Raw genomic sequence first — 115,343 nt, 5'->3', positions numbered from 1 at the left:
GTTGACCCTGAAGATCTTAGTCGCGGGCGGCTTCGGCGTGGGCAAGACAACCCTGGTGGGCTCGGTCAGCGAGATCCACCCGCTGCGTACGGAGGAACGGCTCAGCGAGGCGGGTGAGACGGTCGACGACACCGGGGGAGTGGACCGCAAGGGCACCACCACGGTGGCGATGGACTTCGGCCGCATCACCATCCGCCAGGGCCTGTCCCTCTACCTCTTCGGCACCCCGGGGCAGGACCGCTTCTGGTTCCTGTGGGACGACCTGTCGGAGGGCGCACTGGGCGCCGTCGTCCTGGCCGACACCCGGCGCCTGCAGGACTGCTTCCCGGCGGTCGACTACTTCGAGCGCCGCGCGATCCCGTTCCTGGTGGCCGTCAACTGCTTTGCGGAGTCCCGCTCCTACGGCGCCGACGAGGTGGCCCGCGCGCTGGACCTGGACCGCGGCACCCCCGTCGTGCTCTGTGACGCGAGGGACCGCGACTCCGGCAAGGAAGTGCTGGTGCGGCTCGTCGAGCACGCGGGGCGGCGGCACTCCGCCAGGGTGCTGGATTCGGTGGGATGACCGGCGGCGGCATGTGGCGCGGCGCCGGACGGCCCGCGCCACATGCCCCTCAGCCCGCCACGTCCGCCAGCGCGATGACCTTGTCGATCCTGACCCGTACCACCAGCTCGCCCGGAACACCGTTGCGGGCGCCGTACTCCTCCGCCTGCTCCTCGCCCATGTAGCGGGCCGCGATCCGGGTCGCCCAGTGACGGACATCCGCCAGCTCGCTGCTGATCTCCGCGGCGCCCTGTACCACCACGAAGGAAAACGGTGGCCGGTCGTCGTCGATGCACAGTGCCACTCTGCCGTCGCGGGCGAGGTTGCGGCCCTTGACCGTCTCCTCCCCGGTGTTGAACACCAGCTCGTCACCGTCCATGAGGAACCACACCGGGGCGACGTGCGGGCCGCCGTCATCCCGTACCGTCGCCAGCTTGCCGGTACGGGTGCCCTCGGAAAGGAACCTCTGCCACTCGTCCTTCGTCATCTTGTGTGCCATGCCGACATCCTCGGCCATGCGGCACGAACCGGCGCCGCGTGGCACGCCGGGCCGTGGGGCCGCTTGCCGAGACGGCGGAGGTGGGACAGGCTGGCAGGGCAGCCTTTGAACGGACCACGGGCTGCGGTCCGGCCAAGAGCGCGGGCTCAGACACGGGGAGGAAGCAGCAATGGCATTGAGCAGCGGACTCGACTGGCTGCTGGACGACCTGACCAAACGGGTGGAGAAGGTGCGGCACGCGTTGGTGCTCTCCAACGACGGCCTGGTGACCGGGGCGAGCGAGGGACTGCAGCGGGAGGACGCCGAGCATCTCGCGGCGGTCGCCTCGGGGTTGCACAGCCTCGCTAAGGGGTCGGCGCTCCACTTCGGCATCGGGCGGGTGCGCCAGACCATGGTCGAGTTCGACGACGGGGTGTTGTTCGTGACGGCGGCGGGGGACGGCAGCTGCCTGTGCGTGCTGGCCGGAGCCGACGCCGACCTGGGCCAGGTCGCCTACGAAATGACGCTGCTGGTCAACCGTGTCGGCGAGCATCTGGGCGTCGCGGTCCGCCAGCCGGAAAGTTATCCACAGGTCTGAGGCGGGGGTTGACCCACTGTCATCGCCTGCGGCTACAGTCGTCACTGTCAGTGATCGACCGAGTTGCGGGGGAACCGACATGACAGTGATGTGCGACGGGCAGCAGACGCTCACCATGGGGCGAGCGGCCCGTGAACTGGAGCTGAGGACCGGCGAGTTGGAGCTCGCCACCCAGCTCGGAAAGGTGCGGACGGTCCTGGCCGGGACCGTCGGCCGGCCGGGAGCCGGCGGATCGCTCGGCCGACGCCGGGTCCCGGCGGAGGAGATCGCCCGACTGCAGGCCGAGCCGGGCTTCCCCGACGCGCTCCGCGAACGGATCCGCACGGTCAGCACCAACGAGGCGGCCGAGTTGATGGGCATCGGCCCCGGACGGGTCGTGCGCCTGACCCGGGCCGGCTGCTTCGGCCCCGTCAGGTTCTATGTGAACCGCTACGGCGCGGTGGTCTGGCTCTATCTCGCGGCCGAGGTCACCGACTTCGCCGACCGCGAACCCGACCTGATGCGGGGCAACACCCCTGCGGCGATGCGGGTGATGCTCGACAGCGGACAGGACTGGCGGGCCCGCCAGTGGCGCAGCCGACGGGTCGCCCAGCTCATGGGGCAGACCGACGATCCCTGGGAAGCGGCAGCGGTGATCGCCGCCGTGCTGCCCCCGGAGGAACTGGCCTCGGTGGCCGAGGACCCGCGGGAGCGGTCCCTGCTGCGCCGGCTACGGCCCGTTCTGGCCTCCGTGATCACGGTGACCCCGGCCGCCCGGGAATCCTTCGAACGCGTGCTGACGGCGGACGAGTTCGACGAGGTGATGTGGTACCGCGTCAACCTCTCCCGCGAGCTCGAAACGGCCCGCAGGGAAGACCCGGGACGGCTGCGGAAACCCGCCGCCGCGACCTCCGCCACCCGCCCCGGTCAGCCGCCGAGTTTCCTGAACAGCCCCTCCTGGACGACCGAGACCAGCAGCCTGCCCTCCCGGTCGTAGATCCGCCCGCGGGCCAGCCCCCGGCCTCCGGTGGCGATCGGCGACTCCTGGTCGTAGAGGAACCACTCGTCCGCGCGGAACGGACGGTGAAACCACATCGCATGGTCGAGCGAGGCCATGTCGAACCCGCGCGGCCCCCAGAGCGGTTCGATGGGGATGCGGACGGCGTCCAGCAGCGTCATATCGCTGGCGTAGGTCAGCGCACAGGTGTGGACGAGGGGATCGTCGCCCAGCGGCCCGACCGCGCGCATCCACACCGCGCTGCGCGGTTCCGCACCCTCGATCTCGTCCGGCGTCCAGCGCAGCCGGTCGACATACCGGATCTCGAACGGCATCCTGCGCGCCATCCGCTCCAGCCCCTCGGGCAGATCGCGCAGGCGCTCGCGGACCTCGTCCGCAACCGTCGGCAGATCCTCCGGGTCGGGCACCGCCCGACGCATCGGCAACTGATGATCGAAGCCGGGCTCCGGCTTGTGGAAGGAGGCGGTCAGATTGAAGATCGTGCGTCCCTGCTGGACGGCGACGACCCGGCGCGTGGTGAAGGACCGCCCGTCGCGGACCCGCTCGACCTGGTACACGATCGGCACCCCCGGCCGGCCGGGCCGCAGAAAGTACGCATGGAGCGAGTGGACCGGGCGGTCCCCTTCCGTGGTCCGCCCGGCCGCCACCAGCGCCTGGCCCGCGACCTGCCCGCCGAAGACCCGCTGCAGCGATTCCTGGGGACTGCGGCCCCGGAAGATGTTCACCTCGATCTGCTCGAGATCCAGCAGATCGACCAGCTTCTCGGCAGGATTGGTCATGACCGGTGGCCCTCCGTCATATCCCTCGGCGGCCTCGGCCGAAGCCGCCGCCTCACAACTGACCCACGTCCGTGACCCGCACGACCGCGCGCCCCTCCTCGTCGGAGGCGGCCAGATCCACCTCCGCGGAGATGCCCCAGTCGTGATCACCGTTCGGGTCGGCGAAAGTCTGCCGCACCTTCCACAGTCCGTGCTCGGCATCCTCCTGAATCTGCAGCAGCTTCGGGCCGCGCGCATCCGGACCGGTGCCCAGCTCGTCGTATTCGTCCCAGTAGGCGTCCATCGCCTCGCCCCAGGCGTCCACGTCCCAGCCGGAATCGGCATCCATCTCGCCGAGCTCCTCGACCTTGTCCAGCGCCGCCAGCTCCACCCGCCGGAACATCGCATTGCGCACCAGCACACGGAACGCCCGCGCGTTGGCCGTGACCGGCCGGACCTGATCCGCCCGCTCCGCGGCCTGCTCCGCCGTCTCCACCTCCGGATTGGCGAGCTGTTCCCACTCGTCCAGCAGACTGGAGTCGACCTGCCGCACCATCTCGCCCAGCCAGGCGATGATGTCCTCGAAGTCCTCGGACTTCAGATCGTCCGGCACGGTGTGGTCCAGCGCCTTGAACGCACTCGCCAGGTAGCGCAGCACGATCCCCTCGGTGCGCGCCAGCTCGTAGAAGGACGTGAACTCCGTGAAGGTCATGGCGCGTTCGTACATATCGCGGATGACCGACTTCGGCGACAGCGGGTGGTCGCCGACCCACGGGTGGCTCTTGCGGTAGAGGCCGTAGGCGTGGAAGAGCAGCTCTTCCAGCGGCTTGGGGTACTCGACGTCCATGAGCCGTTCCATGCGCTCTTCGTACTCGACGCCGTCGGCCTTCATCTGGGCGACCGCCTCGCCCCGGGCCTTGTTCTGCTGCGCGGCCAGGATCTGCCGCGGATCGTCCAGCGTGGACTCCACCACCGAGACCATGTCCAGCGCGTACGACGGCGACTCGGGGTCGAGGAGGTCGAACGCGGCCAGGGCGAACGTCGACAGCGGCTGGTTGAGCGCGAAGTCCTGCTGAAGATCCACGGTCAGCCGGACGATCCGGCCCTCCGCGTCCGGCTCCGCCAGCCGCTCCACGATCCCGCCGTCCACCAGCGAGCGGTAGATCGCGATGGCCCGCCGGATGTGCCTGATCTGGTTCTTGCGCGGCTCATGGTTGTCCTCGAGGAGCTTGCGCATCGCCTCGAAGGCATTGCCCGGCCGGGCGATCACGGACAGCAGCATCGCGTGCGTCACCCGGAAACGGGAGTTCAGCGGCTCCGGATCGGACGCAATCAGCTTCTCGAAGGTGTTCTCACCCCAGTTGACGAAGCCCTCCGGCGCCTTCTTGCGCACCACCTTCCGGCGCTTCTTGGGGTCGTCGCCCGCCTTCGCCAGCGCCTTCTCGTTCTCCACGACATGCTCGGGAGCCTGCGCGACCACAAAGCCCGCGGTGTCGAAGCCGGCCCGGCCGGCGCGGCCGGCGATCTGATGGAACTCCCGCGCCCGCAGCGTCCGCACCCGCGAGCCGTCGTACTTGGTCAGCGCGGTGAACAACACCGTACGGATAGGGACATTGACACCCACGCCGAGCGTGTCCGTACCGCAGATGACCTTCAGCAAACCCGCCTGCGCCAGCTTCTCGACGAGCCTGCGGTACTTCGGCAGCATGCCGGCGTGGTGCACGCCGATGCCATGGCGGACATACCGCGACAGGTTGCGTCCGAACTTCGTGGTGAACCGGAAGTTGCCGATGAGCTGAGCGATCTCGTCCTTCTCGGCACGTGTGCACATATTGATGCTCATCAGGGCCTGCGCCCGCTCCACGGCGGCGGCCTGAGTGAAGTGCACGATGTAGACGGGAGACTGGCGGGTCTCCAGCAGCTCGGTGAGTGTCTCCGTGAGTGCCGTCGTGCGGTACTCGTACGACAGCGGCACCGGCCGCGTGGCCGAGCGCACGACCGACGTCGGCTTCCCCGTGCGCCGGGTCAGGTCCCCCTCGAAGCGCGACATGTCGCCGAGCGTCGCCGACATCAGGATGAACTGCGCCTGCGGCAGTTCGAGCAGCGGAATCTGCCAGGCCCAGCCACGGTCCGGCTCGGCATAGAAGTGGAACTCGTCCATCACGACCTGGCCGATGTCGGCGTCCTTGCCGTCCCGTAGCGCTATCGAGGCGAGCACCTCGGCGGTGCAGCAGATCACCGGTGCGTCGGCGTTGACCGATGCGTCGCCGGTGAGCATGCCGACGTTCTCGGTGCCGAACATCTTGCACAGATCGAAGAACTTCTCCGAGACCAGCGCCTTGATGGGCGCGGTGTAGAAGGTGACCTGATCATTGGCGAGAGCGGTGAAGTGCGCGCCGGCCGCCACCAGGCTCTTACCGGAGCCGGTGGGGGTGGACAGGATGACGTTCGCTCCGGAGACCACCTCGATCAGCGCCTCCTCCTGGGCAGGGTAGAGCGCGATGCCCTGCTGCTCGGCCCAGCCCGAAAAGGCTTCGAAGAGGGCATCGGGGTCGGCGTCGTTCGGCAGATGATCGATGAGGGTCACGCCCCCCATACTGCCTGTCTTCGGCCCAGATCAGGGAACCGGCGGCCCAGAGGAAGCCCGGCCGAAGATCGACACCCCCACAAACCACTCGCCCTGCGGCCCGCCCCTCCCCGCAAAGCCCCTCGCCGCAGCCCCACCCGCCACCGCGAAATCCCCCCTGACCTGCAAGAACGTAGACCTCCGGGCCCGATAGCCGGCCGCCCCGCGTCGGGGCGAGTGAACCCGCGACGCCCACGGAAGGAAGGCGGTGACGCCCCCTTCCGGCTCCCGGTAGCCCCGACAGCCCCGGCATCCAGGGAGGCTTCCGCGCAAGGTCTTTACAACCCGTACACGACTGCGGACGCACTGTCGTCATCGCTGATCCCGCTTCGTGCGGCGGTGCGCTCGGTGCGTGGCGGAGATCACCCGGGGTGCGGTGGTTGCTGAGCTGTGCGGAGGTTCCCGTTCTGTGTCGCTGGGGTGAGGGGTTGGGGCGTCGTCCCGCGATCGGGGCGTCCCACGATCGGGGCGCCGACTGATTGGGGCACCGACTGGTCGGGGCGCCGACTGATTGGGGCGCCGACTGATCGGGAGATGGAGTCGAGGCGGGGGTGGTGGCGGAGGCGGGGGGAGGGGAGGGGAGGCCTCGGGATACCGCCCACCCCACCCCACCCCACCCCACCCCACCCCACCTCGGCCCGGTCGCGAGCCCGCCCTCAACCGCTGCCATCCCAGCCCGCCTCGCCCCTACCCTCCCCCCTGCTGGTTCCCTTCACCCCGGGCCTTGCTCGCCCCTTCTCAGGCCCCGGTTCACCTCCCGCTCCACCCCATCCCCGCTTGCGCCCCTCGTCTCCTTTGTCCGCCGGTCTTTCTCCCCCTCTCGGTCCCGACTCTGCCCACCTCTTGGTCTGCCCTGCCCCTTCCCGCCCCTGACCCTTGCCTCCGAGTCCTTCGCCCCAACAATGCGCTGTGGCTGCGCCATGTCCAGAAAGTGACGCAGCGTCAGAAGTGCGGGATCGGCAGACAGCGCCTCGCAAGCAGCGCATTCCCCCGTGCAGCTGGAGTGGGCTGTCCCCATCAGGTGGGACAGGAGTTGGCTCACCCCCTCCTCGTGCGGAGATCATCTGGCGCTACGCTGAGTCGCCGACCGGGCGTCAGCGGCGCGGCTCAGCAGTGCGAGAGCCACATAACCGCGCAGGTGGACATGCGCAAGAGAACAAGGGGTGGGAAGAACCATGATGGGACCGGCGCACTCGCTGTCCGGGGCCGCGGCCTGGCTGGGGGTGGGCGCTGCGGCGGCTGCCGCCGGACACCCGATGCCCTGGCCGGTGCTCGTCTGTGGGGCTCTGATCTGTGCCGGAGCGGCGCTTGCCCCGGACCTCGACCACAAGTCCGCGACCATCTCGCGGGCCTTCGGCCCGCTGTCGCGGATGTTGTGCGAGGCGGTCGACGCCATCTCGCACGCCGTCTACAAGGCGACCAAGATGCGCGGGGACTCGAACCGCAACGGAGGTCACCGCACGCTCACTCACACCTGGGTGTGGGCCGTGCTGGTCGGTGGCGGGATGTCGCTGCTGGCGATGCAGGGCGGCCGCTGGGCGGTCCTCGGCATCCTCTTCGTCCATATGGTGCTCGCCATCGAGGGGTTGCTGTGGCGGGCGGCACGGGTGTCCAGCGATGTGCTGGTGTGGCTGCTGGGTGCGGCCTCGGCCTGGATCCTGGCCGGCATTCTCGACCAGCCGGGCAATGGTGCGAGCTGGCTGTTCACCGAGCCGGGGCAGCAGTACCTCTGGCTGGGCCTGCCGGTCGTCCTCGGCGCGCTGGTCCATGACATCGGCGATGCCCTGACCGTCTCGGGCTGCCCCGTCCTGTGGCCCATCCCGATAGGCCGTAAGCGCTGGTACCCCCTCGGCCCGCCCAAGGGCATGCGCTTCAAGGCCGGCAGCTGGGTGGAGCTGAAGGTGCTGATGCCGCTGTTCATGGTGCTGGGCGGCCTCGGCGGTCTGGGCGCACTCGGCTACATCTGACATCTCGCACGCGGCTACATCGGGCATCTGGTGTGTACCTGATGCCGAGCGTGCGGCGTCTTCCCCCTGACGCGCGCCGCGCAGCAGCAGAGCGCCGATGCGGCGGTATCGGTCACGAGGCCCTGTCGCGCTGTCGCCTTGTCGCCCTGACGCCCTGACGCAATGAGGTGGACCTGGGCCGGCAGGCGCGTCCGGGCTGTGTGCTCGGTGTCGGCCCGTCGTGGGAACGCCACCGTGCAGGGTGTCGGATGAGCTGTGGGAGCTGGTCAATCCCTTGCTCCCGCGAAAGGAGCGCCGGTTCCGTCCCCCGGGCCGAGGGCGCAAGCTGCTGGCCGACCGGCAGGTGCTGTATGGGATTCCATACGTGCTCGACAACGACATTCCGTGGGCACACAACACCCTTGCGGGGACCCGGGGTTGGGCTGGCTAGGGCCTGCCCTGCTGGAATCGGGGCAGGCTGATCAGCTCGGTGCGGGTGCGGGTGCGGGTGCGGGTGCGGGTGCGGGCGCCGGTGCCAAGCTGGGCCAGCGGGCCGTCCTCACGTGTGCACAGCTGCCCTCGACCGGATTGATGTACGGAGCGTAGGGGCGGCATGCGTCCCAAGGTGAGTCAGACGGCCCGCTCGGCAACGCGGTCGTCTGCGGATTAAGTACCTGCCCAAGTCGCCCTACACCAGGACCCTGACGTCGGCGCCTGCAAGGGGTGCGGAAGGATGTCCAGGCTCCTGCAACCCATGATGATGAGGGAACCGACCACTGTGACTCACCAGCCGCCGCAGATGCCGCAGCCCGGGTATGGCGCCCCGCAGCCGCCATACCCCGGCGCACCGGTTCCGCCGCAGAACGGCTCGACGCCGCCGACCGGACTGCCGGGCTACGAGGGGGGCGGCGCGCGCTTCGCTCCGCAGCCTCCACCTCCGCCTCCTCAGAAGCGCCGCACCGGACTGATCCTGGCCGTCGTCCTGGCGGCCGTCGTGCTGCTCGCCGGGGGCGGCTTCCTGGCGTGGTCGATGCTCGGTGGTGGCGACGACACCGAGGCGCGACAGGGGCAAGGGCAGAGTCAGGGCCAGGGACAGAGCCAGGGGCAGGGGCAGGGGCAGGGGGAGAACACCTCCGACGGAGCGAAGTTGGCAATCCCCAAGGTGGTGAAGTCGACGCCGGCTGAACTTCGCTACGACGCGAAGGCCACTGCGCAGATGTACCCGCCGGCGAAGCGGGACCCCTCGTCGTACCCGGAGTTGAAGGGTCTGACCCAGGTCGACTCGGTCTACCACCCGAAGAACAGTCCCTCGGTCGTCCTGGGTGTCCACACCGGTGGGGGGACGGTGTCCAACCCCGCGCAGCGGGTGCAGGCAGCTTTCGCCCCCAACGAGATGGCCGTCGCGCCCAAGGACTTCGATCTCCAGGACCCTGACGCGAAGGGAGCCGTCCTGCGCTGCGGGATCTCCAAGGGCGGCGGCTCCTATATCCCCCTGTGTGTCTGGGCCGACAGCACCTCGGTCGGTGACGTGATCGGGGTGGGCGACGCGTCCTCGCCCTCCCTCAAGAAGGTCGATCTGAAGACCCTTGCTCAGCAGACGAGCGACCTGCGCAAGGCCATGCGCGGCGGCTCCGTCGGCTGACCCGCCCCGCATCCCGAACCGGCGGCGCAGACTTCATGAGGTCTGCGCCGCTGTCCGGTGCCGGCATCACCGGTTGACCTGGTCCCCGCCCGGACCGGCGTGCCTGGGCGGGATTTTGTGCCTTGGCCAGGCCGGTCGCCGTCCTGCCTGGAGCAGGCCGGCTCTGTCCTGCCCTGACCAGGCCGGGCTCTGACCACCTGACGGCTCCGGTGCAACCTCTGGGCCGTCGTGGAACGCCAGGCCCCTCCCGGCCACCACGCTTAGCCCCCGCCCCGCTCCGTCACCGGACCCGGGCCGTCCCGCGGGTCACCACGCTCAGCCCCCGCCCCGCTCCGTCACCGGACCCGGGCCGTCCCGCGGGTCACCACGCTCAGCCCCCGCCCCGCTCCGTCACCGGACCCGGGCCGCTCCGGGGTCACCACGCCCAGCCCCCGGGCCGCACCGTCACCGGAGCCGACCCATTCCGTCACCGAGTCCAGCCCCCTCCCCGCCACCACACCCAACCCCCAACCCCAACCCCAGCCCATTCCGCCACCGCCCCCAGCCCACCCCTCGCCAGCCCCCCCCGCATCAGCCATGCCAGGACCGCCAAAGTGCCGCGTATGCGCCGTTGGCGGCGACCAGTTCGTTGTGGCTGCCCAGTTCGCTGATTCGGCCGTTTTCGACGACGGCGATCACATCGGCGTCATGTGCGGTGTGGAGTCGGTGCGCAATGGCCACGACCGTGCGGCCGTTCAGCACTCTGGCCAGTGAGCGCTCCAGGTGGCGGGCCGCCCGGGGGTCGAGCAGGGAGGTCGCCTCGTCCAGCACCAAAGTGTGCGGATCGGCCAGTACCAGCCGGGCCAGCGCGATCTGTTGTGCCTGGGCGGGAGTGAGGGTGTGTCCGCCCGAGCCGACCTCGGTGTCCAGCCCCTTGTGCAGGGCACGCGCCCAGTCGTCGGCGTCCACCGCGCCGAGCGCGGCCCACAGTTCGGCGTCGGCCGCTCCGGTGCGTGCCAGCAGGAGGTTGTCGCGGAGCGAGCCGACGAAGACGTGGTGTTCCTGGTTGACCAGCGCCACGTGCTCGCGGATCCGCTCGGCGGGCATCGCGGAGAGCTCGGCGCCGCCCAGGGTGACGCTCCCGACGCGGGGTCCGTAGATACCGGCCAGCAGCCGGCCCAGCGTCGATTTGCCGGCGCCGGACGGCCCGACCAGTGCCAGCCGGGACCCCGGCCGGACCCGCAGCGAGACCTCGCGCAGCACATCGACGCCCGCGCGGTAGCCGAAGCTCACCCCGTCGGCGTGGACGTCCCGGCCGTCCGGGCGCCGGTCCGCGTCGGTGGCCTCCGGTGCGATCTCCCGGACGCCGACGAGGCGCGCAATGGACACCTGGGCCACCTGCAGCTCGTCGTACCAGCGCAGGATCATGCCGAGCGGCTCGATCATCATCTGTGCCAGCAGCGCCCCCGTCGTCAGCTGGCCGGGACTCATCCAGCCCTGCAGGACGAAGGCGCCGCCGAGCAGCAACACCGCGGCGAGCAGCAGCACATGGGTCATTTCGACCACGGGGAAGAGCACCGAGCGCAGAAAGAGCGTAAAGCGTTCCCATTGGGTCCATTCCCGGATGCGGCGCTCCGACAGCGCGATCCGGCGGGCGCCCAGCCGGTGGGCCTCGACCGTACGCCCCGCGTCCACGGACTCGGTGAGCACGGCGGACACCGCGGCGTAACCGGCGGCCTCCGAACGGTAGGCGCTCGGCGCCCGCTTGAAGTACCAGCGGCAGCCGACGATCAGCAGTGGCAGCGCGATCACCACGGACAGGGCCAGCGGCGGCGCGGTCACCGTCAGCCCGCCGATCAGCAGCGCCACCCACACCACGCCGATGGTCAGTTGCGGTACGGCCTCGCGCATCGCGCTGGAGAGCCGGTCGATGTCCGTGGTGATCCGCGACAGCAGATCGCCGGTGCCGGCCCGCTCCAGTACGCCCGGCGGCAGCGCCACGGACCGTACGAGGAAGTCCTCCCGCAGATCCGCCAGCATCCGCTCGCCGAGCATCGCCCCGCGCAGCCGGACCATGCGCACGAACAGCGTCTGCGCGGCCAGCGCGACGGCGAACACCGCGATGGTGCGCTCCAGTTGGAGGTCGCGGTCGACCGCGGACAGCTGCTCGACGACGCCGCCGAGCAGATACGGGCCGGCCATGGAGGCGATCACCGCGGCGGTGTTCGCGGCGATCAGTACCGTGAACGCCCTGCGGTGGCGGCGGATCAGGCCGCCGACGTAGCCGCGGACGGTTGCCGGTGAGCCGACGGGGAGTGTCGTGAGGGTCTGCGGGGCGTCCGGATCGTGGTCCGGCGGCGCCAGGCCGATCATGCGGTCTCCTCGGTCTGGCCGGTCGACAGCGCCGGCTCGGGGTCCGTTTCGCGGGTGACGACCGCGCGGTAGGCGGGGTGGCTGTGCAGCAGTTCGCGGTGGGTGGCCGTGGCGACGGCCTTGTCCTCCTGGAGGAACACCACCTGCTCGGCCCGGTCCAGGAGGAGCGGGCTGGAGGTGAACACGACCGTCGTCCGCCCGGTCCTGACCGTCCGCAGACCGTCGGCGATCCGGGCCTCGGTGTGTGCGTCGACGGCGCTGGTGGGCTCGTCGAGCACCAGCACCTCCGGGTCGGTGACCAGCGATCTGGCCAGCGCCAGCCGCTGTCGCTGCCCGCCGGACAACGACCGCCCGCGCTCGGTGATGTAGGTGAGCATCGGGTCTCCCGAGTCGTCGGCCGAGGCCTGCGCCAGTGCGGTCAGCACATCGCCGCACTGGGCCGCGGCCAGCGCGTCCTGTGCGTCCACCTGCCCGGAGCCCGGTACGTCGAGCAGCTCGGCGAGCGTGCCGGAGAGCAGCATCGGGTCCTTGTCCTGGACGAGTACGGCCCGGCGGGCGGCGTCCCGCGGCAGGTCGTCCAGCGGGGTGCCGCCGAGGACCACGGACAGCTCGGCTCCGCCCGCTCCGTCTTGTTCCGCCTGCGCCGGGTGGCCGCCGAGGCGTTCGGCGAGCCGGCCCGCGGCGTCGGGGTCGCCGCAGACCACCGCGGTCAGCCGGCCGGCCGGGGCGGTCAGACCGCTGACCGGGTCGTGCAGAGCGCCGGTGGGCGTCGCCCCCTCGTCCCCGGTCCGTCCGCCGGCCGGCCGGTGCTGCGCCAGGACGTGGGCCGTGCGCTTCGCCGAGGGCTTGGCGAAGGAGTAGGCCTGGGCGATCTCTTCGAATCGCCGGAGCGGGGAGAGCAGGAAGGCGACCGCGCTGTAGATGGTGACGAGATCGCCGACGGCGATGGTGCCGTCGAGGGCGAGCCGGGCGCCGTACCAGACCACCGCGATGAGCAGCAGGCCCGGCAGCAGTACCTGGACGGCCGAGATCAGTGACCACATCCGGGCGCTGCGGACGGCGGCCTTGCGCACCTCCTGCGAGGCGTTGCGGTAGCGGCCGAGGAAGAGTTCCTCGCCGCCGATGCCGCGCAGGACGCGGAGCCCGGCGACGGTGTCGGAGGCCAGCTCGGTGGCCTGGCCGGCCTTCTCGCGCTGGGCGTCGGCGCGCCGGGTCGCGGGCGGCAGCAGCGGCAGGACGGCCAGCGCCAGTACGGGTACGCCGAGGGCCACCAGGACGCCCAGTTCCGGCTGGTAGACGGCCAGGGCGACGGAGACACCGACCGTGATCAGCGCCGCGGCACCGAACCGGGAGAGGGCCTCGACGAACCAGCCGATCTTTTCCAGGTCGCCGGTGCTGATGGTGACGATCTCGCCGGCCGCCACCCGACGGGTCATGGCCGAGCCCAGTTCCGTGGTCTTTCGGGCGAGCAGCTGCTGCATCCGGGCGACGGCGGTGATCCAGTTGGTGACGGCCGCGCGGTGGAGCATGGTGTCGCCGAGCGCGATCAGTACGCCCAAAGCCAGGATCAGACCGCCGGCCAGGAGGAGCCGGCCGCCGTCGCGGTCGACCACGGCCTGCACGGCGAGACCCACCGGCAGCGGGGAGGCGGCGATGGCACCGACGTTCACCAGCCCCCAGGCGAGGGCCTTGAGCTGGCCGCCGAGCTGCTGTCTGTAGAGCCACCGGAGGAAGGCGCCGCCCGTACGGACGTCCGGGACTCCCGGGTCGGGGTGCGGAAGGTCACGAAGGTGCATGCTGTTCCAGCCGAGTCGTGGTGAAGGGGCGGCAGGAGGCCGTCCCGGCAGGCGAAATGCCCCTCCCGCGCGTTTCGTCGTCGGTGGAGGTCTTGGAAGATTGGCCCGCGGACTGGGCTGATTTCAAACGGTTTTTCCGCTGTGACCACATGATTCGGACAATCATGCGGCGGCCGGTGCGGGGCGGGGCGGGCGCTGAACGGCCGTCAGGCCCAGGGTGGGACCATGGGGGTCATGCGGACAGCGGGCAGGGCGAGGCGGACGGCGGCGGTGGCCGTGGCGGGGCTGGTTCTTCTGGCGGGCTGCGGCGGCGGTGCGGGCGGCAGCCGGGACGGCGGTGGCAAGGACGACGGTGCGGCGAAGGGGGAGCGCCCCGGCGGCCCGGCCCGCGGCGGGTCGTCCACCACCCACCTCCAGCACATCCCCGAGGTCGGCCCGGCCCTGCGGTCCCGGATTCCGGCCGCTTCCCGGCAGGTCGTGGCGGTCTACGGCGCGGGCGTGAACTCCGCCGACGCCACCGTCGTCCTCTACGACAAGGGCGCCAACGGCTGGGACCGCAAGGGAAGTTGGGACGCGCACAACGGCCGGCGCGGCTGGACGGTGAATCATCACGAAGGGGACAAGCGCAGCCCCGTCGGCGTATTCACACTGACGGATGCGGGCGGTGTGCTCCCGGACCCCGGCGCCAAGCTGCCCTATACGCACTCCTCGGCGTTCACCCCGCCGTCGTACTGGGCCAAGAACACCCGTCACGACTTCGACCATGTCGTTGCGATCAACTACAACCGCGTCAAGGGGACCTCCCCGCTGGACCCGACCCGGCCGCAGGGGCAGTCCAAGGGTGGCGGGGTCTGGCTGCATCTGGACCACGGCAGCGGCACGTCCGCCTGCGTCAGCGTTTCGAAGTCCGGGATGCGGGCCTTGCTGCGCGCCCTCGATCCGGCGCGGCACCCCGTCGTCGTCATGGGGGACAAGGCGCACCTTGCGGCCTGAGGGGCTCGGCGGGCCGTAACGGGGCATGACGGGGTGCAACGGGGCTGTCCGGCGCGGGCGCGGCCGCTGGGGGCGAAAGCGGCGAGTGCGGTCATCCCTGCCCAAATCCCTCCGGGGTGCACGCTCCGCCTTGGACCAAGCTCCAAGATTTCCGGGGAAGTTACCTCGGCCTCTTTCGTGGTGAACACCAAGCGGCAATAGTGGCGGATCGCGGAAGTCCACTTCCGCATCCCAGAATCCGTCCATGGAGGAGTGCCCGTGCCGCACGCCACCGGAACTCTCGCCCGCCGCGCAGGCCGTCACCTGCGCACCAGCCTGTTCACCCAGGTCCTCATCGCCCTGGCCCTCGGCGTTCTCGTCGGACGCCTGTGGCCGGAGGCGGGTACGTCGCTCCAGCCGCTCGGTGACGGCTTCGTACGCCTGATCAAGGCGATGATCGCGCCCCTGGTCTTCTGTGTGGTCGTCGCCGGCATCACCAAGGCGGGCGACCTCAAGGCCTTCGGCCGGATCGGGGTCAAGGCCCTGATCTGGTTCGAGGTGGCGACCAGCATCGCGCTCGTTGCCGGTCTGCTGGCCGCCAATGTCTTCAACCCCGGTGCCGGGATGCATGTCGACCCGGCGTCCCTGGACAAGGGCGCGGTGGATGCCAAGACGGGCGGCGGACAGCTGCCCTCCACCGCCCAGTTCGTCCTGGAGTCGCTGCCGAACAGCGCGGTCGGCGCCTTCGCCGAGAACTCGCTGCTGCAGGTCCTGGTACTGGCCTGCCTGGTGGGCGCCGCGCTGCTGCACCTCGGGCAGACGAAGGTGCCGCAGATCCTGCCGCTGATCGAGCAGGCCCAGGACGTGGTGTTCACCGTCGTCGGCTTCATCATGAGGCTCGCCCCGCTCGCGGTCCTCGGTGCCACCGCCCACCTGGTGGGGGAGTACGGCCTGGGCGCGATGTCGACGTACGGCAAGCTGATCGCGGTCTGTTACGGCGTCGCGCTGGCCTTCCTGGTCCTGCTCGCGGGTGCCCTCAAGGCCGTCACCGGGCTGAGCCTGTGGAGGTTCGTCCGCTACACCCGCGAGGAGCTGCTGCTGGCGCTCGGCACCGGCTCCAGTGAGACCGTGATGCCGCGGATGATGCAGAAGCTGCGGGCCGCGGGCTGCCGGGACGACGCGGTGGGCCTGGTGCTGCCGACCGGCTACTCCTTCAACCTCGACGGCGCCTCGATCTACCTCTCCATCGGCACGCTCTTCATCGCGCAGGCCATCGGCGTCGATCTGTCGCTCGGTCAGCAGATCACCGTGGTGCTGGTACTGATGCTGACCAGCAAGGGCATGGCGGGTGTACCGGGTTCGGCGTTCCTCGCGCTGTCCGCGACGGCCTCCGCGCTGGGGGTCGTCCCGGCCTCCGCGGTCGCCCTGCTGCTCGGCGTCGACCGGATCATGGACTCGATGCGGGTGGCGACCAACCTGCTCGGCAACTGTGTCGCGGTCTTCGCGGTCTCCCGCTGGGAGGGCGCACTGGACCGGGTGACGGCGAAGAAGGTCATGAACGGTGAAGAGCCGGCTTCCGCCCCGGCCGACGGGCCGGCGGAGCAGGACCGGGTGTCCCAGCGGGCGGAATCCGGGCCGCACACACCGCCCGAAGCGGTGGCCGAACCGGGCGCCGCGGCCGCCCCGCCCCGAGACACCTGAGGCGGTGGGCCCGGCCGGCGCGCGGCCGCCGCCGGGCCCGGAGCGCACCCGGCTCCTACTCCTCGGGCTTCTTCGAATCCATCCCCGGCCGCGCCTTCTTCCACAGTCCGCGGGTGAAGTCGGGAATCTCCTGCGGGGCGCCCTTCGCCTTGATCGACAGATCGCTCAGCGGCACCGGTGCGGTCCAGGTCGCCGCGTCATAGACGTCGAAGTCCGGTACGAGGCCCAGCCGCATGCACTGCATCAGCCGGAAGACCAGCATGTAGTCCATGCCGCCGTGCCCGCCGGGCGGGTTGGCGTGCTCCTTCCAGAGCCAGTGGTCCCACTCCGCGTACTTGCTGAAGTCGCCCCACTCGTCGTTGCTCTGGTCCGGCTCCAGATAGATCCGCTCGGGGTAGTCCTCGAAGACGCCCTTGGTGCCGCCGAGGCTGTTGATCCGGCTGTAGGGGTGCGGAGTGGAGACATCGTGCTCCAGCCGGATCACCCGCCCCTTGGCGGTCTGTACGAGGCTGATGGTCCGGTCGCTCTCGATGTACGACTCCTTCCAGCTGGGGTCGTTCGCCGGCATGTGCTCCTTGCGGTAGGCGGCGAGTCCGAGCGCGGGCGTACCGAAGCTGGAGATCCGTACGGCGCGGTCGCCGCGGTTGATGTCCATGTAGTTGGCGACCGGGCCGAAGCCGTGGTTGGGGTAGAGGTCGCCGCGCAGCCGGGTGTGCCACAGCCGGCGCCAGGGCCCCTCGTAGTACTCGGGGTCGAACATCAGGCCGCGCAGATCGTGGTTGTATGCGCCGGCGCCGTGCAGCAGATCGCCGAACAGGCCCGCATGGGCCATCCGCAGCACCCGCATCTCGTTCTTGCCGTAACAGCAGTTCTCCAGCTGCATACAGTGTCTGCGGGTGCGCTCGGAGAGGTCCACCAGCTCCCACAGCTGGTCCAGGCGCAGCGCGAGGGGGCACTCCACGCCCACATGCTTGCCGTTGAGCATCGCGGTCTTCGCCATGTCGAAATGCCAGTCCCAGGGCGTGGCCACGTAGACGAAGTCGATGTCGCCGCGCTTGCAGAGGTTCTCGAAGTCATGCTCGCCGTTGGTGTAGACGGCGGGCGCCGGCTGTCCCGCGGTGGTGACCTTCTTGGCGGCCTTGGCGGTCTTCTCCTTCACCGGGTCGCACAGGGCGACGACGCGGACGCCCGGCACCGCGAGAAAGAGGTCGATCATGCTGTCGCCCCGGTTGCCGAGGCCGATGATGCCGACGCGTACGGTGCTGCGCCGCTCGAACGGCACCCCGATCATCGTCCGGCCCGTGGCGCGGGGGGAGGCGGCGGCCGTCGCGGTTCCGGCGGCGGCGGCCGATCCGGCCGAGAGGCCGCCGAGCCCCAGGCCGGCGCCCGCCGCACCGGCGGTCCACAGGACCGAACGGCGGCTCGGCCCCGCCTCGTTGTGGTCGTCGTTCTGCGATGGTGCCTCGTTCATCGGTCCTCCAGGAGCGGTGGTCTGCCGGGGCCTACGTGAACCTCGGTCAGGACCCTGTCGGCCGGAGGCCTGAGGCACAAGAGGGCCGATTGGACTCTTGTTACGGCACGCTTGGACTCTTTGCCGTATTACCGGACCCATGGCGGCAAGACCGGACGCGCCACCGCCAGCACCTTTCGCAAGTCACTGAAAAGCCTTGCAGAAAGCCTTGACGTGTCCACAAGGCAAACGGCAGGCTCCGGTACGGAAATCCCCCCACGACGGCCCGGCGCGTGGCTGCTCTCGTGGGCGCGGTGCGCGCTGCCGCGCCCCATGACCAAGGAGCCGCAAGATGCAGCAACGTTCCCGTGTGCTGGGCGGGGCGCTGGCCGGAGTGCTGGCCGCGGCCGGCCTCGCCACCTTCGCGCCGTGGTCCTCCCAGGCCACCCCTCCCGGCGAAAAGACCGTCACCGCCACGCTGTTCGAGTGGAAGTACGCGGACGTCGCCAAGGCGTGCACCGATGAGCTCGGTCCGGCCGGCTATGGCTACGTCGAGGTCTCACCGGCCTCCGAGCACATCCAGGGCGACCAGTGGTGGACCTCCTACCAGCCCGTCAGCTACAAGATTGCCGGACGGCTCGGCGACCGGACCGCGTTCGCCTCGATGGTCAGCGCCTGCCACACCGCGGGCGTCAAGGTCATCGCCGACGCCGTCATCAACCACATGGCGGCCGGCTCCGGTACGGGCACCGGCGGCACCCGGTACACCAAGTACGACTACCCCGGCACCTACCAGGACCAGGACTTCCACGGCTGCCGCAAGAGCATCTCCGATTACGGCGACCGCAATGACGTCCAGACCTGCGAACTGGTGGGCCTCGCCGACCTCGACACCGGCCGTGACTACGTCCGCACCACCATCGCCAAGTACCTCGACGACCTGCGGTCACTGGGCGTGGACGGCTTCCGGGTGGACGCCGCCAAGCACATCTCCGCCGCCGACCTCGCCGCCATCAAGGGCACGATGCGCGACCCCGGTTACTGGGTGCAGGAGGTCATCCACGGCGCCGGTGAGGCGGTGCAGCCCGAGGAGTACACCGGCAACGGCGACGTCGACGAGTTCCGTTACGGCCACCACCTCAAGAGCGCCTTCCAGGGCGGCAACCTCGACCGGCTCAAGTCCATCGCGGACGGCAAGCTCGGCAGCGACAAGGCCCGTACCTTCGTCGACAACTGGGACACCGAGCGCAACGGCTCGACGCTCACCTACAAGGACGGCGCGGCCTACACCCTCGCCAATGTCTTCATGCTCGCCTCGCCCTACGGGTCGCCGAACGTCCACTCCGGCTACGAGTGGTCCGACAAGGACGCCGGACCGCCCAGCGGAAGCGGCGGCTGGACCCGTCAGCACGCCAAGCGGGCGATCACCGGGATGGTCGGCTTCCGCAACGCGGTGGGCTCGGCGGAGCTGACCGACTGGTGGGACAACGGCGGCAGCGCCCTTGCCTTCGGCCGCGGCGGCAAGGGCTTCGTCGCCCTCAACAACGGTGACGCGGAGCTGAAGCAGACCTTCGCGACCTCGCTGCCCGCCGGCACCTACTGCAATGTCGTGGCGGCCGCGCCGTCCGCGTGCGACGGCCACACGGTCACCGTGGGAGACGACGGGAAGGCACAGCTCTCGGTCCCGGCCAAGGGAGCGGTGGCGCTGCACCGCACGCGCTGACCGGCGCGCTGCCACACCCGCCGGGCGGACGTTCGGCCCCCGGCGGGTGCGGGACGCCGGCCGTTCCGCACCCGCCGCCGGGCCCCGTACCGCACCGCACGCCCCTCAAGCGGGCCGGGTGGCCAACTCCAGCGCCTGGAGGGCCGAGTAGTAGCCCCGGCCCGCCGTCGCATGGTCCATTCCGACCTCGCACATCCGGTTGGCCGACAGATGCGCGTCGAAGTGCCGGGCGGTCACCTCGGCCGCCTCCTTCGCGGTGGCCGACTCGGTCAGCTCCTTGTGCAGCATCCCGCGGTCACCGGCGAACGCACAGCAGCCCACGTCGTCCGGCACCACGACCTCCCGCGCACAGGCCTCGGCGACCCGGCGCAGCTGTGTCCCGTCGCCCAAGTGCTGCATGGCGCAGGTGGGATGGAGCACCGCCGAGCCGACCGTGCGCACGATCTCCAGGCGGGGCAGCAGCTCCTCGGCGGCCCAGACGACCGAGTCGACGACCGTCAGCCCGGCATGCAGTGTGCGATTGCCGGGCGTCAGATACGGCACGACCTCATGGGCGATGCCCAGCGTGCACGAGGAGGCGTCCACCACCAGCGGCAGCCGCCCGCCGGCCGTCCAGCCCCAGGCCGCCTCGACGATCCGGTTGGCCATCAGCGCCGCGCCGCGCTCGTACCCCTTGGAGTGCCAGATCGTGGCGCAGCAGGTACCGGCCACCTCCGGGATCCACACCGGCCGGCCCGCCCGCCGCGACACCGCCACCATCGCCTCGGGCAGGGGAAGACCGTGAAATCCGGCGGGCGGACCGAAGATCCGGTTCACACATGCCGGGTAGTAGACCGCGGCCGCTCCCGCCCTCCGGGTCGCGGGCCGGGCCCGGGGCGCCGCGCCGGGAATCCGCGGCAGCCACTCGGGCACCAGGTCGGGGCGTACGGCCCTGCGGGCGGCGCCGGTCACCGACATCAGCAGCCGGTCACCGATCCGGTCGGCGGCGGCCACCGCCAGCCGCGCCGCCTTCTCGACGGCCTTGAACTGCCGGGCGGACTGCGCGGCGACCCACTCCTCGCGCGGAGTGTGGCGCCGGTGCCGGAAGTCCTTCATCAGCGCGCCGGTGTCGATCCCCACCGGGCAGGCCAGTGCGCAGACCGAGTCGCCGGCGCAGGTGTCCACCGCGTCATAGCCGTAGGAGTCCAGCAGCTCGGTGGTGACGGGGGAGCCGGCCGACTGACGCAGCATCTCGCGGCGCAGCACGATCCGCTGGCGGGGGGTGGTGGTCAGGTCCCCGCTCGGGCAGGCCGGTTCGCAGAAGCCGCATTCGATGCACGGGTCGGCGCGCGCCTCGACCCGGGGAATGGTCTTCAGCCCGCGCAGATGCGCCCGCGGGTCGCGGTCGAGCAGGACGCGCGGTGCCAGGATGCCGTGCGGGTCCACGGTCTCCTTGATCCGCCACATCAACTCCGTTGCCCGGCGGCCCCATTCGAGCTCCAGGAACGGCGCGATGTTCCGGCCGGTGGCGTGTTCCGCCTTCAGCGACCCGTCGAAGCGCTCGACGGTCAGCCGGCAGAACTCGTCCATGAACGCGGCGTAGCGGTCCACCTCGGCCGGCTTCGCCGCGTCGAAGGCGAGCAGGAAGTGCAGATTGCCGTGTGCGGCGTGGCCCGCCACCGCCGCATCGAAACCGTGCCGGGACTGCAGCTCCAGCAGGGCCGTACAGGCCTCGGCGAGCCGGGCCGGCGGCACCGCGAAGTCCTCGGTGATCAGCGTCGTCCCGGGCGGCCGGGAGCCGCCCACCGCCGTCACGAACGCCTTACGGGCCTTCCAGTAGCCGCCGATCGCCCCCGCGTCCCGGGTGAAGACATTGGTGACGGACGGGACCGGCGCGACCAGCTCCAGTTCCGTCAGCACCCGCGCCGCGGCCCGTTCGTACGCTTCCTGGCCGGCCTCGTCGGGCGCCCGGAACTCCACCAGCAGGGCGGTGGTCTGCTGGGGCAGCGCCGCCCAGTCGGCCGGTACCCCGGCCACGCGCACCGAGGCGCGCAGCGTGTTGCCGTCCATCAGCTCCACGGCCCGCGCGCCCGCCGCGTTGAACCGCGGTACGGCCGCGGCCGCGGCGCCGAGCGTCGGGAAGAACAGCAGCGCACTGGAGGTGTACCGGTCCAGCGGCAGGGTGTCGAAGACGGTCTCGGCCACGAAGCCGAGGGTGCCCTCGGAGCCGACCATCAGCCCGCGCAGGATCTCCACCGGGGTCGCGCCGTCGAGGAAGGCGTCCAGGCGGTAGCCGTTGGTGTTCTTGATCTCGTACTTGGCGCGGATCCTGGCCACCAGTTCCGGATCCGCCTCGATCTCCGCCTTCAGCGCCAGCAGGCCCGCGCACAGCGCCGGTTCGGCGTCCGCCAGCTCGGCGTCGGCGTCCGGTTCCGCGGTGTCCACGATCGTGCCCGACGGCAGCACGAGGGTGACCGAGGCCAGCGTCCGGTAGGAGTTACGGGTGGTGCCGGCCGTCATCCCGGAGGCGTTGTTGGCGACCACTCCGCCCACTGTGCAGGCGACGGCGCTGGCCGGATCGGGCCCGAGCAGCCGCCCGTAGCGGGCCAGGGTGGTGTTGGCGCGCAGCACGGTGGTGCCCGGCCGGATGCGGGCGCGGGCCCCGTTGTCGAGCACCTGGAGGCCCGTCCAGTGCCGGCGGACGTCGACGAGGATGTCCTCGCCCTGCGCCTGGCCGTTGAGCGAGGTCCCGGCGGCCCGGAAGACGACCTCGCGGCCCTTGCCGTGCGCGTAGGAGAAGACCGCGGAGATGTCGTCGAGGTCCTCGGCCACCACCACGACCTGCGGGACGAAGCGGTACGGGCTGGCGTCGGAGGCGTAGCGGACCAGGTCGGAGATCTTGTGGAGCACCTTGTCCGCGCCGAGCAGCGCGATCAGATCACCGCGCAGCGGCTCGGGGGTGCCGGACGCCCACGGGCCGGCCACCCGGTCGTGGGCCGGGCCGCCGGTGGCGGTGGGCCGCAGGGTCTCGGGGTCCGGCTCCAGCAGGGGCATGGCGGCACTCCTCCGGTTGACTCGGCGTCAGGGCCTGTCCGGTGGGCCGGCGCGGGCCCGCGCCGGCCCACCGGACAGGCCGTGGCTCAGTGCGGGGCCCCCGGCCCGTCGACCAGGGTGGACAGCAGTCCGCCGAGCACCTCGCGCTGATCGGCGGTGAGCGGTGCCAGGATCTCCTCCGCCGCGGCCCGCCGTGCGCTGCGCAACGCCCGCAGTGTGGAACGGCCGGTGTCGGTGAGCTCGATCCGGATCACCCGCCGGTTGGCCGGATCGGGCACCCGGCGCACCGCGCCATGGGTCTCCAGCGCATCCACCAGCGTGGTCACCGCCCGTGGGACGACCTCCAGCCGCTCGGCGAGGTCGGCCATCCGCGGCGGGGTGTCGCGGTAGTGGTCGACGATCCGCAGGAGCCGGGACTGCGCGGGGGTGAAGGCGATGTCCAGGTGTGCCAGATGGTGCTTCTGGGCGCGGTGCATCCGGCGGGTCAGCCGTACCAGCTGCTCGGCGAGGTTCGTGGTGCTGACCGTCGGCTCGGGGGAGGGCATACGGCGAGGATAGCGGACAGCAGGACTTAATTCATTGTGAGCATAGGTAACAATGAGCTAGGCTCCACGATGCTTGCTTCCCCGTACGCCCCTGCCTGACGTCCGCACGCCCTCGAAGGAGCCCATGCGCAGCGACGAACCCCAGTGGACCCCACCGCCCAAGGACCCGGAAAAACCGGTCCAGTTGCGGCGGATCCTTGCCCTCTTCCGCCCCTACCGCGCCCGGCTCGCCCTCGTCGGCCTGCTCGTCGGCGCCTCCTCCCTGGTCTCGGTCGCCTCCCCGTTCCTCCTCCGCGAGATCCTGGACGTGGCGATCCCCGGCCGGCGCACCGGACTGCTGACCCTGCTCGCCCTCGGCATGATCGTCACCGCTGTCGTCACCAGTGTGTTCGGGGTGCTGCAGACCCTGCTGTCCACCACCGTCGGCCAGCGTGTGATGCACGATCTGCGCACCGCGGTCTACGCCAAGCTCCAGCGGATGCCGCTGGCCTTCTTCACCCGCACCCGTACTGGCGAGGTCCAGTCCCGGATCGCCAATGACATCGGCGGTATGCAGGCCACGGTCACCTCCACCGCCACCTCCCTGGTCTCCAACCTGACCTCCGTCGTTGCCACCGTCTGCGCCATGCTCGCCCTCGACTGGCGGCTGACCGTCGTCTCCCTGCTGCTGCTTCCGCTCTTCGTCTGGATCAGCCGCCGGGTCGGCAACGAACGCAAGAAGATCACCACCCAGCGGCAGAAGCAGATGGCCGCCATGTCCGCGATGGTCACCGAGTCCCTCTCCGTCAGCGGCATCCTGCTCGGCCGCACGATGGGCCGCGCCGACTCCCTCACCCGGACCTTCGCCGGCGAATCCGAGCGCCTGGTCGACCTGGAGGTCCGCGCCAGCATGGCCGGCCGCTGGCGGATGGCCACCATCGGGATCGTCATGGCCGCCATGCCCGCGCTGATCTACTGGGCGGCCGGTCTGGTCCTCCAGCTCGGCGGCCCGGTCTTCTCCCTCGGCACCCTGGTCGCCTTCGTCTCGCTCCAGCAGGGCCTGCTGCGCCCCACCGTCTCCCTGCTGTCCACCGGCGTCCAGATGCAGACCTCGCTCGCGCTCTTCCAGCGCATCTTCGAATACCTCGATCTGCCGGTCGCCATCACCGAGCCCGCCGAGCCGGTCCGTATCGCGGCCCCGCGTGGTGAAGTCCGCTTCGAGAACGTGACGTTCCGCTACGACCCCGAGGCCGCCCCCACCCTCGACGGCATCGATCTGACCGTCCCCGCCGGCGGCAGCCTCGCCGTCGTCGGGGAGACCGGCAGCGGCAAGAGCACCCTGAGCTATCTCGTGCCGCGGCTCTACGACGTGACCGGGGGCCGGGTCACCCTCGACGGCACGGACGTCCGCGACCTCGACTTCGACACCCTCGCGCGCTCGGTCGGCGTGGTCTCCCAGGAGACCTACCTCTTCCACGCCTCGGTCGCCGACAACCTCCGCTTCGCCAAGCCGGACGCCACCGACGCGGAGATCGAACGCGCCGCCAGGGCCGCCCAGATCCACGACCACATCGCCGCCCTCCCTGACGGCTACGACACCCTCGTCGGCGAGCGCGGCTACCGCTTCTCCGGCGGCGAGAAACAGCGCCTCGCCCTCGCCCGGACCATCCTGCGCGACCCGCCCGTCCTCGTCCTGGACGAGGCGACCAGCGCCCTGGACACCCGCACCGAACACGCCGTGCAGCAGGCCATCGACGAGCTGTCCGAGGGCCGCACCACCCTCACCATCGCGCACCGCCTCTCCACGGTCCGCGACGCCGACCAGATCGTCGTGCTGGACGCCGGGCGGATCGCCGAGTGCGGCACCCATGACGAGCTGCTCGCCGCCGAGGGCCGCTATGCGGCGCTGGTACGGCGTGACGCATACCTCACCCCGGTCGGTGATCAGGTCATGGCCCCGTAAGTGACCCGCGGGTAAGGTCGGATGCGCGGCGGCCAGTTCAATGGTCGGGGTGGCCGCCGCACCTATCCCTCGGCATGGGGTGGCATTTCTTAGGACGGGGTGGCATTTCCACGCCCGCTCCTGGAGTTTCCCAGTAGCAGCGCATCCATGTGGTCACCGGTCCATGATGACGGTGCCGGCGACTGTCCCGGCTGTCTCGCCGAAGGGGCCCGACTCCTTTCGTCTGCTCGAAGTGTCCGACATCACGGTGCGCACAACCGATCCAATGCCGACTGGCTCTCATCGTCCGCGGCGCGGTAGATCACCAACCGCTGGTCCGGATCTTGAAGCGGCATCAGCACTTCGAAATGCACTGCGATCACACCGGCGTCAGGATGACGCAGCACCTTGCGCCCGCGGCCGTTGACCTTGATGTCTCGCTCGGCCCACCATCGCGCGAATTCCTCGTCATGAGTGGTGAATTCGGCGATGAGGTCGGTCAACGCCTGATCCTCAGGATGCGCGGCCCACGCAGCGCGCAGGTGGGCGATCCCCTCCCGCACGACGCGTTCGCGGTCGACATAGAACTCACGGATCTCCGGATGCATCAGGCACAGCCACATCGCATTGCGCCGCGACGGCGGCAGGGTGTCGAAATCCAGTAGCAGCCTCGCCATTTCGCCGTTCCAGGCCAGGATGTCGTAGCGGTGGTTCATCAGCATGGCCGGCAGCGGCGACAGGTCGGCGACCAGCCGGGCCAGCGGCGGCGCGGCAGTGGTGGCGGGCTTGCCGGCGTTGCGAGGGCGCTGCCGGGCCAGGTTGAAGAGGTAGGCGCGTTCGTCGGGGGCCAGGCGCAGTGCCCGGGCCAGCGCCTCCACCACGTTCGCTGAGGGTCGCAGCCCGCGGCCCTGTTCCAGCCGCACGATGTAGTCGATGCTGACCCCGGCCAGTTCGGCGACCTCTTCGCGGCGCAATCCCGGGGTCCGCCGGGCCTGCCGACGCGACGGCAGGCCGAAATCGTGCGGGTCCAGGCGTTCGCGCCGGGTCCGCAGGAACGCGGCCAACTCCTGTGTCGTGTCCACGGTGCGGGTCATCATGTTCGATCCAACAGCCAGGGTAGGACTGGTCTTCCCAGGAACTTCTTTCCCTTACCCCCGGCTCGCGGCGGTCACAGGCTTGTTTTTCGACAACGGATCACAAGCACAGGAGGACACGATGTCGCTCACCCTCGACACCTACCGGCTGCTGGGCCGCTCCGGGCTGCGGGTCTCACCGCTGGCGCTGGGCGCGGCGACCTTCGGCACCGATTGGGGCTGGGGCGCCGAGCGGGACGAGGCGCGCAAGCTGTTCGACCTCTACGTCGAGCGCGGCGGCAACTTCATCGACACCGCCAGCACCTACACCAATGGCAGCTCCGAGCGACTGCTGGGCGAATTCACCCGCGACCACCGCGAAAGCCTGGTGCTGGCAACGAAATACTCGACGCTGCGCCGGCCCGGCGATCCGAATTCCGGGGGCCCTCACCGCAAGAGCCTGTTCGCGTCGGTGGAAGCCAGTCTGCGACAGCTGAATACGGACTACATCGATCTGCTCTACCTGCACCTGTGGGATTTCACGACGCCGGTCGAGGAGATCCTGCGCGGCCTGGATGATCTGGTCCGGCAGGGCAAGGTCTTGTACGTCGCGATCTCCAATGCCCCGGCCTGGCAGGTGTCACGCATGCAGGCGATCGCCGACCTGCGCGGCTGGTCGCCGCTGGTCGCGCTGCAGATCGAATACAACCTGATCGAGCGCACCGGGGAACGTGACCTGATCCCCATGGCACGCGAGATGGGGTTGGGGGTGATCCCGTGGTCACCGCTGGCCGGCGGGGTGCTCACCGGCAAGTACAGCCGCCACGACCTGACCGCGCCGAACGTGGCATTCGACGACGGCACCCGCAAGAGCGTCACCATCGCCAACGGTGCGCTCACCGACCGTAACCTCGCCATCGTGGATGTCGTGACGGAGGTCGCCACGGAGCTGGCCCGCACACCCGCCCAGGTCGGGCTGGCCTGGACCCTGCAGAACCCGGGCGTGACGGCACCGGTCATCGGCGCCCGCACCCCCGCGCAGCTGGAGGGCAATCTGGGCGCCCTGGAGACCGACTTCACCGCCTCCCAACTGGCCCGCCTCGACAAGGCAGGAGCGATCGGACTCGGCTTCCCGCACGACATGCTCGCCCGCGAAACGACCTGGACGCTGACCCGCGGCGACCTGAAGGTCGAAACCCGCCGCTGATACCTGATCGAGCCCCGCGGGCAGCACCGTGAGATTCGGCCACGCGATGTGGGATCCCACATCAAAGGGCCCCGGAGTCGGCCGGGTCGTCCAGCCACACCCTTGCGCCCTGGGCGGTCACGGTCAGACCGAACCGGGTGTGGTCCGGCTTTCGCGGCGGAATCGGCCGCGGCGAGCCGGTCACCCGCGGCGCGGTAGGTCGTGGCGTAGGCCTGGGCATGGAAGGAGGCGGGTCCGGCCGGCCGTGCGAAGTACAGCGACACCGTCAGCGACTCGAACGGAGCCACGTGCACCTCAGCGGCGTCGCTGTAGATCTCCCCGCCCACCGGGGGTCCGTACCGACCGGGTCCCGCCGAAGGTGAGGGGGCGTACCGAGCCGGCCTTCACTCCCGACCGGCGGACCGGACGGCGGCTGCTCACCGAAACCTCCTCCGGCGCGGTGGGCTTCGGGCGGCCCAACGCCCATCTCACCGTCCCCGGACCGCCGTTCGGCGTGGCCGGCGAGAACGGCCTCGGTCGCTGCACGGGCGTGACTCGGTCGAGACGTTCAGCAACGCCAAGGCCGTGCTCGACAAACCCCTCTTCCCCGACACCGTGCGGGCCGCCTACCCGCCCTTCATCACAGCCAAGGCGCGGCAGATCCGCCGGTTCAGGTGAGCGCCGGGCGGGCCGCTCAGGGGCCCCGAGGTCACCCGGCCTGCACATCCCGGTCGATAAGGATGTGCGTCAGCTTCATCAGGCGCTCCCGGGCCTCGGTGTCGTAGGCCTGGGCGTGTGCCCGGGTGTCGGTGAACCGGTCGAAGTAGCGGCCTGTGGTGGTGGCGAGATCCGGGTCGAGCAGCAGCCGGACCGTCGGGCGGACCCCCTCCTCGATGCCGATGACCGGAGTCAGGCCGTACGCGCGCACCCCGTCGGTGTCCATCAGATGGGCCGGATGGAGCGTGTTGACCGTGACACCGGTGCCTGCCAGCTCGTCGGACAGATGGAAGGTCGCCATGATCAGGGCGAGCTTGCTCCGGCAGTAGGCGCGCAGCCCCTCGTAGTCCCGCTCCAGCATGACGTTGTCGAAGTCGATGGCCTCCTGCCCGATCGAGGCGACGTTCACCACGCGGGCCGGCGCCGAGGCGGTCAGCAGTGGCAGCAGCGCACGGGTGAGGGCGTACGGGGCGAGGTGATTCACCGCGAACCGCAGCTCATGGCCCTGCCGGCTCACCTCGCGCCGGAGCGGCTCGGCGCCGCCGCCCGCAACGGCGTTGTTGATCACACCGTCGATCCGGGGTTCCGCCGCCCGGATGCGGTCGGCCATCGCGTGCACCTCATCGAGATCGGCCAGATCCGCGAGGTAGGTACGGACGGTGGCCTCGGGGGCGGCGGCTCGTACCTCGGCCGCCACCTTGTCGAGACGGCCACGGTCACGGCCGTGCAGCAGAACGGTGCCACCGCGGGCGGCGAGATCGAGCGCGAGGCCGCGGCCCATTCCCTGGGTGGCGCCGGTGATCAAAGTGGTACGTCGAGTCATGACAGCCAGCCTGACGGCCCGGCGCGATGACCGGCAGTGTCTGCTGAACCTGGTGTCGCCACCACCAGGCACCACCTGATCAGCGCGAGCTGCGGAACTGGGGAGCCCCCTGTCCTGGTGACAGTGCACACCGGGACCACCGAGGCTCTCCAACGATCAACCGAGGCTCTCCAACGATCAGATGGGGCAACGAAACTGCCCGGACAACACACCTAGATCCTGTCCCAGTATTCACGCAGCCACTCGCCGTTCGGCGCGTCCCCGAGAGCGTAGCCCGCGCTCCGGGCGTCCGGTACGACAGCGAGCTCTCCCCAGCGCACCGGCCAGGCCAGACGCTCATCCACGGTCCAGGCGAGAACCTTGTCCAATGACTCCGCCCCCCGGCCGTCCGGAGCGATCACCACACCCTCCTCGAACAATGCGCACCATGCCGCGTCATCCGGCGCGAAGTGCCTCCTCGCGAAGAACCAGTAGTTGTTTCCCAACGGCTTCGGGCCCCGCGGTGTGTGGAGGAAGGTGAAGTCGCCGAGGATCTCGCCGGATCCGGCCCGCAGGAACCGCAGGGTGGTGGGGCTCATCGCGACCAGGACATCGTCGGCGCCCCACAGCAGCACACCGGTCTCGGACGGGACGTCCCAGGTGCGCAACCGCTGCGGCTCGTCCCCGTCCAGCGACCAGACCTCCACCCGCCCGTCGGCCGTGAGCCAGGCACCCGCGTCGCCGGACGGGGCCCAGGCCCAGGAGTCGGCGTAGACCATGCCCTCTTCCACCGGCGTGACATCGAGGCGGTAGCGGAACCGGTCCTCGTCATAGATGAGGACACCTGGCTGTGCCCCGGAGGCGTTGCCCTCGCCCACCAGGGCCGCCAGCCGCGGTACATCGCCCTGCATGCCCCATTGCAGCGCCGAAACGCCTTGGTGCCGGGTCCCCTTCCCGTTCGGCTTGCCGGTCACCGCGTCGAGGAAGCACAGCCCCTTGTCGTAGTGCGCCAGCAGCCGGTCATCCGGGCTCCAGGCGGCGAGCTCGCCGATTGCGGCCAGCCAGCTCACCTGCCCGGACGAGACGTCGATGACGAATGCCTCCGTGTGGCCCCTGCTCCCGCCCTGCGCCTGCAACCGGGTGCCGTCCCGTGACCAGCGGACCCAGCCGTCGGCCTGGAGCGTGACGTCGTCGTGCGCGTCCATCTCCTCGGTCCGCAGATCCTCCCGGAGCCTGCCGGCGAGCATGAACGGGTGCCCGGGTGTGGCGTCACGGGACGCCCAGTGCAACTCGCCGCTCTCCATGGGGACGATGCAGCCGCCCACCTCGCACGGGGTCCCGGAATTCACGAAGACCTGATTCCCGTCGGGCGCCAGCGCCCAGGGCACCGGCCGGGCCGAGCCGTCCGTGATCAGGCACCGGGCGAGGGTGACGGAACCGAGGAAGGGGCTGAACGGATCGAAGACACCGATGTGGTGGGTGTTGTAGGCGAGGCCGATGCGGCGGCTGTCGGCCGACCATTGGATGCTGCGCTCGTAGCCGGGCCGGCCGATGCCGCCCTCAATACCGATGGCATTGACACAGCGTCCGGTGACCATTTCCCAGATCTGCAAGGAGCCGCCGTAGTCGTCGCCGGTCAAGGTGCCGGTGGCCAGATAGCGGCCGCAGGGGCTGAGAGCGTAGTCGTTGATCTCCGCCTTGTGGCCGTACGGGTGGCGAAGGAGTGCGCCCTGACTCGCGCGGACCTCTCGCGTGGCGGCGCGGTGCTCCTCGGTGATGCCCTGCTCGCGCTCCAGCTTCAGCAGCCGGGCCCGCAGGGCCACCAGATCCGACACCGCCCTGGCCTGAGGCTCGTCGCGGTCGGGGGCGTCCTCATCGGCGAGCAGGGCCCGTAGCGCCTCGTCGTCGAATATCGGGATGCTGCGCCTTCGTGCCTCCTGGAGCTTCTTCCCGTCGTTGTAGTGGAGGCGGTCCACGAACGCCAGTTCCGTCCGGCCGGTCACCGAACCCGTCACCCGGGCACCCAGCTCCTCCAGCCGTCGCTGCGCCTCGTCCTGGCGCAAGCCCTCGAAGCGGCCGATGAGCACGATCGACTTCCCTCGTACATCCATGCTGCAGACCGTAGCCCCGGCCACTGACAACGGCCTTCCCGTGCCGATCAACCGCCATTGCGGTTCGGGAAGTTGATGTGCGGGGGAGCTGCTCCCCCGGAGGTGGCAGGTGATCTCCTCGACGTCGCGCGCCTCGGTCCGCGGGGCTTCTCGCCCCGAGGGATCCCGGTGACCCGGAGGGCGAAGACGCCGGCCCGCCGGTCCGTCGGGACCTCATGGGCCAGGTGGCCCGCCGGGTACTCCGGAACCGGTCCGCCGTTGATTCATCGCCGGTACGGTGGACGTCCGCCACGGGCCTGACGCCCGTCTCTTCGGATTGCGAGAAGTCCGATGCATCAGATTGCAGCCGACACTTATCTGGCCGCGGCGGTGGTGGTGCACCACGCCCGCGTGCTGATCGTGCGCCGTAGCTACCGCGAGCGATTTCTGCCCGGTGCCTGGGGGGTGCCCTGCGGGAAGCTCGATCGTGGGGAGTCCGCCGAGAGCGGCGCCCTGCGGGAGTTGAAGGAAGAGACCGGGCTCCTCGGCACGATCGTCGCGCACACCGGCTCGACCAGCTTCCTGAGCGACTACCAGGGCCGCCGCGTCCACAACCATCAGGAGAACTTCGTCGTCCGCCCGCTCACGCTGGATGTCGTACTGCCCAGCGCGGACCAGGCCTATCGCTGGGTCCGGCCCGCCGAGCTGACCGAGGCCGGGGTGGACGCCTACAACCTCACGGTGATCCGCCAGGCGCTCGGCGGCCGGCTGGACACCGCCGGGCTCCACGCCGTGACGGCCCGCTTCGGGCGCCCGGGACCGCCCCCTTTCAGTAGCCCAAAGACTCTGCCAGAGCGTCGAGTTCGGCAAGGTAAACGGCCGGCGGCAGCGGAGTCTTGGGCGGTGGATCCGCGCGCTCGGCGCGGGCGGCCCTGACTTCACCGACGACCCGGGCGGGGCCGATGGTCCGGCCCGGGTCATCGCCGCTGTGCAGGACGGAGCCGCTGTCCCTGACACGGCCGCGGCTCCTGACATAGACATCGGTCACCGACCGCTGCGGGGCGGTCTCCAGGAACAGCGTCACCGTCGGCTCCTCGCTCACCACCCGGTGCAGCGTGCGGGCGGCCAGGCCGTAGCTCCGCCCGGCGCCGTACCGCTCCGAGTGCAGCAGTCGCAGCCGTGCCTCGCCGACCCGCCGCAGGCGCCACGCCCCGCCGGGGCCGTCGATGGACTCCCGGTAGGCGATCGCGGGCACGCCGTCCGCGGCAGGCTGGTAGCACTCCATCCGTACGCTGCCGCGCACCACCGCCGAGGCGATCGCACAGCGGTGATTGTGGATGTCCTCGGAGACCGCGCCGGCCGTGCCGTGCCAGAAGTGGACCCGCAGCATGAACCGGGGCGCGCCGGGCAGCAGCAACAGCTTGTCGAAGCCCAGCACATGGCGGTACGAGAGCCGGATGCACTCCGCAAGCTCCAGATCACCGACGGATAATCGGCGCACCAGCGGACCGAGCGTGCCGGGGTGCGCCAGCTGGGCGATCACCTCGCGCGCCGACTCGGGCGACGGCGGTTCCGGCCCGCCGCCCAGCCATTCCACCAGCAGCCGCCGGGCCTCCTCGACCTGCATCTCCGACTCCCCTTCTCCGACCCCCTGGTCCCGCGCCCTGCCCCCCCGGCCCGCACTGTCCCTTACCCGGCACTGTCCCCCTGGCCCCACCACACCGGGCTTCTGAACCGCACCGGCCCGGGGACATCACCTCGCCGCCCCGCTCCTCGGAACCCGGCCCGCCTCACGGCCGGCAGACCATCAGGGCATACCGCCGCAGCACCGACAGGCCCTGATACGCCATCCACACCGGGTGGCCCATGGGACCGTCGTCCCACCGCCACACCCCGCCCTGCTGCATCCCGTGCACCCGCGCCACGGCAGCGGTCAGCTGCGCCTCCCACACCGGCAGCCCCACCTCCTCGGCCGCCACCTGCCGGGCACCGTCCGTCATCAGCGCACGGGCCACCCACGCTGCCGCGAAGTGCCGTACGGACAGCAGCTCCTGATGCAGGGGATCCTCCTGGACCGGGCGCCGTACCTCCTCCTGGCAGTTCTGGAGATCGGTGGCGCCGCCCCCGGGCGCCTCCGGTCCGGCCAGCAGCCAGCGCAGCCCTTCCTCGCGCACCGTGCGCTGCCGTTCGTCCTCGCCCAGCACCCGTGCGGCCCGGTCCAGCGCCACCACCGCCCGGGCGGTGTGCACCGCGGACGGCGCCGGATTGCCGTGGCCGGTGGCCAGCGCCGCGCCCCAGCAGCGATGGTGGCCGCGTGCCGGATCGGCCGTGGCGCCGTTGACCAGCACCTCGCGCAGTCCGCCCAGCGCGGTGGCCCCGGGCGCCGCCCGCAGCAGCCCGCGCAGCACATTCGTGACCACGTAGGTGTTCGCCAGCCCCGACGCGTCATGGCCCGGGTCCCACAGCACCTCGCAGGAGCGTATTTCGGCCTCCAGCAGCCGGGGATCGGCACCGGCCCGCGCCAGCGCACCCAGCACGATCGCGGATACCTCGGGGCGGGCCCCGCTGCCCTGGGAACGGGCGGCCCACCCGCCGCCGGGAAGCCGCAGCCGCCACAGCGTCTCGGCCACCTCACCGGCCCGTATACGGCCGTCGTACGGCGCGATGTCGAGCAGCAGATGCAGCCCGTACGCCGTGCCGAACGCCGTCGGATGCACCGGCGGCTCGCTCTCCGCGAGGGAGTGCGGCCAGCCGGTGAGCGGTCCACGGCCGGGCACCTCGATCACCGCGAGACCGCGCCGCAGCGCCTGGTAGGTGCCGTCCACCAGCTCGGGCAGCGACCCGGCGGGGGAGGGCACGGGGACGGGCGGGGGCACGGCGGAGGCGGCCGCGCCGCGCGCCCGCAGCAGGGCCGCCGCCAGCCACACCACGGCGCCGACGCCGACGCCGGCGGTCGCCGCCACGCAGTAGCGCGCCGCCTCACCCGCGAGATTCTGCGGAAGGATCCCCAACAGCGCCTGGAACACCGCGAATGCGGCGGCAGGAACGCCCAGCCGCCCCAGCCAGGGGAGCAGCCGGGACGGGGCAAGGGCCCGCGGGGCGTCGTCGGAGAGCGGACCGGGGTCCGGCACGGGCGCGCGGTCGGCCGCTCCGGAACGCTGTGGTCGTAAGTCCTGCCGCAGCACCATCTGCTGCTCCCTCCCCCCGGGCGCGCGCCCCCGCACGGCCTGTGCGAAGGGCATCCCGATCAGTGTAGGAATCCCCACTGACAGCGGGGTCGCACACCTGTCGCAGCCCTTCCCGGCCATCGCCCCGATCATCGCCCCAGCCGGGTAAGGCCCCGCAGTCCTCCGGGGCTGCGGGGCTCCCGGCGATCCGGTCAGGCGCTCGCCACCGCGCACTGGCCGCGGTCGGCCTTCATCGGGCCCGCAGTGGAGGGGCGGACGTCGAAGTCGAACATGGCGGTGGGTACGTACAGCGAGCAGCAGGCATTGGGAATGTCGACGATGCCGCTGATGCGTCCCTCTATGGGCGAGGAGCCGAGCAGCAGGTAGGCCTGCTCTCCGCTGTAGCCGAACTTCTTGAAGTACTCGACGGCGTTGAGGCAGGCACGGCGGTAGGCCAGCGTCGCGTCCAGGTAGTAGTTCGTGTCCGTGTCGTGGTCGACGGAGACCCCGATGAAGGTGAGGAACTCCGTGTACCGCGGCTCGACGTTGCCCGGAATGAAGACGGGGTTGGTGGTGATGCCGTACGTCTCCATGCCGCCCTTGATCAGTTCGACGTGGAAGTCGATGAAGCCGCCCATCTCGATGGCGCCGCAGAAGGTGATCTCACCGTCGCCCTGGCTGAAGTGCAGATCGCCTCCGGAGAGCTTGGCGTCCTTGACGTATACGGGGTAGAAGACCCGTGAACCGCGCGTGAAGTTCTTGATGTCGTGGTTGCCTCCGTTCTCGCGGGCCGGGACCGTACGCGCGCCTTCCGCGGCGATGCGGGTGGCGAGGTCTCCGGTGGCCGTGCCGGCGAGCGCATGGGAGCTGTCCGGCGGTACGGCGAGTGGCGGGACCCGGTTGGGGTCGGTGTCGATCAGCGCCTTCTCGCGGGTGTTCCAGCGGGCGAGCATCTCGGTGGACGGGGCTGTTCCGAACAGCCCGGGGTGGGTGATCCCGGTGAAGCGGATCCCGGGAAGGTGGCGGGAGACTGCCTGCTGGCCGTGGAAGTCCCAAATGGCCTTGTAGGCGTCCGGGAAGTAGTCCGTCAGGAAGCCTCCTCCGTTGGCCTTGGCGAAGATGCCGGTGTAGCCCCAACTCTGGCCCGCCGCGTCGCCGGTCTGCTGCGGCACGGGGCCGAGGTCGAGTATGTCGACGACGAGCAGGTCGCCGGGTTCGGCGCCCTCCACGCCTATCGGGCCGCTGAGCATGTGAGGGATGGTCAGGTCGATGTTGCGTACGTCGTTGGCGGAGTCGTTGTTGCCGATCTGGCAGTCGGTCCAGTCGCGGCACTCCATGCGGAATTCCGCTCCCGGCTTCACCATGGTGACGGCGGGGATGTCCGGGTGCCACCTGTTGTGCCCGGGGACGTCCTGGTCACGCATCGACTTGCTCTGGTCCACTGTGAAGACAATTTCGGGCATGACAGCTCCTCATTTCTGATGCGGTCACGTTGGTGCGCCCACGCTTTCGGCCTCCGGGGCCGCTGGGGGCTTCTGCCGCGACTTCCGGGTGAGCGGCCACAGCGCCACGAACACCACCACGCCGAAGGCCGCGAGTGCGAGGGCGGTCTCGGTGGGGTGCAACCAGTAGCCGGAGAGCAGCAGCGCTGCGGGAATCACACCGGTGACCCAGCCCTCGATCGCCGTGACATAGCCCGTATAGGTGGTGAGGCTGTCCAACTTGAGACCGAGCAGCAGGAAGAACAGGAACCACAGGAATGCCCAGTAGAGCCAGATGACGCCGAAGGGGGAGTCCTTCAGGAGATGGAAGTTGGCGAACGAGTATCCCAGGGCCGCGACTGCCACGAACAACGAGTAATAGCCGACGCCGGTGGTGTCGAGACCGGCGAGCAGTCCGATACCTACGTAGAGGTAGGTGAAGCCGAACAGATAAATGCCGGATACCGCCAGGATCTCGGTGGGGTCACCAGCGGCGGCGATGATGAGGTAGGTCGGTGTCAGCACCTGTAGTGCGCCTACGAAAAGGTTGAACACCGCTGCAGCCCGGCCATCGACCTTCCCGAGCAACAGCATTCCGTTGAGGAAGAGCACCGCACCGACAAAGAGCAGTCCCACGTTACCCACGGGGACGCACCTCCTCAGTCCGCGTGGGGGACGGAATCGGCGAATCCCGCCTGCGACGTTCTGCCTGGCCGACCACCGCCCTCAGGGGCGCGGCAACCGGGAGAGCGCGGGATGCGGGCGCCTTGGCACCTTCCTGCCCGGCGGCACCTCGGAGACCACTGCCGGGGCCTCACGGGCCTGCTCCTCCTGGTCGTGGAGGGCGGAGACCGCGTGCGAGGCAATCGAAAGGCCGGGCGCGGAGTACACGCGTCTCGCGGCACCTGCGCAGACAGGGCAGCCATATCTCTTGGGCGCCGTCCCGATCGCCAACTTCACGTCGAAAGACCCACAGCGGCTGCATAGATATTCATAGGTTGCCATCAGCAGCCTCCGGATGCCGGTGGACGCTGGTTCAACCCGAGTGCGGGTGCGGCGTGCCTCGATCAGCCTGCGCCGCAATCCACTTCGTCTCTTTCCAGGAGACGTCTCGTAGATCCACATGTCAAGTCCCTGACGGCTGGGGCCCGGCCTTTGCCGAACGCCCCGGTGACGCGCCGGATGATCACCGTGCTCCCGCTGCGCCGTATCTCTATCCGCCGGCACAGCTCGTCCCTTATCGACGGGCATTGCAGCGCCGAGGCCCACTCGACTAAAATTCAAGATCACCGGCGAACCGGCCGGTTCAAGATGAGCGGCCGGTTCACAGGAGCAATGGCCCCCACCGATGGAGGACGGCCATGGCAAAGATCCTTGCGGTGCTCTATCCGGACCCCGTGGGCGGCTATCCCCCCGATTACGCCCGCGACGAGATCCCCACCATCACCGGCTATCCGGGCGGTCAGACCGCGCCGACCCCGCAAGCCATCGATTTCACCCCGGGACAGCTGCTCGGCTGTGTCTCGGGAGAACTGGGCCTGCGCCGCTTCCTGGAGGAGCGGGGCCACACCTTCGTCGTCACGTCCGACAAGGAAGGGGCGGGCTCCGCACTGGACCGCGAGCTGCCCGACTCCGACGTGGTGATCTCGCAGCCCTTCTGGCCCGCCTATCTGACCCCCGAGCGCGTCGCGGCCGCCCCCCGGCTCAAACTCGCGATCACCGCCGGGATCGGGTCGGACCACGTCGACCTGCCGAGCGCCATCTCCCACGGCATGACGGTGGCGGAGGTGACCTTCAGCAACAGCATCAGCGTGTCCGAGCACGCCGTCATGCAGATCCTCACCCTGGTGCACAACTACCTGCCCGCCCATGACTGGGTGACCGCCCAGAAGGGCTGGAACATCGCCGACAGTGTGTCGCGCGCCTACGACATCGAAGGCATGGACGTCGGCGTCCTCGGCTCCGGCCGTATCGGGCAGGCGGTGCTGCGCCGCCTCAAGCCGTTCGGGGTCGCCCTGCACTACTGCGATGTGCACCGGCTGCCCAAGGGCATCGAGGAGGAGCTGGGGCTGACCTATCACCCCGACGTCCGCTCGCTGGCCTCCTCGATCGATGTGCTGTCGATCCACACTCCGCTGCATCCGCAGACGCAGAACCTCTTCGACGACGAGCTGATCGGCGCCATGAAGCGCGGTGCGTACATCGTCAACACCGCACGCGCGCTCATCGTGAACCGGGACGCCGTGGTGAGGGCCCTCAACAGCGGCCGGCTGGCCGGTTACGCCGGCGACGTCTGGTATCCGCAGCCGCCACCACCCGACCATCCCTGGCGCACCATGCCGTACGAGGCGATGACCCCCCATGTGTCCGGTTCGACGCTGTCGGCGCAGGCCCGCTACGCCGCCGGCGCCCGGGAGATCCTGGAGTGCTGGCTCGACGGGCGCCCCGTCCGCCAGGAGTACCTGATCGTCGACGGCGGCGGGCTCGCCGGGGCGGGAGCACGCTCGTACACGGTCGCCTGAGAGCAAAGGGCGGCCGCGGCACACGAGAAATCGCCGGAAGATATTCAGTGGCCTTTGAAAGATCCAGCGCTTTTGGAGGAATTCCAACAGAAAGATCCACCACCCTCCTGTGAGCGGACTCACGCCGAAATTCCTGGACGGGCGCGAGGTGAGACCCTTAGCGTCCGTAAATAGTTGGATTTTCCCTTATGTGAAGGCATCGGCGCCGCGCATACTGTTTCGCAAGAAAACCAAGGCCAACGCCGGGAAGGTGGATCAGTGAGCAGCACGGACGCCGTGTGGGTACGAGGCGTGAACGGCATTCAGATGCATCACGTGACCGACCTGCAGGATGCCGGCAGATTTCTGGGCAACGCAGCCATGGCGCTGCGGTCCGCACACGTACGGACCGGCTCCGACCGGTACTCCAGCATTGCCGCCGAGCTCAGGAGCCTGGTGGAGCGGGTGCGGGAGCTGGAGGACGAGGCCCGGTCGACCATGCACGACCTGCACTCCACCGACCCCGAGCGGTTCCTCCGCTGCCGGGACGGCCACGAGCCGTGGCCCGGTGAGATCCCCGCAGGCTTCATCCCGCGCCACACCTGCAAGGACGAGTGCCTCTACCACGACCGTGAGGTGCTTGAGGCCATCATGCAGTGCACCTGCGGCCGGCCGCCGTGCCAGGCGTGCGAGATCGGTGGAAAGCTCTGACGCGCGCGAGACCGAGCGCGTACTGAGGGAGCCCCCGCACGGGGGCTCCCTCGGCCTTTTCCTGCGTCCGCACACTGCCTACGGGACAGCTCTCAGCCCGCCGCCCCGGGTGCGGCCAGCAGAATCACCTCCAGCGTCCGCGGGCCGTGCACCCCCTCCACCCGGTCGAGTTCGATGTCGCTGGTGGCGGACGGGCCGGAGATCCAGGTCAGCGGGCGCTCCGGCGCCAGCCGCGGCAGCGCCTCCGGCACCGAGCCGACCACCTGGTCAGGGACCCGGACGACACAGAGGTGATGGTCGGGCACCAGCGTGATCCGACGCCGGCCCTGGTCGGGGCCGCCGTCCAGAACGAGGGTGCCGGTCTCCGCGATGGCCACCGCGCAGCCCGTCAGCACACTGTCCACGGCATCGAGTTCCCGGGGCGTGCTCGAAGCGCGGTCCTCGACGAGGGTGACGCCGGCACCGGCCGTCCACGAGGCATCCAGGCCCGGCGGCACCAGCACCGTCCGTGCCCCGCGCTCCGCCAGCAGGCGGCGGATCAGCGACGGCAGCTCCTCGGCGGTGCTGCGATGCACCAGCGCCCGGTAGTCCGCGAGATTCTCCGCGAGCAGGTCGACATCCTGCGCGGCGGTACGGGACCCGTGCACCCGGTGATAGTCGCGCGCCACCGGCGGACCGTCCGGCCCCTCACCGCGCGGCACATCCGCCAACGCCCGGCGCACCCGCGCCAACACCACGTCCCGGCTGCTCACTTGGCGCCTCCCTGCCGCTCGGACGAGGTACCGCGGGTGCGCTGCCACCAGTCGCGGAAGGACTCGGCCGGTACCGCGGGCAGTTCACGCGTCGCCGACCAGGCGCGCCCCGGCCCCGGCAGCCGCCGTGGATGCAGCCGCCGGGTGCGGGCCGCCAGCCGCGCCCCGGTACGCAGCGCGCCCGGGTGATCGAACGCCCAGGCCACCGCGCGCATCGCGGCCCGCTCCGCGGCATGCCCCTTGGCCGGCTGGAGGACGGTGCGCGCCCCGCGCCGGGTGACCGGCCCACCTTCGACGACCCGCTCGCGCAGATGCACCAGCACCTCGGGGATGTCGATGGCGACCGGGCACACCTCGTAGCAGGCCCCGCACAGTGACGACGCATACGGCAGCGAAGCCTCCAACGCGCCCTCGATACCGCGCAGTTGCGGGGTGAGGATGGCGCCGATCGGGCCGGGGTACGGCGAACCGTACGCATGCCCGCCGGCCCGCTCGTACACCGGGCAGACATTCAGACAGGCCGAGCAGCGGATACAGCGCAGCGCCTGTCGTCCGACGGTGTCGGCGAGGGTGTCGGTGCGCCCGTTGTCGAGCAGTACGAGATGGAAGGTCCGCGGCCCGTCGCCGTCCGTCGTGCCCGTCCAGGTGGAGGTGTACGGGTTCATCCGCTCCGCGGTGGAGGAGCGGGGCAGCAGCTGCAGAAAGACCTCCAGGTCCTGCCAGCGCGGCACCACCTTCTCGATGCCCACGACGGAGATCAGCGTCTCGGGAAGGGTCAGACACATCCGGCCGTTGCCCTCGGACTCCACGACGACCAGGGTGCCGGTCTCGGCGACCATGAAATTGGCGCCGGAGATCCCGACCTTCGCGGACAGGAACTTCTCCCGCAGATGCAGCCGCGCCGCCTCGGCCAGCTCGGCGGGGGAGTCGGACAGCCCCTCGGGTGCCGGCCGCCCCCAACTCCCCATCTCCCGGCGGAAGATGTCGCGGATCTCGGAACGGTTGCGGTGGATCGCGGGGACCAGGAGGTGCGAGGGCAGATCGTCGCCGAGCTGCACGATCAGCTCGGCAAGATCCGTCTCGTACGCGCGGATGCCGGCCTCGGCCAGCGCCTCGTTGAGTCCGATCTCCTGCGTCGCCATCGACTTGACCTTGACGACCTCGCGCTCACCGGTCTCCCGCACCAGCCGGGTGACGATCCGGTTGGCCTCGTCCGCGTCCACCGCCCAGTGGACCTGCCCGCCCGCGGCGACGACCGCGGCCTCCAGCTGCTCCAGATAGTGGTCGAGATGGCGCAGCGTACGGTCCTTCACCGCGGCGCCCGCGGCCCGTAGCTGCGCCCAGTCGTCCAGCTCGGCAACGGCCTTGGCCCGCTTGTCACGGATGGTGTGGGTGGCGTGGGTGAGGTTGGCGCGCAGCCGGGTGTCGCGGGTGGCGGCGGCCGCGGCCCGGGGGAAAGACGGCATGCCCAGGTAGGTGCCGCTCATCGCTCGCTCCCTTCCGTACTGGCCAGGATCTCGGCGATATGAACCGGGCGCACGACCGAACCCTGCCGGGCCAGCGTCCCGCCGATGTGCAGCAGACAGGAGTTGTCGATCGTGCAGACCGCCTCGGCGCCGGTGCCCAGGACATTGCGGACCTTGTCGGCGCCCATGGCCGCCGACACCGCCGCGTTCTTCACCGCGAACGTGCCGCCGAACCCGCAGCACTCCTCCGCGCCCGGCAGCTCCCGCAGCTCCAGCCCCTTGACCTGTTCCAGCAGCCGCCGCGGCCGGTCGCCCAGGCCCAGCAAACGCAGCCCGTGACAGGTGGGGTGATAGGTGACGGTATGCGGGTAATAGGCGCCGACATCCGTCACCTTCAGCACATCCACCAGGAACTCGGTCAGCTCGTACGTCTTGGGCACCGCGAGCGCCGCCGCGTCGGCGAGCTCCCGTCCGCGCCCCTCGGCCGCCGCCTTCGCCCCGATCCGCGGATAGTTGTCCCGCACCATCGCGGCGCAGGAACCGGACGGGGTGACCACATACTCGTAGTCCCGGAATACGCGGTCGAAGCGGCGCACCAACGGCTCGGTCGCATGGCGGTATCCGGTGTTGAACTGCGGCTGGCCACAACAGCTCTGCCCGTCGGGGAAGCCGACCTCCACCCCCAGCCGCTCCAGCAGCGCCACCACCGCCTGCCCCGTCCGCGGATGGAGCAGATCGTTGATGCAGGTGACGAACAGTGCTACGCGCACGTTGCCATCTCCTTTCGGCCGCTCCGGCCTCTGGCGGCCATCCGCTTCCGCGGTACATGATCACCTGTCGGCTCATCCTGCCCCAGCAGCAGGCCGAGGAGAAGGACCGGGAGCGGAGGACCATGTCGAACGCCGGACACATAGCCAAGGACCGGGCGCCCGGCGGCGCCCGCCCGCCGTCACGACTGCGGCAGCTGGCCGCCGCCTCGATCGGCAACGCCGTCGAGTGGTACGACTGGTACGCCTACTCCTTCCTCGCGGTCTACTTCGCGGGGCAGGTCTTCCCGGAGGGCGCCGGCAACTCCCTGGTACCGCTGCTCTCGACCTTCGCGGTCTTCGCGGTCGGCTTCTTCATGCGGCCGGTCGGCGGACTGCTGATGGGTGCCATCGCCGACCGCCGCGGACGACGGACCGCACTGACCCTCACCATCCTGCTGATGGGCGGCGGCAGCCTGCTGGTCGCGCTCACCCCCACCTATGCGACCACCGGAGTGCTGGCCCCGCTCGTGCTGGTCATCGCCAGGCTGGTGCAGGGCCTGTCGGTGGGCGGTGAGTTCGCGGCCTCCACGACCTTCCTCGTCGAATCGGCGGGGCCCGGCCGGCGCGGGCTGTTCTCCAGCTTCCAGTACGTGTCCACCACCGCCGGCCAGCTGCTGGCGTCCGGGACCGCGGCCCTGCTCGCGGCGCTGCTCACCGAGCAGCAGATGGGGCAGTGGGGCTGGCGGGTGGCGTTCCTCTTCGGTGCGCTGCTGAGCCTGCTGGGACTGTGGATCCGGCGCGGCGCCCAGGAGACCCTCCACTCCGCGGAGAACCCCGACACCAAGCAGCAGGCGGCCGACCGCCCCAGCCTCTTCGAGGCGCTGCGCCGCCACCCCCGCCAGTCGCTGCTCATCTGCGGCATCACCGCGGGCGGCACCATCGCCTACTACACCTGGACGACCTACCTGCCCACCTACGCGCAGGTCAACGCGGGTTTCGACAAGGGTGATTCGCTCACTGTCGGAACCCTCTCGCTCGTCTTCTTCGCCCTGCTCCAACCGCTCGGCGGCATGCTCTCGGACCGCATCGGCCGCAAACCGCTGCTGCTCGGTTTCTCCCTGGGCTTCGCCGTCCTGGCCGTTCCGCTGCTGCACCTGGTCACCGACGCGTTCATCTCGCTCCTGCTGGTGCAGTGCGCGGGCATGGTGCTGCTCACCGGATACACCTCGGTCGCCGCGGCCGTGAACGCCGAGGTGTTCCCCGCGCGGGTGCGGGCCGCCGGTATCGGCTTCCCGTACTCGCTCACCGTCGCCCTCTTCGGCGGCACCGCCCCGTACGTCGGCACCTGGTTCAAGCAGGCCGGCCACGCCGATCTCTTCCCCTGGTACGTGGCCGCGCTGTGCCTGGTGTCGTTCTTCGTCTATCTGACGCTGCCGGAGACGGCCCGGCAGAAGCTGGACAAGTAGGGCCTGTCTTGCGGATCAGCCCGGCCCGCGGCTGACCCCGAAGACAGGCCCTGGCCCGGCGGACACGAAGGCGCCGCCCGTCCCGGGACAGGGACGGGCGGCGCCTTGGGGATGTGGTCTGTCAGACGAGCCAACCCACGAAGTGCAGGATGTTGGCCAGCAGATGGGTGAGGATGTCCATGGGGATTCGTCTCCTTGAAGTCGGGGGACTCAACTCTCCGGTCCAGCAAGGGATATCGACCGGAGGCGCGGTAACGGTCTGCAGCACGTCGCTTGCGCCCCGTCATCATGGCTCGTCGCTACGAGTCAATTGAAGGCCTTCCCTCTTCGATCATGCTTACCGGCGAACACTCGCTCCCGCGTTCGTTTGTTCGCATCGTGTGGAGTCTCTGCGATGTCCCCTATGGCACCCCTGCCGCCCTTTGGGAGGGCATGGTGGAGCTTGTGCGGGCATGGTGGCCGCGCCGCGCGTGACCTTTCTCATTTTCGATCTCATTGCTGAAATGCAGCCGGGCGGTATTCGCCTGGAATTGACGTGCAATCAGAAGTGCCGGGCGCCCGGGTAATGGCGGACATATGCCCGAAAGTGAGATCACCGAACTCGCCGGTAGTGAAACGGTGCGTCAAGAACTCCACATTCCCGCCGGAATCTCTCGGTGCCGGTGTCCGAGTTTCACAAGACGATCACGTGTTAGCGTCCGTCGCCGCGAACCGAAAACGCGAAAGGAAACTCCGTGGGCCACCTGCACCACTTCAGCGCGGGCTGGATATCTCCGGTTCTCGCCTATGCCATGGCATGCGTGGGATCCGCTCTCGGCCTGCGCTGCACCGTAAGGGCGCGAGCGGCCGAGGGGCGCTCACGCCGAAATTGGCTGCTGACCGCCTCCGTCGCCATCGGCTCCGGCATCTGGACCATGCACTTCATCGCCATGCTCGGCTTCGGGGTCACCGGCAGCCCGGTCCACTACGACGTCCCGCTGACCGTGTTCAGCCTGCTGATTGCCATGGTGGTCGTCGGCGCCGGCGTCTTCACCGTGGGCTACGGCGCCCCCGGACTGCGCTCGCTGCTGCTCGGCGGTCTGGGCACCGGCGTCGGCGTGGCGGCCATGCACTACCTGGGCATGGCGGCCATGCGGCTGCACGGGCACGTCGACTTCGACCCGGCCCTGGTCGCGCTCTCGGTCGTCATCGCCGCCGGCGCCGCCACCGCCGCCCTGTGGGCCGCGCTCAGCGTGCGGGGCACCGTCGGTGCGGTCGTGGCCTCCCTCGTCATGGGGCTCGCCGTCAGCAGCATGCATTACACCGGAATGGCGGCTGTGCGCATCGAATTGACGCCCAGCCGAGAGCCGTTGACGGGTGTCACCGCAATGGAATTCATCTTTCCGCTGACCGTCGCACTCGGTTCATTTCTCTTCCTCACAGCGGCCTTTGTCGCTCTGTCCCCGACCGCCCGCGAACGTGCCGCAGCCGACTCCGTCGATTCGCTGCACGAGCACTGAACTCCCCATCTCGCCCGACCTGTTGAGGAATTCATGCACAGACGACAGACCCCGGACCATTCCGGGCCCACAGGGGAGGCCCAGCCGCCCGGGAGCGGCCGCCCCAGACATGCGCTGCCCGCAGTTGCCAAGTCCCCGAAATTCACCGCGGATTACCGTATTCGCCTGATGCCCCGATCGGTGCGCGCGAAGATCGTCGCGCTGCTCATGGTCCCCGTGGTGTCCCTGATCGCCCTCTGGGCGTCCGCCACCGTCACCACCGCGCGGAACGTCTCCGATCTCCAGCGGCTCAAGGACGTCAACGCCACCCTCGTCGCCCCGGTCGGGGACTTCGTCTCCGCCGTACAGGAAGAACGCAGCGCCGCGGCACGCGCCCTCGCCTCCCCCGATCCCGGACGACAGCAGACGCTGCGTGAACGGCAGCGGGCCACCGACTCCGCCGCGGTCGCCCTCCGGGACGGCATCGCCTCCGGCAGCGCCGACGCGGCGACCGTCGACCCCCAGCTGCCCGGCCGTATCGACCGGCTGCTGCACGACGCCGACGGGCTGGCCGCGCTGCGCGGACGCGTCGACGGGGACAAGCCCGACCGGGACCGTCTGGTCGCCGGCTACACCGGCGTCGTCGAGGACGGTCTCGCCACCGTCGGTGCGCTGACCGGCCTGGAGAAGACGGCGGTCTCCTCGGAGGTGCGCGTCGTCCTGGAACTCTCCCGGGCCCGCGAGGCGCTCGCCCGTGAGGACGCGGTCCTCGGCGCGGCCCAGCTCTCCGGCCGGATGTCACCGGGGCAGTTCGACGCGTTCACCGGCGCGGTGCACACCCAGCGCGCACTGTTCACCGCCGCGGTCGACGATCTGCGCCCCCAGGACGCCGCGGCCTACCACCGGATCCTGGACGGCGCTGCCTACCGCGAACTGCGCGCCGCCGAGAACGCCGTACGGGACGCCGGCGCGGGCACCCCGGCGGCCACCGCCGTCTCCGCCGTGCACTGGACCGATGTCAGCGACACCGTCCTGCACGACCTGCACAGCGCCCAGCGGGCCGCGAGCACCGGGGCGGCTCATGACGCCGACCCGCTGTCCGCCGGCACCCTCGGCGGACCCGGGATCGCCGTCGTCCTGGGCCTGGCCGGCGTCCTGCTCTCGCTCCTCATCTCGGTCAAGATCGGCCGTCGGCTGGTCGTCGAGCTGGAGGAGCTGCGCAACTCCGCGCTCCGGGTCGCCCGCCGGGATCTGCCCGCCGCCATGCGTCTGCTGCATGCGGGCAAGAAGGTGGACATCGATGCCGTCGCCCCGCTCGGCGCGCGCGGCACCGGCCGCGACGAGGTGGGGCAGGTCGGCGAGGCCCTGGTGGCGGTGCACCGGGCCGCGCTCCAGGCGGCGGCCGGCCGCGCCGAGGCCCTCAGCGGTATCTCCGGTGTCTATGTGAGCCTCGCGCGGCGCAGCCAGCTGCTGCTGCACCGCCAGCTCGCCCTGCTGGACACCATGGAACGCCGTACCGAGGATCCGGTGGAACTGGAGGACCTCTTCCGGCTCGACCACCTCACCACCCGGATGCGGCGGCACGCCGAGAGCCTGATCATCCTCTCCGGCGCCGCGCCCGGACGGGGCTGGCGCCATCCCGTACCGCTGCTGGACGTGGTCCGCGCGGCCGTTGCCGAGGTGGAGGACTTCCCGCGGGTCGAGGTGCAGGCCGTCGTCGACACCCGGCTGACCGGCGGAGCGGTCGCCGACCTCACCCATCTGCTGGCCGAACTCGTCGAGAACGCGGTGATGTTCTCGCCGCCGCAGACCAAGGTGCAGGTGCGTGCCGAACGGGTCGGTGCCGGTATCGCCGTGGAGATCCACGACCGCGGCCTCGGTATGAACAAGGAGGCGCTCGACGAGGCCAACCGCCGTATTCAGGACGCCGAAGAGGTCGACCTGCTGGACACCGAACAGCTCGGTCTCTTCGTCGTCAACCGGCTCGCCCACCGCAGGCACGTCAAGGTGGCCCTCCAGCCCTCACCGTACGGCGGCATCACGGCCGTGGTGCTGGTGCCCGATGCCCTGCTCGCCGCGGGAGCGGACGAGGAGGAGCCGACGGACGCGCGGAGCCCGGAGCGGTCCGAGGAGAGTGCCTCGCTCTTCCACCGGCGGCGGCCGGCCGCACACCGGGTCCCGCCGGCCGTGGTGCCACGCCGCAACGCGCTCCCGCCCGCAGCGGCCGACTCAGCGGCGGATCGTCCCGCGGACGCGCACGGCACACCCGCCGCCTCCGTCCCCGCACCGCCGTCCGACGCCGCGGCAGACACGGGCACCGCGGCAGACAAGGGCACCGCGGCAGACACGGACACCGTGCTGCCACGCCGGGTGCGCCAGGCCAGCCTGGTGCCCGAGCTGCGGACGAGTCCGAACCAGCAGCCCGAGTGGGTGCCGCGGAGCGAGGGCACGCCCGCACCGCGCCGGTCCCCGGAACAGGCCCGCGCCACCATGGCATCGCTGCGCGCCGGCTGGGCGCGCGGTCGCGGGGTCACACCTCCGCAGCACCCGCAGCCGACGCCACGGGAGCCGCAGGAGCACCCGCACCCGCAGGGCCCGCGGCACCCGGACGGGACGAACGACAACGCATCACGAGGAGAAGAAACACCATGACCGGCGACCAGCAGCTGTCCGGCGAACTCAACTGGCTCCTCGACGACCTGGTCTCCCGTGTGCTGGAGATCCGCTCCGCCGTGGTGCTCTCCGGTGACGGCCTGGCCGTCGGTACGTCCAGCGGACTGACCCGTGACGACAGCGAGCGCTTCGCGGCGATCGCCTCCGGCTTCCACAGCCTCGCCAAGGGAGCGGGCCGGCACTTCGCGGCCGGCCAGGTCATCCAGACCATGGTCGAGCTGGAGGGCGGCTTCCTCTTCGTGGTGGCGGCCGGCGACGGCTCGTGTCTGTCGGTGTTCGGCGGTGCCGAGGCCGATATCGGCCTGGTCGCCTACGAGATGGCCCGGCTCGTCAAGCGGGTCGGCGCACACCTCGGTACCCCCGCGCGCGCAGGATCGGAGTGACCGGCCTGCCATGACCGACTCCACCCCGCGCTGGTACGACGACGAAGCGGGGCCGATGGTCCGGCTCTATGCGATGACCGCCGGGCGGGCCCGGCCGAGCAGTGCGGCCTTCGATCTGATGGCCGTGGTGCAGGCCGAACCCCGCCCGGACGAGGCCCCCACGCTGTCGCCCGAGCAGCACACGATTTTCACGCTGTGCGGCGAACGCCCGCGACCGGTCGCCGAGGTCGCCTCCGACTCCGGGCTGCCCCTGGGCGTGGTCCGGGTGCTGTTGAGCGATCTCCTGGCCGAGGGACTGATCCGCGTCAACCGCCCGGTGCCGCCCGCCCAGTTGCCCGACGCGCACATACTCAGGGAAGTGATCGATGGACTCCGCGCGCTCTGACTCCTTCATGGCCCTCAAGATCCTGGTGGCCGGAGGGTTCGGCGTGGGCAAGACGACCCTCGTCGGTTCCGTCAGCGAGATCCGCCCGCTCAACACGGAGGAACGGCTGACCGAGGCCGGCCGCCCCGTCGACCGGCTCGACGGGGTCCAGCAGAAGACCACGACGACCGTGGCCATGGACTTCGGACGGATCACCATCCACGACGACCTGGCGCTGTATCTGTTCGGCACGCCGGGACAGGACCGGTTCTGGTTCCTGTGGGACGAGCTGGCGCAGGGCGCGCTCGGCGCGGTGGTGCTCGCGGACACCCGGCGGCTCGCCGACAGCTTCGCGGCCATCGACTACTTCGAGCACCGCAGCATCCCGTTCGTCGTCGCCGTCAACTGCTTCGACGGCGTCCGTGCCCACCGGGCGCAGGAGGTGGCCCGGGCCCTGGACCTCGATCCGGAGACCCCGGTGCTGCTGTGCGACGCCCGCGAACGCGCGTCCTGCAAGGAGGTGCTGATCGGTCTGGTGGAGCACGCCGCCTCGGCCTACGAGGCGAGGCTGCCCACCAACTCCCTTTCCTCGTAGGCAGGTTGAGTTCCCTCCGTCAGCATTCTGCGGATGCTGACGGCCGCGGCACGGCCGGCGCGGTTGGCGCCGATGGTGCTCGCCGACGGTCCGTAACCGACGAGGTGCACCCGCGCGTCACGGAGCGTGCGGGTGCCCTCCATCCGGATTCCGCCACCCGGCTCGCGCAGCCGGAGCGGGGCGAGATGGTCGAGGGCGGGGCGGAAGCCCGTCGCATAGAGGATCACGTCCGCCTCGACCGTGCGCCCGTCGCCCCAGACCGCCCCGGTGGGCGTCAGGCGCTCGAAGAGCGGCAGCCGCTCCAGCACGCCGCTCTCCCGGCCCCGCCGGATCGCCTCGGTCATCGGCAGTCCGGTCACGCTCACCACGCTCCGGGGCGGCAGCCCCTGCCGGACCCGCTCCTCCACCAGCGCGACCGCGGCCCGGCCCTGCTTCTCGCCGAACGGTCCCTCGCGGAACACCGGCGGCCGTCGGGTCACCCAGGTCGTGGCGGCCGCGACCGGCGCGATCTCCAGCAGCTGCTGTACGGCCGACGTCCCGCCGCCCACCACCACGACCCGCGCCGCACGGAACGCCTCCGGGCCCCGGTACTGCGCACTGTGCAGCTGACGGCCGCCGAAGACCTCCTGCCCGGGGATCCGCGGCCAGAACGGCCGGTCCCAGGTCCCGGTCGCATTGATCAGCGCCCGCGCCGCATGGTCCCCCTCCGACGTCTCGACCAGCAGCCGCCCTCCCTCAGGGGCCCCGCCAGCCTCCGTCCGGACGGGAACCCCGCCGCCCTCGCGCACCGCTGTCACGCTCGCCGGCCGGTGCACCCGCAGCCCGAAGGTCCGCTCGTAGTCGTCGAAGTACGCGCCGATCACCTCGGACGACGGGTGCCGCTGATCGGCGCCGGTCAGCTCCATGCCCGGCAGCGCATGCATCCCGTGCACCTTGTCGTACGTCAGCGTGGGCCACCGGAACTGCCAGGCGCCACCCGGGCGCGGCGAGTGATCGAGCACCACGAAGTCCCGGTCGGGCTCATAGCCGACCCGCCGCAGATGAAAGGCGGCCGCCAGGCCGGCCTGCCCGGCTCCGACCACCACGACCTCGACCTCACGCACCCCGGTGTAGTTCATGTTTCTACTAACCGGGGGAGGGGGCCAGGTCTTCCCGCTGGGCGCACCTGTCCTTCCGGGGCTCCGGCCCGTCCGCTCCGTACACGAGGGCGCTCCACACCATTCCCGAGAGCGCCGTGGCCGGGCCGACGAGGAGCGGTTGCCGCTTCCCCTCGGCCCGGCCGCGGTGACCCCTCCGACGCTCAGCGACCGCCGGCGATCAGCAGCGGTGCACCACCCGGCGCGGACGCCGGCCGGCCATTGGCCGCCGGTACGCCGTCCAGCGGAGCGGGGCCCGCATCCAGCAGCCCCCGGGCGGCCAGCTCCGGCCGGACGCCCTCGCCGAACCAGTACGCCTCCTCCAGGTGCGGATAGCCGGAGAGCACGAAGTGCTCGATGCCCAGGGAGTGGTACTCCTCGATCCGGTCCGCCACCTCGGCATGGCTGCCGACCAGCGCGGTCCCGGCGCCACCGCGCACCAGGCCGACCCCCGCCCACAGGTTGGGCGAGATCTCCAGCTTGTCGCGGGAGCCGCCGTGCAGCGCCAGCATCCGCTGCTGCCCCACCGACTCGCTCTTGCCCAGCGCCTGCTGCGCGGCCGCCACCGTCTCCGGGTCGAGGTCGTCCAGCAGCCGGCCGGCGGTCGCCCAGGCCTCCTTCGACGAGTCCCGCGAGATCGTGTGCAACCGGATGCCGAACCGGACCGTGCGCCCCTCCTTCTCCGCCAGCCCGCGAATCCAGTCGGTCTTCCGCTTGACCTCCTCGGGCGGCTCGCCCCAGGTGAGGTACACATCCACATTCCGGGCGGCGACCGGCCCCGCGGCCGCGGACGAGCCGCCGAAGAAGATCTGCGGCAGCGGGTCCGGCGGCAGCGCGGTCAGACCGCCCTCGACCTGGTAGTGCTCGCCCTGGAAGTCGAACGGCCGGCCACCCCACACGCCCCGTACGATCTGCAGGAACTCATCGGTACGGGCATACCGCCGGTCATGGCCGAGATGATCGCCGAACCGCTTCTGCTCGGTCGAGTCGCCGCCGGTCACCACATTCAGCAGCAGCCGCCCGCGTGAGATCCGCTGATAGGTCGCGGCCATCTGTGCCGCCAGCACCGGCGAGATCACCCCCGGCCGGAACGCGACCAGGAACTTCAGCCGCTCGGTGACCTGGGTGAGCGCCACCGTCGTCAGCCAGGCGTCCTCGCACCACGTACCGGTCGGGGTGAGCACCGCCTCGAACCCCAACTGCTCGGCAGCCTTGGCGATTTGGGCCAGATACTCGATATCCGGGGCCCGTACCCCGCTCACCGGGGTGATGCGGTCACGCCGGATCCCGCCGTCGGTGTAGGCATGCCGGTCGACGAGGGTCCGCCCGTCGCCGCCGGTGGGCAGAAACCAATGCAGGTGTACGGACATCTCAGTGGGCCTTTCCATAGGTACGCGGCGCCGTGCCCGAAGGCGGCAGGTCACCGTTGAAACGGGGGTCGACGAACTCCCCGAAGTCGAAGGAGCGGGGGATCAGCTTCAGCGCCGCGAACGAGTCGACGATCTGCTGCTCGGAGGCGACGGCGGCCTTGTCCACGGCCACCGCGACCGCCGTCCCCCGGGTGCGCCTGACCGCGTCCAGCGCCACCTTGTCCGGCAGTCCGGTCTCCTTCGCCCAGGCCTTCGCCCAGACGTCGGGGTGTTTGAACACCCAGTTCTGTGCCCGCCGCAGCCGGTCGGTGTAGTCCTTGAGCGCCGCCGACTTCTTCTTGTCGTCCAGCGCGGCCGGCGCGGCAACCTGGAAGCTGAGCCCGTTGACGAGGCCCTGACCGGTGGTCAGCACACGTGCGTCGGCCTGATCCAGGGCCTGCGAGGTGTACGGATCCCACACCGCCCAGGCATCCACCTTCCCCCGGGTGAACGCGGCGAGCGCATCGGCCGGCTGAAGGTAGTTGAGCGTGACGTCCTTCGTCGTCAGCCCGGCCTTCTTCAGCGAGGCGACGAGTTGGTAGTGCGCGGAGCTGCCCTGGGCCACGGCGACCGACTTGCCCTTCAGCTGCGCCGGCCGCTTGAGCGGGGAGTCCTTCTTCACGAGGATGGTCTCGCCGTCCGACCTGCTGTGCGACCCGGCGATCACCTTGATCTTCGACTTCGCCGCGGCGGCGAACACGGGCGGGGTGTTGCCGACCGCGCCGACATCCACCGCCCCGGCGTTCACCGCCTCCAGCAGCGGCGGGCCCGAGGTGAACGTCGACCACTTGATCTTGTACGGAAGGTCGTCCAGCTCTCCGGCGGCCCGCAGCAAAGCCTCCGAACCGCCTTTCTGGTCACCGACGTTGAGGGTCAGCGAGCCCTTGCCGTCGGTCCCGCTCCCGGTCCCCCCGCCCCCCTCGGCCCGCGACGAACCACCGCAGGCGGCCAGCAGCAGGGTGAACGGAAGCAGCAGGGCGGCCGGGGCGAGGTGGCGTGCTCTCATGGGGTGTCCGTTTCAATCTTGGAATGGTGGAACGGTCGGTCTTCGGAACGGTCGGTCTTCGGACGGTCGGCCTTCGTGTGGCCGGGGAGTGATAAGCCGCTTCCCGGCGTGGTCAGGCAGCGGCAGCAGCCGCCGCAGCGGAGCGGTCGTCCGTGACCTCCGCGGGATCCGCCCCTCCCGCCCCGTCCTCCGTGCTGCCCTCCACACCGAGCCGGTCGAGCAACCGGGCGCGCAGGGCACCGAACCGCGGATCGGAGATATCGCGCGGCCGCGGCAGATCCACCGTGGTCTCGTACGCGATCCGGCCGCCCTCCATCACCAGCGCCCGGTCGGCGAGCAGCAGGGCCTCCTCCACGTCATGGGTGACCAGCAGCACCGCGCAGCCCCGCTCCCGCCACAGCTCGGCCACCAGGCGTTGGGCCTTGATCCGGGTCAGCGCGTCGAGCGCCCCGAACGGTTCGTCGAGCAGCAGCAGATCGGGCTCACGCACCAGCGCCCGGGCGAGCGACGCGCGCTGCGCCTCACCGCCGGACAGCGTCTTCGGCCAGGCATCCGCCCGATGACCGAGCCCGACCTCGTCCAACGCTGTTACAGCAGCCTCACGTGCGGGGCGTCCCGGCAGCCCCAACAGCACATTGCGCCAGACCCGCTTCCAGGGCATCAGCCGCGGCGCCTGGAACGCCACGGCCTTCCGGCGCGGCACCAGCACCTCACCCTCGATCTCCCTGTCGAGCCCGGCCAGCACCCGCAGCAGGGTCGACTTACCGCAGCCGCTGCGCCCGAGCAGCGCCACGAACTCACCCGGCCGGACGGTCAGTTGCAGATCATCGATGACGGCACGGTCATCGAAGGCGCGCACCAGCCCCGCCACCTGTACGGCGGCACCGGAAGGCGCGGACCGCGGGCCCTTCCCGGTCGCGGTGTCGGTCACTGACCCGTGAACGTCGGTCGCCATTGCAGCAGCAGCCTTTCGAGGGTACGGACGAGGAAGTCGGCGATGAGCCCGAGGATCGCGTAGACCACCAGGCACACCACGATCACGTCGGTGCGGAAGAATTCCCTGGCCTGGTTCATCAGGAAACCGAGGCCGTCATCGGCATTGACCTGCTCACCGAAGACCAGCGCGAGCCAGGCGGTGGCCAGCGAGTAGCGCAGCCCGGTCATGGCACCCGGCAGCGCACCCGGCAGCACCACATGCCGGATCAGCCCCCACCGGCTCAGCCCCAGCGAGGTCCCGGCCTCCACCAACTGGGCATCCACACCACGGATACCGGCATAGACGTTCAGATACAGATGAAAGGCCACACCCAGCGAGATCAACGCGATCTTGGGCGCCTCACCGATCCCCAGCCAGATGATGAACAGCGGAATCACGCCCACCCACGGGATGGAGCGCAGCATCTGCACAGTGGCGTCCACAAGGTCCTCGCCAAGCCGCGAAAGCCCCGAGGCGAGCGCCAGCACCACGCCGGTCACCCCGCCCAACACCAGCCCCACCGCGACCCGTTGGAGAGAAACCAGCATCGCCGACGGCAGCGTCCCGTCCGACAACAGATCCCCGGCAGTGGCAGCGATGGTGCCGGGCGACGCCAGGATGTCTTCCTCCAGCGCCCCGCTCGCACTGAGGACCTGCCACAACACCAACAGCGCTACGGGCCCCACCGCCCGCCGCAACCACCGCGGCACCGACCGCCGCCGCCCCGAAACCGCAACGACACGGTCGAGCACGGGCCCGCCGCCACGGGAAGCGGACTCAGCCCGCGCCTTCACGTCCGTGGAGAGCGACGGTCGCGCTGCGTCAGCGGCGCTATCGGGTGGGGCATGGCCGGACACGGCCTGATCGAGAGTCATAAAGGCTCCACGGGGAGAGGAACTGAGGGAGGGGAGGGGAGGGGAGGCGAGCCGCGGTCGCCTGCCAGGACGCCCCACGACCCAGCCCCCGGACAGCAGCGAAGGAACCGCGAACTGGAAATCCGAGCCAACCGGCAACAACGGAAGGGCCGAACGCAGGCCGCGGCAAAACCCAGGAACGCCACAAGGTCACCGGGCGACAAGTCCACCGGGTCACAAGGGCACAGGGACACAAGGCCACAGGGACACAGAGCTAAAGAGCGACCAGAGCTGCCACACCCCAAGCCGCGAAAAGCAAAAGCCCTAAAACGGCATCAGCGGCATCAGCGGTGTCAGCGACATCAGTGGCATCAGCATCGTCCTCAGCGCCGGCAACGCCATCAAGGACAGCAGTGCATCAGCAACGGCCGCCGCGGCGACACGCGGCAGAGGCCACCCGCACCAGGTCGATGTGACCGCGCGTGGTGAGCAGGGCTGATGTAGACATGTCGCTGAACGTAGCGGTGCGCTCCAACAGGGGTCAAACGTCGTCTCGGCTGATGGACCTTTGTTGCCGGAGCATGGATATGGCATTGCGGGCGACACCCGCGGGGGTGCGGACAAGGGCGGGCCGTCCATACGAAAATGAACGCATGAGCACCGCATTCACCACCCGCACCCTTGCCGTCACCACCGGCTCGACGGAGTCCGTCACCGACCTCACCGCCGACTGCGCCGCTTTCCTCCGCGAGGCGGCAGACGGCCGCGACGGCCTGCTGAACATCTTCGTCCCGCACGCCACGGCCGGTATCGCCGTACTGGAAACCGGCGCAGGAAGCGACGACGACCTCCTGGCCGCACTGCACGACCTCCTGCCCGCCGACAACCGCTGGCGCCACCGCCACGGCAGCCCGGGCCACGGCCGAGACCACGTCCTGCCGGCCCTCGTCCCACCCCACGCCACCCTCCCCGTGGTAGCGGGCCGCATGGAGCTGGGCACCTGGCAGTCCGTGTGCCTGGTCGACACGAACGTCGACAACCCGAACCGCCAGGTGCGACTGAGTTTCCTGGGGTGACCAAGTTGGCTGGCCACGTCGTCCACGGAGCGTCAACGGGAGGACGTGCTGACAGCCGCGGCATCTGTCGGGGGGCACATCATCGGCGGGCCGACGACTGGGAGGTATCGGGGAGTCATGGACCCGGTCACCCGACCCAAGCTCGGCCCGTGGTTTCGTGACGAGCGGGGCCATATGACGACCTCGTCGCCGTATTCTTGCCGACCCGGAGCGCAACACCTCACACCTCCAGTAGCGAAGCGGCCCGCCTGAACCGCGCAGGGGAGCCAGCGCCTGTCGTTGTCCTTGATGGCGGTGGCGTGCTGGCCGGCACCGCCTACCGTCTACTGGCCTTGCAGCGCCGGCCCGCGGCTACTGAACTTGATCGGGTGATGTCGGGCCGGTTCGCCTGCGGGTGGTTGGTTGGCTGCGGTAGCCCTGTGGCGTGAGATACGCGCAGGGCGGCCGGTGACCGACGCCGGGAGGCCTATGCGGGAGCGGATCCGGCTGGAGGCCGTGGAACGCTTCGGGCGCGGGAGAAGAGCCGGGAGATCGCGGTCATTTGCGGGTGAGCGAGCGGTCGGTGGAGCGGTGGCGTCGGGCCTGGCGTGAACGCGGCGAGGCTGGTGTCCTGTCGAAGGGCTCGCCCGGCCGCCGGAGACTCGGCCCCGCGCAGATCGCCAGGCTGGAGCGGGAACTGGAGCGCGGTCCGCTTGCTCACGGGTGGGTGGACCAGCGGTGGACGCCGGCGCGGGTGAAGACGCTGATCGGGCGGCTGTTCCGCGTCTCCTGCACGGTGGAGGGCACGTGCGGCTGCTCAAGCGGCACGGCTGGTCCTGGCAGCAGCCCGTGCGCCGGGCCATCGAACGTGACGACGAGGCGGTCGAGCTGTGGAAGAAGGAGGTCTGGCCGCGGGTGAGAGCACCGCGGCGGAGTGCGGCGGCTGGATCGTGTTTGAGGACGAGGCCGGCCAGTCGATGACTCCGCCGCGCGCAAGGACCTGGGGTCGCCTCGGCCACACCCCGGTCGTCCGGGTACGCGGACGGGGTTCCGGCCGGTCTCGATAGCGAGCATGACCTGCTACAGACCGGGCGAGCGGTCCCGGATGCTCTACGCGGTCCGCGAGTACAACGGGCGCAGGACCAGCCCAAGGGCTTCGGCCGGCGCGACTTCCGTGACCTGCTCATCCGGGCCCGCATCCAGCTCGGAGGTCCGATCGTGCTGGTCTGGGACAAGGTCCGCATCCACCTGACCGCCCACTGCGGGAGTTCATCGCCGCGAACGCCGACTGGCTCACCGTCTTCCAACTGCCGCCGTATGCACCGGACCTGAACCCCCAGGAGGGCGCCTGGTCGCTGGTCACACGCGACATCGGCAACTTCGCCGCAGCCGACCTGGGCCAGATCACCAGGGCCGTCAGCACGGGCTCAAGCAGATCCAGTACCGTCCGGACCTGGTCGACAGCTGCCTCACCGGCACCGGCCTGACCATGGATGGCTGACCGGCATCACCCATGTCACGTTCAGCATCCCAGGCAGGCTGTGGGCTCACTCCTCGACGGGCCCACGGCCGGTCACGTGCTGCGGCTCCACGCGTCGACTGTGGCGGCGGCCCAGGCCCTGACGCGTTCCGTGAACTCTTCGGCGGGGAACGTCCCGTCGACAGCGACATCTTCGATCGTCACAGAGAAACGGGGCGGCGGCGCGTCCCGTTGCGGCAGTGCTGCCTCGCAGGCGACTCGTGAAGGCATGCCCGTCACCCGATGGGAGTTGCCACGACGAGCCCGACCGACAAGCCGGTTCACTTCGCTGAGGCCGCCTTCGAGATAGGTGTGCAGGAGCGCCCATGCCATCGCACCGCCGTCAGCGGGAAGCCGACTGGGGTGCTGGAACAGGAAGCAAGAGACCGAGACGCCGTGCAACGGCCCCCACGGTGCCTGCCGCTCATGGTCCAACGCGAGCAAGGCATGGAAAAGATCGCCACAGGATCGTGGGCCCACGGACACACCGCACTCCGCGCAGGATTCCATGCCTTCTCCTTGATCGTCGAAGCGCAGCGTAGGACGTTCGCGACAGTCGCGCAGCTGAAATCCTGGCCGGCACCGACATCACATATTCAAGCTCAGTAGCGCAGATGCCGCGCGAAGAACCGGGCTGCGGCGTCCCCCGCGAACTGCGGGACGCCGCTGTGCCCGCCCATGTTGGCGTGCAGCGTCTTCTCCTTGGAGCCGAAGGCGTCGAACAGGTCCAGGGCCGCCTGCCGGTCGTTCCCTTCGTCGTCCCACTGCAGCAGGACGTGCAGCGGAATGGTGACCCGGCGGGCCTCCTCGAACATGGCGGCGGGCACGAGACTCCCGGCGAACAGTACGGCGGCCGAGATGCGCGGCTCGACCACCGCAAGTCGGATGCCGATGGAGATCACTCCCCCCGAGTACCCGACCGGGCCGCCGATCTCGGGCAGCGACAGGAGGGCGTCCAGGGCGGCCTGCCATTCCGGGACCGACTGTTCGACGAGCGGGAGGACGAGGGCGTCGATGATCTCGTCGCCGGCCGGCTCGCCGGCCTCCATAGCCCGGCGCAGGTCGGCGCGGGCCTGCTCGGCGGCGGCCCAACGGGGCCGGTCACCGCTCCCGGGGAGCTCGATGGTGGCCGCGGCGAAGCCATCCGCCGCGGCGTGCCGGGCCCGCCCCGCCAGCCGGGGGTACATCGTGCGCAGTCCGAGCGGAGGGTGGCCGAGCAGGATCAGCGGCGCCGGTGCGGAGGCGGATGTGGGCGTCCACAGGATGCCGGGGATCTCGCCGAGGGTGAATTCGCGTTCGAGGACGCTGTCGTCGAGGTGCTGTTCAGAAGTGAAGTGCATGGTCGTGCCCTACTTTCTTGTCTTGGGTTCGAACTGGTCACTCGTAAGATCAGCGGGACCCGGGGGCTCTGGGTATGGCTGGCATGGCGGCGCCGTGAGATGGCCGGAAAGGCTTGGCCGCCCGGAGCCCTGCGACGACTCGACCGCCAATTGGGAGATGCGACTCGATCGCTGTGTAGGGCAACGTCGGCGAGGTCGTCTGCTGGGCTGTGAACGTGCGATGAGTTGGCGGAGGTGACTGTGCCCCGAATATGGGCCGGAATGGACATCGGCAAGGAACACCACCACTGCGTGGTGCTCAACGCGAACGGTGAACGTCTGCTGTCCCGCCGGGTCCTGAACGACGAGACGGCCTTGCTGGAACTGATCGGCGACGTCCTGGCCCTCGACACCGATGTGCTGTGGGCCGTCGACCTCAACCACGGCGGAGCGGCCCTGCTGATCGGGCTGTTGCTCAGCCACGACCAGCCGATGGCCTACCTCACCGGCCTGGCCGTGCACCGCGCCTCGGCTTCCTACCGGGGCGAGGGCAAGACCGACGCCAAGGACGCCTTCGTCATCGCCGACCAGGCCCGCATGCGCCGCGACCTGGGCCTGCTGCGCCCCGGTGACGAGATTGCCGTGGACCTGCACACACTCACCACCCGCCGCACCGACCTGATGTGCGACCGCACTCGCCAGATCAACCGGCTGCGGGCCCAACTGCTGGAAATCTTCCCGGCGTTGGAACGCAATCTGGAGCTGACCAACAAGGGGCCCGTCGTTCTGCTGACGGGCTACCAGACCCCGGCGGCAATCCGCCGGGCAGGCGCGAAGCGCATCGAGACGTGGCTGCGCAACCGCAAGGTCCGCAGTGCCGCCGCACTCGCCAGGACAGCGGTGGAGGCCGCCGAGTGCCAGCACACGTCCCTGCCCGGCGAGAAGCTGGCCGCCGCCATGGTGGTCCGCCTCGCGAAGGGGGTGATGGCCCTCGATGAGGAGATCGCGGAAGTCGATGCGCTGATCGAGGCCCGGTTTCGCGAGCACCCGCACGCCGAGGTGATCCTCAGCCTGCCCGGCATGGGCAAGCAGATGGGGGCGGTGTTCATCGCCGCCACCGGCGGCGACATGGACGCGTTCGGCAGTGCCGACCGGCTTGCCGGCTACGCCGGCCTGGCACTGGCCCCGCGTGACTCCGGCCGCGTCAGCGGGAACCTCCGCAGACCCCGCCGTTTCCACCGCGGACTGCTCAACGCGATGTATCTCTCCGCGCTGTCGAGCCTGAAGAGTTGTCCGGCCTCGAAGGCGTACTACGCGCGCAAACGGGCTGAAGGGAAAGGGCACAAGCAGGCGCTGCTGGCACTCGCGCGCCGTCGCGTCAATGTTCTGTGGGCCATGATCCGTGACGGAGCGTGCTACCAAGCCGCACCACCTGTTACAGCAGCGGCTTGACATCAGCATTGGGAAGCCTTTCGGGAGTGCGCTTGAACGGCGCTCCCGGACGACCTATCGCCCGACCGTGACCCCGGAGGGGAGCACCCATGTCGATACTGCGTTCACGGGTACCACCTCCTCGTTCTCTCGCACGGCCTTCCGGAAGGTAGCAGTGGTCGCCGTGGTCCGCCAACGGGTTTTTGCAGCGGCTCCGCGGCCGGATGCCGCCTCACCACATAGGACACGGCCGCGGAGGCGATACGCCGCACTCACGCCGGCCCAGTGGTCGAGCGTCTGTGACACCGCGACACCAGCCCGGTGCTGGCGCACAACGCCCCTCCGTGATCCGCGAAATGCTTGCCGAGGCCGGTGCGGGCACGGGACCCGCCGTGGGGTAGGGAAGCGGGGACGGGGGGAAACCGGCTGATGCAAGGGCGAGTTGAGGGGCCCCTCGGAACGGACTCGATCGAGGTCAGGACTTGGGACAGGAGGCAGCGTTATGCGTATCCCCGGACCCGAGCACCAGGAGGACGGCGGGCTGAGCGCCATTGCGGCCGCGGGCGGGCTGCACCGGTACCAGTTGCTCCTGCACGAGGCGCACGGACCCGTCGTGCGCTTCCAACTACCGGGCGCGGACACGGCCGTGTCGGTCGCCGATCCCGTGCTTCTGGAGGTCACGGCGCACCTCGACGCGCGGCCCGAGGAGTTGTTCGCGTTCCTGGACCCGCTGTGCGAGGCCGGCAACCTGCAAGTGCTACCCGCCGACGAGCACACCCCCTGGCGCCGACTACTGCTCTCGGTGCTCGCCGGACGGCCGGCTCACGAGCGGCACTTCGCGCGCTTCACCGAGCTGGCGCGTGAGCTCGCGGACCGCTGGGCGGGGCAGGCCGACGGCGAACCCGTCGAGCTGCAAAAGGAGTTGACCGCGCTGTCGCTCCGTATGATCTGCGGCTTCGCGCTCGGCGGCGCGGAAACCGACACGGACCGTGTCGTCGCCGCGTTCGAGGAGGTGCTCACCGAGCACCTCGGGCGGCTCTACCAGGTGCCGCGGGCCGACCCGCGGTCGGCGGAGCGGGCCGAGGTGGCCCTTGCATATCTGCGTGAGACGGTCGACCGCGTGGTGGCGGCGCACCGCTCGGGCGGCCGCACCGACCGCAGCGACCTGATCGGGGCGCTCGTCGAGGCCGGTCAGAGCCCGGCGCGGATCCGGGACACCGTGATGGTGACGCTGCTCGCCGCCCACCACACCACCGGCGTCGCCGTCTCGTGGACACTGCACCTGCTGGGCCGCCATCCCGAAGCGGCCGATCGCGTCGCCGCCGAACTGGACCAGGTGCTGGGCGAGCGCGCCACGCCCGATTACGGTGATCTGCGGCGGCTCACGTATCTGGACATGGTGCTCAAGGAGTCGATGCGCCTGTTCCCGCCCGGCCCGTACGGCGCACGCCTGACGACCGAGGACCTGGTTCTGGGCCCGTACGAGATCCCGGCCGGGACGACGGTGTTCTATCCGTTCTGGGCGGTGCACCTGAACCCTGAGCACTGGCCCGATCCCGAGCGGTTCGATCCCGAGCGGTTCACGCCGCAGGAGGTGGCCAAGCGGCCGCGGCTCGCGTACGTCCCCTTCGGGATCGGGCCACGCAGCTGCGAGGGCGCCGCTTTGGCCACGGTCGAGGCCCAGCTTGTCCTGACCGTCCTCCTCAAGCGCCTGCGCTTTCGGCCCGCGCCGGGGCACGAAGTGACGCCGGTGGAACGGTTCGTGCTGTGGGCGCGGGACGGGATCCGGATGATGGTGCGGCCACGGGACCTCTAGTGTGATGCGCCTGAAATGACGAGACTAAGTCTGTTTCAGGTTTCAGTGGTCGGCGGGTTGATTTTGGTGAGGTAGTCGGCGAGGGAGTTGAGGATCTCGTCGGCGGTCTTGGTCCAGGTGAAGGGCCTGGGGTTCTCGTTCCATCCGTCGATCCAGGCCCTGATGTCTTGCTCCAGGGCCTTCACGGAGGTGTGCACCCCGCGGCGGATGAGCTTGTCGGTCAGCAGGCCGAACCACCGCTCGACCTGGTTCATCCAGGAGGAGCCGGTGGGGGTGAAGTGGACGTGGAAGCGGGGATGCTTGCCCAGCCACGTCTTGATCTCGGCGGTGTTGTGGGTGGCGTAATTGTCACAGACCAGGTGGACGTCGAGGCCGGCGGGCACGGCCTTGTCGATCGTGACCAGGAACTTCTTGAACTCGATCGCCCGGTGGCGGCGGTGCAGCTCCGATATGACGCTGCCGTCGGCGATATTGAAGGCGGCGAACAGGCTGGTGATGCCGCGCCGCAGGTAGTCGTGGGTACGGCGCTCGGGCATGCCCGGCATCATCGGCAGCACCGGCTGGGACCGGTCCAGCGCCTGGATTTGGCTCTTCTCATCCACGCACAGCACCACCGCTTTCTCGGGCGGATCGTGGTACAGGCCGACGACGTCGACGACCTTCGCGATGAACTGCGGGTCGGTGGAGAGCTTGAAGGCGTCCTGGAGATGAGGCTTGAGGTCGAACTTCTTCCAGATCCGCCCGATGGTGGACTTCGACAGCCCTGAGTGCTTCGCCATCGAGGCCCGCGACCAGTGGGTGTCCTTTCCCGGGGTGGACTCCAGCGTCGCGGTGAGCACGTCCTCGACCTGGTCCAGCAGGATCGAGGGCGGCCTGCCGGGACGCGGCTCATCGGTCAGCCCGTCCAGCCGCAACCGGAGGAACCTCGACCGCCAGCGATTCACCGTTCCCTGCGATACACCGAGTTCGGCGGCGATCTCCTTGTTCGTCCCGTCTTCCGCGCACCGCAGCACGATCTTCGCCCGCAGCGCCAGGAACTGCGCGGTCTTCGCCCGCCGCGCCCAGCGCCTCAGTTCCGCACGCTCAGCCTCGGAGAGCACCAGCTCCGGCTTGCGCCGACCCGTCCGCGGCTCGTCCACCAGGCCCGCCATCCGCCGGGCCACGAACCGCGAACGCCACTTGCGCACCGTCTCCGTCGACACCCCGAAGTCCGCTGCTACACCGGTATTTGACGCTCCCTCCGCACAGGCCAGAATGACCCGGGCCCGCTCTGCCACACGGGCCGACACCGCACCACCCGCCCAATGCGCCAGCTCCGCCCGCTCCTCGGCAGACAGCACGACTTCGACAGCACGAGGACCCCGAGACACCATGAAAACAGCCTACAGACTTAGTCTCGTCATTTCTGGCGCATCACACTAGTGAGCTGGTCCGGAGATCTTGTCGTAGTAGCGGCAGATGCGGTCGATGATCTGGTCTGCGGTCTTGGTCCATCTGAAGGGCCGGGCCTGGTCGTTCCAGGTCTTGATCCAGTCCTCAAGGGTGGCCGTCAGCTCGTCCAGTGAGCAGAACACGCCGCGTTCGAGGCAGCGCCGTTGCAGTTCGGCGAACCACCGCTCGACCTGGTTGATCCAGGATGAGTACGTGGGTGTGAAGTGCAGCTCGAACCGGGGATGCGCAAGCAGCCACTTGTGCACGACAGGTGCTTTGTGGGTGCGGAGGTTGTCGCAGATGACGTGGACCGCCAGGCCGGGCTCGGTCTGGCGGTCGATCTCGTCGAGGAAGTCGCGGAAGTCCACGGCCCGGTGCTGGGCCGAGAGCTTTCCGATCACTTTTCCGGTCGCGGTGTTCAGCGCAGCGAACAAGTCGATGGTGCCGTGCCGGACGTAGTCGAAGCTGCGCCGTTCGGGCACTCCAGGCAGCATCGGCAGCACCGGAGCGGTCCGCTCAAGTGCCTGGATCTGCGGTTTCTCGTCCACCGCGAACACTGCCGCGTTCGCCGGCGGAGCCAGGTAGAGACCGACCACGTCGCGGATCTTGTCGATCAGCAGCGGGTCCGGGGAGATCTTGAAAACCTCGGTCCGCCATGGCTGGAGGCCGAACGCCCGCCAGATCCGCAGCACGCTCGTGGGCGAGATCCCCACCTGCCGGGCCATCTCCCGCTTCGGCCAGTGCGTCGCCCCCTGCGGGGTCTCTTCCAGGGTGCGCACCACCACCTCCTCCACCTGGGCGTCGGTGATGGTGCGCGGGACACCGGGCCGTGGCTCGTCGGACAGCCCGTCGAGCCGGTCGCGCAGGAACCGTGTGCGCCACCGACGCACCGTTTTGCGGTCGGTGGCCAGCCGTGCGGCTGCCGCGGTGTTGTTCAGCCCGTCAGCACACGCCAACACGATCCGTGCCCGCTTCGCCAGACCCTGCGCGGTCGTGCGGCGTCTGGCCCAGTTCTGCAAGATCAGCCGCTCGGCCCCTGTTAACACCAACGGCTCCAGCCTGGTATCGCCCATCTCCCCAGCACAGCGCGGGAAGACCGGCCCCCTCAGCCGAACGCCAAGATCTGAAACAGAACACGACTCACGTGGCGACCCGAGAACTCAAGACCAGCTCACTAGGTGTGTCGTCCCGGCACGTTGGTGACGGGTGACACGTCCTGGTTGGTGCTTGAAAGGGGTGAGGGAAGTGAGTCCGCAATGGGCTGCGGAAGTGGGCGGCCGACGGCACGTGGGGAAGGTCTTCACCGTCCTGCTCGCCCAGGCCGATGCCGAGTGCGACCTCGACTGGGCCGGCCATCGCGGTGGACTCCTCTCAGTACAGGACGACTCATTTCAGCGAGTGCGGAAGACGACGTCATGACGATGGCAGGGAGCCGTGGCACACGGGGCCCGGCGGGGGAGTGTCCTGGGCGCGGACGCGGAGCAGGAAGGCGATCCAGCTGCGGTAGGGCTTCCACCGATCGGCGATCTTGGCCAATTGGGTGACGTCGTCGTCGGTGGTCGGGGCAGGGAGCCCGTATGCGGTGGCGACGGCCTTGTGGACGCGTGGTTCGTGGCGGGGAAAGACGTCGGGGTGTCCTGCTCCCCGGATGAGGATGAGTTCGGCGGAGAAGGGGCCGATGCCGGGCAGGGCGCGCAGTTCGGCGAGGGCGTGGTCGGCGGGCAGTGCACGCAGGTGGGGTGCGTCGAGTTTCCCGTCGAGGGCCGCTTCGGCCAGCGCGTGCAGCCGCTGGATCTTGATGTCGGTGAGGCCGGGCACGTGGGTGATGGCGAGCAGGGCCGCGGGGGTGGGGAATGCGTGCAGGGTCTGGCCTGCGATGTGGACGCGGTGTCCGTGCTGGTGGGCGATGCGGGCCTTGATGGCGGCTGCCTGGGTCATGCGGATGCGGTTGCCGATAATTGCCCAGGTGGCGGCTTCGTAGGGGGAGTGGAAGCACACCGGGCGCAGTCCCGGGTGGTCCGCCGCGAGCCCGGCCACCACGGGGTCCGCGGCAAGGCCGGGGAATCCGGTGGCGTCGACGTCGAGCGAGAGGATGCGGGCGAGTTGGGCCCGCACGGCCTGATGGGCCGCTGCCTCTGCAGTCACTGCCTTCGCCGGGTGCGGGGTGCCGGGATGCACGGTGAATTCGGCCCGGACCGTTCCCGTGCCGCCGTCTGCCCTCGCCCACTGCCGGACGGCGGCCGCGACGACCGAGGCGCCGTCGTCGGCGGGGAAGGCCAGGCGGAGGATTCCGTCCGCCGCGTGGTGGTAGCTCGCGGGGCTGAAACTCTCCAGGAACCGGATGCCGGAGGCGAGGGAGAAGGGCCCGGCCGGGGTGAGGGTGACGGCGGGCAACGGTCAGCCTCCGTGCGCGGTGAGGGTGTAGCCCTCGGGGCCCTCGAAGGAGAACATCGGCCCGAAGGGGCTGTCCGCGATCGGAGTGAGGATCTTGATCCCGGCAGCGGTGAGCTGGTCGTGGAGCTGATGGGCGTCGGAGGTCTGGAACCAGAGCACCGCGCCGAGTCCGGGCCGTGCGGTGTCGGCGAGGTCGACGCCCGGCAGGAGCTCGCGGACGGCGAAGGGGGTCGGCTTGGTGTCGAAGACGACCGCGTGGGGTGGCGAGAACGCGGCCCGGCGCAGACCGAGGTGCTGCTCGCAGAAGTCCGCTGCCGCGTTCAGGTCGCGCACTTGCAGGGCGACGAAGTCGGGGCCGTCGATGGTGACAGTCATGGGTCTCCTCGAATTCGATGTCAGGACTTTGACATACATGAGGTTAAGGCGACCGCGTCGCGTATGTCAAAATGCTGACATGCTGGAGAACGTGTCGGCCGAACCGTCCCACCCCACGAAAGACGTCACTCAACACGTGGGATACCTGCTCAAACGCACCCAGGCCGCCCTCCGTGGGGCCATGGACAAGGTCCTGCGCGAGCACGGCTTGACCGTGCCGCAGTACGCCACCCTCGAACTCCTGGCCCTGCATCCCGGCATGTCCAACGCCGACCTCGCCCGCGCGACCTTCGTCACCCGGCAATCCGGAAACGTCGTCCTGCGGGGCCTGCAGGAAGCGGGACTGATCACCCGCCCCGCCACCGCCGACCACGGCCGCGCCCGGCCCGCCCACCTCACCGAGGAGGGCAACGCGCGCCTGGCCGCCGTCCAGGCCGCCGTCTACGCCATCGAACAGCGCATGGTCGAAGCGATCCCGGCGCAGCGCCTGGCAGTGCTTCTCGCCGACCTCGACCGCATGGCGGCAGCGCTGGAGGAATGACCCCATTCCCGGGGCGGTGAGCTCCGCCGATCCTGTTCGTGCGGCACACGAGCCGGTGCAGACCCCTCGCGCTCATCCTGACGCCTGGCCAGGCAGGGGACGCGCCCGCATTCGAGCTGGTCATGGCCAAGATCCGGGTCCCCCGGCAGCGCGGAGGTCAACGGGTCCGGCCCGGCACCGTCCTGGCCGACAAGGCGGTGATCCGGAAGAAACGGCCTGGTTCCGGCATCCGGCCGAGGGGCGGGCGCGCGTCCAAGGGGCGTTGCCCTTGAGGCTTGTGGATCGCCGCCTTCTGGGTGAGCCGATCGAGGATCGCGAACAGGTGGCTGAGGCCGCGCCGTCCAGGTTCCGTTCGCGCCGCTCCGCCAGGCTTCGTGGGTCGGTCGTGGCGGGACCGAGCGGAGTAGTCGGAACGGATGGGCGGGATCGAGCCGAGCGGTCGGTACGGATGGGCGGGGCCGAATGCCATCCAGCGAGGGGCAGTAAAGGACAACCGGTGGCGCACAGGGGCGGCCGCGACCACAAACGGGCGTCCGACGTTTCTCACTGCTTGCGGGTGAACCACGAGGCCACGCCGTCGTGCCGACCGAAATTGGATGATCGCGCCCGTTATTGTCCTTTCTTGTGCCTTTGAGTTGCGCGTTTGTGAATCTCAAGCCCGGCGTCGGAAAGACGACGAGTGCTGTGTGGCTGGCCCATGCGCTTTATGAGTCGGGTATGTCGCCGCTGCTGGTCGACGGGGACCCGGCCGCTTCCGCGCTGCGCTGGAGCGAGCTGGCCAACGGCTTTCCGTTTCCGGTGATCGCTCTGCCGGTGGGGGACGTGCACCGTCGCGTGAACGACTTCCTCGGCGACCGGCAGGCCGTCGTGCTCGATGCGCCCCAGCTGGAGGACCACCCCCGCATCGCCCGCAGCATCATGAGGTACGCCGGCGAGTGGATCGTGCCCGTGACCCCCGCCCCCATCGAACTGGACCGGATGGCACCCATCCGGGGCGAGATGGCGGACGTGCAGTCCCTGCGTGCCGAGCCGGCCCGCTCGGCGGTGCTGCTCAATCGCACCAACCGTCCCGATGCCACGCGCACCGGGCCTGATGCGGACGCTCGCGAGGCGCTCACCGAGCGGGGTTTCGAGGTGCTGGACACCCATATCGCGCGGCTCGACCTGTACGCCCAGTCCTTCGGGAACCCGGTCCAGGCCAAGGGGTCGGCGTACATGGACTTCGCGGAGGAACTGATCAAGCGTCAGGATGAGGCATGAGTCAGCGCAAGGAGAGCTACCGCGCGGCATTGCGGCGCGGGCCGGATGTCTCGGCACCTCGGTCCACCAAGGTCACCAGGTTGCAGAGCAGATACATCCGGGTGACCGTCGAGGTCGATCCCGACCTGCGAGGTGATCTGACGCGATGGATGGGATGGCCGGTCTCCTCGGCGGTGTTCGTCGGCGCTACCGTCCTGCGTACCCTGGCCGCCACCGTCGGCTGGGTCTCTCGGCCCGGAGATCAGGCTTCGTCCGCCCCGCGCGAGGTTCCGGGTTCGGGTCGCTGACCAGCCGGCTCGCACGGCGGGGCCCTGCCTGGAGCTGCCGGCGCGTGCGGCCTGGTTCAACCCGGCGAAATGGCCTGTCCAAGACGGCTCTGACGCCGTATCGCTCCAGCCGCGCCGAGATCATCTCACCCGCAAACGGCGGCTACGGAACAGCTCTTAAAGCGTGCTGCAGAACGATCAGCGAGCCCGCGGCGTAGTCCATTTCCAGAATTGATGACACCTGCAAGTCACAGGAAATGCGGACGCATCGACGCGCTGACGACCCCGATCACGGCTGGAATCACGCGCCGGGGGCGTTCTGCGACACGCTTTAGGGTGGGGCCTGACTTTACGGAGTTTCGTGGATACCAACGTCGACAACCCGAACCGCCAGGTGCGACTGAGCTTCCTGGGCTGACCGAGATCTTCCTGGGGCTGGCCGCGAATTCTCCGCACCCTGCGTGCCCGAAACGGAGAAGCCTTGCGCGGTACGGACCTGAACGTGGTCGATCGCCCTGTGATGGAGGTGGAAAGCGCCTGCCTGGTGTACGGCGGCTGTCCCGTGTGAAGCCGGCCACGTGGTCCGCGGGAGCGTCAACGGGAGGACGTTCACCATGACATCTGGCTGAGATCGTGACCCGTGGCCGACGCCGATCGCTACCTGTGACCTCTCAGTGCCGGATCAGGCAGAAAGGGTGCCCCGCCAGGTCCGCGTAGATGCGCCAGCCCCGCCCGTCAGGGCCGGCATCCAGCATGGTCGCGCCCAAGGTCAGAACCTGTTCGTGGGCTCGGTCCAGGTCCGGAACGCCGAAGTCCAGATGGAACTGCTGAGGCCGAGCGGAATCAGGCCACTGTGGCGGCTGGTAACCCGCTGCCTGCTGGAAGGCGAGCACCAGACCGGAGGGCGTGTGCAGTGTCGCCCAGTCCTCGCCGAGCGCCCATCGCCGGTCCTGCTGATTGACGGCCTCGCCGAGCAGCGACCGGTAGAACTCGGCGAGTTGCCCCGGATCAGGGCAGTCCAGTACCACGCACTGCAGGTCAGCGATCATGGCCAGATCCTAAGCGGCCACCAGAGAGCGCACGGACCGGCCGGACCTGGCCGCCCACACCCCGAAGATCGCGGCGACAGGACCTGAAGCGGTTCTCGGTCGCGACCGACTGTCGTCGACGTGATGATTCACGCGCGACTGCCCGATATATGAGGTGTCTGTAGCCTCCGCCGCCCAAAAGAATCTTGAGACAGGAAAGGCGCTGGCCACGGCCGCTATTGGCCTCAAATCCGCCTCTGCATACGAACTTTGGGGGCATGAGACCTCGCGATCTTGGATAGCGATGCGCTCAGACCGCGCGGCTCCCAAGGTCTGGAGCCTGTGCCGTCCTGGGCTGCCGCGCCAGGGCATGATTCCCCATAACTGAAGGGATCTCCATTATCGTGCAACCGGCCCAAGAGTTCGGCGACAACCCTGTCGAAGTACGTGAAACCGGGCACTACACGGAGGAGTATGTCCCCAGCTTTGTCGAGAAGTGGGACGCGCTCATAGATTGGGAGAAGAGGGCGGAGAGCGAAGGTAACTTCTTCATCGACCTGCTGCGTAAATGGGGGGTGAGGAGTGTGCTCGACGTCGCGGCGGGCACAGGATTTCACTCCGTACGGCTGCTGGCTGCCGGATTCGAAACCGTAAGCGCGGACGGCAGCGCGGAGATGCTGGCGAGGGCCTTCGAAAACGGCACAAAGCAGGGAGGGTACATCCTGCGGGTCGTGCAGGCGGACTGGCGGTGGCTCAACAGAGACGTCCACGGGGAGTACGACGCCATCGTCTGCCTCGGCAACTCCTTCACGCATCTCTTCTCGGAGCGTGACCGGCGCAAGGCGCTGGCTGAGTTCTACGCGATGCTCAAGCATGACGGAATTCTCGTACTGGACCAGCGCAATTACGATGCGATCCTGGACGACGGGTACACGAGCAAGCACACGTACTACTACTGCGGTGAGGATGTCATCGTGGAGCCGGAGTATGTCGACGAGGGCCTGTGCCGTATGCGGTACAGCTTCCCGGACAACTCCACGTACCACCTCAACATGTTCCCGCTGCGAAAGGACTACACCCGGCGACTGATGTCCGACGTGGGTTTCCAGCGCGTCGAGACCTATGGCGACTTCCAGCACACCTACCGGGGTGAGCAGCCGGACTTCTTCGTGCATGTGGCGGAGAAGGAGTACCGGATGGAGGGCAAGGGGCAGTACGAGGGCGCGGTCAGTACCGCCCGCAGCTACTACAACTCGCCCGACGCCGACACCTTCTATGCCACGGTGTGGGGCGGCGAGGATATTCATATCGGCCTCTACGAAAGCCCCGTGGAGCCCATCGCGGACGCCAGTCGGCGCACCGTCGAGCGGATGGCGTCGAAGCTGGAGCTGTCCCGGGATTCCGTGGTGCTCGATCTCGGTTCCGGGTTCGGTGGCTCGGCGCGGTACCTGGCAGAGGCGTACGGCTGCCGGGTCCTGGCACTCAATCTCAGCGAGGTGGAGAACCAGCGCCACAAGGAGCTGAACTCGGCCCGCGCGCTCACCGACAGGATTGAGGTCGTGGACGGGTCCTTCGAGGACATCCCGTACCCGGACGACCAGTGCGATGTCATCTGGTCCCAGGATGCCTTCTTGCACAGCGGAAACCGGGTCCAGGTCCTTGAGGAGATCGCGCGGGTGCTGCGGCCCGGCGGCCATCTCATCTTCACCGACCCGATGGCGGCAGCGGACGGCAGGTCCACCGACGTACTGCAGCCGATTCTCGACCGGATCCATCTGGACGACATGGGCTCGCCCGGCTTCTACACACGCGAGCTGAACCGGCTCGGATTCACCGCTGTCGACGGTGGCTTCGAAGAGCACCGCGAGCAGCTGGTGAACCACTACACGCGGGTCCTTGAGGAGACCAAGCACCAAGAGGCCGAAGGGCTGGCCAGAAAGATCAGTCACGACTACCTCGCCCAGATGAAGAAGGGGCTCGGCCACTGGATCGACGGTGGCCGCGAGAAGCACCTCACCTGGGGAATCTTCCACTTCAGGCTCGACGCCCACGACTGAGCAACCTTCCACCGGCCACCAGGCCGTCGCCGATGCCGGGAGCGGTGTCGGCGACGGGCCACCGGCGAGGTCGCGCGGGGTGCGGCCGGGCGGGCCACGCCACCCGGCGGGGCCCGCCCAGCGAGGCCGTCCGCAGCTTCGACGGCCGAGAAGTCACGTCTTCCCTCCCCGGCGCCCAGCGCCGTCCACCTGGGGCACGCGCGTTCGCTTACCCTGGCTGTGTCGGGTGCCCCTGGCGAGGGGCCGTGCCTGGAAGCCCCGGATGCAGCAGTGCTCTGCGTCGGGCCCGGGAACCGGCGCCGCCCCGGCACGAACGCAGGGACGGAACCGGCGGAAGCAGATGCGGGTGAGGTATGGACAACAGGCTCGTGCCCGTCGCGTGCCCGCTTCGGGGAGAACCGCGAAAGCGGGTGGCGGGGGAAACCGGCCACGGCCAGGGCCTGGCGCCGAGGGCGAGGCGTCGTGGATAAGGTCGCGCTCACGGCCGCGGGTCTCTACGTCATCGTCCTGCTGCGAGCCGGAGGGACATTCGCCGTCGGGTGGCTCGCCGGTGCCGGTGTCAGGCGCAGCAGGTTCGCTGAGCGGATCTCCCCGGCCAAGTTCGAGCGCGCCGAACGGGCGATCCAGCGGTGGGGCGCGCCGGTGGTGGCCCTCTCCTTCCTGACCGTCGGTTTCCAGACCGCCGCCAACTTCCTCGCGGGGAGTATGCGCATGCCTCTGCTGCGTTACCTCCCCGCACTGTTCGTGGGGGGAGCGGGCTGGGCGCTGGTCTACGCGACCGCCGGGATCGGCGCACTGGAAATGCTGGCAAGGCTGTTCGCCGAGCAGACGGCGCTCGGTGTGGCCGCGGTCGCCGCCCTCCTCCTCGCGGTGTGCGGCGTGGGGGTGTACCGGCGCAGACACGCTGCGTTGGTCACGCGCGACACCGCGGCCGACGAGTCCTGAAGGGCCCTGCCGTGCCGGCGCCGTCGCGCGTACGGGCGGCGGCGTGACGGATTCCCGAGCCCAGTACGGCCTCCCGAGGCCCGCCATGCGGCGGGGTGGCCGGGAAGGGGCGGCCCCGGTGGGGGCGCCGGTAGGCTCGGTTGCTTCCGTTACCGCCCTTTTGTCGTACGGACGTTGGGCATCGAGAGAGGACGTGTGTGGGCGCGCCGCTGGGAAGTGAGCTGAGTAGTGAACGGCTGGCAGCACGGCAGCAGGAGCTACAGGCCGAGGCCGATGCGGTCGCAGCCGACCTCGATCTCGTGCGGCTGCTGTCGACGCGGGGCGAGGCCGTGCGGGTGGGGAGCGCGGCGCTGGGCCTGATGGTGCTGCCGGATCTCGACATCACCGTGGTCTGTCCCGAGTTGGAAGCGGACACCCGGCGGGCGGTGGCCGGGATCGGCGCCGAGCTGGCGGTGCACGACCGTGTGCGGCAGGTGACGTTCCGGGACGACACGGGGGAGTGGAACACCGATCCCCGCTACCCGGACGGGCTCTACCTCAACATCCACTACCGCTCGCGGGCCGGGCGGGACTGGACCCTGGACATCTGGTTCGTCGACGAGCCCGACCGGCAGCCCGACCTGGCCCACGCCCGGACGCTGCCGCCCCGGCTGACGGACGCGCACCGCGCGGCGATCCTGCGGATCAAGCAGGTACTGGCCTCGCGGGCCGGCGCCCGGGTGCCCAGTTACGAGGTCTACCGCGCGGTGCTGGACGGCGAGGTCACCACCGCCGACGCCTTCGACGAGTGGTACGCCGCGGAACAGGCCGGGCGGCCCGGCCAGGAGTGAGCCACGGCGGGCAGGGCGCGGCGCTGCCGAAGGGGCGGTGGCGTGGCGCCGCCCCCTCGGCACGGGACCTCGGCGACGGTCCTTAGGCCAACGGCCGGTAACCAGCGGCAAAGTAGTCCTCGGCCGTGCCCTCCCGGTTGACGTCCCAGGTGGCGCAGTGCAGGGAGCCGCCGTACTCGAAGACGTCACGGAACGGCACGGGGAAGACCTCGAAGCCGAGCTTGTCGAGCAGGTCCTGGAGCGGTTTCTCCTGGGCCTCGCAGACCACCTTCGTCGGCGAGATGCTCAGTACGTTCATGGACAGCCACTTGGAGGACTGGCAGTGGGCCGGCATCTCGTCGTTGGTGGACGTCGGCTGGGGGACATCGATGAGTTCCCAGCCGTTGCGCAGGAACAGTTGCTCCTCGCCCTCACGCAGCGGCCGTTCCGGGTTCGTCAGGACGAGTCCGGGGCGCAGCGGGACGAAGGTGCAGTCGATGTGGGAGGGGAAGAAGTCGAGCGGGAAGTGCACCGGGTGGACCCGGAAGCCGCGCGGCTCCAGATGGCGCTTGAGCCAGTGGATACCGAGGCGGTTGGTGGTCATCGACTCCTGCACGACGATGTCCCGTCCGAACCGGCTGATGTCGGCGGCGTCGAAGACCACCTCGTCCTGGGTGACGCAGAATTCGTACGAGTGCATCTCCCGGTGCCGCTTCTCCAGGGGCCAGTCCCAGAATCCCTCGCGGTACATGGAGTCGGCCATCGACGGTTTGGGCGCCACCGTCCACACCATGTCGGGGTCGCCGCGCCAGTACTCGTATACCAGCTTGCGGTACGCCTGATACTCGAAGTACCTGGCCCGGCGCGACATCGTGGCCTCGATGATCTCGTTGCCCAGCGTGATCATCACGTCACGGGGGCACACCACGCAGTACGGGTTCGCCACCTCGAAGTCCGGGGTGCGCAGCGGGCCCGGCGCCCCCGGTGCCTCGGGCCTGCGGACGGTCACCCCCTGCGAGGTGAGCAGCGCCACCAGACCGTCCAGCTGCTCATTGGCGCGGTCGATCATCTCGGCGGGTTTGGGGCCGGTGGGGAAGGGGGCGGCGCGGCCGTCTCGGGTCCGCAGTTGGGGCCGGTATCCGGGTTCGCTCGGCTCGAAGCAGGCGTTGTCGGCGATGCCGACGACGATCTCCCGCAGCGGATCCCATTCGTTCCAGGAATTGACCAGGCTCACCGGTCGGCTCATGGTGACACTCCCTCTCTGTCGTTCTTCAGTGCGCTGTTTCCGTGCGGCCGGGCGTCCCGGGGCCCTGTGCGGCTTCGGCGCCCAGCGGGAAGGAGCACAGTCCCGGGTCACCCAGGTGGGCGGCGAGGGCGGCGCAGGCAGGTCCGGCGCGGTGGCCCGCCGCCGGAGGCGTCAGGGCCGACAGCGCCGCGACGCCGTCCGCCGTGTGGTGGTCGATGGCCTGTCCGCCGTGGTGCAGCCGTCCGGGCCCGTCCGGATGACCGGCGGCTGTCACCGGAACCGTCAGCGCGTACGACGGCGCCACCGCCACGGCGCGACGGACGAACCGTTCGAGCGCGGCACTGCCGACCCCCTCCAGTCCGGGCAGTTCCTCCTGGACCGCGCGGTTGAACAGGTAGACGGGGAAGTCCGGACGCGCGGCCCGCAGGCCGAGGCCGGAGGCGTGGCGCGGATTGAGTTCGGTCGCGGTGAAGCCCTCCGGGGTGAGCAGCCCGTCCACGCTGAAGATCCCGCGGTAGCCGGTGGTGCGGACGAGTTCCGCGCCCGCGCGTCGGGCGGCGCCGCGGATGTCCCGCTCCGCCTCGTCGCCCGGCCGCCAGTGGGTGGACGATCCGCAGAACAGCAGCCTGCCGGTCGACGGATCGCCCAGTGTGACGATCTCTATCGGCGCGAACACGGCGATCCCGTCGGGCAGCGCCATGCCGAGCACGCTGCACGGCACCCCGTCAGCGAACCGGGCCACCCGTACCCGGTCGCTCCGTCCGGCGAGGTCGCGTACGGCGTCGACGAAACCGCCGGGGCGCGGCACCCAGCGCAGGCCCAACGAGTCCCCGACGTGGCCGCGGGTCGAATCGGCGGCGACCACGACCCCGGCCGGTCCGCCGATCCCGGCGGCCGCGTCAGGGCGGCGCAGCACGTCCTCGACCTGGCCGACGAGGTACGGCGGCGAGGCCACCCCGGCGGCGGCCCACAGCCGGTCGATGGTGGTCTTGTCCTCGATGGCGGCCCACTCGGGGCGCCGCCAGCCGTACACCGTCCGTCCCAGGACCTCGGCCGCCCCGGTCCGCGGGGTCCCCAACGCGAGCCACTGCCGCGCCGGGTCCCGTGCGTCCAGCCAGCGCAGGACGTCGTCGGACGGATCGCGCAGCCACGCCTCGAAAGCGGGCCGGGACAGCCGCAGGCCGGCGTCGGAGCAGTGCCAGCTCTCCGCGACCTCGGGCGCGCCGGGCCCCGGGCCGGTGCGCGAGATGACGGCTTCCACCCGGGCGCCGCACGCGCGCAGTTCACCGACGAGGGAGGTGGCGCGGTGGTCGAAGTCGTCGAGCAGCAGGACGACGCCGCGCCCGGCCCAGAAGCTCCACAGCGCCCCGGACACGGTGGCGATGAGGGCGGTGGCGGCTGCGGATTCCCCGGTGTCCGGGGGGCTCGGGGGATGGGACCGCCTGGAGGTGCTGGTCATGTCCGTTCCTTCCGGTCGACCGGGTCACCGCTGTGCGGTGCCGGTGCTGTGTCGCGGGGTGAGGTCCTGGCGAGCCTGAGATAGACGGCGGCGCCCACGAGCAGCGCGCACGCCATCACGGCCCACGGCGCGCTGCCCGACACGGAGAACAGCAGCGTGTGCACGCCGGGGCCCAGCGCGCCCGACAGGCCCCAGGCGAGCTGGTAGAGGGCGCTGTAGCGGCCGGCGTCCTGCGGTGTGGCGAACGACAGCACGAGGGTCATGGCGACCGCCCCGAAGACCGCCTCACCCAGGCTGAACACCAGGACGAGCAGGACGATCAGCACCGTGCCGGCGACGCCCGCCAAGCTGCCGAGCAGTACCAGCGCTCCGAGGGAGACCGCGACCAGCGCGGCGGCCAGCGCCATCAGCCGCATCGGCGGGTACCGGCGGCCCAGCGACAGCGCCAGCGGCTGGCACGCCGGGATCGCCACGCAGGACAGCACGTAGACCACTGGTGGCATCCACAACGGCAGGCCCAGCGACCGGAGATAGACGGGCAGGATCGAGTCGAACGCCACGCTGGAGAGGGTGAGGGAGAGCGTCGCGCCGGTGAAGGCGAGGAACCGGCGGTTGGCGAGGACCCCGCGGTACGAGGCGCCGGTCCGGTGGCCCGCCTGTGACGAGGCCACCGGACCCGAACCGCGGCCCACCCAACGGAACATGACGCCGGCGACGGCGAAGCTCACGGCGTTGACCAGGGGGATGAGGTGCCACAGCGCGGTGCCGTCGGCCTCCTCGAACGAGGCCGCCAGCGCCACCGCCAGCGCGCCCACCCCGAGCCCGACGTTGCGCAGACTGTTCATCAGGGCGAACAGGCGGCGCTGCTCGTGCTCTTCGGTGGTGACGCTGCCGACCAGGCCCGCATGGGCCGCCCAGTACAGGCGGTCGCCGAAACTGATGGCGCAGGCGGTGACGGCGACCGTCGCGGGTCTGTCGGCGAGCAGGTAGCAGGGGAAGGCCACCGCCCGGATCGCGCAGCTGAGCACCGCGGCGGGGAACGGCCCCATCCGGTCGGTGAGTACCCCGGCGGCCAGCCCACCGGCCAGCAGCGCGGTCAGCGAGCCGGCGCTGAGGGCGCTGCCGGCGGCGGTCAGCGCCATGCCCTGGCCGTAGGTGAAGTACAGCAGGGAGAACGTGATCCAGACGCCGCTGCCCAGCGCGTCCACGACCATCGCCGTCATGAAGGCGCCGGCGCGCCCCGAGGTCCCGGTCACGGTGCCGCCCATCGGACCTCCCGCGACCACCAGTCGTCGACCTCCCGCAACTGCGGGGTGAGCGCCTCGGCGTCGTCGACCCGGAAGAGGAGTTCGGCGACGCTGTCCGTACTGGACCGCGGCCCCTCGTACCGCCTTCCGGGCTCGCCCGAGGTGACGTAGCCGCGTGCGCGGGGCAGCGGGCAGTGGGCGGGCAGCCGCACCAGGGTTCCGCGCCGGGGCGGGAACCAGCCCCAGCCGTGGCGCGGATATCCACGCCCCGGGTCCGGCACGTCGGGGGACAGCCCGGCCTGGCCCCGCACATGCGCCTCGTAGAGGCCGACCCCCGTCGAGAGCGCGTACGCCTCGGCGATGCCGCAGCCACCCGGGCGGCAGGCGATCTCGCACAGGACCAGCGCGTCCTGCGGGGTGTGGAAGAACTCGGCGTGGAAGGCCGTCACCTCCTCGACGGCGGGCAGCGCCGCGACCACCCGTGCCGCCGCGGCCACCAGCCGGCCGGCCAGCGGATCCGCCGCTGCGAGCATGCCGCTGACGCTGGGCACGCCCTCCGTCGCCGTGTCGAGGTTGGTGTGCAGGTAGCGGGACGCGAGGCCGTGCAGGACCGCGCCCTTCGCCATCAGCCCGTCGACATGGCAGACGTCGCCTTCGACGTACCGTTCGGCCAGCCAGGCACGGTCGGCGGAGAGGGCGCACCCGCGCACCGCCCGCGCGTCGCGCAGGACCCGCACCCCGACCGATCCCGCGCCGTCGGCCGGTTTCACCACCACGGGCAGGCCATGGGCCGCCGCGAAGGACCGCAGGTCGCCGGTGTCACGCACGGGCGCCATGGGGGACACCGCGACGCCGTGCCGGGCCGCCAGCGCCTTCATCCGGTGTTTGTCCCGGTAGGCCAGCGCGCTCGCCGTCGACTGGCCGGGCAGGCCGTGGCGTTCCCTCGCCCGCGCCGCGCGGACCACGTCGATCTCCGCGGTGGTGACCACCCGCTCGACGCCGCCGTCCGCGCAGATCCGGTCGATCAGGTCGTCGACCTCGGGCGACTCGTAGTCGTCCACGGTCTCGAAGCGGGCGAACCGCTCCCGCGGCAGGGGCAGGGACGACGGCAGCCCCACGACCGACCTGGCCGTCAGGACGATCAGGGACGCGCCCGGCAGCCACGCCGGGAGCAGGGGAAGCAGGGGCCTGCGGTTGAGCAGCAGCAACGCCATGGACAGCCTTTCGGGGACGCACTCCTCGGAGCGACGAGGCGGCCGGCCGCCCCCAGCGCGCGGGCGGGACGGCACGGGACGCATCGCGAGCGGACACCTGGCGGCGCCTCAGCGGCGGAGGACCAACTGCCGCAGCGCCGCCGTGGCGTAACACCCCGAGGGCAACAGGAAGGAGACCTCCACCGCCCGGCGCCCGGGGAAGGCGTCGTCCGGTCCGTCCGCTCCGACGGTGATCGCCGTCTGGATGACCGTGGGCCGGGTCGTCGGCCGCTCGACGGGGCCGTCCCGGTACGCGTAGCGGGTGTACGGCAGTTCGTGACAGGCCGCGAGGAGCGCGGCCACGCCTTCCGCCGTGGTGGGAAAGCGGTAGGGCAGTCCGTCCACGGCGCTCTCGGGGGCGTCGTCCGGGCAGAGAGAGCCGATCAGGTCCCGGACCCGCGCGTTCCAGTCGTAGGAGGAGTACGCGGCCAGGTAGAAGGCCACGGTCCGGGGGTCGAGCGCCCGGAAGAGGGCCCGGTCCTGCCCGGTCCACCGGGCGGCCTCGCCGCTCTCCGGAGCGCCGAGCCCCGCCAACTCCTGCCGTGCGAGGGCCCAGTCCTCCTTCAGCAGCGCCTCGCCGACCAGGTGGGTGCGTTTGGGGCCGCCGGGTACGCCGAAGCGCTGGGTGTCGTAGTAGTTGACGAACAGCAGGTTGATCCGCTGCCGGTCCACGAGCCGGGCGGCGGCCGCCTCGTCGAGGTCCCGCAGCACCACCCGGAAGCCGTTGCCGTTGAGCTGCCCGACGGTCAGTGGCTCACGGCCGAAACCGTAGTGGCTCAGGCTCAGCATCCGCTCCGGCCCCGCCCCTTCGACGAGACCGGCGGCGGGCAGCGCGTCGGCGGCAAGGGAAGCAAGCGGCACGGACAGCAGCTGCTCCGTGATGCCGTCCTCGTCCTTGAGGCCCGCGTAGCCGACGTCCTCGCGGGCCACACCGAGCCGGTCCGCCACGAGCCGCACGGCCTCCATCGTCGTGTGGCCGCGTTTGTGCAGCAGGAGGTAGCGGTGGGTGGCCGCTGCGGCGTCGGTCAGCGCGACGACGAGGTTCTCCCGTACCCGGAAGTCCTCCTGGCGGTGCTTGAGCACCAGGGTGCCGGTCACTTGCCTCTCCTCCGTAAGCTCCGCGTGGCGCCGGCCCTCGCAGGGCCGGCTTCGGGCGCCTGCCGTGACCAGGCGGCGACACGTTCGCCGATCACGAGCGAGACGAGATGGGTGTTGGCGCGTACCGGAACCGGGATGACCGAGGCGTCGGCCACCTGCAGCCGCTCGGTTCCGTACACGCGGCAGCGTTCGTCCACCACCGCGTCCGGATCGTCCGCCCGGCCGATCCGCGCGGTGCCCATGGGGTGGTGTGCCGTCCGTGCCGCCCGGCGGACGAACGCGTCCAGCCGGGCCTGCGAGCGCACCGTTGCCGCGTCCATGTCGATGACGTCGCGGGTCAGCGCGGTGAACGCGGGCTGCTGCAGCATCTCCCAGCACAGTCCGACCCCGGCCCGCAGTCGGCGCAGGTCCTCCGCGTCCGCCGTGTAGTCGATGCCGATGCGGGGCGGTATGGCGGGGGAGCGGGCGACGGTGGTGACCGTGCCCCGGCCCCGGGGCGCCATCAGGTTGGCGGTGACCATGAACGCCCGGCCGCCGGGGACCCGGCTCGCCAAGTGCGGGGCGTAGACGTCCAGTTCCACGTGGTTGAGCACATACATCTGCATGTCGTTGGCGACGTCCGAACCCGGTGCGGTGTACCGCAGCACGACCTGGGCGCACGGGACGGACGGGTCGCACAGCTCCGCGGTCGGCGGGATGACCCCGATGGGGACCTGGGAGTGGTCCGAGAGGCCGTTGCCGACGCCGGGCAGGTCGGCCACCACGTCCACCCCCAGCGAGCGCAGCAGCGCGGCCGGGCCGATGCCGGACCTGTGCAGCAGGGCGGGGGTCCCGTAGGCGCCCGCGCACAGCGTGACGCGGTCGCCGCGCACCTCGGTGGTGCCGCCGTCCGCGACGGTCACCACACCGCGGGCGCGGGTCCCCTCGAACAGCACCCGGTCCACGAGGGTGTCCGCCAGCACCGTCAGATTCGGCCGCTTCCGCACCGGGTCCAGGTATGCGGCCACGGCCGACACCCGGCGCCCGCGGTCGGCGAGGTTCAGGGGCAGCGGCCCGACTCCGGTGGCCCCGGGGGCGTTGTGGTCGGCCACGAAGGGGTGGCCGGCCGCGGTCGCGGTCTCCACCAGGGCCGCCGACAGCGGTGTGAGAGCGGACCGGGAGGGCCGCCGCAGCGGCAATGGCCCGTGGGCACCGTGGTGGCGTTCCCCGAAGTCCGCGTCGGACTCCAGCGCGGTGAAGAACGGCAGGATCTCCGGCCATGACCACGCGGCACCGCCCGCCCGCTTCGCCCAGCGGGTGAAGTCGTCCACTTCGGGGCGCAGCGCGATGCAGCTGTTCACCGCCGACGAGCCGCCGACGACCCGGCCCCGCGGCAGCGGCAGCAAGGCACCGTCTCGGCGCTCACCGACCAGCGACCAGTCGTGCTCCACCAGCGAAGGCGTGCACCCGTTGCGCAGGTCGGCCGGGAGGTGGGCCGGGTCGGGGTGGTCGGGCCCCGCCTCGATCAGCAGGACCCGGCGTGCCGGGTCCTCCGAGAGACAGGCGGCGAGCACCACCCCCGCGGCTCCCGCGCCGACCACGATGTCATCGAAGCCCTGACGCATCGGTACTCCTCTCCGTGGCGGGTTGCCCGGACGGCGCCGGGGCGTACGAGGTTCCGGCCAGCCGCAGCAGCCAGTCCGACAACTCGGCGGGCCGGGCGAACCGCAGCAGGTCCAGCGTGATGTCGGGAGCCCGTCGGGCCAGTGTCCGCACCTCGTCACGGGCCGAGTGCCGGGTCGACCAGCCGTAGCGCAGGATGTGCTCCGGGTCGGTGAGCACCGCCCGCAACCGCGGTTCCTGGTTGCCGCTCCACAGCACCTCCTTGTGCAGCGACCGCAGCAGGGTCCGCAGCACCAGGCTGGTCATCGTCGTGCGGGTCGGGTAGTCGAGCCAGACGAGCAGATCGGCGCGGCGCGCGAGGAGGCCGGAGACCTCCGGGTAGTGCCACTCGGTGATCCACCGGGGCGCCCCGGAGACCCGCGCGACGTCCTCGGCGAACTCGGGGCGCGGCTCCCAGCCGGGCCGGTAGTACAGCTCGTCCAGTTCGATGCGGGGCAGCGCCAGCAGCGTGGCGAGTTTGTCGGCGACAGCCGTCTTGCCCGCGCCGCTGCCGCCCGCGATCAGCACCCTGTCCGGGCGGCGCGGCAGGGCCGCCGCCGGGTTGAGCACGTGCAGAGTCACCGTCGGCTTTCCTCTCGGTCCGTTCGCCGGCCGCTGTCGCCCGCCGGCGCCCTCAATGATCACCAGAACTCCGCGACTTGGCGCCCTGACATGTGTGGGGGTGTGCGCGGGCCGGCCGGCCTGCATGATCGGCGGCATGTCGCTTACCAACGGTGAGAACACCGACTTGGACGAGGAGCGGGCCCGTGAGCGCGACAGGCGCTTCGTGTGGCACCCGTGGTCCCCTGTGAACAAGTCCGGACACGACGGCCCGGTGCTGGTCTCCGGCGAGGGATACCGCGTGCGGGACGCGACGGGACGCTCCTACCTCGACGCGATGGCGTCAGCGATGAACTCCAGCTGCGGATACGCCCATCCGGCCCTGCTCGCGGCGGCCGAGCGGCAGCTGGCCCGGCTGCCGCACTTCGACCTGAGCGTCGGCTCGCACCTGCCGGTCGGCCGCGTCGCCGAACGCCTCGGCGGCCTGATGCCGGAAGGGCTCGGACGGACCCTGTTCGTCAACAGCGGTTCGGAGGCCACCGAGGCCGCGGTGCGGATCGCCCACGATTACTGGACCAACAAGGACGAGCCCCGCGACCGGATCGTCACCTTCGCCGACGGCTACCACGGCACCACGTACGTCGCCCAGCACCTGTCCGGGCTGCCGACCAACGCCCTTTACGGCGACGAGCCGTTCCCGGTGACCAAGGTGGGCTCACCGCTCGCGCCGCGGGAGTTGCGCACACCGGAGGGACTGGCGGCGCTGACCGAGGCGTTCGAGCGTGCCGTACTCGAAGGACCGCCGCCCGCCGCGGTCTTCGTCGAGGCGTTGCTCAACGTCGGCGGTGGTGTGGTGCTGCCCGGCGGCCTGCTGCGCGCCCTGCGCGAGCTGTGCGACCGGACCGGTGCCCTGCTCGTCCTGGACGAGGTGTTCTGCGGGTTCGGCCGCACCGGCCGGATGTTCGGCTTCGAACACGACGGCATCACGCCGGACCTGGTCACCATGAGCAAGGGCATCAGCGGCGGCTACATCCCCTTCGCGGCGCTGACCACCACGGAGGAGGTCTACGCGTCTTTCGCCGCCGATCCGCTCACCGGGGGTTTGCGCTACGGCCACACGACCGGTGGACACGCGGTGGCCTGCGCGGTCGCCCTCGCCGTGCTCGACGTCATGGAGGAACAGAAGCTGGTCGAGGCATCCGCGGCGCTCGGCGGGCAACTGCTCGACGGGCTGCTCCCGATGCTCGACCACCCGGAGATCAGCGATGTGCGCGGGCTCGGGCTCGTGGCGACGGTCGAGTGCCACCGTCCCGAGTTCGCGGCCGGACTGGTGGCCGGGGCGGCAGCGCGCGGCGTGCTGCTGCGCCGGCAGGGCCCCTGTGTGATGGCCATCCCGCCGCTGATCATCGACCGCTCCGGGATCGCGGAGCTGGTGCACTCGACGGGGCAGGCTCTTGCGGACCTGTGACCTGCCGGTGGGGGAGCAGCTCCAGATGCGCCTCATTCACCAGACCGGAACGCAGGGCCATCGCCACGATCGCTTCCCGCTTCCAATAGGAGCGCTTTCCGTCGCAGGCACCGGCCCATTCGCTCACCCGCAACTTGTGCGTCGCCAGATAGTCGATGTGGTGGTTGACGGCGGCCCGGCTCATCCGTTGCGAGAAGCGTCCCCCGAGCCGGGCGATGACCTCCATGACGGTCGGTACGGCGCCGGGCGGACCACCCCGCAACTGGGGTTCGCACAGGGCGACAAGAACACGGAAATAGAGGCACCGCTCGTCGAGCCGCGGCCAGTTGGTGGTGCGGTCCGCCGCGAAGGAAGCGTCAAGAAAACGGGGTTCGGGGCCGAATACATTGACGACTCCGGTCCCGCGTGGCACCGGCAGTATCAGCCGCGCCAGTTCGAAGGGAATGGGGATGTCCTGCCGGCGGGGAGCCACCTTGACGAACTCTCCGCCGACCTCCATGTTTTCGACGAAGTAGGTGTCCTCGGCGTGCAGATTGGTCAGGCTCCAGTGGTCGCCATGGGCGGTGACCACGGCGACACCGGCTGGTTGAGGGCGCGTGGCGGACGAGAAGCCGAGGGAATCGGTATCCGGGTCGTACCGGATCACCACCTGCTCGTCCTCGGTGAGTTCGTGGCGTCGGGCCGTACCCGAGGGTGTCGAATCCCCGGTTAACCATCCGGAAAACTGAAGAGTGACGTTCCACACTGTAAAGGATCCTTTTCCGAACGTCGCTGTCAGGAACTTGAATTCGCCGTTCCGCTGGTGAGATCTACGCTAACCGGGGGCCCGTTGACGGGCAAGATCCGTAGCTGATCGGCCGAATCCTTTCGGTCGCCGGGCGTGGTTTTCTTCGCAGGCAATGGCCAAAAGCTGCCGGGTACCTGATAAACGTGGAGGCATCATGTCGATTTCCCTGTCGTTGAACTCCGAGTTGCAACCGGCCACGACGAGCGGCGAGCAGGCGGTCTCGGCGGTCACGAAACTGCGGGAACTTCTCGACGAACAGGCGGAGGCCACCGATCAGGAGGGGCGCTTCGCGCGCGAAAGCGTCGACGCTCTGGTGGACGCCGGACTGTTCGCCGCTGCGGTCCCCGCCGACCTGGGCGGATTCGGCGTCGAGCGGCTGCACGACCTGACGGTGCTCACCTCGCGCATCGCCCGCGCCGACGCCTCGGTCGCTGTCGCCCACTACATGCACACGGCCCTGGCGTGGTATTTCGCCCGTGTCGTTCGTTTCGCGGCGGACGGTGAGCCCGGCTATCTGCCTCGCGCGCAGTGGCTGGAAGCCATCGGCGACCGTCGGATGCTGCTGTGCTCCGCCGTCGCCGAGCGCGGGGCCGACTACTGGAACCTGACCACCACGGCGACCGCCTCGTACAACGGCTGGGTGATCAACGGCCGCAAGATCCTGGCCTCCGTGTCGCCCGCCGCGACGCACTTCTACTGCCGGCTCAAGGCGGCACGCGGCGAAGGGGACCACCTGGCGAGCGCCATGATCCCCGCCGCCACGGCCGGGGTGCACGTGGAGGACGACTGGCAGGGGTTGGGGCTGCGCGGCTCCGGAAGCGGCACCGTGCTCTTCAACGAGTGCGTCGTACCCGACGACGCGTTGCTGGTGCGAGGCCCCTGGGGCAAGCGTGACGCCGGCATGCTGGAGGGGCGCGCGGTCAGCGGCATGGGGCTCAACGGCGTCTATCTCGGGCTCGCCGAGGCGGCCCGCGACCACGCGCTGTGGGCCCTGACCGCACGCGCGTCCGGGCGCGACCGGGCGAGCGCGGCATCCGTCAAGTACGCCGTTGCCGAGATGGAGACCGCGCTGATCGCGGCACGTGGCACGCTCGCCACCGCCTTACAGGACTTCGACGCCCATCTGATGCTGAACAAGCCACAGGTGATCACCGACGACATGAGCCGGGCCATGATGAAGGAGTGCCAGCTCGTCAGCCTGGTGGTGGAACGCGCCGCCACCGAGGTCGTGGACCACGCCATGCGCCTGACGGGCGGCGCGAGTTACCAGGCGCGCCACCCTCTCGCCCGTGCCTACCGCGACGTGCGGGCGGCGGCCTTCATGCCGCCGTACTCGCCGCCGGAGGACGCGATGGACTTCGTCGCCGACACCACGCTGGGCCTGACGGGCGGCCGGGACGGATCCGAGTGAGCTGACGGCCCCTGAGTTTCCGTGGCAGATGCCGCCGCGGACACCCCTAGGCGACCGCCGACCCGACGACATCCATGTCGCTACCGGTTCCGACCAAGGGGTGCGGCAGCGGAGTGTGAGCTTCGCTGCGGCAATGCGGCCCGGCCCGTCCTGACGGGCCGGGCCGCAGATACACCTCGGCAGCCGGCGGGCTGCCGGGCCCGCCCGCTGCGCGATGACACGGGGATGCGGATCCCCGCCAGTCCGGCCGCATCCGCGGCGAAGCACCTTCGCATGGCCGTCAGTGCGGGTGCTCGGAGGCCAGGGCTCGGCCGGCGGGTGCCTGGTCAGGGCCATTGACTGAGAGCCTGCCTCAGCCGGTCCGGGGTGGTGAAGAGGTGTCCCTGCATGCCGAGTTCTTCGGCGGCACGTACGTTGTCCGCGCGGTCGTCGACAAAGAGGGTGCGGTCCGGCTCCGTACGCAGGGCGTGCTGACACCACTCGTAGGCGGCGCGCTCGGGCTTGGCGTGGCCCATGCGACATGAGAAGGCCCGTACCGGGAAGTGCTTGAGCCAGGCATGATGCGCTTCATAGTGCGAGGCCAGCTCTTCGGGGATGTTGGACAGCAGCCCCATGTGGCGGCCTGTGGCGGTGAGTTCCTCTATCAGGGCGACCATCGTGTCGTCGACCGCACTCCAGCTCGCGATGTCGGCCTCGACGAGGTCGGCGATCCGGTGGTCGTCGAAGCGGATGCCGATGGCGTCGGCCACCTGACGCCAGTAGCCGGGGCCGTTCACCTCACCACGGTCGTAGGGCGGGCGCAGCTCCCAGTAGGCGTCCCAGAAGGCCGGCCCCGCCACTCCTGCCGTCCGGGTGAGCCGGTTCTTGCCTTCGGTGGACTGATGGCGTGCGATGACGCCGAAGAGGTCGAAGAGCACGGTGCCCGTCACGTGGTCACACCTTCCGTACGGTGACGCCGGCGGCCGTGATCGCGCCGGTCTCGTCCTCCGGGGCGGCCTCGTCGGTCACCAGCGCATGCAGCGCGGAGGCGGGCGCGACGAAGGCGAGTGCGGTGCGGGACAGCTTCGCGGACTCCGTGACGGCGATGACTCGGCGGGCGGAGGCGATCGCTGTGCGCTTGACCGCCGCGTCGTCCAGGTCGTAGGCGGTCAGGCCGTTCGCCGCGGTGAGTCCGCAGCAGCTGATGACCGCGGTGTCAAAACGCAGCGCGGCCAGCGATGCCTGGGTCAGCGGGCCGGTGAGGGCCAGTTCCCCCGATCGTGGCCGGCCACCGGGCACCAGCAGGGTCACGTTCGGGGCTCCGGACAGCGCGTTCACCGCGTGCAGGGAGAGCGGTGCGACGGTCAGGCGGCGGTGCTCCAGTGCACGAGCCACCTCCAGACAGGTGGTGCCGCTGTCGAGAACGACGGACTCCCCGTCGGCGATCAGGTCCGCGACTTCGGCGGCGATGCGCCGTTTGACGGCCGTCCCTTCCTGGGCCCGCAGTGCGAAGGGCGGTTCCTCGCCCCGCAGCAGCAGGCTCCTGGCCCCTCCGCGGTAGCGCTCCAACACACCCTGGTCCGCGAGGACTTCGAGGTCGCGGCGGATGGTCATCTCCGATGCGCCGGTGAGCGCTGCCAGTTCCGCGACGCCGACGCGGCCCGCCTCCCGTACGGCCTCAGTGATCTGCCTCAGTCGATCTGTGCTAACCATACCCCCATTGAACATCCATCGTGTTCGAAGAGCAATCTTTCGCTCCTGGATAATGTTCGTTATGTTCGAAGCGTGGATAGATACCTACGAGCCGGCCGACTGGCCACCTTCGCGTACTTCACCCTGAACGGTTTCCTCATGGGGATGTGGATCGTCCATATCCCGGGCATCGAGCACCGCGCGGGGATCAGCCATGCCCTGCTCGGCTGGCTCCTGCTGCTGCTCGGTGCGGGAGCCTTCGCGGGCATGCAGGCCACCGGCCCGCTCACCGACCGTTTCGGGTCCCGTACCGTCGTACCGCTCAGCGCGGCACTGTGCAGTGCCGCGCTCGTCCTGCCCGGCCTTGCCGCGAACGCCTGGACGCTGGGGGCGGCACTCCTCGCGCTCGGCGTCGGCAACGGCTGCCTGGATGTCAGCATGAACGCCCATGCCGTCCAGGTCGAGCAGGGGTACCGGCGGCCCGTCATGTCCGCCTTCCATGCGGCCTTCTCCCTCGGCGGGGTCCTTGCCTCGCTGGTCGGCGCCCGCACGCTCGGCTGGCACTGGAGTCCGGTGACGACCCTCGGCACGGTGGCGCTCGTCGGTCTGGCCGTCACCGCGCTCGCAGCGCCCGCGCTCCTGCGCCCCGCCGAGGCGCGCCGCCCCGTGGAGGCCGCCGTCGCTGTCGTGAACGCCCCTCGCAGAACGCCCCGTCACATCTGGGCACTGGCCACCCTGGCATTGATGATCATGCTGTCCGAAGGCGTGGCCAACGACTGGAGCGCACTGCATCTGCGCAACGTCCTGGACGCGCCCGCCGCCACCGCCGCACTCGCCTACGGCTCCTTCGCCACCACCATGACCCTCGGCCGCCTGCTTGCCGACCGGGTGGCCGCGCGCTTCGGGCCGGTGGCCATCCTCCGCCACGGCGCATCCGTCGCCGCCCTCGGTCTGACCGCGGCGGCCCTCTCACCCTGGATCCCCTTGGCTCTGATCGGCTGGGCCGTGTTCGGGGCCGGACTCTCGGGATGCGTACCCCAACTCTTCAGCGCGGCCGGCCATACCGACCAGGGTGCCGCCGGTACCAACGTCTCCCGCGTCGCCGGCCTCGGCTACCTCGGCATGCTCGCCGGGCCCGCCGTCATCGGACCGCTGACCCACGTCCTGCCCCTCAACCTCACCCTCTTCCTCCCCGTGCTGTGCTGCGTCATCGCCGCCGCCACGGCCGGCATCGTCCGGCCGTCACGTCACGCCCCTGCTCGCCTGGAGACGGAGGCGGTATGACCGGCACCAGCCCGATGAGCCCGCACCACGAGAGGCTCCGCTCGTTCACCATCAACTGCGACGGCGAAACCCTCAGTTGCGCGGCCATCGAGCCGCCGCGGAAACCCACGAGCCCACGCGCCCCCCTTGCGGCTGTCGTTCTGCACGGCGCGGGCACCGGTGACAAGACACGCCACACCGCTCTGCTCACCGACTTCGCCGCCCGCGGACACCACGCTCTCGCCTGCGACTTCTCCGGGCACACGTCGCGCTCGCGCTTCACCCGGCTCGTCCACCCCGGAACCGACCACCGGCTCGGGTCGTGGTTCGCCGAGAATTCCGGGCCACGCGGCCGCTTCGTCGACACCGTGCTGCGAGGTACGCCCTACGAGTGCACGCCCCCACTGCCCCGGCCGGGCTGAGACAGGCTGTTCACCGCGAGATCACCCCACCCCACCCTGCGGTTCCCGGGTCGCGACACTCGGGCCGCATTCCGGAAGGCGGAGCGCATGACTGTTGACGTAGAGATCGTTCGCGAGGCGACCCCCGAGATGGTGGACGCCTTCGACCGGTTGTTGCCGCAGCTTTCCTCGACTGCCGCGCCTTTGGACCGAGAAGCGGTCGACCGGATGGTGAAGTGCGAGGCAAACACCCTCCTGGTCGCCCGGGCGGGAGGTGAAATTGTCGGAACGCTCACTCTGCTGCTGTTCCCCTTGCCGTCCGGGCTGCGAGCCCGCGTGGAGGACGTCGTGGTCGATACCGCGGCACGGGGCCGGGGAGTCGCGGCGACGCTCACTCGCCATGCCCTGCGACTGGCCCGGGAAGCAGGCGCGCGCACCGTCGATCTCACCTCACGACCGGACCGCGCAGCGGCGAACCGGCTCTACGAGCGCCTCGGCTTCGACCCCAGGAAATCCACTCTCTATCGGTTCTCTCCCCAGCGGTAGGCACATCCGCGTCTGCATCGTGGTCTCGGAGTGGGCCGGGAGGGTTCGTACGGATGGACGGAGCCTGGGGCTGATCTTGTGATGTGACGTACCGCACAACTCATTGCCTGCACGGTGGGTTACCGTTTCCGGACTTGTCGGATCGTCGCAGAGCCACGCGGAGTGAACGTTTGACTCCTCACCTCTCAGTTCCTGCACCTTCCGGGCCTTCTGGAAGGCGTGCGGTGCCCCCTGCCCGTGGCCTGCGCTCGCCCCGGGGCGTCGTTCGAGCGGTGGCGCTGGCCGTCATGGCGGCGGGCACGGCGGGGTTGTTGGGCGGGTGTGCGGAGGGAACCGCACCCAAGAGCGCGGGGCATGCAGCTGCCGTTACCGGTCCGGCGGAACTGTGGCCCGGCAGTAAGCGCTGGCCGGCGGCTTCGCCGGCCACAGGAGGGGAAGAGAAACCGCAGCCGCTGACCGCGGTGCCACGCGTGCCGTCCGGGGACATCCGCAAGGTGTCCGCTGGCTCCGTCCTCCTGGCGCAGATCGACGCGGACAAGCGTCGCGACGAGCCGGTCTTCGACGAGGGGGAGGAGCAGGAGATCCACTCCTGTGCAGACGAGCCGGGCTCGGGCTCCTGTCCTGTCCGGGCCCCCGAGTACCACGATCTGACCGGCGACGGACGGGACGAGCTGATCGTCGGTGTTCAGAGCGGCAGCAACAACCTCCTGATCATCTATGCCTACACGCTCAAGAACGGGGTGGTGACCTCGATCCTGGGTTCCACCAGTTCCCCGCAGTCGGTGGAGGTCGCTGACCACAAACTGATCATCCACGAGCCCGGGGACGCCCCCGGCTACGAGAGCCGCACGGTCTACGCGTGGAGTGCGCGGCACCAGGTCATGACGATCCAGGATGTGGGCTACGGCCGGCGGGCCCCTGCATCCGCGACCCCTTCGGGCAGGTGAGCCGTGCGCACTCCCCGGACCCGTCCGCCGCGACGGCTGCATGCCTGGACAGCGACGCTCCACTGGAAAGCCGCCGTCTTCATCACCGTCATGTGCTGCCTGCTCGCCACGGTGCTCGGCACCCTGGTGCACGTTCTGGTCGACCGGCAGACCCAGGACCGTGCGCGCCGCACGGCGCTGGCGGAACTTGACCGCAGCAAGTCCGCCTACGTCGCTGGAAACCCCCTCGACCGCAACGTCTCGGAGAACCCACCGGACCTCCCCGCTCCGCTCCGCGATATGACCGTGCGGCACCACGACCGCGGAACCCAGCTCGCCACGCACCAGGGCCGCCCCGTGATGTGGGCCGCCACCCCCGTCGCCGGAGGAAAGGTGCTCGCCCTGCGGCTGGACTACGGCGAACAGGCAGCCTCCCTCCGCGGCCTGGACAGGGCAATCATCGGCTCCTCCACCGCCGCGATCGTCCTCACCCTGGCCACCGGGCTGATCTCCGTCTCCCGGATCACCCGCCGGCTGCACCACACTGCCCGCGTGGCCCGACGCATCAGCACCGGCGATCTCGATGCCCGTGTGAACGACCCCCGCGCCCGGCGCACCGACCGAGCCCAGGACGAGGCCGCCGCTGTGGCGACCGCGCTCGACGCGATGGCCGCCAGTCTCCAGGCCCGGCTCCACAGTGAGCAGCGCTTCACGGCTGATGTCTCCCACGAGCTGCGCACCCCACTCGCCGGGCTCCACTCCGCGGCTGAGCTGCTGCCGCCCGGCCGCCCGACCGACATGGTGCGCGATCGCGTCCAGGCCCTGCGCGGGCTGACCGAGGACCTGCTGGAGATCTCCCGGCTCGATGCCCAGGTCGAGAGCGCCGACCTCGACATCCACCAACTGGGACCGCTGGCCGAACGCGCAGTCCGCGCCACCGGAACGACGACCGAGGTCCGCGTCGTAGGGGACGACCATGTCGAGACCGACCGGCGCAGGCTCGAACGTGTCCTGGGAAACCTGGTAGCCAACGCCCACAAACACGGTCGGCCGCCCGTGGTGGTCACTGTCGACGCCCCCACCATCACTGTGCGGGACCACGGCGACGGCTACCCCGCCTACCTCCTCGACCAGGGCCCCCAGCGCTTTCGGAGTCAGTCGGGCGGTTCCGACGCCGGCCGGCGGACCGGCCACGGCCTGGGCCTGACCATCGCCGCCGGCCAGGCTCACGTCCTCGGCGCCGCTCTCCGCTTCTCCAACGCCCACGACGGCGGAGCTGTCGCCGCACTCCAACTCCCGCTTTCCCCGGAGCGGCTCGATAGCTGACGGGCTTTGCGGCGGGCTTCTCGCCGAACTCACCGCCCGGAGCCCTCAGCGCAAGCGCAGAGCTGGGCATCGAAGGCCCCTACTCGGCATCCCTCCGATGGGACGGAACCACGAGCCTTTCGAAGCCCGACCACGAGGCGACTGTCCCGGAACCGCGAGGCTTATCGCCGGATGGCGCCAGTACCACGAGCACCAAATGCGGGCGTTCTCGTGGTCATTGAGCCCTTGGCTCCGGGGTACCCACGAATACATCGATAAATCCTTGACCTGGTTGGCCTGTGTCCGTTCCACTCATTTCGGAAGCGGGCGAGAGGCAGCAGGGGAAAACGAGAGCCGAAACCGCGAAGGGGAGTTCCCTGCAATACCGCAGAGGGACATTTAACGGCGTTCCGCCGACCGTCAGGACGGCTGGGAGAATCCGGGGAGAAAAGATGAACCGAATCCTGAGAACCGCAGGTGTCACTGCCACGCTTGCGCTGGCCATGGCCGGCACGGGTTTGGCCGCAGCGTCGACAGTGTCAGCGGCGGAAGGCAAGACGGGCAGCGTCAAGGTCTGTAATAAGGGCGCCTACGTCGCCGACTTCGCCGTCAACAACAAGTTTGTCGGCGCCTTCCCCGTCGGCCAGTGCAAGACTGCCACGATCGAACCGGGAACCACCGGGGAGGTGGACGTGCGGCTGGAGAAGTACACCGGCTTCTGGTGGACCGGATTCTGGCGGACCGCCTCGGAAGGAGGCCCGAACTGGTCCAATATCAGCTACGAGAAGGCACCCGCGGACCAGGACACGTGCTACAGCGTGTATGGATCCACCCTCAAAGCCTGGACCGGCAAGACGTCCTGCTGAGCCCGTACGGCACCGTCCTCATACCCTGCCGGTGAGCCGGAGCCGCAACCCCGTCGGCAGGTTGCGGCTCCCCACACGTCAGCACCCAAGGCCTTGTAGCGCCCTGCTGGACGGGGCGCTCCGTATCGGGAATTCCTTTCCGGCGAGTGGTGGCCACGGCCAGTAAATCCATGAAGTGTTCCATAAACGCTTCACCACGGCCTGTCGCCAAGCCGCGGCCCCGTTCCGCAAGTGCAAGACCAAGAAGGAGAATCACATGCCGACCACACTGCGCACCGGTTCTGCCCGGGGCCGGCGCCAAAGAAGCGTGGTGGCGGGTTTCCTCGCCACCGCTGTTCTCACCAGCCTGGCGTTGGCCGGTTCCCCCACTCCCGCCCATGCTGCCGATGACCCGAAGGCAGGCGTCGACGAGAAGACGTACGAGAAGGACGAGGACGTCATCGCGAAGATGAAGGAGTGGGCGCCCGTCAACGGCTCCGAGAGCGTGATGGGATACCCCAAGGGCCTCGAAAGGGACAAGGACGGCAAGGTCAAGCCGGTCTCCTACGAAGACGTAAAGCGCATCTACGACGCCAATACAGCGGTCGAGGACGCCAAGAAGGCGGCGAAGGCGTACGCGGACAACCAGCAGAACCCCTCGGACGCGAGGAGAGTCGCCACGGCTTTGGCGGAGGGAAACCCCGAAGCGAAGACGAAGGCCGAGAACAGCGCCGAAATCAAGAACAACACCACGGACGACAAGACCGTGAAGTCGAAGGACGCGCGCCTCGACGGACGCCCCGCCGAGGCGTACTGCGGAGGCCGGCTCGACATCCCCGGCCTGGAGAATCCGCCCCCGGCGGGTGCGTGCGCCTTCGTCGGCAAGCTCGATGACCGGCCCGATTCCACGTACCCCCAGAGGGGTGCCACCGACGGTGTCGCGGGTGGCGGGAAGATCCAGTACAAGGTCCAGGGACAGACCACCGACGAGAGCAGCAAGACGGAAGGCTGGTCGGTGGGCGGCAAGTTCACGCCCAAGATCACCTTCACTCCCGGAGGAGACAAGGGCGGAGTGGGGGGAGAGGCGGGCGGTGAGGTGAGCTTCACCTACAGCTACTCCTCCACCTCCCTCAAGCGCGTGACGAACACGACGGAACAGACCGTCGAGACCGATGTCCCAAGCGGCAAGAAGGGGTACATGGAAGGCCGGGGCAACGGCGCCTATTACCTCGGCTACATCGTCGTCCGCGCCGTCGATGCCGACTACGACATGGGCACGACGCGAGGGGAGCGCATGATCGCCATTCCCGCCCGGGTCTACGTCCAGTCTTCCGGGACCACCAGCCCGGTCACCTGGTTCAAGCGGCTGGCGTCCTAGAGCGTCCCGGTGCCGCAGCGTGCCGGCCACGACCCGGCCGGGGGGGAGGCCGCGGCACCGGCGCCACCGAGTCCGTCGCAACTTCAATGCCCGCCGCGAAGTCATCGACAATGCCCCAGCCAAGCCCCCCGCGCTCACCGGTCTCGCGGGCGAGCGCGAGACACGGTCATGTGACCAGGCGCAGCCAGGCCGCCGCGAGTGCGGCGTGACCGGCCGGTGTCGGGTGCACGCCGTCCTCGGCCCAGTATTCCGGGCCGGTCGTCGTGGAGAGTTCGGCGAACATGCGGTCGGCGGGGAGCAGATGGGCACCGTACTTGTCGGCGAGCTCGCGGACGGCCTGGATCTTCGGGTTCAGGTCGGCGCGCCAATCCTTTCGCACTGCCTCTCCGATGAGTGCGTCACCGGCCCCGGCCTCGACGACGCCGTGGATCGGCAGGAGGAACGGCTCGATGAGGATCAGCTCCGTGCCCGCCTCGGCGAGGGGGGCGAGCAGGCGGTCATAACCCGCTTTGAACTCCTCCACGGGGATCACGTACCCCTCCGGGTCCAGCGTGTGCCAGCCCATGTCGTTGACTCCGACGAGGATCGACACCACGTCCGGGCGCGCGTCGAGCACGTCCGCCTGCCACCGGGGTTCGAGGTCCCTCACCTTGTGGCCCGCGATCGCGGAGTTCAGCCAGGTCACGGGTCGGTCCGGGTGCCGGAAGGCCCACTCGCCCGCCACGCGCAGGGGGGAGCCGAACCCGAGGCCGTCCTCGCTCTCCAGCCGCTGGCTGTCGGTGATCGAATCGCCGGTGAACATCACCGTGGTTCCCGGGCGGAGGGTGATCGTCATAGGTGCTCCTTGAAAGGTGGGTTGGGGGAGAGAAGGTTCAGGTGGGGGCAGGAGGGAACCGGGCGGCGGCTTCAGCTTCGCGAAGTGCCGAACCACTGGTCGGCGGCCCGCTCGAACCCTTCGGAAGCCTTCCGGTCAACGTCGCGATCGCCCGCCCAGACGACGACGCCGTCCGGCCGGACGAGCACGGCACCCAGTCCGAGGTCGTTCTTCGCCGCCCCGGCCGCGTAACGCAGGCGGCTCTGCCGGCCCGTCGCCGCCTCGCGCAGGCGGCGGTCGGGGCTGAAATCGAGCACGACGCCTCGTCCGTCCTGCAACAGCTCGCCGAGGCGGGTGCCGTCTTCGAGACGGAGGTCCGGGGCGTTGCGGCCGACCAGCGGCTGCTCGCTGCCGAGGTCGTAGCGGATCGACGACCCCGACACCTTCTCGAACACGTGGGTCGTTCCGTCACGGGTCCCGAGCAGGTCGCGCATCACTCCTTGGATTGCCCGGCCATGTGGGTCCGGCCGCATCACCGCCGCCTGGGCGCGCGTCCAATCGAGCACCCAGGCGCCGATCGGATGCCGTTCGCGGGTGTAGGTGTCGAGAAGCCCGTCCGGCGCGTACCCGTGAACGGTCGCCGCGAGCTTCCACCCCAGGTTCATGGCGTCGCCGATGCCGAGATTGAGTCCCTGTCCGCCAAGGGGGGAGTGGATGTGCGCGGCGTCGCCCGCGAGCAGGACGCGCCCGAGCCGGTAGGTCGTCGTCTGCATCGCCCGATCGGTGAAGCTCGAGGCGAGAGGGACGTCGCTCAGTGTCACATCGGTGCCGGACACCCGGCGCAGCACCGCCTGGAGGTGGGCGGGAGTCGGTTGCTGCGAGCGGTCGAACGCGCCGCCGTCGAAGTCCATGACGCCGATGTGCCCCTTGGCGGGCATCCGGATATACATGCCTGTTGGCGTCAGGTTGATCCCGGGGCTCAGCTCGTCGGGATCGGCGACCGTGGCGAGCATGACGTAGCCGGTGAAAAGCGGCTCGGTGCCGAGGAATTCGAAGCCGGCGAGCCCGCGGACCGCGCTGCGTCCGCCATCGCAGCCGACGAGCCAGCGCGCCGCGTACTCGTGCTCGCCGGCGTGTGCGACCACGCTCTCGTCGTCGTACGTGATGGCGGAGACCGTGACGCCGCGCCTGATCTCCACGCCGAGTTGGGAAGCGCGCTCGGACAGCACCGTCTCGACCCGGCACCGAGGTGTCTGCCGCCGAGGTCCCGGAGCTGCTCGCGGACCTGGTCGACCGGTCGTTGCTGCAGCTCGCGCCGGACACCGGCCGATACCGGATGCTGGAGACCATTCGCGAGTACGGCCTGGAGCGCCTGGCCGAGCAGGGCACCCTGGCCGGCGTGCGGGACCCGGCCGCCCGTTACTTGGCTGAGCTGGTCGCCCGCCACGACCCGCTGCTGCGCGGCCCCCGAGCAGCTCGACGCACTCCACGTGCTGCACACCGAGTACGACAACGTGCTCGCCGCCCTGCGCCACCTCTGCGACACCGACGACGCCGTCGGCGCGATCGCGCTCGCGGTGGACCTGACCTGGTACTGGCAGATGCTCGGCCGGCACCCCGACGCGGCCTACTGGCTCGGTGAGGCGGTTGCGCTGCCGGTCAAGCAGCCGAGCGTGCAACGCGACATCGCCGAGGGGCTGCTGGCGCTCAACACCGTCGCCACCCGGGGTGCGCCGGCCAAGGACTGGATCAAGGAGCGGCGCGAGGAACTGCGGGCGCTCGCCGGCCGGCTGCTGAGCCATCCGGAGCTGCCGGGCCTCCGCGGCGTGCTGCCCGCGGCCGGGCTGGCCTCCCTGACGGAGACCGAGGTGTCGCCGACGGTCCTCCAGCAGCTGGTCGACGGGCCCGACGTGTGGCTGGCCGGGATGGCCCGCTTGTTCCGCGCCCAATTCGCCGAAAATGACGGCCATTTCGACCAGGCCCGCAGCGACGTGCGCGCCGCGCTGGAGTGCTTCGCCCGAGCGGGCGACCGCTGGGGCCTGGCCAAGGCGCTGCCACTGCACGCGCTGGTGCGGCAGTACGACGGCGATCTCGACGGCGCGCTGGCCGACCTGAACGAGGCCAAACGGCTGGCCCGCGAGTTCGGATCACTCGGCCTCAGCGACGAGATCTTCGTCGACCTGCGCCGGATCGATCTGCACGTGCGGCTCGATGAGACCGCGCGGGCGGCCGAGACGATCGCCGTGGCCCGGGAGCGCGTGCTGCGCTCGGCGTCGCCCGAGATGGCCATCCTGCTTGACGCGCGGGAAGCCGCTCTGCGGGTGCGCACCGGCGAGCCGGCCCGAGCGCGCGAGCTGGTCGAGTCGATCGAGGCCGGACTGTCCGAGCAGGTCGTGTTCGGAGGCGACCAGGTGCGTGACCGGGTTGACGCGGCGCGAATCCCCGCAGCACAACGACAAGCCACTCGGAATGCGACCCCGTGCGGAGCCCGGCGTCTCCCCTGCCGTTTGTCCGCCAAGTCGGGGCCCGCCGAGGACGGCGGCAAGCACTGCGCCATGAACGTGCTCTGCGGCCTCTGGGGAGGACGGCCCCTCAAAAGCGCTGCCTGGCCCAAACCCGCCGAGCCTACGCGGCACCGGCATCAGCTCTGCTGACGGTCAGTCAGGTGACGTTGAAGGTCGAGGTGCCGGAATTGATAGACGGCTCCGACACGGCGAAGCACTGTGTGTTGCTGGTGGGCGTCGACGAGAAAGCGCATCAGGTTGCGGGGTGCTTTGCGGCGGAGGGCCAGGTACCAGCATGTGATGGTCAGCGCCGGCGAAGCCGTATGCCGGAAGGCCACTGCAAGGCCTCCGTAGACACTGAGGCCCATCAGGCCCAACATGGCCAGGGTGACCTCCGACAATGGGAACCCGGCATCAGCGTAAGCAGCTGGTCCCTGCGTCACCAGCCCGAAGGCGAGCAGCCCGGCGAGGCTGATCACGCCCAGGATCGCGGGGCCCATGATGATGGTGCGTGCGGTCTTCCGGTCGCGCTCCAGGAGGGAGAGGGGATCCATGGCGACGACCGTGTCTGCGTCCTGAGTCGCCTTCCGGCCGAACCCCACGAAGACGATCACTATGCCCAGGGGAAGTACCAGGATCCCCGTACCCACGTCTTCGTGGTAAGCCACGAAACAGCTGATCCCGACCACCAGCGCGGCACTCAGCCAAGATATGCGGATCCGCGCGGCGGGCTCCGGTTTGGGCTCCAGGAAGGCGTAGAGCGTGCCCAGGACCCAACCAGCGACTACGACGCCGGCCGTGGCGACGAGCCAGGCAGATATGGAAGAAGCGATGGCCAGCGGGGCGGCTACTGCGAGTGCCACCCAGAAGGGCACCCCGATGACCAGGGCATGGATGACACGCGGAACGGCTCGGTGCAGGTTCCACCATTCGATGTCGGTCGTGCCGCCCATGTTGTCCCTCAGATGACCGGCCAGGAATCGCAGGCTTTGTTCGGCCTCCTCGGTCGTCCACTGAGTCGAACCGGCATGGCGCCGGGCGTACGTGGCCGGCAGAAAGCCGGCGAGGAGTTGGTCCTCGATTTCGACGCGTGTGCGGGGTGTGCCTGTGGCCGGGTCGACGATGAGGTCGACGGGGGACGGGATCTCTGAAATGACATCACCAGGGCGGGGGGTGTAGATATCGGCGGCCAATGAGGCCATGAGGGGGGTGCCGAGCGCGAGGGCGACGGGCCGGGTCGCGTCGGACAGCTGTTCCGTGACCGGCTGCCAACGCTGCGACAGGCCGCCGTCACACGTGCCCTCGCACAGGAGGTCCCGCACTGTCTCCATGTCAAGGTCCTGGAGCTCGATGCCGGCAGCCTGCGCCAGCGGTACCGGCCGGGCCCCTGAGCCGGCCGGCTCGTACGACAGGGCGTTCCGGTAATCCTCGGTGCGGCAAGCGAGAACGATTCCTTGGCCGGCCTGCAACGCCGCATTGATTCTCCGCAGCGCCTCCATCCGGAAGCCTTGTTTGATTTCATCGAAGCCGTCCAGCAGAGGAAGAATTTGCTGATCGTCGAGCAAGGCCCTGGCACGACTGATCGAGCGGCTCGGTGCCGGGGCGGGCAGGCCGAGGAACTCGTAGTTGATCGCCAGCCTGCGGGCTATCCAGGCGAACAGGTCGCTCTCCTCCACTGGATTCCAGGACGCCAGGGAGAGCAGCACCGGGACGGGCTTCTCGCTGTTCTCACCGCGCAGTGCAAGGAGTCGCAGTAACAGCTGGACGAGCAGCACCGACTTCCCCGCTCCCTCTCGCCCCAACACAATCAGGCGGTGTGTGGGGACCTGTTGGGAGAACACCTCCGTGATCCGCTCCGCACCGGCTCCCTCCAGATCGGCGGGGCCAGCGGCCCACTCATCCGGGTTCGGCGCGCCGCCCGTCGGCCATCTCTCGGCCGCCGCACAGATGCTCGCCCAAGGGGCGGTCAAACCCGCAGGGGCCTGCTGCCACGAGACGGTCAAGGTTCCGTGCACGTACAACTGCCGCACTTCCGCCTCGGCCCGCCAGGCCTTGCGGACCTCGCGAGCCAGGTCATTGGCGATGCCGGCCAGCTGCACGCTGTCCGCCGCCTCCCGGCGGTCTGCTTGGTACGCCACCCACGCCACAGCCAATGAGGCGATCCCGACCACCAGGCCCAGAACGCTCACGCCGAAGCCCAAAACCCCGGCCATTCCAGAGGTGTCGAGTTCGGGCTTCCGCGCCGCCCCCACCGTCCACACCACCCCGGCGGCTCCGGGCAGGGCGAGCAGAATGCCCACCCATAGCCAGCGACCCCGCCGGCGCCTGTGCTGTGGCTGTGTTCCGAAGCCCCCCATGGAGGGGTGATGCCCGTCTCTTCATCTGTCCATTCCTGCCGAGCGACAGGGCGGAGTGGGCCTCATTTCCCTGTGCGTCCTCGCCGAATCCCAGCAGTGCGGGGGCCAGATCGATCGATCCGGCACTGTGGCGGGAGACGGCTGAGCGGGCGTTGCTCTGCAGCGCCGCCGGTCGAGCGGACTCCGCCCCGCGCCTCGCGGAACCGCTTCACGACCTCGCCGCGCCCACTGCCAAGACCCCCGCCACCGCCACGGTGTAGAAAGTCGGGATTCAGCCGCTGACCCGCTCCACATGCTGCTGCTCCCTTCTATGATCAGCCGGAAGGACATCCGCGGCTGGGAGTGCAGCGCCGCACCCGTCCGCCGCGCCTCGCCGGGGCCGACCCCGTGCACGGCGCGAAAGGCACGTGCGAACGCCTCGCCCGAGCTGTACCCGTACCGCACCGCGACATCGAGCAGAGTCCGCTCCCCGGCGAGCCTAGGGAAGTCCCACTGCGCCGGACCCGACATCCTGTGCCCGGTGCGGTCGGGTCAGCTCGCCGCCAGTGTGTCTCGCGTGACCTCATCACGCAGTGTCAGATGGCGGAGGCCACGCATGCCTGACGGCTCCGGCTCCAGCTCCGGCGTCGTCGCGCCAAGGGGGGCCGCGCCACGGTCCCCTCACACTGCGGGCCGAGGGTCACACCGGCCGGCACACAACTGATCAGGGCCCACGGTGAGGCGCAGTACCGGCGGCCTGCCCCGCGATCAATCGCGGGGCAGGCCGTAAGCGGGCTGACCTCTCTGACCGTCAGGCGGCTCCGGAGAGGCGCACAAGCGCATGGCGAGGGCGGCGATGTCGTCGTCGAGGCTTCCTCTGCTGTGGTGGAGGAGGTCATGGTGGAGAGCGTTGAGGAGTTCGCCGGGACGCCCCGGGGTCTGGCGGTGCAACCAGGCCGCCAGTGGGAAGAACTCGCCGTCGCGGTCGCGAGCCTCGGCGACACCGTCGGTATAGAGGAGCAGCAGGTCGCCAGGGGCGAAGTCGAAGGTGTCGATGGTGTAGTGATCACCGATCAGCTCCGCGAGGTTGAGAAGCGGAGAGGGAGAGGTGGGCTCCAGGGCGCGGACATCCCCGTGGTTCAGGAGCAGCGGCGGGGGATGTCCGCAGTTGAGGATTCCGATACTGCCGCCCCCGTGTGGGATCTCGGCGAGAAGGGCGGTGGCGAAGCGCTCCATCAGGCCCTCGGGGGGAAAGGCGGCGTGGTAACGGGTGCTGCTGGCCTCCAGGCGACGGGCGATACTGACCAGGTCGGCCTCGTCGTAGGCTGCCTCCCGGAAGCAGTTGACCATCGCCGCTGCCGTGCCCACCGCCGGCAGCCCCTTGCCCCGCACATCGCCGATGAGCAGTCGCACCCCGTACTCCGTGTCGACCACCTCGTAGAAGTCGCCGCCAATACTGGCCTCCGCCGCGGCCGCGAGATACAGCGCCTCGATCTCGATGCCCCCGAAGCGGCGCGGCATCGGGCTCAGGACCACCTGCTGCGCCGTGTCGGCGACGAGCCGGACCTGGAACAGGGTCTGCTCCCGCCGGAGCCGGACATGACTTCCGTACGCGGCCGCCACGGTGACAGCGACGACCCCCGCCGCCGTCCACCATGTCCCCAGGTCGGGGAACACGATGCCGAGGCCGATCATGAGGAGAAGGCAGACCGTGCCCAGCAGGACGGTGGGGAGCACGGGCCACATGGCGGCGGCGAGGGCCGGCGCTGCGGGCAGGAGCCGGCTGAAAGCCAGTTCCGGGGGAGTGGCGTACGCCAGGCCGGCGATGACAACGGTCAGGATCACCGGAGACAGCAGAGTAAGTGGCCCCCGGCCGTGGCGACGACGGAGGCGCAGTCGTCCAGGTTTGATCACACTTCGCAGGATATCTACGCGTGGTGGGACATTGTGCTCTGGCCGGTCGGAGTCGGCCGCCTGCGCCCGGACGGTGCACCCTGCTGGGCGAAGGCGCCGAGGCCGTCGACGGCGGTGGGCGTCGACGGCGTTGGGTTCACCTTCGCCGCACGGCGTGGCGCAACTCCGGGCTTCATGCCGCCCGCCGCGTCGGCTCACCCGGGGGAACGAGGTGCCTCCGCCGCTTCCAGGATCCGGTCACGAAGGGGCGGGAGTGGTGGTGTGATCAAGGTGATGCGGCCGCCCGCGGTGAGGGTGCCTGTGGCATGCGGCTCGGGGCCGTGGAAAGGCGGCCCCCACAGCATGAGGGCCACGACGGTGCAGGTCATAGCAGCGACGAGCCACGGTGAGCGAGCCGCGCAGAACCAGGGCCTGCGGGGGAGGCCGTTCCGTTGCCCGGACCGAGCTGTGTCGCCTGGGGTGACCGGCGGCGAAGGAATCGACGCAGCTCCTCGTGGCCGTAGTGGCGCACGTTGCCCTGTGGCTATGACCGTGACCTGTCGGATGCCCCTGGTTCCGGCAAGCAGCTGCGTGTTCCCAACTAGGCGACCACGCCCGGTTCTTCAGGTTCGACTTGGCGTCTTTCCGCTGCTTACACCTGTGTTAGCCGGGCGTTAGCGGAGCGGCAGCTTCGCGATAGCCGCCCCGGTCAGAGTGAGTGACGTACCGAGGAAACAACGTCACCGACTGTCCTGGGGGGACCCGTAATGAGCTCCAGCACCACTGTGCGCACCGCTCGTCGTCGCCGCACCCTGCGCATGGCCGCCGCGGCCCTGACCGCAGCCGCCGGCCTCACCCTGACCGCCTGCTCCGGCTCGGATGACACCGGCACGAAGCCGGCGGGCCACACGGACACGGAGGCCGCCGCCGAGTCCAGCGGGGCGGGCTCCTCCACTGGAGCGCAGGGTTCCGGCGCCCAGGCAAGCCCCGGCGCCAAGGCCGACACCAAGGCCGACTCCAAGGCGGGCGCTGCGGGCAAGCAGTCGGGCGGCTCGCACGCCGCCAACGGTGCCGGGGCGGGCTCGGACGGCCGGCGCTGCCACACCTCCGGCCTGAAGGCGTCGTTCGCCACGGGCGACGATGCGGTCCCGGACCCCAACGCGGGCGGCTCGACGACCACCAGCATCGTGCTGACCAACAAGGGCAGCCGCACCTGCGTGATCGGCGGTTTCCCGGGCGTGGACCTCAAGTCCGAGAACGGCGGCGAGCGCTGGTCGCTGGCCCGCTCGTCGAAAAAGTTCAGCTCGATCACCCTGAAGCCCGGGGACAGCACCGACTTCACGATCAACCTCGCCCTGACCAAGGAAGAGGAGGGCTTCTACCAGCCCGCCTATGCGGACATCACCCCGCCGAACGAGACCACCGCGCTGACCCTGAAGTGGCCCTGGGGCACGCTCGTCGACCAGCGGGCCGCCACTCACCCGGCCACCTTCGTCAACCCCATCGGCTGACCACCTCGGCTCCTGCCCTGGGCAGGAGCCCGGAACATCTCTGAGCCGGACCAGCTCAGAACGTGAAAGACAAGCAAGGAGGACACCATGAAGTCGTGGCCTACCCGTATCGGTCTCGCTGTCGGTGCCGCAGCCGTCGCCATTCCACTGACCGCCACCACTGCCTCCGCCGCCCCTCCCCCCGGCGATGGCTGGGTTTCCGTCGGTGCCGAGAGGTACCCCTCGAAGGCGGAGTGCGAAGCGACGGAACTCCCGCAAGCCCAGGCGAACGGATACCACGAGGTGTGGTGCGACGACAGCACCCCCATCATGGCCGTCTACAACCGCTGACCGCTCTCCACCCGGCGTGGACTCATCCCGCCGACGCCGCGCCAAGAAAGTCCGCTGCCCCGGTGTGACACACCAAGGCAGCGGACTCTCCGTTTCACAGCGGACAGTCAGTCAGGTACGAGGGCGCCCGGTGGCCGACCCACGCACCGGCCGTCCTGGCGTCGGTGTGACCATCGGGGCCTCCGGCGCTCCCGCGCACCCACAACCCCTGGTGTTTCGGTTGCCGAAAAATTAGCATCGCCCAGTGATTCGGAAATCGAAACGCTTGGGGAGGGCGATGTGACGCCGTTGACCACGCCTCTGTGCGGGCAGTTGGGAATCGAGGTGCCCGTGGTGCAGGCGCCCATCGGGTCCGCGGTCACGACAGATCTGGTGGCTGCGGTGGCGGAGGCGGGTGGGCTCGGCACCCTCGCTCTGACGTGGGTCACCGCAGAAGAGGCGGTGCGCCGGATCCGGGAGGTTCGGCGGTTGACGCCGAGGCCCTTCGCCGTGAACTTGGTGCTGGACTTCCCGGTCGACGAGCTCCTCGATGCCTGCCTGGCGGAAAGCGTGCCGATCATCTCGACGTTCTGGGGGGACCCCTCGGCCGTCGCCGAACGCGTGCACTCGGTCGGCGCCGTTCACCTCCACACGGTCGGTTCCGTCACCGAGGCCGAACGCGCCGTTGCCGCAGGCGTCGATGTGATCGTGGCCCAGGGGTGTGAAGCCGGCGGCCATGTGCGTGGGGAGACCACCACGATGGCGCTCGTACCCGCAGTCGTGGACGCTGTGCACCCGGTGCCCGTCATCGCGGCCGGCGGCATTGCCGACGGGCGCGGGCTCGCTGCCGTATTGGCTCTCGGAGCCCAGGCCGGGTGGCTGGGCACCCGATTCCTGACGGCATGCGAGGCGGCCACACACGAGGTCTACCGCCAAGCCGTGATCCGGGCGGCGCCGCAGGACGCGGTGCACACGCGGTGCTTCGACGGAGGCTGGCCCAACGCCCCGCATCGCGCACTGCGCAACTCCACACTCAGCGCCTGGGAGGCCGCGGGCCGTCCCGCCGCGCCGAACCGTCCTGGAGAAGGCGTTGTGGTGGCCGGCAGCGCCGACGGACGGACTTGGCCGCGTTACGAGGACATGGTCCCCGTGCCCGGCATGTCGGGCGACTTGGAAGCCCTTGCCCTCTACGCGGGCCAGAGCGCCGGACTCGTCCATGAGGTCGCTCCGGCAGGCCGCATCGTGGCCGACATCGCCGCCCGTGCCGCAGCCCTCAGGGGCGTTTGATCCCGATTCTCGGAATCGCCCCGCCCCCGGAGCCGGAAGCCCCGGAGCCGGAAGCCCCGGAGCCGGAAGCCCCGGAGCCGGAAGCCCCGGGGCCGAAGCGGCCGGTCAGGCGGAATGTCGGGCCGGAGGCCGCTGGGCTGAAGGTGTGGTGGTCGGGGCTGGTTTGGCGGCGCAGGCGCCGTTGGCGCAGGTGGTGAGCCAGGCGTCGAAGTCGGCGTCGTAGCGGGTGCCGATGTCGGTGTTGTAGACGGCGTAGCCGCCGGCGTAGTCGCCGGTGCGGAAGTGGCTGAGCATGGTCGCGATGTCCTCGGGGTGCTTTTCGAACATGTAGCGGACCGCGAGGTAGCCCCAGGGGTAGGTGCGGGTCACATCGCTGTTGTCGTAGGTGCTCTGGAACAGCGTGCTCAGCTTGTAGGTGTGTTTGCCGGCCTCGGTGATCGCCTCGTCGTCGGTGATCTTGCGGTAGCTGTACGAGACGTACTCGCCGAGGCCCTCGATCCACCAGATATCCGGGACCGACGTCTGCTGGCCGAAGTCGCCCTTCATGTCGTCACGGGCGTCGAGGTAGTGGGTGTACTCGTGGTTGAGGTTCCAGATCCGGGCCGGGAAGCCGTTGTCGTCGCTCCGCTGGTACATGAGGGACATGGGCTGGTTGTCGGGCTTGGTCGGGTCCCCGATCATCGTGATGCCACCGTTGTTGGTGTCGACGCCGTAGATGGCCCCGGCGTAGGTCTGGTAGTCCTGGCGACTGCCGAACACGATGAGCTGGATGGTCGATTCGTACTGGCCGGGGATCGGGCCGTCGTTCTTCACCAGGTCGCGGACGTAGGAGCCCTGGCCCAGGACGCTGGCGCAGGTGGTTTCGAGCTCCTCGGGCGTCAGCGACTGCGCCTTGACGGTGTGTGTCGCATCGCAGGTGTGGGTGATCGGCAGTGCCGCCTTGGTCAGCTGGCCGGACAGGTCGCAGACCCCGAAGTACGAGCAGTTGGCCTGGTCGTAGGCGTCGGCCTGGGAAGCGACGGTGACCCACAGGGGAGCGGTCGGACCGGTGATCTTCGAGGCGTCCAGCAGGCCCTTCATGAGCGGCCGGACCTTGTCCTTGAGGCCCGGGTGCTCGACGTAACGCGCGACGTTCATCCCGGCGTTGGAGTCGAGGTAGGAATTGTCGGTGCCCAGCATGTCCAGGTGGTCGAGCGCGAAGGTGTTGAGGGTGTCGACGATGCTGGGATCGGCGGTGACCGCCTTGACGTAGTCGGGGTTCCAGTTCCCGCGCCAGAGAGGCGTGTAGACGTCGTTGACGGCGGCCAGCATGCTCGGGATGTCGTTGTAGGAGCTGTTGTAGCCGCTGAGCACCTGCTTGTAGATGTTCAGGTAGCGGGCCTGCTCATTGGCGCTGTCCGTGAGGATGACGACCTCGCTCAGGACATCGCCGTTTCCTGAAGTGACGTCCTTGGAGTGCGAGTTGGCGAAGAAGGCGTCGAGCCCGCCTTGGCTGGCCGCTGCCAGGGTCGGGCCGTAGTCGCCGACATCGTCCTGATGGTTGGACTGCACGTAATAGCCGGCGCGCAGGAACAGTACGAGCTGCAGCACCTTGTTCGAGTTGTCACCGGGATACGCCGTCGCCCCGCTCTGGAAGGCTTGGGCGATGGTGACCATCTGGTCCTCGCGGAAGACGTCGTGCGCGTCTTTGCCGGTGATGCTGAACAGGGTGTTGACGCAGTCCGTGGCCGACGCCTCGACGAACGTGACCAGTTCGGATCCGGTCCGGCTGCCGAAGTCGGACGGGGTGCAGGAGGCCGCGGCACCGTGCTTCGTGCCGCCTTTCTGTTGCGCCGCCGCAGTCGAAGAAGTGGGGGGATTCTTCGCGCTGAGCGGGGGGAGTTGGGCGACGCCGCGCGGCCGGCCCTGCAGTGCGGGCCTTTCGTTCGCGCCGACTGTCGGGCCGGTGATCGGGGGGACGGGGTGGGGGGTGGTCCGGGACGCGGTGCCGGCCCGGTCGGCATCCTGCGGGCGTGGCGCCGCCAGCGCCGGCGCGGCCAGCAGACCGGCCGTGGCGAGGCAGGCGGCCAGTCCGCCGGCCACACATCTGGGCAGGGGGAAGCGGTAGCGCATCCATGCTCCTTCGTGGACAGATGCGCCTCGGGATCGAGCTGAGGCGTGAGTGGCACCTTCTCAGCGCTCACTGACGGGCAGCAATAAGGTGTGACATAGCACCTGGGATGCATTCGCCATAACATCTGGGGCTGAAGGTCGGGACGGGGACGGTGATGGCGGGCGGGGCGAACAGCGGTTTTGCGCCGGGTGGTTGACGAAAGCCGGGGCCTGGGCGCCGGACCCCGCGCTACGGTCTGGTCACGCTCCAGGTCCGGGAGGCCCAGGTCCGGAAGTGCGGAGACTGGGCAATGAGAGTCCGGTAGGCCGCGGCGGCGGAGTCGAAGAGTGCGTCCGCTGTCTCGTCGGCAACGCTCTCGCGTCGCCAGGCCAGCACATAACGGCACCACAGGGGGGTGCCGGACAGCGGTTTGACGAGGACGTCGGGGATCGGCCGGAGGGTCGCCTGCACGATGGAGACTCCGATGCCTTCCGCGATCATGTTCTGTAACTGCTGCTGGTCGCCCAGGAATTCGTGCACCGCCGCCGGAGTGAACCCGGCCGCCCGGCAGGCCGCGTAGAACACTCCCGGCCAGCCGGCCCCGTCGTCCGGGGTCAGAAACCACGCGTCGTCGGCCAGGTCGGCGAGCGCCACCTCAGGACAGTGCCGGAGGCGGTGCCCGGCCGGCAGGGCGACGAAGGACGGCTCGGTGACGATCCCGCGGTGCGCCACGGCGGCCGAATGCCGCAGTTCACGTCCGGGGTAGTCCGCGGCGATCGCGGCGTCCACCTCACCGTGCTCCAGGAGTTCGACGCTCTCCGAGGACGGATACACACTGCTCACCGTGAGCGTGAGATCGGGCAGCCGGCTCCGGAGCCGGATGAGCATGCCGGCCAGGACCGGCGAATTGGTCGCTGCCAGGCGGAGGGAGCGGCGTGTCCGTGCCCCGTCCGCGGCCGGCCGGCGCCCGATCGCCGCCGCGCGGGCCAGGACGTCCCGGGCCTGAGCCAGGACCTCCGTGCCGTACCGGGTCAGCTCCACCCCTGAGGTGTTGCGCTCGAACAGCGGACTGCCGAAGTACTGCTCGATCCGCCGGAGTTGGGTGCTCATGGCGGGCTGTGAGTACCCCAGATCCGAGGCGGCCCGGCCCACGCTCCCGGCGTCGGCGATCGCACACAGCACTCTCAGGTGCCGAAGCTCCAACTCCATGCCCGCAGTCCTCCCGTCCGCGCTGCTTCTGTCCGAACCGTCCGGTGCCACCGCGGGGGGCGGCGGGCACACGGCCCTCGTCCGGCAGTTCGGCGTGGAGCCCACCTCATCGTTCTCTGCCCGCTCGCGCCAGGGCCGGGCGCGCTTCACGGACATCAGAGGTTCCGGACGCGGCAGGAGGGCCCCCGCCGGGAGGGTGGTCGGTACGGGAGGTGAGCGCCTCGGCCGCCTCATCGGTGCTTCGGCGTGGGCAGCGCGAAGGGGGGCGGCCCGCGTCTGCGAGCCGCCCCCCTTGGAAGGAGCCGTCAGTCCGCGGTGAGTGCGCGGCTGGTCTCGACCAGGACCTTCCTGCCCTCCGGCCCGGTCATCACGAGCCGTGGCAGCCAGGGCCCCGGATGGTCGTAGGCATGGGTGACGGCCGGCTGGTCCGTCTCCTGCTGCGTACCGTCGCCGAAGTACCAGTGGTAGCGGTACCCGGCGGCGGGCGGCTTTCCGTCCACCGTCACCGACAGGGGCACCTCACTGCCGACGTGTGCCTTCGCCGGGACCTTCAGCTGTGCCTGCGGCCCCTGCCGGGGGAGGTGGAACCACTTCCGGACACTCGGGTTGAGGAGAAAGGAATCGGCGTACTGCCGGGCTCCCTCGATGTCGGGGTGCCCGACGGCCGCGCTCAGACACTGCGCCGGAGTCGAGCTGAGCTCGGGGCAGGCCCGCGTGCGCAGCGGGAACGCCGGGTCGGTCACCGGAGTGCCCCAGACCTTGGAGTCCCGGGTGAGAACGGCATTGTCCACGGTGAACAGTCCGTCCGCCGCGACCGCATACGGACCGTCCGAGGACGCCTTGTTGGCGGCGGCCGCCGCCTGGTGGTAGGCGGCATTGGCCAGTTGTGTGTACTGCTCGTAGCGCTCGGCCACGCTGCCGAGGGCGCCCTTGCAGGAGATCAGCCGCGCCGCGGTGACTCCGGGGGTCGAACAGGTCTTGACCGGGATCGGAGAACTGCTGCGGCTCAGCGCGTAGTAGAAGTCGGCCACGATCACCTTCGGCCGCCCCGGCAGGGAATGCGCCTTCTCGATCGCCGCCCGCATCCCGCGTCCGCCGTATCCGACCTTCGCCCCGCTGAAATAGGGCACGTCCTTGGCCGGGTTCTCCGGGGCCGCGCCGATGCCGGAGCACTCGCGCCGCACCGCTTCGGGCAGGTTCTTCGAGCCGGGGGTGATGCCGACGCCGATACCGAAGAAGGGATCGAGGTCGTTGATGCACCCGTTGATCACGACCGCATCGAGACCGTAGCCGCCCGCCCGCGCCTGTGCGCCCGCCTTTTCCAATTGGCAGAAGACATCCGGCATTTGCTGGGTGACCTCGCCGAACTCCATCTCCCCGTCGCCGTCCGGGTCCTGCTTCTCGGTCCGGCCCAGACAGGCCGCGTCCTTGTTGCCCGCGGGTAGCCCGGGCGCGTCGAGCACCGCGCCGGAGATCGAGTAGTCCATCAGCTGATGGCCCCGGCCGGTCTCACGGCCGAGCAACTGCCCGGTCAGATACGAGAACTTCTGGTCGTGGTCGAGGCCTTGTCCCCAGACCACGGAGTCACCGACGGACGCCACCCGCACCGGATCGCACCCCCGGCGTATCGTGTCCCGCCAGACCTTGCCGTAGCGGCCGGGTGCATGGCCCCCGGGCGAGGCGGCGATGCGGGCGTCGATCTGCAGGGCGGTCTCCGTTGCCGGCACCCGGTCGTAGGGGATGCGGAACTCCGCCGTGCCAACGCGGGAGGCCATGGCGAGGCGCCCGCCGGCCAGTTGCTTCGCACCGGCGCGCACGCGCCACTCCACGGTGGCTCCGGCCTTCGCCGCGGCGGGGTCGTAGACCTGCACCCGGCCGCGCACGGGTCCGCTGCACACCGGATTCGGCGTCATGTCCACATCGAGGACGAGGGGGAACGCCGATCCCGGCAAGGCGCCGGCCTGTGCCGCGGCGGGGCGTCCGCCGAGGAGGAGCTGGCCGAGGAGCACGGCGGCCGCGCCGGCCGCCGCGAAACGCCGCGCCGCCGATGAGCGGCGGGCCACCCCCGGCCCACGCGGAACGGAACCCGCGCCGGTGCCCGCCCGCCGTCGACCGGTCCACCGCGACCACCCTGATTTCACGCCAACACCCCTGTTTTCACTGTTATTTCGGTCCGTGCGGAATCAGCTGAATCCCGCGTCGGTAGGGATGATGGCAGCCGGGAGGACGGTATGGACCGCGGGCGGGGTCCCGTACCGAGTGAGACTGATCACTTACCTGTAGTTACGGACCGCGGGCGCAGGGAGCCGCCCGCCGCGGCGAGGCCCCGGGAGTCAGCCCGCCGTGGTGTGCTCCGCGCGGGACAGGGCGACTTCGAGTACGACCAGCAGTGCGTCCCGGACCGAACCCGTGTTGCGTGCGTCGAAGACGACCAGCGGGACGTGGTCGGAGACGTCCAGCGCCCAGCGCACCTCGTCGAGGTTGTGGTGCACCTCGCCGTCGAACGCGTTGACGGCGACGGCGAACGGGATGTCCTTGTGCTCGAAGTAGTCCACTGCCGCATAACAGTCGTCCAGACGGCGGGTGTCCACGATGACCAGTCCGCCGAGCGCGCCCTCGACCACGTCGTCCCACATGAACCCGAACCGGTCCTGACCCGGCGTGCCGAAAAGGTAGAGCTTCAGCGTCGGGTCGATGGTGAGGCAGCCGAAGTCCATGGCGACCGTGGTGGTGGTCTTGCCGGGGGTGTGGGTGAGGTCGTCCACGCCTGCCGCGACCTCGGTGATGGCGGCCTCCGTGGTCAGCGGCCGGATCTCGGAGATCGAGCCGACGGCCGTGGTCTTGCCGACGCCGAAGCCCCCGGCGATGACCAACTTGACCGGTACCGGCGGCTGTTCAACCGCTGTCACGGAGTGTGCCCCGTGAGTCGGGGACGGCACGGAGACCATCAATAACCCTTCGCAGTACGGAAATGTCCTGGGTTGTGCCGGCGTTCGGGACGTGGACCGCCAGATGCCCGGCGGCGCGCAGGTCCTCCGCCAGCACCCGGACCACATTGAGGTGGAGGTGCAGCCGCGCGGCCAGTTCGGCCACCGACTGCGGCCGTCGGCAGGCGGCCACGATGTCGTGCTGTTCGAACGCGAGCGAGCGCAGCACGGCGAGCCCGGACGAGGTCGCCACGACCTGGGTCTCGACCGGGAGCGGTGGACCGGAGCCGCCCGCCACCCGGCCGGCGGTCAGCAGGAAGGGCCGGATCGCGGGAGCACGGCCGGCCGGCTCCGACGGATCCGGGTCGCGGCCCTCCCTCAAGCTCTCGGCTCCTCCCCCACTCTCGGCTTCGCTCGAGCGGGGGGACCCCCATGCGCAGGGGGGACCCCCACCCTCGTCCGGTCCTGGTTCACCGGCGGCCATCATGATCCTCTTCTCAGCGGCTGTTTCCCTGCCTCCGTGGTGGGGGACGGGTCAGCGGGCCGGTGCGGCACCGGCGTTCTTCTTGAGCTCCAGGACCAGCTGGGGGGTGAGCGCGCTCCCGGCCCGGTTGGCGAAGAGGGTCATCTCGTAGGCGATGTTGCCGAGCTTCGCCTCCTTCGAGGTCACCACGCCGAGAACGGCACCGCAGCCGATGGCAGACACCAGCACATGGCCGCCCTCCAGGTCGATGATGACCTTGTTGAGGCCGCCGAGGCCGTAGTTGCCGGACGCACCGGCGGCCAGACTCGTGACGCCCGACACGATCGCCGCGAGCCGCTCGGAGTCGGCCTGCTCGCGCAGTTGGGAGACCGCGATCAGCAGGCCGTCGGAGGACACCGCGATGGCGTCGACGACCCCGGCGGTCTGGGTGGCGAACCGGTCGAGCAGCCAGGTGAAGTCGGCCGCTGCGGCCGTCAGATCCATGGGTTCCGCCCGCTCGGAACTGCTCTTACCTGTCGGCGTCGTCACTGCCCGACTCCTTCCGGGGTTGCTGGTGTGACGAGGGCACTGCGTCCCTCGGGGCAGGAGCACTTTCTTGCTCCGCCCTGCGTACGGCGGCTTCGAATTCGTCGAGTTCCGAACGGACCGCGTCGGCGTCGACGGGCCGGCGCACGGCCTGCGCCTCTCGGTCGGCCGTCGGGGTGGTCATGTTGAGCGTCGCGCCGCGTACCCGCCGTCGCAGTGGGCGGGCGGCGTCCCCCGGCTTCGGCTCGGACGCGGAGGCGGAGGCGGTCCGCTCCGCGTCCGTGCGGTGCGGGAGGCGCCGGGGGAGTTCGCCCGGCCGCGAGGGGGCGGCGGGCCGCCGCTCGGGCGTGGTGGCGGGGGTCCGCACCGGCAGGGGCGTGGCGGAGGCCGTCTCGGGCGCGGGCGCGGTGGGCGCCTGCTCGGGCGTGGCCGGGTGCTCCGACACGGGCTCGGGCCCGGCCGCGTCCGCTGCCGGGGACGGTGTGGCGGCGGGGTGCACGGCCAGCAGCAGTGCGGAGGGGAGCCAGACGGTGCCGGTGACCCCGCCGCCCGGCGTACGGCTCAGGGTGACCCGGATGCCCGAGCGCCGGGCGAGGTTTCCCACCACGAACAGGCCGAGGACCTTGGTCGGTACGAGGTCGAGCCGCTCCCGGCGGACCAGCCGGGAGTTCTCCTCGTCGAGACGCTCCGCGCTCATCCCGAGGCCGTGGTCGATGATCTCGATCAGCGCGCCACCGTCCGAGGTGATGTCGGTGCCGGGCCGCACGACCACCTCGACGGGGGTGTCGGACGGCGAGAACGAGACCGCGTTCTCCAGCAGTTCGGCGAGCATCAGCGTCAGATCGTCGACGATGTCGGGCCCGACGGTGACCTCGGTCTCGGACCGCAGGGACACCCGCTGATAGCCCTCGATCTGGCCGAGCCCTGCCCGGATGACATTGACCAGGGTGGTCGGCCGGGCCTCCATCTCGGGGTCCCGGATTCCGGCGAGCAGCATCAGGCTGTCGGCGTTGCGCTGGAGGCGTACGGCGATGTGGTCGATGCGGTACATCCGCTCCAGGACGTCGGGGTCGGTCTCCTCGCGTTCCACGGCGTCGATCAGCATGAGCTGGCGTGAGGTGAGGTTGCTGACCCGGCGCCCGACGTTGCCGAACATCTCGGCGACGTTGCGGCGGCTGAGCACCTGCCGCTCCAGCAGCGCCGCGGCGGTGACCTGCACCTGGTTGAAGGCCTCGGCCAGGTGGCCGATCTCGTCCTGGACCGGGACGGGGATCGGCCGCGGCTGCAGCGGGGTGCGCTCCGGCGACTCGTCGTCCTCGACCTTGGCGAGTTCCCCGCCGGCCACGTCGACCACCTGCTGGGCGGCGCCGGTCAGGGCCGTCAGGGGACGGACGACCGAGCGCCGGACGAGGACGGAGAAGGTCAGCCAGGAGGCGAAGCCGAGCAGGGCGAGGCCGAGCATCGCCAGTGCGGTGCGCAGGGCGTCCGTGGAGAGGCTGTCGGCCCGGACGGCGATCTGGTCGATCAGCGACCGGGTGATGTCGAGGCGGGTCTCGGCCTGCCGGGTGCCGGCGGCGATCGCCTTGCGCAGCTGCTGCGGGGTCTGGCCCTGCAGGGAGCCCGGATCGATCTGCAGCTCCGCGAACCGGGCCTCGATGCCGTTCTCCTCGGCGTCTCGCTCGATCCCGCCCAGGCGCAGGACCTGGTCCGGGTCGGCGATCCTGGCGAAGCGTTCCGCCTGTTCGTCGTAGAGGTGGTGGGCGCCGGCCGCACGGGTGTACTCGGTGAGCGCGTTGGCATCCCGGGTCTGGGCGGAGAACACCCCGCTCTCGAAGGCCGCGTGGGCGGCGTCGGCGCGCAGTACGGCGTCGAGGAGATTGGTGACCGAGGACGACGAGGTGCCGATGAAGCGGTCGAGCCCGATGCCGTCGATCAGGTAGCCGACCGCGGCGGCGTACGCGGGGTCGATACCGGCGGCCGGAACCGAGCCCCGCTCGACCTTGTCGCGCAGCACCGCAAGGCTCCGGATGTAGTCGAGGGCCCGTGCCTCGTCCTTCGGCAGGCCCGGCCCGAACGCCGAACGCACGGCGGTGACCTGCTCATCGGTGGTCTGCTGCGTCCGGCGGTAGTCGGCGGTGGAGGGCAGGGCGTCGCCCGGCCGGACCGACTCCTGCTCCACGGACAGCAGCAGGGCCTGCCGGTGTTCGGCCTGGACGTCGTTGATCAGCCTGGTGACCTGCTCGCTGTCGCGCACCAGCTCCGCGGTCCGGTCGGCGTCCTGGGCCTTGTCCATCTGGTTGTTGACGCCGATGGCCAGCAGTACACCGACGACCGCGACCGGCGCGATCACCAGAACGTTGAGTTTCCGCCGGAACGGCCATCGGTCCAGGAGGGCGCCCGCCTGCTGACGGAACGTCGGCTTCAACGGTGAACGCCGGGACCGGTCCGGTTCGTGTGGCGGGTCCACTGTGTCCACAGACACCCAGGCCTCCTTGCGACGTGCTCCTGAGCGGTGACCGAGGTGGTGTTGTTGCCGACCGCCGACGACGGGGAAATGTGACGCTTAATGGATTTCGCTCCCATTGCGAGCGAAAGGATTGCGCCACATGTCCGACCGGCCGTGAACATTACCGCCTGCGCACGCGCATGCAACACATGACGATCAATGGCCAAGCGGTATTCAACTCTTTGTCATGTTTGGCCCGTTCCTTGCTTGTGGAATGTCATTCGGCCGATGGGCCGGTGTCCGTAGGAGAAGCGTGCCAAACGGCCGGTTCCTCACCGGGCCCGGTGTCGGCGGCAGGCGCCGGACCTTCCCGAAGGTGGCTGCACCGCCGTGCCTCGCCACCCGTACTCTGTCTCCCCCACACCGACCCGTATCCTCATCCTGCCCTGCGAGGAAACCGTGCACCCCACCCGCAAGGCGGCCGTGACCGCCGCCGCACTCCTGGTCATGGCCACGGCATCCGGCTGCGAATCCGGCGCCGGCGCCGCCGCGTCCCACCGGAGCTCCGCCAAGCCCGGATGCCCCACCGCCCTCTCCCGGGCCAAGCAAGCGGTCAAGAAGGCCGAGGCGGTCAACGCCCCCTGGAGGGGGCCCACCACCGGGCCGAAGGCCGTCCGCGGCAAGAGCGTCGTCTACATCGCCCAGACCCTGACCAACCCCGGCGTCGCCGGCGTCGCCCGAGGTGTCCAGGAAGCCGCCAAGATCGTCGGGTGGCAGGCCCGCACCCTCAACGGCGAGGGCACGCCCGACGGTCTCCGGGCCGCCTTCAAGCGGGCCCTCCGCCTCAAGCCGGACGGCATCGTCATCAGCGGTTTCGATCCCGGGGCCGCCCCTGCGGAGGTCAAGAAGGCAAACTCCGAGGGAATTCCGCTGATCGGCTGGCACGCCGCTCCGGCTCCCGGCCCCAGTAAGGATCCGCAGCTCTTCAGCAACATCACCTCGCGGGTCGAGGACGTCGCGAAGATCAGCGCCGACTGGATCATCGCCCGGTCCAACGGACGCGCGGGCGTCGTCCTGTTCACCGACGCCACCGTGCCCTTCGCGAAGCGCAAGTCCGATCTGATCAAGAAGGAACTCGCCACCTGCTCCGGCACCAAGCTGCTGAGCTACACCAACATGCCCATCCCCCAGGTCAACAGCCGGTCCATCGGGGAAGTCCGCTCCCTGCTGTCCCGTTTCGGCCGCAAGTGGACCTATTCCGCCGCCATCAACGACCTGTACTTCCAGCACGCCGCCCCCGCGCTGCGCGCCGCGGGCAAGGACGGCGCCGGCGCCCCGTTCAACATAGGTGCCGGTGACGGCGACCCGTCGGCCTTCCAGCGCGTCAACGGCAAGGAGTTCCAGGCCGCCACCGTGCCCGAGCCGCTCTCCGAACAGGGCTGGCAGATCATCGACGAGTTCAACCGCGCGTTCTCCGGCGCCCCGGAGAGCGGGTACGTCGCCCCCGTCCACATCGCCACGGCCGCCAACAGCGGCGGTGCACTGTCCTGGGACTCCGAGGGCTACCGCCAGGCGTACCGCAAGATCTGGGGCGATTGACGCCCCCCGGCCGCCGCGGATTCCCGGCCGCCACTCATGTCCCGTCGGCAGATGGCTACTTGGGAAGGGTCACTTGGGGCGGTCACCGGGAATGGTCACTTGGGGCGGTCACCGGGGACGATCACTTGGGGACGGTCGAGGCCACGTCGTCGAGGGTGGCGTCGGTGACCAGTCCGGTGTCCTCCAGTACCTCCATGTGGTCCTGGACGGTGTTGTTGGTCTGGGTGGCCAGACGCCGGATCAGGGAGTTCTTGGTGGTGGCGCGCACCTCGCCGATGGTGATGAAGATCTTGCCGTGAGAAGCGCGGAGCAGGTCCACGAAGATCTGGTCGAACTCCTTGCCCCGGGCCTTCTCCAACTGGTCCACCCAGCCCTGCTGTTCGGCGGTGGCCTGGTCGGGGATGGGTACGTTCAGCGCCTCGGAGTCCTCACGGGCCAGCTGGTCGAGCTTGCTGTGCCCCTCGAGCAGATGCATACCGGCGCGCTTGATGGCTTCGCTGGACGCGTGCGACTGGGCGAGCCGGCCCGCCGGCATCTCCCA

The 115,343-nt window shown here is 70.0% G+C and carries 97 protein-coding genes and 6 pseudogenes (2 of these 103 running past the window's edge); 48 read left to right on the top strand and 55 right to left on the bottom strand.

Translation table 11 applies throughout. The features are described from left to right. Positions 1–562 carry the 3' portion of an ATP/GTP-binding protein gene (locus SLV14N_RS05245; RefSeq protein ID WP_018088559.1) on the top strand. 53 nt of this gene lie to the left of the window's left edge, so 562 of the gene's 615 nt are visible here — the last part of the coding sequence; the start codon falls outside the window, past its left edge; its stop codon occupies positions 560–562. Positions 563–611: 49 nt separating this feature from the next. On the opposite strand, the gene SLV14N_RS05240 is transcribed toward SLV14N_RS05245, so the two are convergent. Beyond that, the gene (locus SLV14N_RS05240; RefSeq protein ID WP_208679949.1) at positions 612–1,040 is read right to left on the bottom strand and encodes a PPOX class F420-dependent oxidoreductase; all 429 of its coding nucleotides are present in this window, start codon (positions 1,038–1,040) and stop codon (positions 612–614) included. Between the two features lie 169 nt (positions 1,041–1,209). Here SLV14N_RS05240 and SLV14N_RS05235 point away from each other — a divergent pair, with 169 nt between their 5' ends. After that, positions 1,210–1,617: a roadblock/LC7 domain-containing protein gene (locus SLV14N_RS05235; RefSeq protein ID WP_208679948.1), complete on the top strand. Its 408-nt coding sequence runs from the start codon at positions 1,210–1,212 to the stop codon at positions 1,615–1,617. 79 nt (positions 1,618–1,696) lie between these two features. Then, positions 1,697–2,593, top strand: coding sequence for a DUF6397 family protein (locus SLV14N_RS05230; protein WP_263268321.1), 897 nt, complete (start codon positions 1,697–1,699; stop codon positions 2,591–2,593). Here SLV14N_RS05230 and SLV14N_RS05225 read toward each other — a convergent pair. Both SLV14N_RS05225 and SLV14N_RS05220 read right to left on the bottom strand, forming a co-directional pair. Beyond that, positions 2,524–3,393 carry an acyl-CoA thioesterase II gene (locus SLV14N_RS05225; RefSeq protein ID WP_018088563.1) on the bottom strand — a complete coding sequence of 290 codons (870 nt, stop codon included), beginning with the start codon at positions 3,391–3,393 and terminating at the stop codon, positions 2,524–2,526. The genes SLV14N_RS05230 and SLV14N_RS05225 overlap by 70 nt on opposite strands. 52 nt (positions 3,394–3,445) lie before the next feature. Next, positions 3,446–5,959 carry an RNA helicase gene (locus tag SLV14N_RS05220; protein WP_263268319.1) on the bottom strand — a complete coding sequence of 838 codons (2,514 nt, stop codon included), beginning with the start codon at positions 5,957–5,959 and terminating at the stop codon, positions 3,446–3,448. Between the two features lie 1,214 nt (positions 5,960–7,173). On the opposite strand from SLV14N_RS05220, the gene SLV14N_RS05215 reads away from it, so the two are divergent. The 3 genes and pseudogenes from SLV14N_RS05215 to SLV14N_RS05205 all read left to right on the top strand — a co-directional run bounded on the left by SLV14N_RS05215 (position 7,174) and on the right by SLV14N_RS05205 (position 9,586). Then, complete coding sequence (locus SLV14N_RS05215) at positions 7,174–7,965, top strand: metal-dependent hydrolase (RefSeq protein WP_208679946.1); 792 nt, start codon at positions 7,174–7,176, stop codon at positions 7,963–7,965. A gap of 220 nt (positions 7,966–8,185) precedes the next feature. Continuing rightward, positions 8,186–8,392 (top strand): annotated as a pseudogene (locus SLV14N_RS05210) (transposase); the annotation flags it as partial. A gap of 330 nt (positions 8,393–8,722) precedes the next feature. Continuing rightward, positions 8,723–9,586: a hypothetical protein gene (locus SLV14N_RS05205; RefSeq protein WP_263268317.1), complete on the top strand. Its 864-nt coding sequence runs from the start codon at positions 8,723–8,725 to the stop codon at positions 9,584–9,586. A 570-nt stretch (positions 9,587–10,156) separates the two neighbouring features. Here SLV14N_RS05205 and SLV14N_RS05200 read toward each other — a convergent pair. Both SLV14N_RS05200 and SLV14N_RS05195 read right to left on the bottom strand, forming a co-directional pair. Then, on the bottom strand, positions 10,157–11,938 hold the full coding sequence (locus tag SLV14N_RS05200; RefSeq protein ID WP_263268316.1) for an ABC transporter ATP-binding protein: 1,782 nt from the start codon (positions 11,936–11,938) through the stop codon (positions 10,157–10,159). Further along, complete coding sequence (locus tag SLV14N_RS05195) at positions 11,935–13,734, bottom strand: ABC transporter ATP-binding protein (protein ID WP_263268314.1); 1,800 nt, start codon at positions 13,732–13,734, stop codon at positions 11,935–11,937. The genes SLV14N_RS05200 and SLV14N_RS05195 overlap by 4 nt, the downstream gene beginning before the upstream one ends. A gap of 234 nt (positions 13,735–13,968) precedes the next feature. On the opposite strand from SLV14N_RS05195, the gene SLV14N_RS05190 reads away from it, so the two are divergent. Then, positions 13,969–14,727: a hypothetical protein gene (locus SLV14N_RS05190; protein WP_263268312.1), complete on the top strand. Its 759-nt coding sequence runs from the start codon at positions 13,969–13,971 to the stop codon at positions 14,725–14,727. Between the two features lie 258 nt (positions 14,728–14,985). Further along, entirely contained in the window at positions 14,986–16,407 is a 1,422-nt protein-coding gene (locus SLV14N_RS05185) for a cation:dicarboxylate symporter family transporter (RefSeq protein ID WP_263268310.1), read from the top strand. Between the two features lie 55 nt (positions 16,408–16,462). Here SLV14N_RS05185 and SLV14N_RS05180 read toward each other — a convergent pair whose 3' ends face one another. Continuing rightward, positions 16,463–17,878: a Gfo/Idh/MocA family protein gene (locus tag SLV14N_RS05180; RefSeq protein WP_263268308.1), complete on the bottom strand. Its 1,416-nt coding sequence runs from the start codon at positions 17,876–17,878 to the stop codon at positions 16,463–16,465. Between the two features lie 331 nt (positions 17,879–18,209). Between SLV14N_RS05180 and SLV14N_RS05175 the strand changes: the two genes are divergently transcribed. Then, on the top strand, positions 18,210–19,580 hold the full coding sequence (locus SLV14N_RS05175; RefSeq protein ID WP_263268307.1) for an alpha-amylase family protein: 1,371 nt from the start codon (positions 18,210–18,212) through the stop codon (positions 19,578–19,580). 105 nt (positions 19,581–19,685) lie between these two features. On the opposite strand, the gene SLV14N_RS05170 is transcribed toward SLV14N_RS05175, so the two are convergent. After that, positions 19,686–22,613, bottom strand: a complete 2,928-nt coding sequence (locus SLV14N_RS05170; protein ID WP_263268305.1) for an FAD-binding and (Fe-S)-binding domain-containing protein — start codon at positions 22,611–22,613, stop codon at positions 19,686–19,688. Positions 22,614–22,699: 86 nt separating this feature from the next. Continuing rightward, a complete protein-coding gene (locus SLV14N_RS05165) occupies positions 22,700–23,158 on the bottom strand; it encodes a MarR family winged helix-turn-helix transcriptional regulator (protein WP_109894723.1) in 459 nt (152 codons plus the stop codon). Positions 23,159–23,282: 124 nt separating this feature from the next. On the opposite strand from SLV14N_RS05165, the gene SLV14N_RS05160 reads away from it, so the two are divergent. Further along, a complete protein-coding gene (locus SLV14N_RS05160) occupies positions 23,283–25,100 on the top strand; it encodes an ABC transporter ATP-binding protein (protein WP_263268303.1) in 1,818 nt (605 codons plus the stop codon). Positions 25,101–25,342: 242 nt separating this feature from the next. On the opposite strand, the gene SLV14N_RS05155 is transcribed toward SLV14N_RS05160, so the two are convergent. Continuing rightward, positions 25,343–26,176, bottom strand: a complete 834-nt coding sequence (locus tag SLV14N_RS05155; protein WP_208679934.1) for a helix-turn-helix transcriptional regulator — start codon at positions 26,174–26,176, stop codon at positions 25,343–25,345. A 118-nt stretch (positions 26,177–26,294) separates the two neighbouring features. Between SLV14N_RS05155 and SLV14N_RS05150 the strand changes: the two genes are divergently transcribed. Both SLV14N_RS05150 and SLV14N_RS05145 read left to right on the top strand, forming a co-directional pair. Further along, positions 26,295–27,359 carry an aldo/keto reductase gene (locus SLV14N_RS05150; protein ID WP_263268301.1) on the top strand — a complete coding sequence of 355 codons (1,065 nt, stop codon included), beginning with the start codon at positions 26,295–26,297 and terminating at the stop codon, positions 27,357–27,359. A 400-nt stretch (positions 27,360–27,759) separates the two neighbouring features. Then, a pseudogene (locus tag SLV14N_RS05145) lies at positions 27,760–28,016 on the top strand (aldehyde dehydrogenase family protein); the annotation flags it as partial. A gap of 31 nt (positions 28,017–28,047) precedes the next feature. Here SLV14N_RS05145 and SLV14N_RS05140 read toward each other — a convergent pair. Both SLV14N_RS05140 and SLV14N_RS05135 read right to left on the bottom strand, forming a co-directional pair. Beyond that, entirely contained in the window at positions 28,048–28,878 is an 831-nt protein-coding gene (locus SLV14N_RS05140) for an SDR family NAD(P)-dependent oxidoreductase (RefSeq protein ID WP_263268299.1), read from the bottom strand. A 212-nt stretch (positions 28,879–29,090) separates the two neighbouring features. Continuing rightward, on the bottom strand, positions 29,091–30,968 hold the full coding sequence (locus tag SLV14N_RS05135; protein WP_263268298.1) for a WD40 repeat domain-containing protein: 1,878 nt from the start codon (positions 30,966–30,968) through the stop codon (positions 29,091–29,093). 330 nt (positions 30,969–31,298) lie between these two features. Between SLV14N_RS05135 and SLV14N_RS05130 the strand changes: the two genes are divergently transcribed. Continuing rightward, positions 31,299–31,883: an NUDIX hydrolase gene (locus tag SLV14N_RS05130; protein WP_317633695.1), complete on the top strand. Its 585-nt coding sequence runs from the start codon at positions 31,299–31,301 to the stop codon at positions 31,881–31,883. Here the strand turns inward: SLV14N_RS05130 and SLV14N_RS05125 are convergent. The 5 genes from SLV14N_RS05125 to SLV14N_RS38940 form a co-directional block, all read right to left on the bottom strand. Further along, positions 31,777–32,574, bottom strand: a complete 798-nt coding sequence (locus SLV14N_RS05125; protein ID WP_263268297.1) for a hypothetical protein — start codon at positions 32,572–32,574, stop codon at positions 31,777–31,779. The genes SLV14N_RS05130 and SLV14N_RS05125 overlap by 107 nt on opposite strands. Before the next feature lie 163 nt (positions 32,575–32,737). Beyond that, entirely contained in the window at positions 32,738–34,189 is a 1,452-nt protein-coding gene (locus SLV14N_RS05120) for a hypothetical protein (protein ID WP_263268296.1), read from the bottom strand. A gap of 137 nt (positions 34,190–34,326) precedes the next feature. Further along, positions 34,327–35,577 carry a formamidase gene (gene fmdA, locus SLV14N_RS05115; RefSeq protein WP_208679927.1) on the bottom strand — a complete coding sequence of 417 codons (1,251 nt, stop codon included), beginning with the start codon at positions 35,575–35,577 and terminating at the stop codon, positions 34,327–34,329. A 24-nt stretch (positions 35,578–35,601) separates the two neighbouring features. After that, entirely contained in the window at positions 35,602–36,240 is a 639-nt protein-coding gene (locus SLV14N_RS05110) for an AmiS/UreI family transporter (RefSeq protein WP_208679926.1), read from the bottom strand. An 81-nt stretch (positions 36,241–36,321) separates the two neighbouring features. Beyond that, positions 36,322–36,600, bottom strand: coding sequence for an FmdB family zinc ribbon protein (locus SLV14N_RS38940; protein WP_208687706.1), 279 nt, complete (start codon positions 36,598–36,600; stop codon positions 36,322–36,324). A 356-nt stretch (positions 36,601–36,956) separates the two neighbouring features. On the opposite strand from SLV14N_RS38940, the gene SLV14N_RS05105 reads away from it, so the two are divergent. Together SLV14N_RS05105 and SLV14N_RS05100 are read left to right on the top strand one after the other, a co-directional pair. Beyond that, entirely contained in the window at positions 36,957–38,117 is a 1,161-nt protein-coding gene (locus tag SLV14N_RS05105) for an NAD-dependent formate dehydrogenase (protein ID WP_208679925.1), read from the top strand. Between the two features lie 306 nt (positions 38,118–38,423). Further along, entirely contained in the window at positions 38,424–38,807 is a 384-nt protein-coding gene (locus SLV14N_RS05100; RefSeq protein ID WP_208687705.1) for a hypothetical protein, read from the top strand. Positions 38,808–38,899: 92 nt separating this feature from the next. Here SLV14N_RS05100 and SLV14N_RS05095 read toward each other — a convergent pair whose 3' ends face one another. The 3 genes from SLV14N_RS05095 to SLV14N_RS05085 are packed head-to-tail and all read right to left on the bottom strand — an operon-like array spanning position 38,900 to position 41,795. After that, complete coding sequence (locus SLV14N_RS05095) at positions 38,900–39,559, bottom strand: LUD domain-containing protein (protein WP_208679924.1); 660 nt, start codon at positions 39,557–39,559, stop codon at positions 38,900–38,902. Further along, the gene (locus SLV14N_RS05090) at positions 39,556–41,046 is read right to left on the bottom strand and encodes a lactate utilization protein B (RefSeq protein WP_263268294.1); all 1,491 of its coding nucleotides are present in this window, start codon (positions 41,044–41,046) and stop codon (positions 39,556–39,558) included. Before SLV14N_RS05090 ends, SLV14N_RS05095 begins: the two co-directional genes overlap by 4 nt. Beyond that, positions 41,043–41,795: a (Fe-S)-binding protein gene (locus SLV14N_RS05085; protein WP_263268293.1), complete on the bottom strand. Its 753-nt coding sequence runs from the start codon at positions 41,793–41,795 to the stop codon at positions 41,043–41,045. The genes SLV14N_RS05090 and SLV14N_RS05085 overlap by 4 nt, the downstream gene beginning before the upstream one ends. Positions 41,796–41,917: 122 nt before the next feature. Here SLV14N_RS05085 and SLV14N_RS05080 point away from each other — a divergent pair, with 122 nt between their 5' ends. The 6 genes from SLV14N_RS05080 (at position 41,918) to SLV14N_RS05055 (ending at position 48,733) form a co-directional block, all read left to right on the top strand. Further along, positions 41,918–43,240, top strand: a complete 1,323-nt coding sequence (locus SLV14N_RS05080) for an MFS transporter (RefSeq protein ID WP_263273023.1) — start codon at positions 41,918–41,920, stop codon at positions 43,238–43,240. 734 nt (positions 43,241–43,974) lie between these two features. Further along, complete coding sequence (locus SLV14N_RS05075; protein ID WP_263268291.1) at positions 43,975–44,739, top strand: MHYT domain-containing protein; 765 nt, start codon at positions 43,975–43,977, stop codon at positions 44,737–44,739. 168 nt (positions 44,740–44,907) lie between these two features. After that, positions 44,908–47,370 carry an ATP-binding protein gene (locus SLV14N_RS05070; RefSeq protein ID WP_263268289.1) on the top strand — a complete coding sequence of 821 codons (2,463 nt, stop codon included), beginning with the start codon at positions 44,908–44,910 and terminating at the stop codon, positions 47,368–47,370. After that, positions 47,367–47,774: a roadblock/LC7 domain-containing protein gene (locus SLV14N_RS05065; RefSeq protein WP_208679919.1), complete on the top strand. Its 408-nt coding sequence runs from the start codon at positions 47,367–47,369 to the stop codon at positions 47,772–47,774. The genes SLV14N_RS05070 and SLV14N_RS05065 overlap by 4 nt, the downstream gene beginning before the upstream one ends. Positions 47,775–47,784: 10 nt before the next feature. Further along, entirely contained in the window at positions 47,785–48,159 is a 375-nt protein-coding gene (locus SLV14N_RS05060) for a DUF742 domain-containing protein (protein WP_263268288.1), read from the top strand. Beyond that, positions 48,140–48,733 carry an ATP/GTP-binding protein gene (locus SLV14N_RS05055; protein ID WP_208679917.1) on the top strand — a complete coding sequence of 198 codons (594 nt, stop codon included), beginning with the start codon at positions 48,140–48,142 and terminating at the stop codon, positions 48,731–48,733. The genes SLV14N_RS05060 and SLV14N_RS05055 overlap by 20 nt, the downstream gene beginning before the upstream one ends. Here SLV14N_RS05055 and SLV14N_RS05050 read toward each other — a convergent pair. The 6 genes from SLV14N_RS05050 to SLV14N_RS38935 all read right to left on the bottom strand — a co-directional run bounded on the left by SLV14N_RS05050 (position 48,694) and on the right by SLV14N_RS38935 (position 54,622). After that, complete coding sequence (locus tag SLV14N_RS05050; RefSeq protein WP_263268286.1) at positions 48,694–49,851, bottom strand: NAD(P)/FAD-dependent oxidoreductase; 1,158 nt, start codon at positions 49,849–49,851, stop codon at positions 48,694–48,696. The genes SLV14N_RS05055 and SLV14N_RS05050 overlap by 40 nt on opposite strands. A 182-nt stretch (positions 49,852–50,033) precedes the next feature. Next, positions 50,034–51,239, bottom strand: a complete 1,206-nt coding sequence (locus tag SLV14N_RS05045; protein ID WP_208679915.1) for an LLM class flavin-dependent oxidoreductase — start codon at positions 51,237–51,239, stop codon at positions 50,034–50,036. A gap of 1 nt (position 51,240) precedes the next feature. Then, positions 51,241–52,284, bottom strand: a complete 1,044-nt coding sequence (locus tag SLV14N_RS05040; protein ID WP_263268284.1) for an ABC transporter substrate-binding protein — start codon at positions 52,282–52,284, stop codon at positions 51,241–51,243. A 112-nt stretch (positions 52,285–52,396) separates the two neighbouring features. Further along, the gene (locus tag SLV14N_RS05035) at positions 52,397–53,239 is read right to left on the bottom strand and encodes an ABC transporter ATP-binding protein (RefSeq protein WP_259670128.1); all 843 of its coding nucleotides are present in this window, start codon (positions 53,237–53,239) and stop codon (positions 52,397–52,399) included. Continuing rightward, positions 53,212–54,135, bottom strand: a complete 924-nt coding sequence (locus tag SLV14N_RS05030; RefSeq protein ID WP_263268283.1) for an ABC transporter permease — start codon at positions 54,133–54,135, stop codon at positions 53,212–53,214. The genes SLV14N_RS05035 and SLV14N_RS05030 overlap by 28 nt, the downstream gene beginning before the upstream one ends. A gap of 397 nt (positions 54,136–54,532) precedes the next feature. Further along, on the bottom strand, positions 54,533–54,622 hold the full coding sequence (locus tag SLV14N_RS38935; RefSeq protein WP_362608349.1) for a putative leader peptide: 90 nt from the start codon (positions 54,620–54,622) through the stop codon (positions 54,533–54,535). Between the two features lie 145 nt (positions 54,623–54,767). Between SLV14N_RS38935 and SLV14N_RS05025 the strand changes: the two genes are divergently transcribed. The 4 genes and pseudogenes from SLV14N_RS05025 to SLV14N_RS38930 all read left to right on the top strand — a co-directional run bounded on the left by SLV14N_RS05025 (position 54,768) and on the right by SLV14N_RS38930 (position 56,656). Further along, positions 54,768–55,190, top strand: a complete 423-nt coding sequence (locus SLV14N_RS05025; protein WP_208679912.1) for a secondary thiamine-phosphate synthase enzyme YjbQ — start codon at positions 54,768–54,770, stop codon at positions 55,188–55,190. A gap of 547 nt (positions 55,191–55,737) precedes the next feature. Next, positions 55,738–55,899: pseudogene (locus tag SLV14N_RS38770) on the top strand (hypothetical protein); the annotation flags it as partial. Beyond that, positions 55,893–56,150 carry a winged helix-turn-helix domain-containing protein gene (locus SLV14N_RS38765; protein WP_336298244.1) on the top strand — a complete coding sequence of 86 codons (258 nt, stop codon included), beginning with the start codon at positions 55,893–55,895 and terminating at the stop codon, positions 56,148–56,150. The pseudogene SLV14N_RS38770 and the gene SLV14N_RS38765, both read left to right, overlap by 7 nt. A 245-nt stretch (positions 56,151–56,395) precedes the next feature. Then, positions 56,396–56,656 carry a transposase gene (locus SLV14N_RS38930; protein ID WP_317633732.1) on the top strand — a complete coding sequence of 87 codons (261 nt, stop codon included), beginning with the start codon at positions 56,396–56,398 and terminating at the stop codon, positions 56,654–56,656. 86 nt (positions 56,657–56,742) lie between these two features. On the opposite strand, the gene SLV14N_RS05010 is transcribed toward SLV14N_RS38930, so the two are convergent. Together SLV14N_RS05010 and SLV14N_RS05005 are read right to left on the bottom strand one after the other, a co-directional pair. Continuing rightward, positions 56,743–57,198, bottom strand: coding sequence for a DUF5946 family protein (locus SLV14N_RS05010; protein WP_208679911.1), 456 nt, complete (start codon positions 57,196–57,198; stop codon positions 56,743–56,745). 92 nt (positions 57,199–57,290) lie between these two features. After that, positions 57,291–58,028 (bottom strand): alpha/beta hydrolase, encoded by a 738-nt coding sequence (locus SLV14N_RS05005; RefSeq protein ID WP_263268282.1) that lies wholly within the window; start codon positions 58,026–58,028, stop codon positions 57,291–57,293. Between the two features lie 234 nt (positions 58,029–58,262). Between SLV14N_RS05005 and SLV14N_RS05000 the strand changes: the two genes are divergently transcribed. Together SLV14N_RS05000 and SLV14N_RS04995 are read left to right on the top strand one after the other, a co-directional pair. Further along, the gene (locus SLV14N_RS05000; protein WP_263268281.1) at positions 58,263–59,459 is read left to right on the top strand and encodes an IS110 family transposase; all 1,197 of its coding nucleotides are present in this window, start codon (positions 58,263–58,265) and stop codon (positions 59,457–59,459) included. A 481-nt stretch (positions 59,460–59,940) separates the two neighbouring features. Beyond that, positions 59,941–61,254: a cytochrome P450 gene (locus SLV14N_RS04995; RefSeq protein WP_263268280.1), complete on the top strand. Its 1,314-nt coding sequence runs from the start codon at positions 59,941–59,943 to the stop codon at positions 61,252–61,254. Positions 61,255–61,289: 35 nt separating this feature from the next. On the opposite strand, the gene SLV14N_RS04990 is transcribed toward SLV14N_RS04995, so the two are convergent. The 4 genes from SLV14N_RS04990 to SLV14N_RS04975 form a co-directional block, all read right to left on the bottom strand. Next, complete coding sequence (locus SLV14N_RS04990) at positions 61,290–62,627, bottom strand: IS630 family transposase (protein ID WP_263268279.1); 1,338 nt, start codon at positions 62,625–62,627, stop codon at positions 61,290–61,292. A 45-nt stretch (positions 62,628–62,672) separates the two neighbouring features. Further along, a complete protein-coding gene (locus SLV14N_RS04985) occupies positions 62,673–63,758 on the bottom strand; it encodes an IS630 family transposase (RefSeq protein WP_265872774.1) in 1,086 nt (361 codons plus the stop codon). Between the two features lie 340 nt (positions 63,759–64,098). Further along, entirely contained in the window at positions 64,099–65,079 is a 981-nt protein-coding gene (locus tag SLV14N_RS04980) for a DNA-3-methyladenine glycosylase (protein WP_263268277.1), read from the bottom strand. A gap of 3 nt (positions 65,080–65,082) precedes the next feature. Continuing rightward, positions 65,083–65,454: a VOC family protein gene (locus SLV14N_RS04975; protein ID WP_127154196.1), complete on the bottom strand. Its 372-nt coding sequence runs from the start codon at positions 65,452–65,454 to the stop codon at positions 65,083–65,085. Between the two features lie 79 nt (positions 65,455–65,533). Here SLV14N_RS04975 and SLV14N_RS04970 point away from each other — a divergent pair, with 79 nt between their 5' ends. The 4 genes and pseudogenes from SLV14N_RS04970 to SLV14N_RS04955 all read left to right on the top strand — a co-directional run bounded on the left by SLV14N_RS04970 (position 65,534) and on the right by SLV14N_RS04955 (position 67,542). Then, positions 65,534–65,995, top strand: coding sequence for a MarR family winged helix-turn-helix transcriptional regulator (locus SLV14N_RS04970; RefSeq protein ID WP_263268276.1), 462 nt, complete (start codon positions 65,534–65,536; stop codon positions 65,993–65,995). A 53-nt stretch (positions 65,996–66,048) separates the two neighbouring features. Continuing rightward, positions 66,049–66,192 (top strand): annotated as a pseudogene (locus tag SLV14N_RS04965) (IS5/IS1182 family transposase); the annotation flags it as partial. Positions 66,193–66,619: 427 nt separating this feature from the next. Then, a complete protein-coding gene (locus tag SLV14N_RS04960) occupies positions 66,620–67,255 on the top strand; it encodes a ParA family protein (RefSeq protein ID WP_317633694.1) in 636 nt (211 codons plus the stop codon). Beyond that, the gene (locus tag SLV14N_RS04955; protein ID WP_263268274.1) at positions 67,252–67,542 is read left to right on the top strand and encodes a hypothetical protein; all 291 of its coding nucleotides are present in this window, start codon (positions 67,252–67,254) and stop codon (positions 67,540–67,542) included. Before SLV14N_RS04960 ends, SLV14N_RS04955 begins: the two co-directional genes overlap by 4 nt. 650 nt (positions 67,543–68,192) lie before the next feature. On the opposite strand, the gene SLV14N_RS04950 is transcribed toward SLV14N_RS04955, so the two are convergent. Then, on the bottom strand, positions 68,193–68,570 hold the full coding sequence (locus SLV14N_RS04950) for a VOC family protein (RefSeq protein ID WP_263268273.1): 378 nt from the start codon (positions 68,568–68,570) through the stop codon (positions 68,193–68,195). 383 nt (positions 68,571–68,953) lie between these two features. Here SLV14N_RS04950 and SLV14N_RS04945 point away from each other — a divergent pair, with 383 nt between their 5' ends. The 3 genes from SLV14N_RS04945 (at position 68,954) to SLV14N_RS04935 (ending at position 72,381) form a co-directional block, all read left to right on the top strand. After that, positions 68,954–70,606 (top strand): methyltransferase domain-containing protein, encoded by a 1,653-nt coding sequence (locus SLV14N_RS04945; protein ID WP_263268271.1) that lies wholly within the window; start codon positions 68,954–68,956, stop codon positions 70,604–70,606. A gap of 462 nt (positions 70,607–71,068) precedes the next feature. Next, the gene (locus SLV14N_RS04940; protein WP_263268269.1) at positions 71,069–71,551 is read left to right on the top strand and encodes a DedA family protein; all 483 of its coding nucleotides are present in this window, start codon (positions 71,069–71,071) and stop codon (positions 71,549–71,551) included. Between the two features lie 197 nt (positions 71,552–71,748). Next, positions 71,749–72,381, top strand: a complete 633-nt coding sequence (locus tag SLV14N_RS04935) for a hypothetical protein (protein WP_263268268.1) — start codon at positions 71,749–71,751, stop codon at positions 72,379–72,381. 82 nt (positions 72,382–72,463) lie between these two features. Here the strand turns inward: SLV14N_RS04935 and SLV14N_RS04930 are convergent, their stop codons facing one another. The 7 genes from SLV14N_RS04930 to SLV14N_RS04900 form a co-directional block, all read right to left on the bottom strand. Beyond that, a complete protein-coding gene (locus SLV14N_RS04930) occupies positions 72,464–73,606 on the bottom strand; it encodes a glycine amidinotransferase (RefSeq protein ID WP_263268267.1) in 1,143 nt (380 codons plus the stop codon). A 25-nt stretch (positions 73,607–73,631) separates the two neighbouring features. Then, a complete protein-coding gene (locus SLV14N_RS04925) occupies positions 73,632–75,065 on the bottom strand; it encodes a hypothetical protein (RefSeq protein WP_263268265.1) in 1,434 nt (477 codons plus the stop codon). Beyond that, positions 75,062–76,333 carry an MFS transporter gene (locus tag SLV14N_RS04920; RefSeq protein ID WP_263268264.1) on the bottom strand — a complete coding sequence of 424 codons (1,272 nt, stop codon included), beginning with the start codon at positions 76,331–76,333 and terminating at the stop codon, positions 75,062–75,064. Before SLV14N_RS04920 ends, SLV14N_RS04925 begins: the two co-directional genes overlap by 4 nt. Further along, entirely contained in the window at positions 76,318–77,526 is a 1,209-nt protein-coding gene (locus tag SLV14N_RS04915) for an acetyl-CoA carboxylase biotin carboxylase subunit family protein (RefSeq protein WP_263268262.1), read from the bottom strand. Before SLV14N_RS04915 ends, SLV14N_RS04920 begins: the two co-directional genes overlap by 16 nt. 108 nt (positions 77,527–77,634) lie before the next feature. Next, a complete protein-coding gene (truD, locus tag SLV14N_RS04910) occupies positions 77,635–78,663 on the bottom strand; it encodes a tRNA pseudouridine(13) synthase TruD (RefSeq protein ID WP_208679898.1) in 1,029 nt (342 codons plus the stop codon). Then, on the bottom strand, positions 78,660–80,267 hold the full coding sequence (locus tag SLV14N_RS04905; protein ID WP_263268261.1) for a GMC family oxidoreductase: 1,608 nt from the start codon (positions 80,265–80,267) through the stop codon (positions 78,660–78,662). Before SLV14N_RS04905 ends, truD begins: the two co-directional genes overlap by 4 nt. Further along, the gene (locus tag SLV14N_RS04900; protein ID WP_263268259.1) at positions 80,248–80,886 is read right to left on the bottom strand and encodes an adenylate kinase; all 639 of its coding nucleotides are present in this window, start codon (positions 80,884–80,886) and stop codon (positions 80,248–80,250) included. The genes SLV14N_RS04905 and SLV14N_RS04900 overlap by 20 nt, the downstream gene beginning before the upstream one ends. Before the next feature lie 136 nt (positions 80,887–81,022). On the opposite strand from SLV14N_RS04900, the gene SLV14N_RS04895 reads away from it, so the two are divergent. After that, the gene (locus SLV14N_RS04895; RefSeq protein WP_259670124.1) at positions 81,023–82,333 is read left to right on the top strand and encodes an aminotransferase class III-fold pyridoxal phosphate-dependent enzyme; all 1,311 of its coding nucleotides are present in this window, start codon (positions 81,023–81,025) and stop codon (positions 82,331–82,333) included. On the opposite strand, the gene SLV14N_RS04890 is transcribed toward SLV14N_RS04895, so the two are convergent. Continuing rightward, entirely contained in the window at positions 82,269–83,078 is an 810-nt protein-coding gene (locus tag SLV14N_RS04890) for a hypothetical protein (protein ID WP_259670123.1), read from the bottom strand. The genes SLV14N_RS04895 and SLV14N_RS04890 overlap by 65 nt on opposite strands. A gap of 196 nt (positions 83,079–83,274) precedes the next feature. On the opposite strand from SLV14N_RS04890, the gene SLV14N_RS04885 reads away from it, so the two are divergent. Further along, complete coding sequence (locus SLV14N_RS04885) at positions 83,275–84,531, top strand: acyl-CoA dehydrogenase family protein (protein ID WP_208679895.1); 1,257 nt, start codon at positions 83,275–83,277, stop codon at positions 84,529–84,531. A 326-nt stretch (positions 84,532–84,857) separates the two neighbouring features. Here the strand turns inward: SLV14N_RS04885 and SLV14N_RS04880 are convergent, their stop codons facing one another. Both SLV14N_RS04880 and SLV14N_RS04875 read right to left on the bottom strand, forming a co-directional pair. Next, positions 84,858–85,460 carry an HAD family phosphatase gene (locus SLV14N_RS04880; RefSeq protein ID WP_263268257.1) on the bottom strand — a complete coding sequence of 201 codons (603 nt, stop codon included), beginning with the start codon at positions 85,458–85,460 and terminating at the stop codon, positions 84,858–84,860. A gap of 4 nt (positions 85,461–85,464) precedes the next feature. After that, positions 85,465–86,223, bottom strand: a complete 759-nt coding sequence (locus SLV14N_RS04875) for a DeoR/GlpR family DNA-binding transcription regulator (RefSeq protein ID WP_208679893.1) — start codon at positions 86,221–86,223, stop codon at positions 85,465–85,467. A gap of 72 nt (positions 86,224–86,295) precedes the next feature. Here SLV14N_RS04875 and SLV14N_RS04870 point away from each other — a divergent pair, with 72 nt between their 5' ends. From SLV14N_RS04870 to SLV14N_RS04840, 7 genes are all read left to right on the top strand, one after another. After that, on the top strand, positions 86,296–87,486 hold the full coding sequence (locus tag SLV14N_RS04870) for an MFS transporter (RefSeq protein ID WP_263268256.1): 1,191 nt from the start codon (positions 86,296–86,298) through the stop codon (positions 87,484–87,486). Then, positions 87,483–87,887, top strand: a complete 405-nt coding sequence (locus SLV14N_RS04865) for a hypothetical protein (RefSeq protein ID WP_263268255.1) — start codon at positions 87,483–87,485, stop codon at positions 87,885–87,887. The genes SLV14N_RS04870 and SLV14N_RS04865 overlap by 4 nt, the downstream gene beginning before the upstream one ends. Positions 87,888–87,923: 36 nt before the next feature. Continuing rightward, positions 87,924–88,412, top strand: coding sequence for a GNAT family N-acetyltransferase (locus tag SLV14N_RS04860; RefSeq protein ID WP_259670721.1), 489 nt, complete (start codon positions 87,924–87,926; stop codon positions 88,410–88,412). Between the two features lie 470 nt (positions 88,413–88,882). Then, positions 88,883–89,359 carry a hypothetical protein gene (locus SLV14N_RS04855; RefSeq protein WP_263268254.1) on the top strand — a complete coding sequence of 159 codons (477 nt, stop codon included), beginning with the start codon at positions 88,883–88,885 and terminating at the stop codon, positions 89,357–89,359. A 3-nt stretch (positions 89,360–89,362) separates the two neighbouring features. Further along, on the top strand, positions 89,363–90,664 hold the full coding sequence (locus SLV14N_RS04850) for a HAMP domain-containing sensor histidine kinase (protein WP_208679888.1): 1,302 nt from the start codon (positions 89,363–89,365) through the stop codon (positions 90,662–90,664). A gap of 431 nt (positions 90,665–91,095) precedes the next feature. Then, positions 91,096–91,509 (top strand): hypothetical protein, encoded by a 414-nt coding sequence (locus SLV14N_RS04845; protein WP_263268252.1) that lies wholly within the window; start codon positions 91,096–91,098, stop codon positions 91,507–91,509. Between the two features lie 256 nt (positions 91,510–91,765). Next, positions 91,766–92,866 (top strand): hypothetical protein, encoded by a 1,101-nt coding sequence (locus tag SLV14N_RS04840; RefSeq protein ID WP_263268251.1) that lies wholly within the window; start codon positions 91,766–91,768, stop codon positions 92,864–92,866. A gap of 166 nt (positions 92,867–93,032) precedes the next feature. On the opposite strand, the gene SLV14N_RS04835 is transcribed toward SLV14N_RS04840, so the two are convergent. Both SLV14N_RS04835 and SLV14N_RS04830 read right to left on the bottom strand, forming a co-directional pair. After that, the gene (locus tag SLV14N_RS04835) at positions 93,033–93,701 is read right to left on the bottom strand and encodes a GDSL-type esterase/lipase family protein (protein ID WP_263268250.1); all 669 of its coding nucleotides are present in this window, start codon (positions 93,699–93,701) and stop codon (positions 93,033–93,035) included. 71 nt (positions 93,702–93,772) lie between these two features. After that, positions 93,773–94,918, bottom strand: a pseudogene (locus SLV14N_RS04830) (FAD-dependent monooxygenase); the annotation flags it as partial. 252 nt (positions 94,919–95,170) lie between these two features. Here SLV14N_RS04830 and SLV14N_RS04825 point away from each other — a divergent pair. Then, positions 95,171–96,334: a hypothetical protein gene (locus SLV14N_RS04825; protein WP_263268248.1), complete on the top strand. Its 1,164-nt coding sequence runs from the start codon at positions 95,171–95,173 to the stop codon at positions 96,332–96,334. Here SLV14N_RS04825 and SLV14N_RS04820 read toward each other — a convergent pair. The 3 genes and pseudogenes from SLV14N_RS04820 to SLV14N_RS04810 all read right to left on the bottom strand — a co-directional run bounded on the left by SLV14N_RS04820 (position 96,322) and on the right by SLV14N_RS04810 (position 100,365). Beyond that, positions 96,322–98,484 carry a hypothetical protein gene (locus tag SLV14N_RS04820; RefSeq protein WP_263268247.1) on the bottom strand — a complete coding sequence of 721 codons (2,163 nt, stop codon included), beginning with the start codon at positions 98,482–98,484 and terminating at the stop codon, positions 96,322–96,324. The genes SLV14N_RS04825 and SLV14N_RS04820 overlap by 13 nt on opposite strands. A gap of 348 nt (positions 98,485–98,832) precedes the next feature. Next, a pseudogene (locus tag SLV14N_RS04815) lies at positions 98,833–99,018 on the bottom strand (AraC family transcriptional regulator); the annotation flags it as partial. A 270-nt stretch (positions 99,019–99,288) separates the two neighbouring features. Further along, complete coding sequence (locus tag SLV14N_RS04810; RefSeq protein WP_263268246.1) at positions 99,289–100,365, bottom strand: PP2C family protein-serine/threonine phosphatase; 1,077 nt, start codon at positions 100,363–100,365, stop codon at positions 99,289–99,291. Positions 100,366–101,180: 815 nt separating this feature from the next. Between SLV14N_RS04810 and SLV14N_RS04805 the strand changes: the two genes are divergently transcribed. From SLV14N_RS04805 to SLV14N_RS04795, 3 genes are all read left to right on the top strand, one after another. Further along, positions 101,181–101,924 carry a DUF4232 domain-containing protein gene (locus SLV14N_RS04805; RefSeq protein ID WP_263268245.1) on the top strand — a complete coding sequence of 248 codons (744 nt, stop codon included), beginning with the start codon at positions 101,181–101,183 and terminating at the stop codon, positions 101,922–101,924. Positions 101,925–102,011: 87 nt separating this feature from the next. Beyond that, a complete protein-coding gene (locus SLV14N_RS04800; protein WP_263268244.1) occupies positions 102,012–102,254 on the top strand; it encodes a hypothetical protein in 243 nt (80 codons plus the stop codon). Between the two features lie 279 nt (positions 102,255–102,533). Further along, positions 102,534–103,520 (top strand): nitronate monooxygenase family protein, encoded by a 987-nt coding sequence (locus tag SLV14N_RS04795; RefSeq protein ID WP_263268239.1) that lies wholly within the window; start codon positions 102,534–102,536, stop codon positions 103,518–103,520. A 105-nt stretch (positions 103,521–103,625) separates the two neighbouring features. On the opposite strand, the gene SLV14N_RS04790 is transcribed toward SLV14N_RS04795, so the two are convergent. From SLV14N_RS04790 to SLV14N_RS04760, 7 genes are all read right to left on the bottom strand, one after another. Next, positions 103,626–105,632: a collagenase gene (locus SLV14N_RS04790; protein WP_208679879.1), complete on the bottom strand. Its 2,007-nt coding sequence runs from the start codon at positions 105,630–105,632 to the stop codon at positions 103,626–103,628. 229 nt (positions 105,633–105,861) lie between these two features. Next, positions 105,862–106,821 carry a LysR family transcriptional regulator gene (locus SLV14N_RS04785; protein ID WP_208679878.1) on the bottom strand — a complete coding sequence of 320 codons (960 nt, stop codon included), beginning with the start codon at positions 106,819–106,821 and terminating at the stop codon, positions 105,862–105,864. A gap of 305 nt (positions 106,822–107,126) precedes the next feature. After that, the gene (locus SLV14N_RS04780) at positions 107,127–108,884 is read right to left on the bottom strand and encodes a PKD domain-containing protein (RefSeq protein ID WP_263268236.1); all 1,758 of its coding nucleotides are present in this window, start codon (positions 108,882–108,884) and stop codon (positions 107,127–107,129) included. A gap of 270 nt (positions 108,885–109,154) precedes the next feature. Beyond that, positions 109,155–109,769 (bottom strand): ATP/GTP-binding protein, encoded by a 615-nt coding sequence (locus tag SLV14N_RS04775; RefSeq protein WP_208679876.1) that lies wholly within the window; start codon positions 109,767–109,769, stop codon positions 109,155–109,157. Next, positions 109,717–110,130 carry a DUF742 domain-containing protein gene (locus SLV14N_RS04770; protein ID WP_208679875.1) on the bottom strand — a complete coding sequence of 138 codons (414 nt, stop codon included), beginning with the start codon at positions 110,128–110,130 and terminating at the stop codon, positions 109,717–109,719. The genes SLV14N_RS04775 and SLV14N_RS04770 overlap by 53 nt, the downstream gene beginning before the upstream one ends. 153 nt (positions 110,131–110,283) lie before the next feature. After that, entirely contained in the window at positions 110,284–110,760 is a 477-nt protein-coding gene (locus SLV14N_RS04765) for a roadblock/LC7 domain-containing protein (protein WP_026169458.1), read from the bottom strand. Continuing rightward, positions 110,741–113,107 carry an ATP-binding protein gene (locus SLV14N_RS04760; protein ID WP_208687698.1) on the bottom strand — a complete coding sequence of 789 codons (2,367 nt, stop codon included), beginning with the start codon at positions 113,105–113,107 and terminating at the stop codon, positions 110,741–110,743. The genes SLV14N_RS04765 and SLV14N_RS04760 overlap by 20 nt, the downstream gene beginning before the upstream one ends. Before the next feature lie 555 nt (positions 113,108–113,662). Here SLV14N_RS04760 and SLV14N_RS04755 point away from each other — a divergent pair. Further along, on the top strand, positions 113,663–114,802 hold the full coding sequence (locus SLV14N_RS04755) for a substrate-binding domain-containing protein (protein WP_263268232.1): 1,140 nt from the start codon (positions 113,663–113,665) through the stop codon (positions 114,800–114,802). 121 nt (positions 114,803–114,923) lie between these two features. On the opposite strand, the gene SLV14N_RS04750 is transcribed toward SLV14N_RS04755, so the two are convergent. Next, positions 114,924–115,343, bottom strand: partial view of a DUF4142 domain-containing protein gene (locus SLV14N_RS04750; protein WP_208679873.1) — the 3' portion only. 255 nt of this gene lie beyond the right edge of the window; the window shows 420 of its 675 coding nt (coding positions 256–675); its start codon lies beyond the right edge, outside the window; its stop codon occupies positions 114,924–114,926.

This window comes from Streptomyces sp. Je 1-4 4N24, assembly GCF_026239515.1.
In the GTDB taxonomy this organism is placed as follows: domain Bacteria; phylum Actinomycetota; class Actinomycetes; order Streptomycetales; family Streptomycetaceae; genus Streptomyces; species Streptomyces nigrescens.
This window is presented reverse-complemented; position numbering and strand designations above follow the sequence as displayed.

Coding starts and splice junctions, on each gene's coding strand:
- SLV14N_RS05055 (WP_208679917.1), top strand. CDS start 48,140: ATGGACTCCGCGCGCTCTGACTCCTTCATGGCCCTCAAGATCCTGGTG.
- SLV14N_RS05005 (WP_263268282.1), bottom strand. CDS start 58,028: ATGCACTTCACTTCTGAACAGCACCTCGACGACAGCGTCCTCGAACGC.
- SLV14N_RS05100 (WP_208687705.1), top strand. CDS start 38,424: ATGCATCACGTGACCGACCTGCAGGATGCCGGCAGATTTCTGGGCAAC.
- SLV14N_RS04970 (WP_263268276.1), top strand. CDS start 65,534: ATGCTGGAGAACGTGTCGGCCGAACCGTCCCACCCCACGAAAGACGTC.
- SLV14N_RS38935 (WP_362608349.1), bottom strand. CDS start 54,622: ATGTCTACATCAGCCCTGCTCACCACGCGCGGTCACATCGACCTGGTG.
- SLV14N_RS05050 (WP_263268286.1), bottom strand. CDS start 49,851: ATGAACTACACCGGGGTGCGTGAGGTCGAGGTCGTGGTGGTCGGAGCC.
- SLV14N_RS05065 (WP_208679919.1), top strand. CDS start 47,367: ATGACCGGCGACCAGCAGCTGTCCGGCGAACTCAACTGGCTCCTCGAC.
- SLV14N_RS04990 (WP_263268279.1), bottom strand. CDS start 62,627: ATGGTGTCTCGGGGTCCTCGTGCTGTCGAAGTCGTGCTGTCTGCCGAG.
- SLV14N_RS04775 (WP_208679876.1), bottom strand. CDS start 109,769: ATGGTCTCCGTGCCGTCCCCGACTCACGGGGCACACTCCGTGACAGCG.
- SLV14N_RS04895 (WP_259670124.1), top strand. CDS start 81,023: ATGTCGCTTACCAACGGTGAGAACACCGACTTGGACGAGGAGCGGGCC.
- SLV14N_RS05070 (WP_263268289.1), top strand. CDS start 44,908: ATGCCCCGATCGGTGCGCGCGAAGATCGTCGCGCTGCTCATGGTCCCC.
- SLV14N_RS04985 (WP_265872774.1), bottom strand. CDS start 63,758: ATGGGCGATACCAGGCTGGAGCCGTTGGTGTTAACAGGGGCCGAGCGG.
- SLV14N_RS04885 (WP_208679895.1), top strand. CDS start 83,275: ATGTCGATTTCCCTGTCGTTGAACTCCGAGTTGCAACCGGCCACGACG.
- SLV14N_RS04785 (WP_208679878.1), bottom strand. CDS start 106,821: ATGGAGTTGGAGCTTCGGCACCTGAGAGTGCTGTGTGCGATCGCCGAC.
- SLV14N_RS04930 (WP_263268267.1), bottom strand. CDS start 73,606: ATGAGCCGACCGGTGAGCCTGGTCAATTCCTGGAACGAATGGGATCCG.
- SLV14N_RS05010 (WP_208679911.1), bottom strand. CDS start 57,198: ATGGAATCCTGCGCGGAGTGCGGTGTGTCCGTGGGCCCACGATCCTGT.
- SLV14N_RS05060 (WP_263268288.1), top strand. CDS start 47,785: ATGACCGACTCCACCCCGCGCTGGTACGACGACGAAGCGGGGCCGATG.
- SLV14N_RS05130 (WP_317633695.1), top strand. CDS start 31,299: ATGCATCAGATTGCAGCCGACACTTATCTGGCCGCGGCGGTGGTGGTG.
- SLV14N_RS04920 (WP_263268264.1), bottom strand. CDS start 76,333: ATGGGCGGCACCGTGACCGGGACCTCGGGGCGCGCCGGCGCCTTCATG.
- SLV14N_RS04790 (WP_208679879.1), bottom strand. CDS start 105,632: ATGCGCTACCGCTTCCCCCTGCCCAGATGTGTGGCCGGCGGACTGGCC.
- SLV14N_RS38940 (WP_208687706.1), bottom strand. CDS start 36,600: ATGGCAACCTATGAATATCTATGCAGCCGCTGTGGGTCTTTCGACGTG.
- SLV14N_RS04925 (WP_263268265.1), bottom strand. CDS start 75,065: ATGACCAGCACCTCCAGGCGGTCCCATCCCCCGAGCCCCCCGGACACC.
- SLV14N_RS04805 (WP_263268245.1), top strand. CDS start 101,181: ATGAGCTCCAGCACCACTGTGCGCACCGCTCGTCGTCGCCGCACCCTG.
- SLV14N_RS04800 (WP_263268244.1), top strand. CDS start 102,012: ATGAAGTCGTGGCCTACCCGTATCGGTCTCGCTGTCGGTGCCGCAGCC.
- SLV14N_RS05190 (WP_263268312.1), top strand. CDS start 13,969: ATGCGGACAGCGGGCAGGGCGAGGCGGACGGCGGCGGTGGCCGTGGCG.
- SLV14N_RS05235 (WP_208679948.1), top strand. CDS start 1,210: ATGGCATTGAGCAGCGGACTCGACTGGCTGCTGGACGACCTGACCAAA.
- SLV14N_RS05125 (WP_263268297.1), bottom strand. CDS start 32,574: ATGCAGGTCGAGGAGGCCCGGCGGCTGCTGGTGGAATGGCTGGGCGGC.
- SLV14N_RS05120 (WP_263268296.1), bottom strand. CDS start 34,189: ATGCCCTTCGCACAGGCCGTGCGGGGGCGCGCGCCCGGGGGGAGGGAG.
- SLV14N_RS05150 (WP_263268301.1), top strand. CDS start 26,295: ATGTCGCTCACCCTCGACACCTACCGGCTGCTGGGCCGCTCCGGGCTG.
- SLV14N_RS04995 (WP_263268280.1), top strand. CDS start 59,941: ATGCGTATCCCCGGACCCGAGCACCAGGAGGACGGCGGGCTGAGCGCC.
- SLV14N_RS05215 (WP_208679946.1), top strand. CDS start 7,174: ATGATGGGACCGGCGCACTCGCTGTCCGGGGCCGCGGCCTGGCTGGGG.
- SLV14N_RS05175 (WP_263268307.1), top strand. CDS start 18,210: ATGCAGCAACGTTCCCGTGTGCTGGGCGGGGCGCTGGCCGGAGTGCTG.
- SLV14N_RS04950 (WP_263268273.1), bottom strand. CDS start 68,570: ATGATCGCTGACCTGCAGTGCGTGGTACTGGACTGCCCTGATCCGGGG.
- SLV14N_RS04835 (WP_263268250.1), bottom strand. CDS start 93,701: ATGACGATCACCCTCCGCCCGGGAACCACGGTGATGTTCACCGGCGAT.
- SLV14N_RS05080 (WP_263273023.1), top strand. CDS start 41,918: ATGTCGAACGCCGGACACATAGCCAAGGACCGGGCGCCCGGCGGCGCC.
- SLV14N_RS05045 (WP_208679915.1), bottom strand. CDS start 51,239: ATGTCCGTACACCTGCATTGGTTTCTGCCCACCGGCGGCGACGGGCGG.
- SLV14N_RS05230 (WP_263268321.1), top strand. CDS start 1,697: ATGACAGTGATGTGCGACGGGCAGCAGACGCTCACCATGGGGCGAGCG.
- SLV14N_RS05240 (WP_208679949.1), bottom strand. CDS start 1,040: ATGGCACACAAGATGACGAAGGACGAGTGGCAGAGGTTCCTTTCCGAG.
- SLV14N_RS05225 (WP_018088563.1), bottom strand. CDS start 3,393: ATGACCAATCCTGCCGAGAAGCTGGTCGATCTGCTGGATCTCGAGCAG.
- SLV14N_RS04840 (WP_263268251.1), top strand. CDS start 91,766: ATGCCGACCACACTGCGCACCGGTTCTGCCCGGGGCCGGCGCCAAAGA.
- SLV14N_RS05160 (WP_263268303.1), top strand. CDS start 23,283: ATGCGCAGCGACGAACCCCAGTGGACCCCACCGCCCAAGGACCCGGAA.
- SLV14N_RS04865 (WP_263268255.1), top strand. CDS start 87,483: ATGACCGGCACCAGCCCGATGAGCCCGCACCACGAGAGGCTCCGCTCG.
- SLV14N_RS05025 (WP_208679912.1), top strand. CDS start 54,768: ATGAGCACCGCATTCACCACCCGCACCCTTGCCGTCACCACCGGCTCG.
- SLV14N_RS04905 (WP_263268261.1), bottom strand. CDS start 80,267: ATGCGTCAGGGCTTCGATGACATCGTGGTCGGCGCGGGAGCCGCGGGG.
- SLV14N_RS05030 (WP_263268283.1), bottom strand. CDS start 54,135: ATGACTCTCGATCAGGCCGTGTCCGGCCATGCCCCACCCGATAGCGCC.
- SLV14N_RS04875 (WP_208679893.1), bottom strand. CDS start 86,223: ATGGTTAGCACAGATCGACTGAGGCAGATCACTGAGGCCGTACGGGAG.
- SLV14N_RS05170 (WP_263268305.1), bottom strand. CDS start 22,613: ATGCCCCTGCTGGAGCCGGACCCCGAGACCCTGCGGCCCACCGCCACC.
- SLV14N_RS05140 (WP_263268299.1), bottom strand. CDS start 28,878: ATGACTCGACGTACCACTTTGATCACCGGCGCCACCCAGGGAATGGGC.
- SLV14N_RS05135 (WP_263268298.1), bottom strand. CDS start 30,968: ATGGATGTACGAGGGAAGTCGATCGTGCTCATCGGCCGCTTCGAGGGC.
- SLV14N_RS04955 (WP_263268274.1), top strand. CDS start 67,252: ATGAGTCAGCGCAAGGAGAGCTACCGCGCGGCATTGCGGCGCGGGCCG.
- SLV14N_RS04975 (WP_127154196.1), bottom strand. CDS start 65,454: ATGACTGTCACCATCGACGGCCCCGACTTCGTCGCCCTGCAAGTGCGC.
- SLV14N_RS05180 (WP_263268308.1), bottom strand. CDS start 17,878: ATGAACGAGGCACCATCGCAGAACGACGACCACAACGAGGCGGGGCCG.
- SLV14N_RS05155 (WP_208679934.1), bottom strand. CDS start 26,176: ATGATGACCCGCACCGTGGACACGACACAGGAGTTGGCCGCGTTCCTG.
- SLV14N_RS05040 (WP_263268284.1), bottom strand. CDS start 52,284: ATGAGAGCACGCCACCTCGCCCCGGCCGCCCTGCTGCTTCCGTTCACC.
- SLV14N_RS04845 (WP_263268252.1), top strand. CDS start 91,096: ATGAACCGAATCCTGAGAACCGCAGGTGTCACTGCCACGCTTGCGCTG.
- SLV14N_RS05090 (WP_263268294.1), bottom strand. CDS start 41,046: ATGAGCGGCACCTACCTGGGCATGCCGTCTTTCCCCCGGGCCGCGGCC.
- SLV14N_RS05035 (WP_259670128.1), bottom strand. CDS start 53,239: ATGGCGACCGACGTTCACGGGTCAGTGACCGACACCGCGACCGGGAAG.
- SLV14N_RS05200 (WP_263268316.1), bottom strand. CDS start 11,938: ATGATCGGCCTGGCGCCGCCGGACCACGATCCGGACGCCCCGCAGACC.
- SLV14N_RS04915 (WP_263268262.1), bottom strand. CDS start 77,526: ATGGCGTTGCTGCTGCTCAACCGCAGGCCCCTGCTTCCCCTGCTCCCG.
- SLV14N_RS05165 (WP_109894723.1), bottom strand. CDS start 23,158: ATGCCCTCCCCCGAGCCGACGGTCAGCACCACGAACCTCGCCGAGCAG.
- SLV14N_RS05105 (WP_208679925.1), top strand. CDS start 36,957: ATGGCAAAGATCCTTGCGGTGCTCTATCCGGACCCCGTGGGCGGCTAT.
- fmdA (WP_208679927.1), bottom strand. CDS start 35,577: ATGCCCGAAATTGTCTTCACAGTGGACCAGAGCAAGTCGATGCGTGAC.
- SLV14N_RS05195 (WP_263268314.1), bottom strand. CDS start 13,734: ATGCACCTTCGTGACCTTCCGCACCCCGACCCGGGAGTCCCGGACGTC.